Consider the following 115,343-nt stretch of genomic DNA (forward strand, 5'->3'; position numbering starts at 1 on the left):
TGGGCCAGATCGCGAAGCGCAGTGAGCAGTGTTCCAACGGAGTCGGAAGTATCGCCCGGTGTAACGAGCGCCAATATGTTGTACATATCGCTGAGCTCAACTTCAATGTTGTAATGCTCGCGAAGCCAGTTCTCGGTTTCGTATCCAGTGATGCCGAGATGGCGCACATGAATGGCCAGCTTCGTCGGATCGTAGTCGTAGGTTGCTTCACCACCGAGAATTTCTTCACCGATGCAGTAAAGGCCAGGCATCTTGTTAATTTCGGTACGTGCATGCTGAGCAAGCTCAATCGCCTTGCCTGCAATGTCATGCCCGTTAATGGCCAAGTTGCGGCGCGATGTATCCAGCGAGGACAACAAAATGTAGGAAGTCGAAGTTGTCGTCAGCATACTGATAATGGTTTGTACACGCTGCGGGTTGATGCGACTGCTCTTCACATTTAGAACCGAGCTTTGTGTCATGGAACCGCCCAGCTTATGAACGCTTGTTGCTGCCATATCGGCGCCAGCTTGCATCGCCGACATTGGGAGCTTCTCATGGAAATGAATGAGCACGCCATGCGCTTCATCGACAAGCACGGGAATGTCGTAGCTATGTACGAGCTCAACGATTTCCTTTAGATCTGCGCAAATACCATAGTAGGTCGGGTTAATGACAAGAACGGCTTTCGCATCATGATGACGATCCAAGGCACGCTTTACGGAACGAGTCGTAATGCCGTGATCAATTCCAAGATTGGCATCGCGGGCCGGTGATATAAAGATCGGACGCGCGCCGGCGAAAATAATAGCCGACATAATGGATTTGTGAACGTTGCGCGGTACAATGATTTTGTCGCCGGGATTACAGACGGTCAAGATCATCGTCATGATAGCCCCGCTTGTTCCTTGTACCGAAAAAAAGGTATAATCAGCTCCGAAAGCATCGGCTGCCAATTTTTGGGCTTCTTGAATTACGCCGGTCGGTTGGTGCAGGTCATCCAGCGGAGCAATATTTATAAGGTCAATCGACAACGCATTGTCTCCAATAAATTCGCGAAACTCAGCGTCGCTCCCTACTCCTTTTTTATGTCCGGGAATGTGAAATTGTACAGGGTTGTTGGCCGCGTGCGTTCGCAAAGCGCTAAACAGCGGAGTCCGGGTATGATCCATAGCATTCATCCCAGCCTTTCGTGTGGATTGTAACAAACAAAGTTGAGTATAGCAAAACTAGGGGGGATTGCAAGCAACATTTTTGTTGAGACTAGAGTCTACATAGCCAACAAGATTTATGAGCAGAAAAGGGGAACGATTATGAGTATCGGTAAGGGCTGGGCAGGGAAAAAGGTTTTGTCGTCACCATTCGTCGTCCAGCTGCTCATTATTATGTATTTGGTTGAATTCGTGAAGGGTGCTTTGCTCGTCTCGATTCTGCCTGTTTATATGAGGGAAGTGCTCCATTTATCAGCTTATGCGGTAGGGTGGGCGCTTGCTCTGCAATATATCGGTGATAATGCGTTTCGCAGCCCGCTTGGCTGGGTCATCGACCGCATCGGATACCGCTATGTCATGCTCTTCGGCGTTTTGTTTACGTGTGCTTCGGTGTTGATCGTTTCCTATTTGCACGGCATGGGATGGATTGTACTTGCTTGTCTGCTGCTCGGGATTGGGACATCACCGCTATGGCCATGTGTCATTAATGGAGCAACGACGGTTGCCGGTAATGAGTCCAGCGGTACGATCATGAGTGTCGTCTATATGGCTTGGCTGACAGGGGTCGGCTGCGGCCCGATCGTCATTAATTTCTTCATTGTACACACGTATACGCCTGCCTTTCGAATTCTAATCGGGATGATGATTGTCGTCATCGTCGTTGCGCTGCTGCTGCCAGGGAAGAAAAAGTCGATGGAGCTGGAAAACCGCGAAGAAGCGCCTGTTGCTGCAGCTTCCGAAGCGGACCAGGAGCAATTGTCCATGCGGGAGCGGGTACGCAGGTATTTCGCCAAGGTAAGCAGTTCCTTGCATGCGAGCAAGCTGCTGTATCCAGCGATGTTTACGCAGAACTTTGCACTGGGGCTGCTTACGCCTGTTCTAACTCAATATGCCCGTACGGTCCTGCATTTAACGCCGCAGCAGTACAGCATGTATCTCGTTGCAGGCGGAGCGGTTACGGTTATAGGCTTAATTCCGGTCGGCAAATGGGTGGATCGTTTCGGCACGAAGTGGTTTCTTCATGTCGGATTTCTAACAGCTGCAGTTTCGTTGGCTGTACTGGGTTACACCCGCTCCTTGCCGCTTGTATTGATCATTGTGACGTTTGTCGGTCTCGGCTATGCCTGTATTATTCCGGCTTGGAATGCATTGATCGCGCAAGCGATTCCCAAATCAGAGCGTGGAGCAGTGTGGGGATTCTTCCTGACGATTGAAGGCCTTGGTATGGTGTTTGGAAGCATTATGTCCGGCAAGCTGTGGGACATGCTCGGTCCTCATTCTCCTTTTTTGGTCAGCGGTGCCGTTCTGCTTCTCTTGTTTGTTCTTCATTTGTTCATAACAAGACATAAAGCAGATGTGGTAACATGATGGGGTGGAGGGAACAAGATGACACAAAACAAAGACAAACGACTTGGCATAGTTATGGTTATGCTCATTACGACATTTATCGGGTTTGGGATTATTATTCCGGTTTTGCCGGAGCTTATTAAGAAAGCTAGTCCGGGATCGGTAGAATTTCATACCGGCATGATGCTTTCCGTTTATTCAGCGGTATCATTCCTGCTTTCGCCGCTGTGGGGCGGACTGTCTGACCGTGTTGGACGCCGTCCGGTCATTCTTACCGGCGTGCTCGGATTTGCGGCGAGTTTCCTATTATTCGGCATCGCAGATGGAAGCCTGCCGATTATGTATGCCTCGCGACTGCTCGGAGGGCTATTCTCCGGCGCTGTCACGTCGGTTATCGTTGCATATGTTGCAGATATAACGCCGCCTGAACAACGGACACGAGGAATGGGTCTTGTAGGCATGTCGATCGGTCTCGGCTTTACGATTGGTCCTGGTTTCGGCGGTTTGCTAAGCCTCGTCTCTCAGAATACGCCCTTCTTCGCAGCAGCGGCACTAGCACTTGTAACGTTTCTGATTGCTGTAACGAAGCTGCCGGAATCACTGACGCCGGATATGAGGCAAGTGGCAAACGAAGCTGCAAGGCCTTCGCGCTGGAGTGCCTTTACGGGATCGGTCAAATACTTATATGTGCTCGCATTGATCGTCTCTTTATCGCTGGCAGGACTTGAAGCGACGCTGCAGCTGTTCGGGATGAAGCGATTCGATGTAACGCCTCTTCAAGTAGGCGTGATGTTCCTCGTATGTGGTCTCGTCGGTGCGCTGGTCCAAGGCGGAATTGTCCGCAGACGGATTCGTAAAGGGCAAGAACCGATGTATATCACAGCAGGACTGATCATTTCCGCAGCCGGTTTTCTACTTATGGTTACAGCACATTCGCTGCTCACTTCAACCATTTACTTGGCGATCTTCGGAATCGGCAATGCGCTTATTCGCCCTTGTGTGACATCGTTGATTACCCAGAAGACAACCGTTGGACAAGGTGTTGCATCCGGACTGAGCTCGTCCATGGACAGCTTGGGACGTATTATCGGTCCGCTGTTCGGAGCGTTCCTCTTTACAGTTGACCTAACACTTCCTTATGTAGCCGGCGGACTGTTATCGCTGGCGGCGCTTACGCTGCTGCTTCGGTTCCGGTTACTTGACAGCTCAGCGGTTGAACAAGCCAAATCGGTATCACAACGATAACTAGAAAGCACCTGCATCAGTGCGCCGTTACGGCATAACTGAGGCAGGTGCTTTTTACGTGCAGCTGGTTATTTGGAAATACCGAGACCTCGCATGATGAACGAAATCGTTTCCTCGCGTTCCCGCGCATCATCCCATACGGCGTCTTTTCGTTCCCCATATAATGTTCGTACTGCAACATAACCAATGATGGTAGATATACTCAGCCTCACGACAGTCATTGAAGGCAGATCGACCATCTGCCCCCTCGCTTGAAATTGCGTCACGAGCTTCTGAAGACGACTAAGCACCTTCGCGAGCACATCTCGTTGAAAATGTTCCTGCAGCTCCGGGTGAAACGGAATCTCCTGCATCAAAATCCGCAAGATATTGCGATGCTTCGAAATAAACTCGATCCGATTCTCAATCATCGCACGAATAACACCTTCGTAGCTCTCGTAGTCAGCATCAAGCACTTTGTTGAAGCCGCGCAGGACGAAGGGGGCGATCAGCTTCGTCATCGCAGGCGCAACGATCGAGAGCAGCAGATCCTTCTTCGTCTTATAATGGCGGAAAATCGTACCTTCAGCGACACCGGCACGCTGCGCAATTTCACTGGTAGAGGAGCCTGCGAAACCTTTCTCGGCAAAAACCTCAATGGCGGATTGCAAAATTTTAGCCTGCTTCTCGGTCATTTTCTCCCCGCCGCTGTCGTTTCGGAGCAGCTCTTCCACCCATTGTTCCATCGTATCATTCATTACGGACAACTCCTTCATGCCAGCACCACGTTCGATTCGTTATTCTAGATGATATCACAGAAGTGTAATCGGATTAAATGGCACGGTGTTTCTTCAGTGCAAGAACGTTCAGCAGAGCGAAAACAGTCGAGAACCCGATAAGCACGTAAACATCAAGCTGAATGTCGCTCCAGCCCTCGCCTCGGATCATGATCCCTCGCATGGCGTCAGCGCCATAGTAAAGCGGCATGATATTGCTGAGCTTCTGCAGCCAAGGGGCCATGGAATCCAGATTGAACAAGCCCGAGAAGAAGACTTGCGGCACAACAACGAGCGGAATGAACTGAATGATTTGAAACTCATTGCTTGCAAAAGAAGACAGGAGCGTTCCGAGCGTTAACGCGGTTAACGATAACAGCAGGTTCATCATGAGCACGAGCCAGATGGACCCATCCATATAGAGGCCAAGGACGTTAATGGCAAACCAGGCAATCAAGGCTGCTTGAAGCAGTGTAAACAAACCAAAGCCGGATAAATAACCGAGCACGACTTCAGAGCGCCGGATCGGAGTAGCTAACAGACGCTCTAAAGTACCGCTTGTTCGTTCTCTGAGGAAGGATACGCCAGCCAGCATGAAGACGAAGAAGAATGAGAAGAAGCCGATCAATACAGGCCCGAAAGAATCGAAGGAGGCCATATCCTCGCTGCCATGCAGATACGTAATCTGCGGCTGAACAGCAGGCATATCAGCGCCCATCATGCGCTGCAGCAGGAGCAGCACCATTTTGCTTGAAGCAGGGTCGCTTCCTTCTAAGGTAATAGAAGGTTTTCCTCCGCCGCCTAGCGAAAGCACTGCGTCCAAATCACCGTCTTGGAGTGCTTGCTCCGCCGCCGCAGCAGTATCGTAAGTCGTTACATCAGCCTCGGCCTTCTCAAGCCGCTCAACAAGCGCAGCCGGGATCTGTACAGCACCGATCTGAGGCTCAACCGTGTTGCCGTTAAATACAAGCTTCATTAATGTAAGAATAAGCAATGGGGCTAAGAACAGGAGTGCCAGTGTCCGCTTATCGCGGACGAATTGACGGATGATTCGAATGGCGAGCGCTCTGATCCTCATTCGCGAACACCTCCGCCATAGACGATAAAAGCTTCCTCGATCGTCGCGCTGCCACTGCTTTCTTTGATCGCTTCGGGTGTCCCGAGTGCAGTCAGCTTGCCGTCTCGGATAAGTCCGAGACGATCGCATTTGTCTGCTTCATCCATGACATGCGTCGTAAGTACGATCGTCGTACCGCGCTTGCGCATTTCGCCAAGCTCCTTCCAGATCGACTGTCGCAATACGGGATCAATGCCTACCGTCGGCTCATCGAGTACGAGCAGCTCCGGCTCGTGCAGCAAGGAGAGAGCGAGCGACAATCTTCGCTTCATCCCGCCGGAATAGGCAGCAACCGCTTTGTTCAGGTTATCCTGGAGATTGACGATCGTCATCGCAGCTTCGATTCGCTGCATCATGTGCTGACCCTTAAGTCCGTACAAGGATGCGAAGAACGTCAGATTCTCCTTGGCTGTAAGCTCGTTATACAGCGCATCAGACTGCGCCATATAGCCGAAGCGCTGAAGCATCGACAGCTTCGGCATCTGCTCGCCCAGCATATAGACAGAGCCGCCATCGGCCTTGTCGATACCGGTAATGAGCTTGATCAGCGTCGTTTTGCCGGAGCCGGAAGGACCAAGCAGGCCAAACAATTCGCCGCGTTCTACTTGTAATGTGATGTTGTCCAGTACGGTCTTGCTGCCGAAGCGGCGTGTTACAGAGCGTACATCGACAACCGGATTCGGCGAAGCTGAGTTTGATAAACTAGTCAATTGGGATCACATCCTCGTTAGAAAATGAGTGATTACTCACATTTATTTTACTGTTTTGTACCCTATTCTGTAAAGTGAGTAATCACTCATTTTGTCCGAAGACTTACGTTCGCCTCCGTCTTAGGTCGGGGATAAATACTGGTCTACAGACGTTTACATCCCCTATTGGAAAAAGGTATTCTTTAACAAGGAGTTCTGAGGAGAACCATATGAAAGGGGAAAAGGTTGAAATGCAGTTTATTACTAAATGGGCTTTTAACAATAAGGCCGCAATGAAACTCGTAGTGCTAATGGCACTCGTGATGGGGGTAATCAGTTACTACAGGCTGCCGATGGAGTTCTTGCCTGAAGCTGATAATCCGATGGTTACCATTGCAGCAATCGGACCTGGCTATGATGCCAAATCGATGGAGACCGGCGTAACGGCCAAACTGGAGGAAGCGGTACAGTTCGTGAAAGGCAAGAGCCTCATGACATCGTCCTCTGGTAACGGATTTTCCAAAATCGACTTAGCTTTCGATTCGAAGACAAATATGAAAGAAGCGAAAGCGGAGGTTGAAGCAGCGATTCGCTCGGTTCAATTGCCAGAGCGCGTGATGACTCCGTATGTGGTACAGTTCAACACTTCTATGATCCCAATCTCTTGGGTTTCCATTAACTTAGATGGTGTAGCGGCGCAAGACCGTGAGAAAGCAGAGAAAGATCTGATCAATGCCTTTAAGAAAGTAGAAGGCGCAGGCGATGTGTCGCTCGGCGGCAAATCGAACCCGAACATCTCGGTCATTCCGGATTCAGCTAAGCTGACAGAGAAAGGCGTTCCATTCGCTTCCCTAATGGGTGTGCTTCAAGGCCGCGGCGTTGCTGCTTCGATTGGCGAGAAAACAATTGACGGGGCATCCGGCAACATCAATGTTGAAGCGGCGATTAACGATCTGGAAACGCTTCGCAAGCTTCCTGTCGCTGAAGGCGTAACACTTGGCGATGTTGCCAAAGTGGAAGCTCAGACAGAGCAAGAGAGCATCAGCAGCTTAGATGGCAAGAACGTCCTCATGCTGACGATTTCCAAAACAGCTGATGCCAACGCGGTAAAAGTCGGCGATGGCGTTCAAGCAGAAGTAGAACGTCTTAACAAAGATATGAAAGGCGTCGAAATCAAAGTACTTTCGAGCACATCGGAGCAAGTTGTTCATTCCGTAAACTCGATGCTTCGTGAAGTATTGATGGGCGCACTCTTCGCTACAATTGTAATCTTGCTGTTCATGCGTAATTTGAGAGCTACACTGGTCACGATCGTATCGATCCCGCTCTCGCTTGGTATTACACTTTACCTGCTTCAAGTTTCCGGCGTAACGCTTAATATTATTACGCTCGGCGGTGTGGCGGTTGCGGTCGGCCGTCTCGTGGATGACAGTATCGTCGTCATCGAGAACATCTATCGCCGTTTGCAGAAAGAAACGTTCTCGGTTGGTCTTGTTATGGAAGCAACGAAGGAAGTCGCAACTGCAATTACGTCTTCCACGCTTGTAACGGTTGCTGTATTCCTGCCAATGGGGCTGCTGCGTGGTTCGCTTCAAGCGTTCCTGCTGCCATTCGCTTTGACAGTAACGTACTCGCTTCTAGCTTCCTTGCTTGTTGCACTAACCGTAGTACCTATTCTCAGCGCTGTGCTGCTGCGCAATACGAAGATGAAGGAGCACGAAGGCTCCAAACGTTTCGCCAACTTCTTAAACTGGAACTTGCAGCATAAATGGGTTCCGCTTGTCATTGCAGTGCTGCTGCTTGTTGGTTCTGTTGGTGCTTACATGTCGATGCCTAAAGGGGCAATTGATTCCTCCAACGCAGCGAACTTATCCGTAAACTTGGAATATTCGAGTGATACACCGAAGGATAAAGTAATCGAGGAAGGCCGCAAGCTTGAGGCATTCTTGAACGATCGGAACGACATTGACTGGGTTCTCATGCAAAACGGTAACAGCGCGGATGGGGCGCAATACGGTGAGGTAACTTCCCCTACACTGGTCACCTACTTGGTTGATATGAAAGAAGGCGCAGATGCTGAGAAGCTGATCGCCGATGTGAAAGGTCAACGTCCTTCTTATCCGGGAGCCGATCTGAATGCTGGCGCGATGGACTTTGCCGGCGGCGGAAGCTCCACTCAAGTGATGGTCGACGTATCCGGCGACGATCTGGATGCGATCTCTAAAGGCGCAGAACAAGTAATGGCTGCGATTAAACCGGTTAAAGATGTCATCAAAGTAAAATCGAATCAAGAGCAAATGAAACCGGTGTACACGTTCCAATTGGATCCTTTGAAATCGAAAGGCCAAGAGGTTGCTCAGCAGCTTCAAGGGATGATGAATCCGATTCCGCTAGGTACAGTGAATATTGATAATGTGCTGACAAACGTCATTCTGCAGCCGCTTGCGGATCCGAAATCGGAGAATGACTTGAATGAGCTGATCGTGATGACAGCGCAGGGCCCTGCAAAGGTTTCTTCTGTGGCAAAGCTTGTGAAGAGCGAGCAGGCCAGCGTGTTCTATCATAAAGATGGTAAAGCATATGTACGTGTAACAGCTGACGTAGATCCAGCTCAATTGTCGATCGTCGGTAAAGAAATTACGAAGCAAGTGGATGCCCTTAAAGCACCTGAAGGCGTAACGTTCACGGTTGGCGGCGCATCTGCGGATCAATCGGCGGACTTCGCTGACCTGGGTATCATCATGCTTGTAGCTATCGGTATCGTATACTTGATCATGGTAGTTACTTTCAAAACATTGCGTGCACCGCTAGCAATTCTGTGCTCGCTTCCACTTGCAGCAATCGGTGCGGTGGTAGCCTTGCTCGTCTCCAACGTTTCGCCTGACTTTACGGCGGTGTTCGGAGCGCTCATGCTCGTCGGCATCGTTGTCACGAACGCGATCGTTCTCATCGACCGCGTGAAACAAAACGAACAACGGATGGGTATCCGCGAAGCATTGGTTGAAGCAGCTGTAACGCGTGCTCGTCCGATTCTCATGACGGCAATCGCAACGATCTCGGCCATGCTGCCGCTCGTATTCGGTTCGTCGGAGAGCGGAAGCATCGTATCCCAAAGCCTAGCTATCGTCGTTATCGGTGGTTTGGCTGCAGCAACGCTGCTGACATTGCTCATCATCCCTTGTATCTACGAACTGTTCTTCTTCCGCAAAGCGAAACGCCAACGTTTGGCTGCTAAGATGACGAAAGCTGCTTAATACGAGAACAACAAGAAAAAGCCTTACGTCCGTCATGGACGTAAGGCTTTTCTACGTTCTATTAATAGCTCCCGGCAGGTATCGACGTCCACTGGCTAAGCCACTGCTCATACGACGCTTCGCTTTCCGGACGTATCGGACTTCTGGCAATAAAACCTTGTGCTTTGCCGCTCTCAGTAGCGACCGCAGTCGCTTCATAGCGGATATCCATGGACCAGCGCACAGCATCCGATTTGTTTGGCAGCGCTCGGTGAGGGAGAAGCTGGGTGAAACAAAGCGCGTCACCGGGCTCCATTTCCACGGAAAGAGCAACAAGCTTGCCTGCATCCTCGCGTTTAAGCCCCAGAAAGTTCGTCTCCTCGTCGATAACGCCATCAAGCAGCGTTTGATCGAAGATACCCGGGGCGACCTGCAGACAGCTGTTAAATTCGGTTACGCGCTGCAGCGGCATCCATATGGATACAACATGGGTTTTCTCGGCGTCTCGGTAATATTGGGCGTCCTGATGCCATGGCGTATCCGTCCATTTCTGATCGGGCAGTTTCGGTCTGGCATTGAATATCCCGTGCACGGAAACCTCCTTCGTTTCGAGCAATTGCTGTGCAATATCGAGCAGCGCAGGATCTTTCAAGAAATCGAACATGTCCCTGCCTACAAGGTCCCTACGAGGGCTTCGGCCGTACTTGGGTTTTCCTGCATCATGCCACAGCTGAACGAGACGATGCTGAAAATCCAGCTCTTGTTTCTTATCGGTAATAAGCTGCTGATCATACCAAGATTCCACCAAATCATCGACCCATTTGCTAATAATTCGTTCTGCCAAGACCAGTGCCCGCTTGGGCACGACATTCCGAAGCAGTACGTAATGATGGCGTTTATAAAATTGAAGCTGTTCCTCACTTAGACGAATCTGCATAGCGGCTTCTCTCTCCTTAGCGCTTGATACATCAATTGTACGGTCATAGATGGAGAATCGACTATGGCGATAACACGTTACAATTTGACCATTTGTCGTTAAAATGGAGAGAATGAAGGTCTAGATCGGAATTGAATTGATCATTATCCGATGAACAGAGGAGATGGCGGCATCTATGGTTATTCCATTTCACTATCATACACTGCGAAACGTTCTGGCCGTGGCCAATTGTCATTTTCGCGAAGTCGATGCAGGCTGGTCGTATCAGCTCCATGATCACAGCGGTTATGAGCTCCTTCATTGCTATAGTGGGCAGCTCACAGAGTGGATACACGGGGAGTCTGTGCGGATGTCTAAGGGGGATTGGCTGCTAATCGGCCCAGGCGTCAAACACAGTACGATTAATGAAACAAACGCTGGCTTCGAATATTTCTCTGTTCATTTCGGCATTGAAGACCCGGAGCTGACAAATGAGCTGAAAGACATGAACTATGTTCATCTATCGCAGCGAATTGAACATCTGCAGGAAGAGTTTGCTGATCTTCTCGGTCACATTAAGCGAAATCATATATCCGATACCGAAGACAAATGTGAATTACTACCTATGAATATTGATCGCTGCAGTGTATTGGTCAAGTACAGCATTCAACTCTCTGTTCAGAGGTTGGTGCTGTATGCACTTGAGCTGGCAACGCTGCAGGAAGGAAACGGCATACAAGTGCACCGTAAACGGCTTCACGCCTCAGAGGTAGAACTGGCTCATGTGATTCATCAGAAACTGCTTGAAGCGGTAGGTACCGATACGGAAATCAATCAGATTGCGATGCAACTGTTTATAAGCAGAAGTCATTGTAACGAGGTATTCAAGAAGGTGTACGGCATTGCGCCTAAACGTTTCTTAGGACTGATGAAACAAAGGAAAGCGGAAGAATTGCTAGTGCAATCCAGACATGCTGTGGAGACGATTGGCGAGATGCTCGGTTATTCTTCATTAAGTGCGTTCAGCAGGCAGTTCAAACGATGGACTACATTATCGCCGCAGGAATACCGACTGGGCCATAGAAGAAACGAGAAGGGCTGACTCCGTTATGTTCGAAGTTGAACACAAGGAGTCAGCCCTTTCTTTAGCTGAGGTTACATATTTAAAAGGACATTTTATAAAGAGGCAGTACTGTCGTGAACGTTTCCTTAACTCGATTAATGAATGCCTCGCCGTCAAGCAGCAGAGGGTCATTGCGGTCGATAATGATGCCGCAGAGCGCCTCGGACGCTTTCACCGTACGCAGACGCTGGAGCAGCTGTACAAGGCCGTCAGTGCCAAGCTCGCCTTGTGTATCGCCGCCAGGCACCATATGGTTGCCGGACCACACGTAATGGGCAGGAATATGCTTGGTGATGTCGTCCAATTGATTCAGCGCGTGTTCGGCAAACACCGACTTGTTATCCGACTCGTATATAATGGCAAATTGCACGAAGAGATGCGAGCCAAACAGTCCGATTTGGAAATGAGGGAACATTTTATAACCACGCTTGCCAGGAGCGAAAGCAATCCATGTATCGTTCGGCGGATTGATCGTTCTGCGGGCATGTTTGGCAACGTGAGGGAACATCGGCTCCCCGCACAGATCCGTTAAGAAAGGAGACAGCCGCTCACCCAGCTCGTGCAGCTTCGGCCGAATCCGTTCAATTAATAACGACATACGGGCTTCTAGGCCCGGGACTTCGAAAACATCAAAATCATTAGCGGAAAAGCCTGGGAATACAGCGGCCTCCGAAGTTGCTTGCAGCACCATTTCATTCATCATCCTTTTCAATTATTGCCGTTTCTTCATGATAATCGCAGCCGCCGATGTTTGCAATCTTGCTCTGATTCCGTTAGTCTACTCTAGTATGCATAAGCGAAAGGTTAGGAGAGATCAAGGCATGTGGCAGCAATTGTGGTTTGTAACCAATATGGTATTTGTAACGCTCGCAATCATATTTTTATTCGTTCATCGTTCCGTTACGTTAGCCAAGGAACAATCGGATCAAAGGCAGCTTATCAAAGCCAAGAGAGTCCGAATGATCGTTGCTATATTTACTAGTATCGCATTTGTTGTAATGGCAACTTTCTTCTTAATTAACATGCGAGTAAATGGTTAAACGACGATTCTGCAAATGTGTCTAAAGCTTGTCTCTTCCCAATCTCCCGCAACCTTTCCAGTCTCGGTTACGTTTAACGTGACAAGAGCGGCTGGCAAATCAGCAGCAGCACGCACGACAACACACGCTGTCTGCAACTAAGAGAGAACAAAGGAGACGCAGCATGAAATCGTTGAAATGGATACTGATCTTATCGTTCCTTATATTCCCTTTCTCTACCATTACCAGCGGAACGGCATCGGCTCAAGGTGCCTCAGATACGCTTATTTTGCAAATCGGAAGCAACGTAATGAAGCATAATGGGAAGTCTTACAAATCGTCACAACCGGTCACAGCAGTTAAAGATACAACATTTATTCCGTTCAGCTCCATCGCATCCCGTTACGGGTATACGATCTCGTATGATGCGAAGAAGAAGGAATCGATCGCAACCGGATCGTCGAATGTCCTTCGTTTCAAGCTCGGAAGCCTGTATGCTTATCGCGGCGGTACGCCTGTTAAGCTGACAGGAAAGCCGTATATTCTGAATGGTTCCCTCATGGTACCGCTTCGTTCATGGGGCGTGCTGACAGACAGTGCGATCGCAGTAGCAGGGAAGCAAATTACGCTTTCGTGGAACACGGTCGTCATTCCGAAGAAGCCCAAAGCGTTCTTCGAAGTACAGCCGGCTGATATTTATGCAGGACAAACAACGGTAGCGTATATCGATCGTTCGGTTAACTATACGGACGCGCCATTCGTCGATGAACGTTTTGAAGGTCGTATGGATGTATTTCCCGAAGCGGGCGTTTATACGATTACGAGACAGGTTCAAGATATTAATGGGTTATGGAGCGATCCCTTCTCTGTAACCGTTACAGTCAAACCGCCGAATCAGGTGCCTGTTGCCGACTTTACGACAGAACAATCCAGCTACCGCATCGGTGAGAATATTACCTACATCGATCAGAGTACGGATGACGAGAATGACATTGTTCGTCGTACATGGTCTGGAAATGATAAGGCATTCTTCGAAGCAGGCGATAAGCAAGTTACGCTTGAGGTAGAGGATCGTCACGGGATGATCCATTCCGTCACGAAGACGGTCACAGTGACGTCTGAAGTGCTCTACACACGGGATGAGTATAATAAATTGTTCACCAAAATCGGTGATAAATTCAGCATAGACAGCAATTCTGTGCTTAACATTCCAGCACTGACGTATACCTTCCAATCGGAATCGGCTCAGATGGTGCGCAGCAACAGCCCGGAGACGATGCTTCAAGAGGGGATTGCCTACGAGGCTCAGCTGACAGGGCAAGTACGGTTCATGTTCCATAATGTGAACAACATCGGTTATCCGGTCAAAATGTACCTGCTTGCTACAAACAACAACGGCACACCGGTTAATGTAAGCACAAGCTCTATTGGGATGGGCGGACCGGATCCCTATGTAGTGAATACCGGTAAGCTCTCTACCGTGCGTTACTTGAAGTCGATCGGCGAGAATCCTTCTCCGAGATGGATGACGATCAGACCGCATGAAACGAAAGAGATCCTGCCTGAAATTTCGAAAACACCGATGAAAATCATGGAAGTTCTTTCGGCTTATGCCGACGTCTACGCCGACCAAGAGCTGAAATTCCAAATCGTCGTTGTAGCCGCAGGCAAGAATCCGATTGCAGAGCTGCCGAATTTGTCCATCATGCCGCGTGATGGCAAGCATGTTAGAGGGACGTTCTATAACGCAGACCGTGACATCGACATCAATGACACGTTGGGTGAAACGCCGCAGCGTATTATGCTTGGCGACAAGAAGCTGGATACGTATTTGGATGGAATCGATGATACAAGCGGTCAATTAGAGTACAACATCGGCAATTTCGGCGTACTTTACAAATTACGTCTGCCGCATGTGGCACCTAATACGTTGATTGCACTGAATGCAAGGGGCGGGTACTATACCGGTGCCTTTATGATTAATGGTCAGGTGGTCACCGTCGCGAACGAGACGATTCTTAAGGATAATAAAGAAGCGGTCGTTCTATACCGCACAGGCAATTCGGAAGAATCCGTTGAAATGGTATTCACATTAGCTGCGGGCAGCAATTTGCCTGTTGCAATGCTGTTCCTGCCGCTTCCGGGATTCCGTAAGTAAGAGAAACGATAAAAGCCCGCACGCTGGATACACGCTCTGGAGAAGAGCGGGTACCTGGCTTGCAGGCTTTTTTATCGTTTGCAGCAGCTAGCTTAGTTTACCAAGGAAGTACGATTTCAACTTCGCGCCGCAGCTCTGCGGAACGAATAACACCGTCAATAATCGCTTGTTGAATCATGATTTGCTCGCCGGGAATCGGAGCAGGACGGCCTTCGCGAATCGCATCTACGAAGTCGCGGACTTTCTCGAAGAACAGGTCTTTATTATGTTCAATGGCCGGTACCGGCGTAGCCGTTTGTTGGCCCATGAAATCATGGTACAGCGTCATGCTGCCGACTTTGCCATCCCAAACGCCGGACCAATTACCGGTGCCATGCGGGTTGACTTTGAGGCCGCCATCTGTGCCAAGGAACATCGTGGAGCCGAGGGAGTCCATATGCATCGCCCAAGAAATCTTAAACTGAAGCACAAGATCGTTCTCGAAACGAACCATAGCAACGCCGAAGTCTTCGACTTCAAATTTGCTTGCTTCGGGATGATAAAGCGGATTCGTGCCGAAATGATTGCTTGTAAACGCCGACACGGTAAGAGGGCGTGGGTAGCCGAGTGCGTTCAAGGCCATATCGAGCGAGTAGCAGCCGATATCTGCCATCGCACCTGCACCAGCGAGTGCTTTGCTGATGAATGTGCCGCCAGGCATACCGCGTCTGCGTCCGCCGCCGGTTTCAACGTAATAGACATTGCCAAGCTTGCCAGACTGAACGATGTCTTGTACTAGCTTCATATTAGGGTCATAGCGCGGCTGAAAGCCAATTGTCAGCATACGGTCTGTTTCGCGGGCTGTTTGCACCATGTCTACTGCTTCTGCCAGTGTAACGGACATCGGCTTCTCCAGCAGTACTTGCTTGCCGGCACGAAGTGCATCGACCGTAGTGGCATGATGGGAAACGTTAGGCGTACAAATGCTGACTCCGTCTAGATCCAACTCCAGCATACTGCGGTGACTGTCAAAAGCTTGCGCTTCTGTTAATGAGAGCGATTCCGTAAATTGCTTTGCTTTGCCTGGAATGACATCGGCTACTGCAACAATTTCAACGCCCGGTAACTGTTTATATTGCCGAACGTGGGCATGTGCGATTCCGCCGCTTCCGATAATCCCAATTCGAATAGGCTTCGTTGTGGTCAACTTCGATTCATCTCCTTTAACTTCTCGTCCATTTCGGACGAATTCACCGACGTATGCTGAATGCGGAACTGTCTCGGCGTCATGTTGAACCGCTTCTTGAACACATAATACAAATAATTGCTGCTGGCAAAACCATGCTCAAGCGCAATATGCTCGATCGGATTCTGACCTTCAATAATCGCGGAGCATACTTGAGAGAGCCGATAATTTTCTAAATACGCACTGAAGGATTCCTCACCTTGCTCGCGGAAAATCCGCTGCAGCTGCCTTGCACTGATCGGTATTCGTTCAGCAACCTCTTGAAGTGTCAATGGCTGCGCATAGTTGTCATGAATAAATTGAGTAGCAATGCGAAACCGGTGTTCATTCATATTCCTTGAAGGCGGTTTGAAAGTAGCGTTAGGAACGGACGACATCCTCGATGCACGAAGCAAGATCTGGATAATGGATTGTTTGATCGAAGAGAAGGCACCAGGTTGACCTTCTGTCCAAGCTCGGTAAGCCGACAGAAACCAAGACATCGCATTATACTGGTCGACATGCGGACGCAGCGGCAAATTGTTGAGTGCCTGAATACAATTCTCTGCCTCATGGCGTTCCCAAGGATCTCCCCAGCTTTCCTCATCATCGCTTTCAGGGATCGGCACGATATCAATATGCAGACATAGCTCATCCATCGCCTCGCGGGCATCCGCTTCTTGCTGATGGAGTACATTCGGGCCGGTTAAATAAAACAACCCTTCATGTAGCTGGTGGACGGTGTCTTCCATAATGACAGTACCTTTACCGCGTGGAATGAAATGGAACTCGTATTCCGAATGCTTGTGGAAGCGAACGATTTTGCCCGGAGAGAAGGTAGCGAGATGGCAGCGAAGTACGCGAAAGCCATACCCTCCCCAGCGGAACTGTATGTCCAGCCGATCTATCTCATCACTGCGAGTTGCCATGATTGAATACGTAAACGGCTTTGCCAAGAGCGCTGCCACCTCCTTCTACGGAATCTCGTTTAGTTTTTCAGCTCGGACAGGGATACCGAACGTTTCTCGTTCTCGGAAATCGTGGAAGCTTCCATGATCTTAGTCAGATCGATTGCAAGCGCGATGTTCTCATCGGCTGTCGTATCGTTCAAGATATGGCCAACCCATTGATCGAATGCAGGAATGCGGTTAGCCGGTTGATCGATCGTCACCCACTCTTGCGGTGAATCCGATTTCGTGCTGCGTACGCGAATCGCATTGTCCGGGAAGCCGTATAGGAGCGATCCGTCTGTACCGTGGATTTCGAAACAGAATGGGGAGCACGCGTTAACGAAGCCCGCTTCTGCAATACCGAATGCGCCGTTTGCATAACGCAGTGTTGTAACTGTGTTATCATCGACTTCTTTGCCAGTAACGTGACCGAAAGTTGCGTTTACACTCTCCGGTAAGCCTAGGAACAAACGAGTCAGGTAAACCGGGTGGCAGCCCAGATCGATCAGAGCGCCGCCGCCGCATTGCTCCAAGTTGTAGAAATGCTCAGGCAGCCAGCCAGCTGTCGCACCGTTGTGGGACAAGCGAACACGTACTTGAGTCAAATCGCCTAGCAGACCTTGGCTAAGTACTTCTTGTGCAGCAAGGGTGTATGAATCGTTGATACGCGGAAGGGAAACCGTCAATTTCACGCCTGCTTCATTAACAGCAGCGATAATTTCGTTCACTTCGCTAAGTGTTGGAGCAATAACTTTCTCTGTGAAAATATGTTTGCCGGCACGTGCAGCTTTCACCATTACGTCGCGGTGCATATTTGTTGGTGTATCCACAACGACAGCGTCGATATCTGTGCGAGCAAGCAGCTCATCCAGATCAGCGATGAATTGTACGCCGAGTTTGTCCGCATTTTCTTGACCGCGGTTAGGCAGCTCATCCCATACAGCTACGATCTCTGTGTTTGGATTTTCTTGAACTTGTTTGGTGTAATCCCAGGCATGAACATGCCAGTAGCTAAGCATTCCTACGCGAATCATTTAGAAATTCCTCCTGTTAAGTGCATGGATTTGGGTATTGATGTCGTGCGATCGCAGTTTTTTGTGCTCTGATTATGCGACATGGATTAACCCTAACACAATTGAAACCGCTGTTAAATACGTTACTATGACATATTAACTATAAAATTACGACATTGCTAGTATAGAGTTGATTCGTATGGGCGTAAAAATTGACGTTATGATGAAATTACGTCATTATAGAGCGAAAGGAGGCTGCGGCCATGCGAGCTATCATTAAAGCACCGATTCACGTATACCGCCGGTTTATTTCGCCGATCAAGCCGCCGACCTGCCGTTTCTATCCAAGCTGCTCTGCATATGCATTGGAAGCCATCGATAAGCATGGTCCCCTTCGCGGAAGCTGGCTCGCAGCCAAACGAATTTGCCGCTGTCACCCCTTTCATCCCGGTGGGATTGATTATGTGCCGCCGACTCGCGAAGAACGTGAGAGGCAGGCGTCTGCCGGCCTTGACAGTGATACGCAAGATTCGGTATAGTTTTCGCAAGAGAATCATTACCAAATAGGATGTTCGATGAACGGATAAGTACAAGAGAAATGACCTAACCAGAGAGCCGGGACAGGTGGAAGCCGGCAAGGTGCAGCTTTTGGAAAATGGTCCCGGAGAACTCGCGCTCGAGCGCTCAGCCCGGATTTAGTGGCTGAAGTAAGGGTGCGGCGACTGACCTCGTTATCGGTTTGAAGGCCATCGCTTTGCATGTGCGGGCAGATGGTTCTAATGAAGCTTTCTCCACAGCAAGACGTCGGAGAGAGAAAATTGGGTGGTACCGCGTTAGCGACAAGCTTTCGTCCCATAGTGGATGAGAGCTTTTTTTGCGTTTATGATTCAGACCAAACCCGAATGAGGAGACGAGAAACAATGAGTGAAACGACGAAACCATCCTTTTACATTACAACACCCATTTATTATCCGAGCGATAAGCTCCATATCGGCCATGCGTATACGACGGTAGCAGGTGATGCGATGGCTCGCTACAAGCGGCTGCGCGGGTATGACGTTTGGTATTTGACGGGTACTGACGAGCATGGCCAGAAGATCGAACGTAAGGCTCAGGAGAAAGGCAAGACGCCTCAGCAGTTCGTTGACGATATCGTCGTAACCATTAAAGAGCTGTGGAAGAAGCTTGATATTTCCAACGATGATTTCATTCGTACAACCGAAGATCGCCATAAAGCAGTCGTGGAGCAAATCTTCGATCAACTGCTGCAGCAGGGCGATATCTATAAAGGAAACTACGAAGGACTGTACTGTACCCCATGCGAATCGTTCTTCCTGGAGCGTCAGCTGGTGAACGGAAACTGTCCGGATTGCGGACGTCCGGTCGAGCTTGTAAAGGAAGAGAGCTACTTCTTCCGTATGAGCAAATACGCGGATCGTTTGCTGCAGTTCTACGAAGAGAATCCGGAGTTTATTCAGCCGGAATCCCGCAAGAACGAAATGATCAACAACTTCATTAAACCGGGTCTGGAAGACTTGGCGGTATCCCGTACGACCTTCGATTGGGGCGTCAAAGTAAAAGGCGATCCGAAGCATGTCGTGTATGTATGGATCGATGCGCTGTCGAACTATATTACGGCGCTGGGCTATGGGTCAGACAATCAGAGCCAATACGACAAGTTCTGGCCGGCAGACGTACACCTGGTTGGTAAAGAAATCGTTCGGTTCCATACGATCTACTGGCCGATTATGTTGATGGCGCTTGATTTGCCGCTTCCGAAGAAAGTCTTCGCGCACGGCTGGCTTCTAATGAAGGATGGCAAAATGTCCAAGTCCAAAGGCAATGTCGTTGATCCGGTAACGTTGATCGACCGTTACGGCCTCGATGCGCTTCGTTACTACTTGCTCCGCGAAGTGCCGTTTGGTGCAGATGGCACGTTCACGCCTGAGAATTTCGTGGAGCGTATCAACTTTGACCTTGCGAACGATCTAGGCAACTTGTTGAACCGGACGATCGCGATGATCGACAAATATTTCGGCGGCAATGTTCCGGCTTATGACGGCATTGTAACAGCGTTCGATGAGACATTGTCTACGCTCGCGATTGGAACGGCGGAGCAGGTTGAAGCGGCGATGGAGCGCATGGAGTTCTCCGTAGCTCTAACTGCGATTTGGCAGCTTGTCAGCCGCACAAACAAATATATTGATGAAACGCAGCCATGGACGCTTGCCAAGAACGAAGAGAAACGCGGCGAGCTTGCTTCTGTCATGCATCACTTGGCGGAATCGCTTCGGATCATCTCGATTCTGCTGCAGCCGTTCCTGACGAATGCGCCGCTTAAGATCCGCGCGCAGCTTGGACTTACAGAAGGCGTTCAGACGGAATGGAACAGCACGAAGCAGTTTGGTCAATTCCCTGGCGGCACGAAAGTTGTGAAAGGCGATCCGATCTTCCCGCGCCTCGACGTAGCGGAGGAGACTTCGTTTATCGCCATATCTATGGGTGGCGGAACGGCTCCTGTGGAAGCCGCCGCAGAATCAGCGTCTGTTGAGACTGCTGCAGTTGCTGCAGCTCCTGCAGCTCCTGCCGAGACAGAAGCACCTGCTCCAAAAGAAGAGATTTCCATTGACGAGTTCGCCAAGGTAGAGCTGCGCGTTGCGCAGGTACTGGCTGCCGAGCCGATTCCGAAGGCGGATAAGCTTATGAAGCTGCAGCTGGACCTAGGTTTTGAGAAGCGCCAGGTCGTTTCCGGAATCGCCAAGTTCTACACGCCTGAGCAGCTTGTAGGACGCAAAGTCATTTGCGTAACTAACTTGAAGCCGGTGAAGCTTCGCGGTGAAATGTCGCAAGGTATGATTCTTGCCGCTTCGCACGGCGATCAACTGACATTGGCGACTGTACCTGAAGATATGCCTAATGGTGCAATTGTGAAATAAGCATGAACGATGGACCGCCGGAGCGCTATGCTTCGGCGGTTGCTTGTTGACAGGGCATTTAGCCGTCTATATAATCAAATTGTAATGTTTACGATTATGACAAGTAGAGGTGCAGTTCCCATGGTTTCGAAATTTATCCGTCCAATGGTACTGTCAGCGCTAACGCTGGCATTTCTTGTTTTTATACTCGCTGGCTGCGGTTCCGCATCGCAAGGTAAGCTTATAGAGGGTAAACTGAATGTTGAAACAAGCTTCTACCCGCTTTACTTCCTCGCAGAGGAGATCGGAGGAAGCGGCACGAATGTCATTAACATGATTCCGGCCGGCGTTGAGCCGCATGATTGGAGTCCGAAGAGCCGTGACTTGGACACGGCATCGGAAGCTCAGCTGTTTCTGTATAACGGTGCAGGCTTGGAAGGCTGGGTCGATGACTTCTTGGAAGGCTTGCCGAGCAATACGAAGGTAATGACGGTAGAAGCAAGCAAGGATATTGTGAAAATCTCCGGTAATCCGGAGGAGGAAGAGGAAGGGCACTCCGATGACAGCCATCATATTGATCCTCATACATGGGTTAGCCCTAAGTCGATGCTCATCATGGCTAAGACTGTACTAGACAGCTTCATTGCGGCAGATCAATCGCATAAGAGCGATTACGAAGCCAACTATGCAGCGCTGCATGCGAAATTGGTTGAACTGGATAACTCGTATACGAAGGCGCTAAGTGCAGCCCCTCGTAAAGATATTGTGACGTCGCATCAAGCATTTGGTTATTTGGCCCGTGATTATGGACTGAAACAAGTGGCTATAATGGGGTTGTCCCCTGATGCAGAACCGAAGGCGCAGGATTTGCTACGCATTGCCAAGTATGTGAAGGACAATGGCATCAAATATATCTTTTTTGAAGAACTGGTATCCGATGAGTTAGCAAAGACGCTTGCTAGAGAAGCTGACGTTAGTACCATGGTGCTAAACCCGCTTGAAGGACTTACGCCGGAGCAGGAAGCCAAGGGAGAAGATTACTTCTCTCTAATGAAGGCGAATTTGCAAAATCTAGTTCAAGCCTTACAATAGAAAGAAGGAAACAAGGATGCAGACAAAGCAGCAACAACAGCCGTTTGTGTGCCATCAGCCGATCATAGAGTTGAACGATGTCTCGTTTGCATATGAGCAAAAACCGGTCATCGACGAGGTCTGTTTTTCGATTCAGGAGCGGGACTTCGTCGGGCTCATTGGATCGAACGGTGCAGGGAAGACAACATTACTACGAATGATTGTAGGCCTGATGAAACCAACAAGCGGTACGATCAAGCTGTTTGGAGAGCCTATTGGGCAGTTTAGAGATTGGAACCGAATTGGCTATGTACCGCAAAAGAACTCCTTTAATCCGCTGTTCCCGGCTACCGTGCGGGAGGTCGTGTTATCCGGTTTATACAGCCGCAACAAGTTGTTTAAACGGGTATCGAAGGCGGATGGCATCAAATGCGACGAAGCATTGCATGCGATGAAGATCGAGGATCTGGCAGGCAAACGAATCGGGCAGCTGTCCGGCGGTCAACAACAGCGTGCTTTTCTGGCGCGTGCACTGATCAACAACCCCGCATTGCTCATACTGGACGAGCCGACGGTCGGTATCGATTCCGAGACGCAGGAAGGGTTCTTCCACCTGATCAAACATATGCATCAGCACCATAACATTACGTTCCTTATGGTTTCGCATGATATGGAGATGATTCGCTCTTATTTGGGTCAGCAGCCGAAGCAGCAAAGCGGCAAAATCAAGTTTTACGTGAAGCATTCCCATGATCTGGAGGATTGTGTGGAAACGAATTTGACGCACAGCTTACGCGAGCTGCGTCATTCCATGGAGAGAGGGAAAGTAGGCGTTTAGGTGGATATCGTAACGAGTGAATTTTTTCAGAGGGCGCTGATCGGGGGCGTACTCATTGGTATTACGGCCCCGTTGATGGGCCTTTTTCTTGTCTTGCGAAGGCTCTCTATGATTGGAGATACGTTAGCGCATGTTTCAATAGCGGGGGTTGCGCTTGGTTTTCTGATCGGCGTCTATCCAGTTGCGATGGGGCTGATCTTCGCTCTTGCCGCTACGTTCGCCATTGAGAAGCTTCGCAAGGCGTACAAAACTTACGCAGAGTTGTCTATCGCCATCATCATGTCGGGCGGCGTAGCGCTGGCATCATTGCTGTTCACAATGGGTAAAGGCTTTAATGTCAGCGTCAGCGGTTATTTATTCGGCAGCATCTATACGCTTGATTCCGTGGATCTCTTGTTAATCGGAATCGTAACCGTTATTGTCTTACTCGCTGTAGCGCTCCATGCGAAAGAGTTATTTTTGCTCACTTTCGATGAAGACGCAGCAGCCGTAAGCGGTTTGCCGACACGTTATTTTAATTTCATGATCAGTGTGCTGACGGCACTCGTAATCAGCGTATCGATCAAAATCGTCGGCGCCTTGCTCGTTTCCGCACTGCTTACCATTCCCGCGGCTTGCAGCCTGATTATTGCAAGAAGCTTCCGGCAATCGGTTGTCACGGTCGTTGTGATTGCGGAGCTTGCGGTAATAGCCGGTCTGTTAATTGCAGGCGTGTGGAACCTCGCACCTGGCGGCACAATTGTCATGCTCCTTATTGTTTTACTATTGCTGCTTCTTTCCATCAGACGGAAATTCAGCGCAGGATGAAGATGGAGGTGTTGTACATATGTCTGACGTAACGATATGGGCTGCGTTCGGAGCAGGGATCGCATCTTTCATTTCTCCTTGCTGCCTGCCGCTGTATCCGTCCTATTTATCCTATATTACCGGAGTATCCGTAAGCGACTTGAAGAGCGAGCATCCCGGCAAAGAGGTGCGTATTCGCACCATGTCCCATACGTTTTTCTTCATCTTGGGGTTCTCAGTCGTCTATTATACGCTTGGCTATGGCACCAACGCATTTGCAGAGCTCTTCTCCGAATATCAAACGTTAATTAGGCAGCTCTCTGCCGTCCTCATCATTCTGATGGGCCTTATCTTAATGGGATTGATTCAGCCGAAATTATTGCTGCGTGAAATGAAAATCCCGCTCAAAACCAACCGTTCCGGTTACTTTGCATCCTTTATCTTCGGCATCGGCTTCTCGGCAGGCTGGTCGCCATGTACAGGACCCATTCTCGCAAGCATCCTGTTGATGGCTGCTTCCGAGCCGGGAACTTGGTTCCAGCTTACAACCGCTTATGCACTCGGGTTCGCGATCCCATTCTTCGTACTAGCCTTCTTCATTGGCTCGACAAGATGGATCGTTCGTTATTCCAGTATCATGATGAAAATCGGCGGTGCCGTCATGCTGCTCATGGGCATCCTGCTCTTCACCGACCGGATGACGAAGATCACGATCTGGCTGAACACGATTACGCCGGATTGGTTAAAGTTCTAAGAGTACTTTCAATTACCGTTTCAAACAGGACGAAAGAAAAGAAGGGATTGTGACCGGAGAGTTTACGTGCTGCCTTTGATAGGGGGATATGTCCATAAAACCTAATCCCAGATAACCCCCAATCAACAGCAGCCGCAGGCACATCCCTTCGTTCTGAAGCTTACTTTTCTTCAGCAATCGACTTAAGTGAAATACTCAATCTTAGCATCTTCAAAATGTTCAAAGATGCGCTCCGAGATAAACATGCGGAGCGCTTCTGCTTGTTCATCGGGATAGACGTATTTGCCCTGTCCCCAGCGGCCCCATTTGTATTTGCGCTTCTCGATATCCATTTCAAGCTTGGTCCGAGGGTATCTTTTCTCAATGACGTTCTTTGCTGTCTTCGTGAAGCGGTGCTGGATGAGCTCGAAAGTCAAATTCGATGAGGCATCCTTAGGGAGAGCAGCAGCAAGAGAAGAGAGGAGCTCCGCATAACCTTCTTGCCAACCGTCGTGCCAAATAATTGGCGCGATGATGAAGCCGAGCGGGTAGCCGGCTCTGGCGATCTTCGCAGCTGCTTCGATGCGCTGTTCGAACCTAGAGGTGTTCGGCTCGAAGTTCTTGATGACATAATTGGCATTCACGCTGAAACGGATACGAGTATGATTGTTATGCTTAATATCCAGCAATGAATCTACATAGTGATACTTCGTAACGAAGCGGAGCCTGCCGTACTCTTGTCCGGCCATGAATGTAATGAGCTCGCGCAAACTGCCTGAAATGGGCTCAAGACCAACCGGGTCCGAGGTACATGCAGCTTCGAACCTCGTAATTTCCGGAATGCGTTCATCAATATAGGCTTTGGCGGCTTGTATGATGTCATCGGTATTCACGTAGATACGGATATAAGGCTTGGCACCAAGTGTGGTTTGAAGATAACAATAATGGCAGTGACCCATGCAGCCAGTGGCGATGGGAATGGCGTATTCCGCTGATGGCTTGGACGTATCAAATTTCAACGTTTTTCGGATGCCGACAACGAGCGTTCTTTTCGCGATTTTATATTGTTCCAGTTCCGTTTCTCCGGGTAAATTGGTGATGCGGTTATGAGAGGTCGTCATTTTGTAAGGGATGCCGATGGACTTCACCCATTCCATGATTCGTTGACCCTTAGGGTAGTCAAGCGCGGCAGGCTCGAAATAAACAAGCTCCGGAATAAAGGACTCATGCACCCGTAAGTTCATGGGCGGTCGTTCAACCAAAGTTGTACTCAAGTGGAATACACCTCCTTAGGATTCAAACGAAATGCAGCATTAGTTTGAGGAAATTCGTCACAAAGCAAACATGGAAAGTTAAGTGCGACAGGTTGCGGCGTGTATGGCAGGCGGTGTATGATACTAAGAGTAATGCGAGGATGGTCCTAACGTACGGGATGACGGTGAATGGAGGAAAGTGGAATGCCTACTCCGAGTATGGAGGATTATTTAGAACGAATTTATAAATTAATTGATGAAAAAGGATACGCGCGGGTCTCCGATATTGCGGAGGGACTTGAGGTTCATCCTTCATCTGTAACGAAAATGATTCAGAAGCTGGATAAAGACAGCTATCTGATCTATGAGAAGTACCGAGGCCTAGTGCTGACCAATAAAGGGAAGAAAATGGGCAAACGTCTCGTGGAGCGGCATCATTTGCTTGAAACGTTCCTGACACTTATAGGGGTACAAGACGAGAATATTTATAAAGATGTGGAAGGGATCGAGCATCACTTGAGCTGGGATTCGATCACCTGCATCGAAACGCTTGTGGAATTTTTCCGTCGGGATCCTTCGCGGATGGAAGATTTCAAGGCTGTTCACGCGGATCTGAATAACGAGTAGAACAAAGGGGCATCTCCAAGCCGTCATGATTAACATGGCGCTTAGGGATGCCCCTTTATAGTTGATATCGTCGCTTAATGATATTTAGGTAAATTGTCATCATCCTTGCCGCCTTCGATCACGCGAAACGGCATATTCTTGCGAGTTTTACTCTTGCTTGCCTGCTGCTGGTCCTTTCGCGCTCCGGTCTTGTAACGCGGCTTCGCTTTCGCTCTTGCAGCGCCGGGAGGGAATTTGTAGAGCAGGTAGATTGCACCGAATACGGCGACCGGGATGATAAGCTGGTAGGGATTGCGTATCGTTTGGCTAATGATACCGATGACGACAAGCGCAAGGATGATGACTGACAGAAGGCTCATTTTACGAGGCATGACCTTCACCCTTTCTTCCCATATCTTGACTATTAGGCTTGCGTTTTGGCTACTTGACCGTCAAGCTCCAGCATACGATTGAAGGAGGCGATCGATACGGCTACTTGCTCATCCGTAGGCTCTTTCGTCGTCAACTTCTGAAGCCACAGCCCTGGGTAACCAAGAAAACGAAGTACGGGCAGATCACGCAGTGCATTCGTGAAACGAAGTGCTTCGTAAGATGCACCAAGTACTACCGGCAACAACAAGATGCGAAGATAAATCCGCTCCCATAAGGAATCCCAGTGGAAGAACGAATATACGATCACGCCGACCAATACGGAGAACACGATGAAACTGCTTCCGCAGCGGTAATGCAAGCGTGTGAATCGTTGTACATTGGAAACCGTGAGCTCCGCTCCGGCTTCGTAAGCGCTTATTACTTTATGCTCAGCGCCGTGATACTGGAACAACCGTTTAATGATCGGTGTGAGCGAGATAAAATATAAATAAGAGAGCAGCAGCAGGATTTTGATAAAACCTTCAATAAGGTTGTGTACTATTATATTCTCGAAAGCTCGTTCGAAGAGCAACTGTTCGATAAGTGCCGGTACAAGTGTGAAAATCAGCTTACCGAATACGAAGGATAGAATTCCCGCAATCGCGACCCCGACAATCATGCTGAGACTCCAGCCGCTCTTCTCCTTGGTTGGAGTTGGCTTGTCACTGTCTTTAGCATCTTCAAGCTCATCTTCCGCATAGGATTCCATCGAGAAATTCAAATGCTGTGATCCTTTGGCGCTTGATTCGAGAATGGCAACCACGCCGCGGAGCAGCGGTATTTTTTTGAGCTTCTGAATCCAAGGTTTTGTCGTACGCGGTACCTCATAAAAAATGATTTCATTATTCTTCCGACGAACCGCAGTCACATTTGCATGCCTTCCTGCAAACATAACCCCTTCAATGACGGCTTGTCCGCCATAAATATTTTGTGTGCTTTGAGACAAGGGCGAATCACCATCCTTTAGTTTGACATTTGCGTCTATGAATAATTTCGAATTCTCTCCTTATTGTACTTGATTCCCGTGCTGATTGCGAGTAGCATCGATTCCCTGAAATGCCGAATGTTCCGATTTGAGGCAGAAACGATTGCACATACTAATGCCAATCACTGACTTGATCAAGCCAATTCCAGGAGGCATGCGAACAGATGCGGAAAATAAAGACAGAACGCAGTAAGCACAACAGTCCAAGCGATTACAACGGTAAGGCGCATACAAATTCGTTTCTCTATTGCTTGAAATTAGGCTTTTATGCAGGCCTTATATGGGGCTTGCTGCACTGGCTGCTTTATGCGATCAAATTTACAAAGGTATCTCCCGGGTTTCTCATTGAGCCTTTCTTCCAGCAATCCTTCTTGAAGACAGGATGGGGGCACTTCGTTGGAATCATGGTGTTTACGGTGTTCTCGATTGTGGCTGCTTTAATCTACAAAGTACTGCTTGGGAAGTTATCCGGTCCGTGGGCGGGGCTCATCTACGGCTTTGTCTGGTGGCTCGTGTTGTTTATGACGATTGGCCCAGTCATGAAGATGATGGATCCCTTCAATAAAATCGGCTACGATACGATTGTGACAGAGTGCTGCTTTTACCTTCTGTGGGGGCTGTTTATCGGTTATACGATTGCCTTCGAATTTACCGACGAAGCGTCCAGAGAGCCGGTTAGCGCACACTAGATACACACTGGTCTGGGGAGCACTTCTCAAAAGGTGGGTCTTTGTGATAGAATGGCTAATGATCTATGCGCCGGGAGGACTCTCCATGACTAGAATACTTGTACTAAATGGGCCGAATTTAAATATGCTCGGCATCCGGGAACCCGGTGTTTACGGTTCGATGTCGCTTCAAGCCATTGAATCGCTAGTGAAGGAAACCGCAGATTCGCTTGGAGCGGAAGTTTCGTTCTTTCAGTCGAATCATGAAGGTGCGATTATTGATCGCATTCATGAAGCGTTTGGCCAAGCGGACGGGATCGTTATGAATCCAGGTGCTTTTACGCATTACAGCTATGCAATTCGCGATGCGATCAGCAGCGTGGGCTTGCCTGTAGTAGAGGTGCATATCTCGAATATTCATAAACGTGAAGCATTCCGACATGTTTCGGTCATCGCGCCTGTTGCAATCGGTCAAATCGCCGGTTTTGGTGCACAGAGCTATGTGCTTGGTCTAAACGCACTGGTCCAACATTTACAGCAGCATAATGAAAAAGGGTGATTCCATGACATCTAAACGATTAGCCGGTTTACGTGGCAAGCTCCCTGCCCTGCAGGTGGATGCGATTCTCGTAACGAGTGCCGTTAACCGTCGGTACATAAGTGGATTTACAGGCTCATCAGGCGTCCTGCTCATCACCGCTACGGACAGTTGGCTGTTGACCGATTTCCGGTATATGACACAGGCTCCAGAGCAAGCAACGGACTTTACGGTTGTCGAGCATGGACCGAAGTGGATAGATACGGTAAGAGATCTGGCTGCTTCTGCGGGAGTCAGCAAGCTTGCTTTCGAACAGGATCACGTCGTATTCAGCAGTTATACCGCTTGGAAAGAAGCGCTTGGAGCTGCAATCGAATTGACTCCGGCTTCAGGTGTTATTGAAGATTTACGACTGTTCAAGGATGAAGCAGAGCTTGCGGTAATACGTGAATCATGTGCGCTTGCAGATGAAACGTTCAACCATATTCTTGGCTTTATCAAGCCGGGTCTGCGCGAACGCGAGGTTGCTCTTGAGATGGAGATGTTCATGCGCAGCAGAGGCGCAACTTCCTCATCATTTGATACCATTGTCGCTTCCGGAGAACGTTCGGCATTGCCGCATGGCGTTGCAAGTGACCGTGTCATTGGCAATAATGAGTTTGTGAAGCTTGATTTTGGCGCTCTATATAACGGTTATTGCTCGGATTTGACGAGAACGATCGTTGTAGGGAAACCTACGGACCGTCATCGCGAGATTTACGAAATTGTATTAGAAGCACAGCTTGCCGCATTGGCGGGCATTAAACCGGGCATGACCGGACGTGAAGCAGATGCACTGGCGCGCGACATTATTACTCGTCATGGCTATGGTGACAAATTCGGACATGGAACAGGTCACGGCTTTGGAATGGAAATTCACGAGTCACCGCGTCTGTCGGTGGGCGGAACAACCGTACTTGAACCGGGCATGACCGTTACGGTAGAGCCGGGCATTTACATTCCTGGTTTCGGCGGCGTTCGGATCGAAGACGATATTGTCATCACCGCTGATGGAAATTCGTTATTAACCTCATCCCCGAAGGCATTGTTCACTTTGGCATGAGTTTTATAAAAAGAAGAGAGTTTGACTCCATCAAACACCCTATAACAGGAGGAATACTTTGTGATTTCAGTTAATGATTTTAAAACAGGCCTAACCGTTGAGGTAGAAGGCGATATCTTCACCGTAATTGATTTTCAACACGTTAAACCGGGTAAAGGCGCAGCATTCGTTCGTTCGAAGCTGAAAAACCTTAGAAACGGTAACACCGTTGAAAGAACGTTCCGCGCAGGCGAGAACATCGGTAAAGCAAACATTGAGAACCGTGCGGTTCAATACCTGTACAACTCCGGTGCCGAGTATTCTTTCATGGACAACGAAACTTATGACCAATTCACGCTTGATAAGAAGCAGCTGGAGTGGGAAATTAACTTCCTGAAAGAAAACATGACCGTTAACATCTCCAGCTACAATACAGAAATCATCGGTATCCAATTGCCGAACACGGTTGATCTTAAAGTAACGGAAACAGAGCCGGGCGTAAAAGGTAATACAGCTCAAGGCGCTACAAAAAATGCAACATGTGAAACTGGCCTTAACGTTCAAGTGCCGCTCTTCATTAACGAAGGCGATGTGCTGCTGATCGATACACGTGACGGCAAATATATCTCCCGTGCTAAAGAGCAATAAGAAGCAGCAGCAAAGCCGTCCGGACATCGCGCCGAACGGCTTTTTTGTCATATTCAAACTTACGCAAATATGCTATAATCTTGTTTTATGAAGAACATTAGACTTTACACTTAGAACTGCGTTGGGAGTGGATCAGAAGTGTCGTTGATAGTAATGAAGTTCGGCGGCAGCTCCGTCGGCTCAACAGAGCGGATGCAACGGGTTGCAAGGCGAATCGCCGATTATAAGGAAGCCGGTCATAAGGTTGTAGTAGTCGTCTCCGCTATGGGGGATACAACTGATGATCTAATCGATCAATCCAAGCTGCTAAACGCGAACCCGCCCGCACGCGAAATGGATATGCTGCTGACGGTAGGCGAACAAATATCGGTTGCGCTGCTTTCGATGGCCATTGATGCAATTGGACACAAGGCTATGTCATTCACAGGTTGGCAAGCAGGAATCGAGACAGAAGCGGTACACGCGAAAGCACGGATTACGGATATTAAGCCGGCTCGTATTTTTGCTGCATTGGACAATGGGTATACGGTTATTGTTGCAGGCTTCCAGGGGTCAACTTCTGAAGGCGAAATCACGACACTGGGCCGCGGCGGCTCCGATACAACGGCTGTGGCACTGGCTGCTGCCATTAAAGCGGATGTTTGTGAAATTTACACGGATGTCGACGGGATCTATTCGACAGATCCACGCGTCGTGAAGTGCGCTCGTAAGTTGAGTGAGATTTCGTATGACGAAATGCTCGAACTCGCGAATTTAGGCGCTGCAGTACTTCATCCACGAGCAGTAGAATATGCCAAAAATTATAATGTACGACTTGTAGTTCGTTCTAGCTTTACGCAAAATGAAGGCACGAGTGTGAAGGAGGAAGCGGTCATGGAACAAGGGATGGTCGTTCGCGGCATCGCTTATGACAAAAACGTAGCACGAATCAGTATTCTGGGTGTAGAAGATATTCCGGGCGTACTTGCTAAAGTGTTCGGCGCGCTTGCTTCTAGCGGCATCGACGTCGATATCATCGTTCAAAGCGGCACCCAAGACGGTAAAGCAGACTTTGCGTTCACGGTTTCCCTGAACGATAAAGATAAAGCCATCGCAGTCGTAGAGCGCATCCGCAGCGAAGTGCCATACCGTGAAGTAAACTCCGAAGTGGATCTCGTTAAAGTTTCCATCGTTGGCGCAGGCATGGTCAGCAACCCGGGTGTTGCAGCGAAAATGTTCGCAGCGATCTATGAGCTGGGCATCAGCATCAAGCTGGTTTCCACTTCTGAAATTCGTCTATCGGTTGTTATCGCGGCCGACACAGTTCATGATGTTATCCGTGCGCTTCATACTGCTTACGGACTAGACACTGCCGAGCAAGTATTTGTTGGCGGACCACAAGACAGACGTTAATTGATTAGAAATAGAACAAAGGACAGCAGCGCCCTGGAGCGCTGCTGTCCTTTTTGTTGTTCCTGCCGAGCTGCTTGATTAGAATCGATCGGCAATAAAGCTGAATAACTTAAACAAAATCGCCGTTATCCCAGCTGCCATAAGTGGACCAACCGGAATGCCGCGTAGAAATACGATGCCAATAATAGACCCTACCACAAGGCCTACGATGAGTTGGGGATCAAACTTTAACATTTCGAGGCCTTTACCGTTGACGTAGGTAGCGATTGCGCCGCCGGTCAGCGCAAGTATTCCGGGCCAGGAGGTAATGACATTCAACATGTCCTTGGAGCTGATCCGCTCTGATGCGAATGGGACGAGAACGCTGAACGTCAGAAATAACAAGCCGAGTTCGAGTCCCCTGCGTTCAATGGAAGGAAGGAAACGCTCTAAATGAACTAGTTTGACGATGAGCAGCACACAAGCTGCCGTTGAAATAATCGGTGAACGGCCGACTAAGCCGATCACAATAAGAAGAACGAGAACTACTTCCCCACTCATGCTTGTTGACCCCTTCAATGTGGATGTCACCGCCTTCGCGCCTCACGCGCAGGCGCCCATACCCCATTGTATGGAACAAGCCTCCCGGTTATGTCTTGACTGCTCCGTTCAGCTCTGTACGAGCATATCCCCTTGCATCCGCGGCACAATTCCGCTTATGTTCACTTGACTGCAGCGCTCAATATCCCGTCCGCTGCCGTTCTTGTTCAGTCGTTTACCTGTCGTGCTGGTCTGAAGCAGCTCATGAATCGTGCTTCCAGCGCTCCTATAGAGCCCAAGCATCGCAGAGCCGATATCGTTCATCTCAAGCGGTGCAGGGCTGAGCTGCTGAAGTTCGCTAATAAGCAAGCCAGCGCATAACCCGTCCTCAAGGGCGAATTCATCGTGGCTTCCTGCGCAGAGCAGCACGATATCGCGGCGCAGCTCCAGCGCTGTTCGCGCACAAGCTGCCGCATTATTAAGGGAGCCTACGAGCACATGATCGGCCCGCATCGCTTTATGAATAGCACGGGTCCCGTTCGTAGTCGTTAATACGATACGACGGCCCAGAACGTTTTGAGTCGTGAACTCCTCCGGAGAGTTCCCGAGATCAAATCCGGGAATTTTGCGGCAGAAGCGCTCGCCCGCGATCAAATTGCCGCCGTTTTGCAGCGCCCTCGCTTCGAGGACGGTTTCGACAGGCACAATGCCGGCTGCTCCGGCTTCCAACGCAGCAACGATCGTACTCGTAGCGCGCAGCACATCAATGACGATAGCCGTCCGATGCGTAAAGCGTTCGGATTGCGCTTCGTTTACGTTGGAAATGACTTCAATATGCATACGTGAAACAACATCCTTCCCAAGCTTCCTTAAATCATATAAATAAACGGCTCAACACGAGCACCGAAATTGAACGTATCTGAGCGGAGTCCACGCCGCATCGTTTCCAGTGCCAACACTTCCGTAGGTTGTATATTGCCTAAGTTCACTTCTGAGCCGAAGGTTTGCAGAAGCAGAACCTGCTGCTGTTTCAAAGGCGTTTCCCACATGATGCGAGAAATATCGCCTAGAGAGTGGCTGACAGATTCCAGCACACTTTGGGAGCAATCGCCGTTACGATCGAATAATCCAACGTCCATCCCCGATTCTCTTGCTTCAATCGTGACCATAGCGGCACCTGCTTGCCAGTCTGCCTCGGCCGTTACGACTAATTCATTGGCATCCACAAGTGAGCCTGATAATTTCTTGCCGTATTCGGTGACGACATGCAGTCCGTTGTTCAGACCTTCTTTAATGAGTTCAGTACGGAGCTTCCGGTTCAGCTCAATCGTGCCATCCGAAACCTCGATTCCATTAAATCCGAGTCTGCACACCGTGCGGAAGAAAGCAGGCACGACGTCTTGTTGAACTGCCGTCTCCAGCAGCGTGCCTCCGGGCATGATCGTAAGCCCACATCGTTTGGCCAGCTCGATTTTGCTTAAGAGCAGATCGGTTGGATAGAGGGGAGCTGTACCGAAGCCAAGTTTGATGCAATCGATGTACCCTGCTGCTGTTTCGAGCAGATCTGAGAACGCATGACGTCCGAGTCCTTTGTCGATGACCATGGTTGTGCCGCGTCCGGAAGACCGGTGCGCATTCTGGGCGACCTCACGCTGGCCGCTTGGATCGTTTAATGCCGAAGGCCAAGTAGCCTGTGAAATAGATCTCATGTTATCTCCTCGCAATCGTTTCTTTTCCACAGCAATATATGCAGTGAGCCCAGAGCGTGTGCGAAGGGAAAGTGCCTCGTACTCGTATTATGCCAAAGTTGTGAGAATGAAAGAGAGACAGGCCTGCATAGGCTGTAGAAGAGCCGGGTGTTCTAGCAATACGTACTGCGCGCTCATGTTCACTAGGGAAAGAGGCGATAGAGATGCTTAACAAAATCGTGCTTAGTATGGCATCGATCCGCATGTTCTCCGGCTCGCTGGAGATTATGGCCGCATTGCTTATGCTGCGCCTGAATCAAATCGATAAAGCGCTCGTTGTGAACTCGTCGCTTGCGCTTGTCGGACCGTTCGTTCTTATTTCGACGACGATGATCGGCCTCATAGGTCTCTCCGATAAATTATCCTTTGGCAAAATGCTTTGGATCGTATGCGGCGTCGCATGCATTCTGATAGGAGTCCTCAAGAAATGAATCAAGCAGCCTTCTGCGGCTGTTCGTTGATGCAGTGAATCTAGTCATATTACGCGGCTTTGCGGAATAGAATGGGATACAAAGATGGACAATCACTCCATCACTCACTCTATCAATCTAGTAGAAACGAAAGCCGGGAGGGATGCCGGATGCTAAAAAAAGTGCAGCACTTGCTGCCTTCCGAGCTTACAGAGGTGCTCGGACGAATACCGGAGCGGCTGAAGGATGCCGTTGAAGAGATTCGAATCCGAGAGAACAGGCCGCTAGAAATCAGCACCGGACTAGCCTTCTGGTTCGTCTCCGCGCAAGGCGTCCTGCTGCAGAATCCGGAGGAGGCGTACAAGCCTTCTTCAGAGACTTGCCGCAAGCTGCTCGAACGTGTAACGAATCATTCGCTCTACGCGATGGAAGAAGAACTGCGTCGCGGCTACATCACAGTGGCCGGCGGCCATCGAATTGGACTGGCTGGGCGCACGGTGCTGGAGCACGGACAAGTTCGAGGTATCCGTGATATTGCTGCGTTTAATGTTCGGATCGCAAGAGAAGTCATTGGTGCTGCTGCATCGCTGCTGCCGAAACTGCTGGACCATCAGAGGCGTTCCTTACAATCAACGCTCGTAATCGCTCCGCCGCAGCAAGGAAAGACGACGTTGGTCCGTGACTTGGCAAGGGCGATAAGCAGTGGTTCTTGGGGACATCCTGCTGCGATGGACTGGCCCGGACGCAAGGTCGGCATTGTGGATGAGCGTTCCGAAATTGCGGCTTGTGTCAGAGGTGTCCCCACCTTTAATGTTGGGCCTCGAACCGATGTGATGGATGCTTGTCCTAAAGCAGAGGGGATGATGATGATGCTTCGCTCGATGTCGCCGGAGATTATGATCGTCGATGAAATCGGCCGCGAGGAGGATGGCGATGCCATTCTGGACGCGAGCCATGCAGGCGTTACGGTCATCGCGACCGCACATGCCAAGGACCTGGAGGATGCAAGAGGCCGGCCGGTGCTTGGCAGATTGCTCGCTGCCGGGGCATTCCAACAATGTGTGGAGCTTCGTCGCAATGGTGGAAGCCTGATGAGCCGAGTGCTTCCGGCCGCGGCGGCCGGAAGAGCCCCTGCGGCAAGAGAGCCGACTGCATGGAAGGGGGGCGATCGCCATGGTTAAGCTTATCGGCGCTGCGTTAATCTTGTTCGCCGGCACCATGATTGGCTTCCTTCAAGCGTCGCGCTATGCCGCGCGGCCGACTCAGATCAGGCAGCTCATCTACGCTTTACAGCGGCTAGAGACCGAAATCGGCTATGGATACACGCCGCTTCCGGAGGCCATCAGCCGCTGCGCCGCGTACTTGCCTGAGCCGGTAGCTTCGCTGCTCCTTGATGTAAACAGGCGGCTTGAGCACGCGGGCGAGCTGACCTTCCGCGAAAGCTGGGAAGGGGCGGCGATCGCGTTTTGGCCGCATACGGCCATGCGGCAGCCGGAGCAGGCTGCATTGATTCGACTCGGCTCTGCGCTGGGAATCAGCGACAGGGAAGATCAGATCAAGAACCTGAAGCTTGCGATGCAGCAGCTGCAGTCGGAGGAAGAAGCGGCACGGCACGATAGTGCGCGGTTTTCGAAAATGTGGAAGAGCCTCGGAGTTCTCACAGCCGCGCTAGTCGTCATTTTGATTTTGTAGCGGGGTGCCGGAAGAATGAACATTGATGTGAGCGCCATCTTTCAAATTGCCGGAATCGGCATTATCACTGCGATGATCCATACCGTACTTAAGCAGATGGGCAAGGAAGATATGGCGCACTGGGTGACGCTGATCGGCTTTGTCGTCGTCCTATTTATGGTCGTGAGCCTCTTGAACGATCTGTTTCAAGAAATCAAAACGATCTTCCTGTTTCAATGATGCTACTGGGGCAAGGCGGGTGAACGAAACTTGGAAATCATCCAAATCGTCGGACTCGGTTTAGTTGCGACGGTGCTCGTCCTCGTCGTACGCGAACAGAAGCCGATGTTCGGTTTCTTGCTGGCAGCATTTACAGGGCTCTTCATTTTCTTGTTTGTCATCGGCAAAATCGAAGCGGTCATCACCGTGCTTGAGCAGCTGGCCGATCGTTCCGGAATCCCGTCCATCTACCTGAAGACGATTCTGAAAATAATCGGAATTGCCTACATTGCAGAGTTCGGTTCCCAGATTGTACGTGACGCCGGTCAAGAAAGCATCGCCTCGAAGATTGAATTTGCCGGCAAAATACTCATTCTCGTGCTGGCCGTCCCAATTATCAGCGTCATCGTAGAAACAGTACTCGGCCTTTTGCCGGTAGGGAGTTGAAGCATTATGCGGCGGCACTGGACCATTCGCTTCGCGGTGCTGCAAGCAGTGCTCTTGCTGGGGCTGCTGACGATTCTGCCAATCGCTGCATTTGCGGAATCGCAAACCAGCAGTCACAATGCGGCTGTGAGAGCTGAACCAACAGCTGCACCGGAAGCGGACGACCCCTCTCCAAACGACCATGCGGCATCGGTCAATAAGAATATGGCCGGTGATCAGGTCAAGGAGATCAACACGGAAGACGTAGAGAAGTACTGGAATAAGCTGGTGTCTGAATATGGGGGATTCTTCCCGGATAACGATGTGCCAAGCTTCGCTGAAATGATTATGCCAGGCGGAGAAGGTCTCAAGCTGACAACGGTACTGGCGGGACTGCTCAAGTATGTATTGCATGAAATCTTGTATAACGGCAAGCTGCTGGTCACGATCGTCATTCTAACGGTGTTCAGCATGATGCTGGAGACGATGCAAACCGCCTTCGAACGCAATACGGTCAGCAAAGTAGCGTACAGCATCACCTACATGGTCATGATCGTCCTGGCGGTGAACAGCTTTAATGTCGCCATTGGCTACGCGAAGGATGCCATCACCGGAATGATCCAGTTCATGCTTGCCATGGTGCCGCTTCTGCTGACACTGCTAGCCACAATGGGCAGCGTTGTAACGGTTTCGGTACTTCACCCGCTTATTATCTTCATGATTAATGCGGTCGGCACGGTCATCTATACGTTCGTATTCCCGCTGCTCTTCTTCTCGGCAGTACTTCATATTGCCAGTGCGGTGTCGGATAAGTTCAAGGTGACACAGCTGGCGAATGTACTGCGCAACTTCAGCGTTGGTTTACTCGGTGTCATGCTGACGGTGTTCCTTGGGGTCATTTCCGTGCAAGGTGCTACCAGTTCTGTGACCGATGGCGTCACGATGCGGACCGCGAAGTTTATTACGGGGAACTTCGTTCCAGTCATTGGACGAACCTTCTCGGATGCAGCTGATACGGTCATGTCGGCTTCGCTGCTCATGAAGAATGCAATCGGTCTGGCAGGTGTGGTCATTATTTTGTTCCTGTGTGCGTTTCCTGCGATCAAAATCATTACGCTTGCGCTCATCTATAACGTATCCGCAGCCATCATGCAGCCGCTTGGCGATAGTCCCATCGTGAGCTGTCTGCAAACCATAGGCAAAACGCTGATTTATGTGTTCGCCGCACTCGCCGCTGTCGGACTCATGTTCTTCCTGGCCATCACAATTATACTCACAGCAGGCAATGCAGCAATCATGATTCGGTAAAAGTAAGGTGGTGGATGTCAACATGATGAGCTGGCTGGCGGTTTGGCTGCAGCAAATTATCGCGGTAGTGCTGCTGGCCGGGTTTATCGATCTGCTGCTGCCGAACAAAGCGATGCAGCGTTATGTCAGACTTGTAGCAGGCTTGATCATTCTGCTAACGATCCTGACACCGATAATAAGACTACTGCAGGGAGATTTTAACGCTAAGCTTGACGCGCAGATGGAAAATTGGGTCCACAGCACCAAAACCGAACAATTTCACATGCCGACACTTGAAGATATCCAGCAAAATGCAAAGGACCTGCAGAGCAAGCAGCAATCAACCGCAACAGCATTGACGGAGCAGAAACTGGCGGAAGCGATGAAAGCCGAACTGGCAGAGAATGCGGGCCTTCATGCTGCGGCTGTCCACGTCAAACTCGAAATAAACAAAGACAGTCAATCCGTTCAAATTGCAGCTGTTACAGTGTCGCTGCTGCCGCCTGAAGAGCAGGCCAAGGTCGAAGCTGAACAGTCTAATCAAGCGAAAGGCGTCGATGAAGTTGAAGCTGTTGAAGTCACCGTGCAGCCAGAACAGACTGTGCAGGGCGATAAGTCATCAGACACGACGAAGAAAGACGCGCCAGCGGCAGTGACAGATGCGGTGAAAGACGTACTTCGGATAGGCTGGGGCGTTTCGCCTCGATTAATTGAGGTGAAGGTACAGCATGCAGCTTCGGATGCGGCTTACTAATGAAAGGGGAGAACGACGTTGGCCAATTGGCTGAGTGGGTTAGAGTCAACTTTCGGCAGGGGGCAAGGCGGACCTAAGCGGGTCAAGACGCTGCGCTGGCTGCTCATTATTGGCTTAATCGGAATAGGGCTTATGGTGGTCAACTCTTTTCTGTCCTATCAGAAAGTACCGACTGAAGATCAGGCTGCTTCCGGGACGCCGCCTACTGAAGAAGCTTTCCTCGGCAATCAATCATCCGAACATTCGTCCTTTGATGGAATAGAGCATCCGCTTGAGACGAGGCTCAAAGATATTTTAGAGAAAATCGTCGGTGTCGGGCTTGTCGATGTCCTTGTGACCGTCGATTCAACAGAAGAGGTTACGGTTCATATCGATGAGAAAGAATCACAGCAAATTACGAACGAAATCGATAAGAACGGCGGCAAACGCAGCATTACTTCCATCACTAAAGAAGGCAAAGTGGTGCTCTACAACACGAATGGGGATACGGCACCGATAATCGTAAAACGCATCCAGCCGAAGATCCGCGGTGTTCTCATAGTGGCTAAAGGCGCGGAGAACGGCGTGGTTAGACGTTTAATTATAGACGCGGTGGAGAAAGGGCTCAATGTCGCGATTAACCGAATTTCGGTTGTACCACGAAAGCATCAATAATACTAATTGGACAATGAAAAGGGAGGCTGTTCGTTCATGAACAACAAAAGGCAAACGATTTGGCTGGTATCCATGCTGAGCTTGATGGTCATTTTATCGGCCTACTACTTGTTTACCGAAGATGTGAATCCATCACAGGTAGCAACAGACGGAACACAGCAAGAGCAGGTGAAGGGGGATGCAACTGAGGCATCCGGCACGACGGCAAACGATGATGGAATTACGGTTTCGGACGTTACTGACGGTTCAAGCGCGAATGCAGCTGACCCGAATGCAGCTGACTCAACTTCAAATGCTGCGCAGGATCAAGGAACCGCAACTGATCCTGCGGCTACGGCAGCTGCGAATCAGGAAGATCAAGAGGTGCTTCGTCAGCTCGAAGAAGCCGGCGGCTTTAGCGCTAGTGTATTCAGCCAAATGCAAGAGAAGCGTGATCAGAAATTATACGATGAGTATAATAAACTGTATGGCACGATCTCTGATACGAAGCAAGATGACAAAGCAGCCGGCTCTGCTGTCGAACAGCTGAATCTGCTTGAAGACAAGAGCTCTAAGATCACGGGGCTTGAGGAAGAGCTGGTGAAGCAATTCAATAACGCCGCTGTATATCCGGACGGTGATCGCTACAAAGTCGTTGTACAGAGCGACAAACTGGAGAAAAGCCAGGCTGACAGCATCCTTACAATGGTCATTACGGAGCTCGACGTTTCGCCGGAGCAAGTCACCATTCAGTACGTGAAGTAAGGCAAAAGCGGAAGGCCCCGATGCCAAAGTCAGTGGCAATGGGGCTTTTTCCCATCAAGGATGTATAAAAAATGGGTTCGTGTTCCGCGCGGTTTGTGCTATAATGATTTCGGTATGTGCAGGTTTTGGTAAATGTCACCTTATCTAAGGTGCAACCGACCTTACACAGTAGAAGCAGGCTGATGCATGCAGTAGAGCAGCAGGCAGCAACGCAATCACACAGCGTCTTCTTGCATGAGGCGCAAAAACTTATAGGAGTGAAACGATGTTTAAGCTGAGCGAGATTAAAGAATTGATCAAGCTGGTTGATGGGACTTCCGTACACGAACTTGAAATTGAAAACGATGGCGCCCGCCTGATGATCCGCAAGCCCGGCAAAGCGGAAGTGGTGAATGTACAAGCTGCGTCTCTCGTTCCTACATATACGCAGTCTTACCAGCCGCAAGTTCAACCGGCTCAAGGTATCCAAGGCGGCGCTCCGGCAGCAGCAGCTCCGCAGGCACCGGCAGCTAAAGAAGAGAACTATCACCAAATCTTATCTCCGATGGTCGGTACGTTCTACCGCGCATCTTCGCCTGAGAAAGGTGCATTCGTAAACGTAGGCGACCGCATTAACGAGAAGTCGATCGTATGTATTCTAGAAGCGATGAAGCTGATGAATGAGCTGGAAGCCGAAGTTCGCGGCGAGATCGTGGATATTCTCGTTGAGAATGGTCAGCTTGTTGAGTTCGGGCAGCCATTGTTCCTGGTTAAACCGGAGTAGCAGAACAAAGCGAAGGTGACACCTAGATACAATGCGCACGAGAGGAGCTTTTACCGTGAAATTCAATAAAATTTTGATTGCCAATCGGGGAGAAATTGCCGTTCGTATTATTCGTGCTTGCCGCGAGCTGGGCATTCAAACCGTTGCCGTCTACTCTGAGGCTGACCGTGAATCGCTTCATGTCCGTTTGGCGGACGAGGCGTATTGCATCGGTCCTGTTGCTTCCAAAGACAGCTATCTAAATTTAACTAATATTATGAGCGTCGCAACTTTAACGGATTGTGATGCTATTCATCCCGGCTATGGTTTCTTGGCGGAGAATGCCGATTTCGCGGAAATTTGCGAATCCTGCAATGTGACGTTTATTGGTCCTTCTCCTCAAGCCATCAGCAAGATGGGCGATAAAGCAGTAGCGAAGAAAACGATGAAGGAAGCGGACGTGCCGATTATTCCGGGCTCCGACGGACTTGTCGAGGATATGGATGATGCGATTCGCGTCGCACGCGAAATCGGTTATCCGGTTATTATTAAAGCGACTGCGGGCGGCGGCGGTAAAGGCATCCGGATCGCAGAAGATGAGGATACCCTTATTTCTCAAATCTCGACTGCACAGAACGAAGCGCAGAAAGCTTTCGGTAATGCAGGCGTGTATTTGGAGAAATATTTGACGGGCATGAAACACGTCGAGATTCAAATTATGGCCGATAAGCATGGCAATGCTGTTCACTTGTTCGAACGCGATTGTTCGATACAGCGTCGTCGTCAGAAGCTCGTTGAAGAAGCGCCATGTCCTGTGCTGAGTCCTGCAATGCGGGAACGTATGGGTCAAGCGGCAGTACGCGCTGCACTGGCTGTACAATATTCAGGTGCCGGAACACTGGAGTTCCTGCTTGGTCCAGATGGTAATTTCTACTTCATGGAAATGAACACTCGTATTCAAGTTGAGCATCCGGTGACGGAAATGATTACCGGCGTAGATTTGATTAAAGAGATGATTTCCGTTGCGGAAGGCAATCCGTTGTCGATCAAACAAGAAGAGCTGAAGATTAACGGCTGGTCGATTGAATGTCGGATCAATGCCGAAGATTCGGAACGCGGCTTTATGCCATCTCCCGGTCAAATCCAGTTCTATTTGCCGCCGGGCGGATTAGGCGTTCGCGTAGACAGCGGTGCTTATCCTGGCTATACCATTTCTCCTCATTACGACTCCATGATTGCGAAGCTGATCGTGTGGGGAGCAACGCGTGAGGATGCGATTGCAAGGATGAAACGAGCGCTTGCTGAGTTTGCCATCGACGGCATTCGCACGACGATACCGTTCCACATAAAGCTGCTTAATCATCCAAAGTTTCTCAAAGGAAATTTCGACATCAAGTTCTTAGAGGAAAATGACGTCAACAATCCGGAGGAATAATCGTCTGTTAGGACGGTAATCTCCATTGCAACGGTTTGTCATATTTCCCTCAGAATGCTATAGTATAGGAATAAGAAGCGGATAAGCTATCAGTTTTTCGATTGGTAGCAAGCTACTTTACGGGAGGTGTAGGATAACCATGAGTACGCTGGCAGCGGACTATGAGAAAACAGACATGGGCACTATTCAAATCGCACCCGAAGTCATTGAAGTGATTGCAGGACTTGCGACAATTGAGGTTCGTGGCGTGGCAGGCATGAGCGGCGGTTTTGCCGGTGGCATCGCTGAGCTATTGGGCCGTAAAAATTTGTCCAAGGGCGTTAAAGTTGAGGTAGGTCAACGCGAAGCGGCAGTCGATGTGTCCATTATTGTGGAATACGGTCATCGAATTCCGGAAATTGCGGCAGACATCCAAAACAATGTCAAACGTTCGATCGAAATGATGACTGGCTTGCATGTCGTCGAAGTGAATGTTCACATTCATGACGTTCATTTCAAGACAGCAGAGAAGCCGGAAGAAGAAGAGATCCAACTGCGAGTCAAATAACGGATCAAGCGTGAATGAATGACGACATACCCCCTAGTGGTTGGGCTTGCCGCTCGGCGCTAGGGGGTTTTATCTAGTGCGCCCCGAGGAGGAACTCTCGTTGATAAGAGTGTTGGATAAGCTTCTGCTGTTTCTATACAGCATCGCGATCGGCGCTGTAGCCGTTATCGCGTTTAGTGCAGGCGTATACTGGTTTCCTGAAGAATGGCTGAACAACCTGGTACATAATTTGTACAACGGTGATTACCGCTGGCTGCAAGCGACGGTTATTATTGTTTCCACGATTGTTTTATTAATCAGTCTTCGCTTCCTTTATCTATCGCTTCGTCGCAGCAACGCCTCGGCACCTTCGATCGATCAACGGACGGAATTCGGTGATATTCGTATTTCGCTGGAAACGGTGGAGAATTTGGCGCTTAAAGCAGCGAGCCGTCAAAAGGGTGTCAAAGATTTAAAGGCGCGGATCCGAATCAGTGAAGCGGGTATCGAAGTTTCGCTTCGTGCAATTGCAGATGGTGAGAGCTCTATTCCGACATTGACGGAAGAAATACAGCGTGCTGTCAAATCCCATGTGGAAGAGATTACAGGTATTCCTGTAGCTGGCGTGTCCGTATTTGTAGCTAACATCATCCAAACCGCGAACTTCAAAAGTCGCGTAGAATAGGGGTGATGCCGATGTGGAAGGAAATCTGGACAACCTATGGTGGACGGATCGCCGGTGTGTCAGTAGGTATCATTCTCGGATTACTTTATTTTATCGTAGGATTTTGGGATATGTTGTTTTTCGGCTTGCTGCTTTGGGTCGGTTACACGATCGGGAAAGTTAAAGACGAGCAAAGCGGTCCAATTATTCCGTGGCATCGGGTAACCGAATGGCTCATGGAGAGATGGCGGCCGTTCAAATAGTACTATGGTCTCCTCCGTACCCCGGACATTAGCACGTTGTATGTTCGGGGCAGGGAGGAGATCATATTTTGTAGATCGAATCTGAGCGAAATTGTCAGGAGGCCCCATGAAACGTAGGTTAGCGCGGGAGATTGTGGTACAGAGTTTGTACCAATTGGAAATGAATGAAGAAGCTACAGCGTCGTCAGCTGTAGATATGCTTGTTAACGAAGTGAATGAAGAGAATGAAATTGAAGCCGATGCGGCGGATGTGGAACGGATTAATGTTTATGTCCGTGAAATGGTTCAAGGTGTTATTGAACACAAGACGGCGATTGACGACATGCTGCAGAACTATTTAACAGGCTGGCAAGTGGATCGTTTATCGCGCGTTGACCGTCAAATATTGCGTCTGGCTTGTTACGAGTTGGTGTTCCGGGATGATGTACCTCCGAAGGCGATTATCAATGAGGCCATTGAGCTTGCGAAGCATTTTGGAACCGATGAATCCGGCAAGTTTGTCAACGGTGTTCTCGGACGACTGCTTCAGGCAGTGGACGAGTTAAAGCCGAAGGCGTAATATGTCATGCAGTTACTTAGCTTCATAACGAGTAGTACGAGCCCCTTAGAGCCCTCCATCATGAGGGATTTAAGGGGCTTACGAAAATTTATAATTAAGACACGATTGGGAGTGATTGCATGTCTGCACAGCGTATCGAGGGAAAAGTGATTTCAGATGCAATTCGTTTGGAAATTAGTGAAGCTGCGGCGAAGCTTGCCGAAAAGGACATTAAGCCAGGACTAGCCGTAGTATTGGTTGGTGAAGATCCGGCTTCCAAAGTATATGTGGGAAGCAAAGAGAAAGCTTGCCAGCAGCTTGGCTTCTACTCGGAAGTACATAAACTGGATGCAGCGACATCGCAAGAAGAGCTGCTTGCCCTAATCGATAAGTTAAACAATCAAGCGAACATTCATGGCATCCTCGTGCAATTGCCGCTGCCTAAGCACATTGATGAGAAAGCAGTCATCGATGCAATCAGTACGGCTAAAGATGTTGACGGTTTCCATCCTGAAAGCGTAGGTAATCTCGTAATTGGTGATGACAGTCTGCTTCCATGTACACCGGCCGGTGTCATTGAGATGATCAAACGGACAGGACTTACGATTGCAGGCAAACATGCCGTTGTCATCGGGCGCAGTAATATTGTCGGCAAACCGGTATCGATGCTGCTGCTAAGAGAACATGCGACTGTGACGATCTGCCATTCCAGAACGGCTAACATGGAGGAGATCGCGCGTACTGCCGATATTCTCGTAGTCGCAATTGGTAAAGCCAAAGCAATTGGTCGTCAATTCGTGAAGCCAGGCGCTATTGTAATCGATGTTGGCATCAACCGCCTTGAAGACGGCAAGCTTGCCGGCGACGTTGATTATGCTGATGTTTTGGATACAGCGGGCTATATTACCCCGGTTCCTGGCGGCGTTGGCCCTATGACCATTACGATGCTGATGCAAAACACGCTTAAAGCGGCAAAACAACAACACGCAATCAAGGAGTGAGTAATCCGAAGATGGCTGAACCGGCGCGTATACTTTCGATTAAAGAAATAAACCGCTATATCGGGATGAAGCTGGAATCGGACGAGCTGCTCAGCGACGTTTGGCTGCGCGGAGAAATATCAAACTTTACGCATCATTCCAGCGGACATATGTATTTCACGCTGAAAGACAAAGACAGCCGGTTGAAATGCATCATGTTTGCTTCCTATAATCAGCGACTTCCGTTCATCCCGAAGGAAGGTGCCAAAGTGTTGGCACGCGGTAATATATCCGTCTATGAACGAGATGGCAATTATCAATTTTATTGTATAGCGATGCAGCCGGATGGAATCGGCAGTTTATATCTTGCTTATGAGCAGTTGAAGCGCAAGCTTCAAGAAGAGGGACTATTTGATGGGGCAAGGAAAAGGCCGATTCCCCGTTTTCCGAAAGCAATCGGTATCATAACTTCACCAACAGGCGCTGCAGTTAGAGATATAATTATTACGCTGCAGCGCCGTCATCCTTCTGTGCCAGTGCTGCTTTTTCCCGTGCTGGTACAAGGGACAGGCGCAGCACCTTCGATTGTGAAGGCAATCGAAACAATGAACCGTTTAGCCGAAGTTGACGTATTAATAATTGGCCGGGGCGGAGGCTCTTTGGAAGAGCTTTGGGCCTTCAATGAGGAATCTGTAGCTAGAAGTATTGCAAAATCAGCCATTCCGATCATATCCGCCGTCGGACATGAGACGGATTTTACAATTGCTGACTTTGTGGCTGATCTTCGTGCTGCAACGCCAACAGCTGCTGCTGAGCTGGCTGTTACGAGTATGCAAGAGATGAGAACGAGACTTGCCCAAGTAGAATCCAGGCTCGTGCAGAACCTTCGAATGACTCTGCAGAATAGGAGAGATAGGCTTGCGAGACTGCGGAAATCACCGCTTTTCTTGAACCCGCGCAAGTATCTGCTCCAGCAGGCCGAACGGCTTGACCGTACGGAGGAGCGATTGAGGGCGAGAGCCGTTCGTTTCGCGGAGAAACACAGAGAGCGGTATGCAGCACTGAATCATGCGTTGACCCGGGTTCATCCGGGAGCTCAAGCAGCGCTGGCTGCTAAACAACTAGACCGATTGACCGTTCGATTAGAATCGACCATGCAGCAAGGCTTGAAAGAAAGACGAGTACAGCTTCTAGCTTCCATTCGGCAGTTGGATGCCCTCAGTCCCCTCAAAGTCATGTCACGGGGATATAGTTTAGTTTACGATGATAAGGATCAGAGGCTCATTAAATCCATTTCCGAAGTACAGCTTGGCGATTTGCTCCACGTTAAGGTAGCCGATGGTCAGCTGGAATGTCAGGTTTGGGGAATGAAAGGGGAGGCCTAGCAGATGGCAGCAGCTAAAGAACAAGAAGCGATGAGCTTTGAAGCGGCGATGGAGCGTTTGGAGTCGATCGTAAGCAAGCTGGAGAGCGGCGATGTTCCACTGGAGACGGCAATCGAGCTATTTCAAGAAGGAATGAAGCTGTCTTCGCTTTGCGGCTCCAAACTTGAGCAAGTAGAACGGAAGATCGAGGTTCTGATTGAAACCGAAAATGGCTTACATAAAAAACCGTTTGCGCAAGCAAATGAAGATAGAGGGGAATAACAGTGAAAACTTCGGTTTCTACTGCAGATTATTTAACACGCTCCGTTCTGGAAATCGAAGAGGCGCTGCATTCATCGCTCCCGCAGGGATGGGATATCCCGCCTAAGCTTCGTGAGGCCATGATGTATTCCCTTGAAGCGGGCGGCAAGCGTCTTCGTCCGATTCTTGTGCTTACAGCTGCCGAGGCGGTTAGTCAAGATCAAAAGGCACGTAAACAAGCGATGCCCATTGCTTGCGCGATTGAGATGATCCATACGTATTCGCTTGTCCATGATGATTTGCCTGCGATGGATAATGATGATTATCGTAGAGGCAAACTAACCAATCATAAAGTATTCGGTGAAGCGATGGCTATTTTGGCAGGAGACGGTTTGCTCACACATGCTTTCCACGCTGTGACTCAGGCTGCCGCACTTGGTGCATCGCCGGAGACAACGCTTGCGATTGTGGCCGACTTGGCTAAGCTCGCGGGAGCTGCCGGGATGGTTGGCGGACAGGTAGCTGATATTTTGGGTGAACAAGGTGTTACATCTCTGGAAGAGCTGGAATATATCCATCTTCACAAAACGAGCGATTTAATCGTCTTCTCTGTGCTGGCCGGTGCTCGTATCGGCGGAGCCAGCCAGCAACAGCTGGAATCGCTGCAGCAATTTGCTCGGAAGCTTGGTCTTGCGTTTCAAATCCAGGACGATATTCTCGATTTGATCGGTGACGAGTCTAAGCTCGGCAAGCCGGTTCAAAGTGATGTGGAGCAGCAGAAGGTGACTTATCCTTACCTGATTGGGATGGATGAAAGCCTTGCACTCGTAGAGCGGTTGACCCAAGATGCGAAGCAGGCACTTGCAGATGCAAAGCTTTCAATGCCTGATAATTTGCTCGCGATTGCTGATTATTTAATGCGCAGGGATCATTAATATAGCGAGACTTGGGATTTTTGCGTCGTTCTATGTTATAATTTAGCCACATTTGGAGTTTATTGGACAACGGGGATTGCCCACCGGGAAAGCGAGGAAATACCGTGTTACTGGAACACATTCATGACCCTAAAGATTTGAAATCTCTCTCAGTTGCACAATTGGAACAGCTCGCAGCTGAAATTCGTGCTTTTCTCATCGAAAAGCTTTCGGAGACGGGAGGTCATCTTGCGCCGAATTTAGGCGTCGTCGAGCTTACTTTGGCGCTGCATTATTTATTTGACAGCCCTAAAGATAAGTTTCTTTTCGACGTAGGCCATCAATCATACGTTCATAAAATTTTAACGGGTCGTAAGGACCAATTCGATACACTTCGTAAATATAAGGGCCTGTGCGGTTTCATCAAACGCTCTGAAAGCCCGCACGATGTATGGGAAGCAGGACACAGCAGCACATCGCTGTCTGCTGCAATGGGAATGGCGCTCGCGCGTGACTTGAAAGGCGAGAAGAACAAAGTTGTCGCGATTATCGGCGATGGCGCGTTGACGGGCGGTATGGCTCTGGAAGCGCTCAATCATATCGGACATGAGAAGAAGAATCTATTGGTTATTCTCAATGACAATGAAATGTCAATTGCGCCGAATGTCGGTGCCTTACATCATTATCTCGGCAAGATCAGAACAGATCGCCATTATCAGAAGGCGAAGGAAGAACTTAATCAACTGCTGAACAAGATTCCGGCAATCGGCGGCAAACTTGCTAAGACTGCGGAGCGATTAAAGGACAGCGTGAAATACTTGCTCATGAGCGGTATTTTGTTTGAACAGTTTGGTTTCACATACTTCGGGCCAGTCGACGGTCACGATTTGGCGCAATTGACGGAGCTGCTTGAACAGGCGAGCCATGTACCGGGTCCGGTTCTAGTGCACGTTATTACGACTAAAGGCAAAGGCTATTCGCCGGCGGAAGCCGATTCTCATAAATGGCATGGCATCTCTCCATACAAAATTGAGTCTGGTCAAGTGTTGAAGGCCGTAGGTCCGCCGATGTATACGGAAGTATTCAGCGATGCATTGATGGATCTGGCTGATGAAGATAACCGAATTGTAGCGGTAACGCCGGCGATGCCCGGTGGATCCGGGTTGATTAAATTCGCAGCTAAGTATCCGAATCGAATGATTGACGTCGGAATTGCCGAGCAGCATGCGGCAACGATGTGCGCTGCGATGGCGCTGGAAGGTCTAAAACCGGTATTTGCGGTATATTCCACATTCCTGCAACGTGCGTATGACCAAGTTGTTCATGATATTTGCAGGCAAAATACGAATGTCGTATTTGCGATTGATCGTGCAGGCTTCGTTGGACCGGATGGCGAGACACATCAAGGGGTATACGATATTTCTTACTTGCGCCACATTCCGAATATGGTGCTGATGATGCCTAAGGATGAGAATGAGCTTCGCCGCATGATGAAAACGGCAATCGATTATAATGAAGGCCCAATTGCGATTCGATATCCTCGAATTAACGGAGTTGGCGTACAAGTTGAGAAAGAAATGAAGCCGATTCCTTTCGGTACTTGGGAAACCGTGCGTGAAGGTGATTCGGCTGTCATCGCAGCCATCGGACCTATGGTTCAAGTTGCGGAAGAAGCAGCTGAGCTGTTGAAACGCGAAGGCCTCAATGTACGGGTGGTTAACGCGAGATTTATTAAACCGATGGATGAAGCGATGCTGCTGCAGATTGCTAAAGAAGGTTTGAATATGCTTGTATTGGAGGAAGGTGCAGTACAAGGCGGCTTAGGCAGTGCAGTGTTGGAATTCTATTCTTTGAATAATGAGCATAATATTTCGGTTCGCATTATGGGCGTTCCGGATCTATTTGTGGAACATGGGTCAATTAAAGAACAGCGTCAGGAAGTCGGCCTTACTGCCGAACATGTGGCAGCTGAACTGAAGACACTGCTGCCGCGACTTCGTAAACGCGTAACCGGCCAAGTGTAGAAGAGCAGGAGAAACCGATGACGATTGCGAAAGAACGAATTGATATTTTGTTAGTAGAGCAAGGCTTCTACGACAGCCGTGTGAAAGCGAAGGCGGCTTTGATGGCAGGGCTCGTCATCGTCGACGGAGAGCGGATCGAGAAGAGCGGCATGAAGGTGCCTAGAATGGCTTCTATTGTCGTTAAAGGAGCGCTGCATCCCTATGTCAGCCGCGGGGGGCTCAAGCTTGAGAAGGCGATCAAGCAATTCCAGCTTCAACTGGATGGAGCGGTCATGTTGGATATCGGCGCTTCCACCGGCGGCTTCACGGACTGTGCGCTGCAAAACGGGGCGGCATATGTGTATGCTGTCGATGTTGGCTACAATCAATTGGATTGGTCGCTGCGACAGGATGAACGTGTCAATGTGATGGAGCGTACCAATTTCAGGTATACTGTGCCGGAAGACTTGAAAGGTCCACAGCCGACATTTGCGACAATCGACGTCTCCTTCATCTCGCTTAAGCTCATTCTGCCGACACTTGGCACACTGCTTAAGCAAGGTGCAGGAATCGTAGCGCTGATAAAGCCGCAATTCGAAGCAGGTCGCGAGAAGGTTCCTAAATCAGGTGTGGTGCGTGAATCTGCTGTACATCGAGATGTGCTTGGGCAAGTGCTCCGTATGGCGGCTTCGGAAGGTTATGTGCTGGATCAGCTCACGTTCTCACCGATTACCGGTGGAGAAGGAAATATCGAATTTCTAGCTTACTGGCGATGGGAACCAGGTAGTCAATCAGAACCCCTAGGTGAAGAAGCTATTGCGGCCGTCGTGAAAGAAGCTGCTGGAACATTCTCTCAAGAGAGTAAAGTGTAACGAAATGAAAGCCTTTCTTCATGGCGGTGGCTGTGATGAAAGGCTTTTTTATGTTTTTTTAGGCAGTCCCTCTTTGCAGGAGGGACATTATTTGGTACACTAGGAACGAAACCAAACAAACGTTCGGTATTGGGCCGAAACCTCTGCACTAGTACTCCCGTTAGAGGAAAACCTTCCAGGAAAGCGAAATGAATAAGGTATGCCTTATCATAGTGCTGGAGGGATCCTGATGGGAAACTACGGGGACTGGCTGGTTATGATTGTCGCTGGCGGGTTGATCTTGTTCTGGCTTTATCGCATGTTTTACCGCTGGCTTCACGAACCGCCCGGAATGAATACGAAGCTTCTACTAAGCGATGCCGAAGCTGTGCGCGAGGATGATATTAACGTACAGTTTCTGGAGAACGCTGGCTATGAGGTTACACATGGCAAGTACCGAGTTCCCATTACGATCGACTTAGATGGCACAACTTTGCACAGCCGATTATTTATCGATTTATTTGCAGAGAAAGATGGCAAACATTATATTGTAAAAACAGCACGCGAACGGATGCCGATTGATTGGACAGGCAGTGGCGTTCGAGACCGATTGCTTGTCTATGCGCTGCTATTGCCTGAGTGCGAAGGGATCTTATTTGTAGATCATAAGGAGCTTACCGTTCGCATCATCACATTTCGATTCGGTTCTTAACAATTATGGAACAAGATTGATTTCTAATTCATGAATTCAATCTTAATCCTACAGGAGGAAATTATGAAGAGTGTCCGACAAATGAAAATACGCGAGCTAATCACAAGCCAAATCGTAGAGACGCAGGACGAGCTGGTCGATACGTTGCGATCGGAAGGCTTGCAGGTCACACAAGCGACCATATCAAGGGATATTAAAGAGATGCAATTGATCAAAGTTCCCATCGAGGATGGGCGGTACAAATACTCGCTGCCTCAGGAGACTAGATCCAACTCCATTCATAAACTGAAGCGGACGCTGTCCGATCACTTTCTTCATATCGACTACACGGATAATCTGGTCGTCATGAAGTGTTTGCCGGGTACGGCGAACGCGATTGGAGCCATGATTGACAATATGGAATGGCCAGAGATTATGGGCACGATCTGCGGGGATGATACGATTTTATTGATTTGCCGGACGAAACCGCAGAGCGGGGAAATTGTGGAACGACTACTGAGCTTAATGAATTAATGACGTAATGACGTCATGCATGCAAGTATACCAATGGGCGCGGAGAATCTTTAAGGAGGAGAGCAACTATGCTAAGCGAGCTGTCTATACGCAATTTGGCTGTTATTGAATATGTTTCGGTAAAATTCCACGATGGGTTTCATGTGTTAACAGGCGAAACCGGGGCGGGTAAATCCATCCTAATTGATGCGCTGAGCCTTGTGGTGGGAGGAAGAGGCGCATCTGACATGGTCAGATACGGCTGCGATAAAGCTGAAATCGAAGCCATGTTCGAACTGCCAGCTTCGCATCCGGTCTGGTACACGCTGAAAAAATTCGGCATTCATGTTTCGCCAGAAGAAGGGCTTGTCATTAGACGGGAGCTCTCCTCACAAGGCAAAAGCATCAGCCGCGTCAATGGGCATATCGTGACCTTATCGATGCTTCGCGAAACCGGGGAATGCTTAGTCAATATCCACGGACAGCATGAGCACCAGTCTTTGCTGCGAACTGAGAAACATTTGGAATGGCTGGATTTATATGCTGGAGGTGCAGTTGCAGAAACTCTGAATGCATATCGATCCATTTACAGAGAATATGAGAAAGCCCGCATTCAGCTTAAAGAACTGGAAGACACTTCGCGTCAGAATATGCAGATGCTGGACTTATTCCGCTTCCAAATCGAGGAGATCGCGTCTGCTCGGTTGAAGGCAGGGGAAGATGAAACATTGGCGGAAGAGAAGCAGAAGCTCATGTATGCAGTCAAACGCAGAGATTCGGCTTCCGAGGCATACGCGCTGCTGCACGGCAACAAAGGATTAGACGCAATTAGTCGTGCTGTCAGCCGAGTATCCGACATTCGGGAGTATGATCCCGTAATTTTAGAGCCGCTGCTGGAGCAGTTGCAATCGGCCTTTTATCAGCTTGAAGATGCTGCATTCCAGCTTAGGGACTACCGTGACACCGTTGAATCCGATCCGGAACGATTAACTTATATTGAAGATCGGCTTGATTTGATTCACAGCTTGAAACGGAAGTACGGGGAAACAATCCCTGATATTTTGTCCTATTTGAGCGGAATCAAGTCAGAAGCAGATAAGATCGAGAATCGTGACGAGTATTTGGCGCGATTGCAGGCAGACCAAATCCGTTTGTTCGCAGAAGCTGTTGTTCTCGGCAAAACGCTTTCCACGTACCGCAAGGATGCAGCTGATAAGCTGTCTGGAGCCATTGAGAGCGAGCTTCGCCAACTGCAAATGGAACGTACAACTTTCCATGTTCAGCTGCAGCAAAGTAAAGATGGTGAAACGTACAAGCTGCATGCAAACGGAATAGACGAAGCAGCATTCCTAATCGCACCGAATCCGGGCGAACCGTTAAAGCCAATCAGTAAGATTGCCTCCGGCGGTGAAATGTCGCGTATCATGCTTGCGCTCAAAACCATCTTTGCATCAATAGATGAAGTGCCTGTACTCGTATTTGATGAGGTGGACACAGGTGTGAGCGGCCGCGCCGCTCAAGCAATTGCCGAGAAGATGTCAAGACTGTCGACGCATTGTCAGGTGTTCTCCATCACTCACTTGCCTCAGGTTGCTTGTATGGCAGATCATCATTATGAAATCAAGAAAACGATCGTAGCAGAGCGGACTTCAACAATGGTCACAGAGCTTAGCTCGCCGACTCGTATTGAGGAGCTTGCCCGAATGTTGGGTGGTGTGGAAGTAACGGAAAAAACCCGTCATCACGCACAAGAAATGCTTGACTTGGCAGATAGACAAAAGGGAGCGTAATGGAAGGCAATTAGGGAATGTTTTTGGCGACATAAAACTGTTGGGGCGGGGATACCTTAAAGGTACGCAAATGGCGAACCACCTTTCTCGTCAAGCGATTTTGCAACAGGGAGCGTGAAGTCATTGAATGCCAATCAGCGGAAGCGGTGGCTGGGTTTACTTCTCGTTATCATCGTTTGCATGCTTGGTCTATCCTCTCCAATTCAACATTTCGCCGCATTTCCGAACGAAGTTCGTTTGTTCTCCGGCCAGTTGAAGCAGTTAGACTATGGTATGCCTGTACATGCTCAAGTTACCGTTGATCCGCACATGCTGCAAGTTAACGGTTCATCTGACCGTTCAATGTCCATTAATTTAAACAAACCGCTCTCCATCCAGTCGTCACACAGCGGAAAGACTACGATGAAATTGAAATTATTTGGAAAAATTCCGTTTAAGACTGTTAAAGTGAACGTTGTACCTGATTTACGTGTTATTCCCGGTGGACAAACCATCGGCGTCAAAGTGAAATCAGCCGGTATTATGGTTGTGGGTCATCATCAAGTCACGGATGCTAAAGGCGCTCGAGTATCTCCCGGCGAACAAGCGAATTTGCAGCTTGGCGATCTTATTATCCGAATTAATGGCAAGTACATTAACGAGGTGCATAAAGTTGCTCAGATGGCAGAAGAAGCAGGTGATGCGAAGCAGGCGCTGCAATTAACAGTTAAACGAGGTACACGATTATTTGAAACGAAGCTCGCACCTGTATTCGATTCGGAAGACCGTGCTTGGCGGTTAGGACTGTACATTCGAGATTCTGCTGCAGGTGTAGGAACATTGACTTTCTATGCTCCAGATCAAGGCGTCTACGGTGCGCTCGGACATGTCATTACGGATATGGATACTCAAACTCCGATTGAGGTTGGTGAAGGTCAGATTTTGCAGTCCAATGTGACGTCCATCAACAAGAGCCAAAATGGCGAACCCGGAGAGAAAAGAGCACATTTCATTAAAGAAAGTAAAGTGCTTGGCAATATAGAGCGCAATACGTCGTTTGGCATCTTCGGCAAAATGAAGGAGCTTCCGTCACACAGCTACAATCAGCAGTCGCTTCCTGTAGCATTCGCGGAAGAAGTGAAGGAAGGTCCGGCACAGCTGCTTACTGTTGTGAACGGACAGAAGGTAGAGCGTTTTAATGTGGAGATCATCCATGTCACAAGGCAGCAATCACCGGCAACGAAGGGCATGGTTATCAAAATTACGGACAAGCGTCTGCTTGAACAAACAGGAGGCATTGTACAGGGGATGAGCGGCAGCCCAATCATCCAAGATGGCAAGCTGATCGGCGCCGTTACACACGTATTTGTGAACGATCCTACATCGGGGTATGGCTGCTTTATCGAGTGGATGCTGCAAGATGCAGGTGTTCTCCTCAAACCAGCAAGCTTAAATCTTAAGGCGGCTTAGCCACCTTAAGATTTTTATTTTTTTGTCGAATTTTTACGAATTCTGAGAAATATTGTAGTAAATTATTTATTATAAATCAGATCAAATTAATAATAAAGAAAAATATTATTCGACAGAAGGAATTTCATTGGCCATGTCGAAAATGTTAGTTAGACAAGCAAAGATACGCACAGAGGGCTTTTAAGCGTTAACTACAATTGAGTGAATTACTAGTCTAAGGAGGACTATACCTTGCAAAGAATTGAAGTGTTGTTGGCTGATGACAATCGGGAATTTACGAATTTGTTGTCCGAGTATATTTCTGAACAAAACGATATGGTCGTTACCGGTGTCGCCTATAACGGCGAGGAAGTGCTTCGCTTGTTGGAAGAAACGCGGGAAGTGCCGGACGTTCTGATTTTGGATATTATTATGCCTCATCTTGATGGGCTTGGCGTATTAGAAAGACTTCGTGAAATGAATCTGCCGCAAATGCCAAAAATTATCATGCTCACTGCATTTGGTCAAGAGAATATTACTCAAAAGGCTGTACAGCTTGGCGCATCTTACTACATATTAAAGCCATTTGACATGGAAATTCTCGCGAACCGAATTCGCCAGTTGGTGGGTAACCCGACAGTCATTTCATCTTATAATTCTTCATCCTCATCGTCTTCCATTTCGAAATCGAATGTTGTACCAATTGCAAAAGGTAAAAACCTTGATGCAAACATTACGAGCATCATTCATGAAATCGGAGTGCCTGCGCACATTAAAGGGTATCAATATTTGCGTGAAGCCATTACGATGGTTTACAACAATATTGAAATTCTTGGTGCTATTACGAAGACGCTTTATCCTGCGATTGCCGAGAAGTTTAAAACGACGCCTTCGCGTGTTGAACGTGCTATCCGTCATGCTATTGAAGTTGCATGGACGCGCGGCAATATTGACAGCATCAGTCACCTCTTCGGCTATACAATCAATATCAGTAAATCAAAACCGACAAACAGCGAGTTTATCGCGATGGTAGCCGACAAGCTGCGGATCGAGCATAAGGTTTCCTGAGACGGTTAGAAGCTTTGCGTGGTAAGAGTTAACTAGTTATTGCTTTAAAGGTTACGATGAGTCTTGTACAAGCCACTTTTCGGATTTTCCGAGAGGTGGCTTGTTTTCGTTATTGAGGTACTGCATCATAAGTTCTTCGCGAACGCCGAGCGGACAAGTTTATTTATTCTTGTCCACGTTTATACCTTACCAAAACTTGTCCATTTGCATTTACTGAACAATATCAATAAGAAAGGAGGTATCAGGTATGGGAGTAAGATATCCACTCGTACAGATTCATAACTCTACGCCATATAATGCATTTGGGACAGTTGAATACGCATCAGTACTTTGTTCCAACGACGATTACAGTGTTGCACGTGATGAGACTTGGACAGCTTCTAGCCGTGGAGCCTGTTTGGTGACGAGAATCACCGCAATCGTTAGAACTCCAAGTGGAAATATTCAAGCGGAACCATATACTTCTTCCGGCACTTCTTTCAGCCAGTTTGCAATTATACAGGTAGGGGTAAATCAGTTCCAAGTGACGCGTGTTGTGAGTTCCAGAGGACGTAAGTGAAATCCCAATAGGGCATTTCAAAAATAGGTAACAAACGAATAGACGACCGGCCAATAATGGGCTAGTCGTCTTATTTTCAATCGTCAACTGCTTAATGTTTCTGATACCATCGTATTCTGCGATACATGGAGGGATCTTTCAAGAGCCGGAAAGGGTACAAATCCGGCATGTAATTCCCTTCGATGATCCAAATCTGCCGCTTCTTATCGATTCCAATGTCAAACCCGACCTGCCTCAGCTTAGGGAAATGCTTTCCAAGCCGTTTAGCAGCCAACAGTGAGACCCGTTTGGCTTTGAAGGGTAAGCTTCGATCCTTGATGCGAGACAGTTTCAGCGCCCCAGGCACTGGAACGATGAGGCTAATCACATTCGTGACGAGATATCCCTGCGCCGCCACTTTCGCGTATGAGCCTGTTACTTTCCAAGTGGTCGAAGTACCTTTTCTTCGCTGCACCATGATCCGAATATCGAACGGCTTGTGTTGAATTTGAGCAAGCTGCAAGCGGTTTTGGACAATAAACCCACGTCCTTTGGTTTTTTTACGGATCCATTTGAGTAACTGCTTGGTGTTTTTCATTATGACCGTTTTATTTTCGTTATGAATACGATAGGCGTTCGTTCCGATTCGGTTAATGAACAGGATGTCACCTCCGAACCTCCCGTCACGCGGCTTCAGAACGAGGCTTTTAAATTGAAGTAGGAGCTTTGCTAATTCGTTTAGCTTTAGCAGCCGCGTTTTGGGCAACCGAGCGGCGAGAGAAGGCGTATCCTTCAAGATGCGATATTGTTTCCATTTGTCTCGTTTAATCGACATGGGAGTCGGTTACCTCCTTATAATGGTTCGAGGTGAGAGCTATATATATTCTTACTCTGCTTGCACGCGTTTTGACCGTGTAAAAATGACGGGGGCGAATCGTCCATTATTATGACGGAAGTAAGCAAGCTCGAAAGGGTTGGCACGCGAAAAACATGGAGACAACGCACGACTTGTCAATTGCAACTTGCGGGTTGTATACTTTGGGAGAACGTTGGAATGTACTCGACAATAGTTCTTCATAATAAGCGCCACTTTCGTGCAAGCTGCGATAGTGGCGCTTATCTTGGTTGATATTTATAATGTCAGAAAAATACACTCAGGAGGATTGTTTTGTCACCTATAGAATTAACTGCTGCTCCTTCAAGGAAGCGATTATTTATTTTGCTCTCCGTAACTCTCGTCTCGGGTTTCAATCAAGGGTTAATTTTGCCTCTGTTGTCCATCTTACTGGATCGCCAGGGGGTATCATCGGATGTAAATGGCATTAATTCGATGGCGTTATATATCGGTACGTTCAGTACGATGTTCTTTATCGAGAAGCCGATCCGCAGCATGGGATACAAGAAAGGCATTGTTATTGGCATTATTCTTGCTGCGATTGGGACGCTGCTTTTTCCGTTCCTGACGTCAATATGGATATGGTTTGTACTTCGCATTATCGTTGGCGTTGGTGACAGTGCTCTTCATTATTGCACGCAGCTCTGGATCGTGAGCAGCAGCCCCGCAGAGAGTAGAGGCCGTTATATTTCACTTTATGGGATGGCTTATGGGATCGGGTTTAGTTTAGGACCTACAGGCATCAATCTATTGTCCATTGGGGAATGGGTTCCATTTTGTTTGAACACACTTCTGTTCGTGCTCATTCTGCTGTTTGTCAGGACACTGCAACCGGAGTATCCTGAGCATTCGGCCAAGCTTGCCTCTGCTTCTTCGAACCGTTATGCGAGGGTATACCGCATTGCATGGTTTGCGCTCTTACCAGCTATTCTGTATGGTTTGATGGAAGCGACGATGAACAGTAATTTTCCGTTATACGGTTTGCGCATTCATTTGAGTCAAGCGTCAATCTCGCTGCTGCTTCCAGCTTTAGGTGTCGGCAGCTTGCTGCTGATGTTCCCGCTCGGTATGCTTAGTGACCGAATCGGTCGAAAACCGGTACTGATGGGATGTGCATGTATTGCCGGCTTGATGTTTCTGGCCGTTCCACTGGCAGGAGATAATGTCGTCGTATTATTTATTTTGCTCGCAATGATTGGCGGATTTATCGGCTCGTTTTTCTCACTTGGGCTTGCCTATGCAGCAGACTTGCTCCCGCGTGAACTGCTGCCATCAGCGAATGTAACGGCATCTATCCATTTCAGCATCGGCAGTTTGCTCGGTCCCGGTATTAGCGGTTTCGGCATACAATATGTATCTACGAATAGTATGTTTATCATGCTCGGCTGCGCATTTACGCTGTTTGCGCTTATTGGACTCTTTACTCGTGAGGCGCGGCATCGAAAATTGCAAACAAATCCATTAAATTAATTGAATGCGTATCTTTTTGATCCTTTCATTCGTTTACGTCATGAATCTACGCTAACAGATGAGGAGGTGCCATTATGACATTACAACCAACTGTCGATGAAATGCGAATCGCTCTTTACCGCTACTGTCTATCGCTCACGCGTTCTACATGGGATGCGGAGGATCTTGTTCAGGAAACTTGCTTACGGGCGCTACCGGTCATGAACGGCGCGCTTGTACATCCTAATCCGACTGCTTATATGCTGCGTATTGCGAAGAACATCTCGGTCGATCAAGCGCGCAGAATGAAGCGAGCCAGACGAGTGCTGGAACAACAGGAAGCTGTGCTGGACCGTTTGTTCGGCGAATCGCATGAGCTTGAATATGCGCTCCGGTTACTGATCTATCATTTATCGCCGCTGCAGCGGACGGTGTTCCTGCTTAAAGAGGTGTTCGGCTATAAGGGCCACGATGTAGCCGCAAAACTTACCATGTCAGAAGGGGCAGTGAAAGCAGCGTTGCACAGAGCAAGAGCTGCTATTGCAAAGCTCAAACAGCAATCGGATCTTGCGCAAGTTTCGAGGCAGACGGAGCGAGAAGTAAAGGATAGTCAGTTATATGCCTATGTTCATGCCGTTCGTGCAGGGGATGCTCAGGCGTTAATCGTGCTTGCTAACGTGGAAGAGCAGCTTATGGATCCGGTACAGGCAATTGGCCAGCTTCATGCGTCACAAGGCAACCGCTCATCCGTTAGCATGATGTATGCAGCCTAATCGGCAGCGAATGAGGAGGTTTCCGGCTATGAGTTTAGTGCCTTATATTGTGGAATCAACCAATCGGGGAGAACGCAGCTACGATATTTATTCGAGGCTGCTCAAAGACCGGATCGTCATGGTAAGCGGTGAAATTGAAGATCAAATGGCCAATGCGGTCGTGGCACAATTACTCTTTCTTGCCGCAGATGATCCGGATAAAGACATTCAGCTCTATATCAACAGCCCCGGCGGCTCAGTAACGGCTGGTTTCTCTATTTTTGATACGATGCAGTTTATTAAACCGGAGGTTTCAACGATTTGTACGGGGTTTGCTGCGAGCTTCGGCGCGATTCTGCTGGCAGGCGGAGCCAAGGGAAAGCGTTATGTATTGCCCAACAGTGAAGTTATGATCCATCAGCCGCTCGGTGGTGCAAGAGGGCAGGCTTCCGACATCCAGATTCATGCGAGCTGGATATTGAAGACGCGTGAGAAAATCAATGCACTGCTAGCGCAGCACACGGGGCAGTCGAAAGAGCAGATTGAACGAGACTCGGACAGAGACCGTTTCATGAGTGCGGAAGAAGCGGTTGCATATGGGATTGTAGATAAGATCTTATAACACATAAAAGGGCGAGCATCTCCATCACTTGGATAGCTCGCCCTTTTTGCCATATCGATGTAGGTTTATACGCCCGGCCGAGGCGGACGCTGCCGCTTCTCGCGAAAGCGGGACGAGACATAATTGCGTTTGCGGTCTCGGAAAAAAGTCCATCCCCCGATAAATCCGACCCCAAGCAGAAAGAGCACCATGCCTAGAATAAAGGTCCACCATTCAAAATCATGGACGGCAGCATCGTTGCCGAAGGATGAGAAATAATGAAAGATAGCATCTTTCATGAGAAGAAATCCATAAGTTGCGGCGATTCCCGGAATAACGAGCAGTAAAACGGCAATAAAACGAATAGTAACCTGCTTCATGCGAATAAATCCTCCTGTACAGAAACAACGACAATGATGCTTTAATCATACCTTTTTCGGGGGAGACTGTCCATTTCATCACTTGTGGCAGTTTCAAGGAGCTTTGAAAAAAGGTACAATAGACATGTAACGGCTTTATGATCTGGAGAGGAGCAACAAGAATGACGATTCAATGCGATTTGGCCATAATTGGCGGAGGCATTGCGGGATATACAGCTGCGATCAAAGCGGCACAAGCAGGGAAGAAAGTTATCGTAGTGGAGAGAGAGAAGCTGGGTGGCACGTGTTTACATAAAGGCTGTATACCGAGTAAAGCGCTACTGCGCAGTGCAGAAGTATACGCCACGATGCGCAAAGCTGATACATACGGTATAAACGTGGCAGAGGGAGCGATTTCACTCGATTTCCCTAAAGTGCAGCGTCGGAAAGAAAATACGGTAGAAGGTCTGTACAAAGGACTTCAATATTTAATGCGTAAGCATAACATCACCGTCATGCATGGTAACGGCAGAGTAATCGGTCCCTCCATCTTCTCTCCGAAGAGCGGAAGTGTGGCCATTGAGCTCCCGGATGGCGAAATGGAAACCATCGTTCCAACGAATCTGATCCTTGCAACGGGATCGCGTCCTCGTTCGCTGCCGGGTCTGGAACCGAAACAAGGTGAAATCATGTCGAGCGATGAAGCACTGACGATGGACGAGCTTCCGGACTCCATCTTGATCGTTGGCGGCGGCGTCATCGGTGTAGAGTGGGCTTCGATGCTCATCGACTTCGGCGTTGAGGTTACCTTGATCGAAGCGGCATCACGGCTGCTGCCAGGTGAAGATGTTGAAGCATCGGCAGAGCTCACGAAGCAATTAAGCCGCAGAGGCGTACGTATACTGACAGGTATTCAATTGAAGCTTGATACGTATACCTATAATGACGGACAGGCCTCTATCACAGCAGATACAGCAGATGGTCCGGTTATCTTGAATGCACAGCGGCTGCTTGTTTCCGTAGGGCGTCAAGCGAACGTCGAAGAGATCGGTCTTGAAAATACGGATGTTCGAGTAGAGAAAGGCGTTATTCGCGTCAACGGATATTTTCAAACGAATGAACCTCATATTTATGCCATTGGTGATGTGAACGGCGGCTTGCAGCTGGCACATGCGGCAGCACATGAAGCCATTGTTGCTGTAGACCATATCCTTGGCGGTAAGGAGCAGGCGCCTGATCACTCACGAGTGCCAAGAGCGATCTACTCCAAGCCGGAGCTGGCATCCATTGGACTGACGGAAGACGAAGCACGCAAACAAGGGCATGATATCAAAATCGGCAAAGTCCCGTTCCAAGCGATTGGTAAAGCACATGTGCTGGGTGAAACGGATGGTTTTGCCAAAGTAATTGCAGATGCGAAAACAAATGACGTGCTTGGTGTGCATATGATCGGGCCTCACGCTACGGATTTATTGTCCGAAGCATCGCTTGCCATGCTGCTGAATGCGACGCCTTGGGAAGTGGGACAAGTCATTCACCCGCATCCAACGCTCTCCGAAGTGCTAGGCGAAGCAATGCTGGCAGTTCATGGTAATTCATTGGCATTTTAGGTCGCAGCTGCATCTTTATATAGTAAGCAACAACGCAAATGGGAGCAGTGGACGGAGCATTTCTTTTTCGGTAAAAGTCGGTTATAATAGGTATAGTCAAGTCTTAGTACCTGGTTATAATAGCAGCTAAAAGGAGGGCATCCCTCATGACACAATCCGAATCTGCCGTGCAGCAAACCAAACATGCTGCACTTGGGCTAACGGACGATCAAGCCATTGAAATGTACACGCTGATGACAACCGCTCGTCGGTATGATGAGCGCTGTCTGCTGCTTCAACGGGCAGGCAAAATCAAGTTCCACGTATCCGGTATCGGTCAAGAAGCCGCTCAGGTTGGCGCAGCTTTCGCGCTCGACCGAAATCAAGATTACTACTTGCCTTATTATCGCGATTACGCATTTGTGCTTGCAGTAGGTATGACATTGCGCGAGCTTATGCTTTCCCTATTCTCCAAAGCGGCTGATCCTAACAGCGGCGGTCGCCAAATGCCGGGACACTTCGGTTCGAAGCGTCTGCGCATCGTTACGGGCTCAAGCCCTGTTACAACGCAAGTTCCTCACGCAGTTGGTTTTGCACTGGCTGCCAAGATGAAGAAGAAAAATTTTGTATCCTTTGTCACCTTCGGCGACGGCTCCAGCAATCAAGGGGATTTCCACGAAGGTGCCAACTTTGCCGGAGTGCATAAACTGCCGGTTATTTTCATGTGCGAAAACAATCAATATGCGATTTCGGTTCCGATTCATAAGCAAATCGGCGGAAAAATCGCTGACCGTGCCATTGGATATGGTTTTCCTGGCTATAGCGTAGATGGGAATGATCCTCTCGAAGTGTACCGCGTTGTCAAAGAAGCACGTGAGCGCGCTGCAAACGGTGAAGGACCAACCCTGGTAGAGGCCGTTATGTACCGGTTATCGCCGCATTCCACGTCAGATGAAGATCTTGCTTACCGAACGAAGGAAGAAGTCGATTCGCATCGCGACAAAGACGGCTTGCCGAAGTTCAAACAATATCTGATTGACAGCGGGATTTGGGATGAAGAGCGCGATTCAGCGTTGATGCAGCAGATCAAAGCGGCTCTGGATGATGCTACTTCCTATGGAGATCAAGCAGCCTTCCCAGAACCTGAAGATATATTGAAACATGTTTACGCCGAAGATCATCATGGCGAAGGGGGACGCTAACATGCCGAAAATGGACTATATTGATGCGATCCGCTTGGCCATGAAAGAAGAAATGGAACGCGATGAAGATGTATTCGTACTCGGTGAGGACGTTGGTCATAAAGGCGGCGTATTCACGACGACGAAAGGGCTTATCGGCCAGTTTGGCGAAGAGCGTGTGCTAGATACACCGCTTGCGGAATCCGCGATTGTCGGCGCTGCAATCGGTGCGGCTATGTATGGCATGAAGCCTATTGCCGAGATGCAATATTCAGATTTCATGTTCCCGGCTACGAATCAAATTATTAGCGAAGCGGCCAAAATCCGTTATCGCTCCAATAATGACTGGACATGCCCGCTTGTCATCCGCGCGCCGATCGGCGGCGGCATCTTCGGCGGATTGTACCATTCCCAATGCCCGGAGTCGGTATTCTTCGGGACGCCTGGTCTTAAGATCGTTGCGCCTTACACGGCATACGATGCGAAGGGGCTGCTGAAAGCGGCTGTTCGCGATCCGGATCCGGTTATTTATTTTGAAAACAAGAAATGCTACAAGCTTGTGACCGGCGAAGTTCCGGAAGGCGATTATATCGTCCCGATTGGAGAGTCCAATGTCCTTCGCGAAGGCGAAGACATTACCGTCATCAGCTATAGTCTGCCGCTTCATTTCGTGCTCGAAGCAGCCGAGGAGCTTGCAGAAGAAGGCGTATCCACACATGTGCTCGACTTGCGTACACTCCAGCCGCTTGACAAAGAAGGCGTTCTGGAAGCTGCCCGTCGTACAGGTAAAGTGCTCATCATTCATGAAGATAACAAATTCGGAGGCATTGGCGCAGAAGTATCGGCTATTATAGCAGAAGAGATGCTGTATGAGCTTGATGCTCCAATTATGCGACTATGCGGTCCGGACGTTCCGGCAATGCCGATCAATCCTCCGGGCGAGAAATTCTTTATGCTGAATAAAGATAAAGTGAAAGAAGCGATGAAGAAGCTGGCATTATTCTAAGATCGAATTCGCTTCGCAAAACATTTAGGAGTGGTCGGAATGAAGAAATTGACGGAAGTCGTCATGCCACAGCTCGCAGAATCGCTTGTCTCCGCAACGATCGACAAATGGCTCAAGCAGCCAGGCGATTCGATTGAAATGTATGAGCCGATCTGTGAAATTCTTACTGACAAAGTAAATGCAGAACTACCCGCGACCATTCAAGGGACGCTGATTCGAATATTAGTCGGTGCAGGCGAAACGGTACCCGTTGGAACGCCGCTGTGCCTCATAGAGGTTGATGAAGAGGGAACCGGTACTGCCACGACTACGTCACCTAACGCAGGCAGCAACAGTATCTCTGCATCGTCTGGCGCTCCTGCACGTAACGAGCGAGCAGCGGTTCGTGCTCAAGGTACAGCAGCCGAAGCAGGCAGCGATGGCAATGATCATATGCGTTATCGCTATTCCCCTGCGGTTCAGTCACTTGCGGCAGAGCATAATGTGAACTTGACTGCGATTGAAGGAACAGGGCTTGGAGGACGGATCACGCGTAAAGACGTTCTTGCTTTCGTGGAATCCGGTCGAGGTGCTAAAGCGACAGGAACAGTAACTGGAAATGCAGGCAGCGCCTCACAAACACAGCAATCGAATAAGAGCGGCGGGGAGCAGGTTCGTTCTTCCGGACTTCATTTGTCTGAAACGCCGCGAATTCCGGGTGTTGAAGTGGAAGGGCAGCAAATGCCGGGCAGAAGGGAATATTTTATCGATGTTACCCCTGTCCGTAATGCTATTGCACGTAACATGCGCCAAAGCGTCACTGAAATTCCGCATGCTTGGATGATGATGGAAGTAGATGTGACTAACCTCGTCTCCCTGCGCAACAAATTGAAGGATGACTTCAAGAAGCGTGAAGGCGTGAATCTTACTTACCTCGCATTCTGGGTGAAAGCCGTCGTGAATGCGATTAAAGATTTCCCGATCATGAATTCGGTATGGGCTGTCGACAAAATCATCGTGAAACGCGATATTCATATCGGTCTTGCGGTAGGTACAGAGGATGCGGTTAAAGTACCCGTCATCAAAAATGCCGATCAAAAAAATATTGCCGGCCTCGCCCGGGAAATTGAAGATCTGGCTCGCAAAACCCGAGATGGCAAGTTGACACTGGCAGATATGGAAGGCGGAACGTTCACCGTTAACAATACGGGTTCTTTCGGTTCCATCTTGTCTTACCCCATCATCAACTACCCGCAAGCCGCAATCGTTACTTGCGAATCCATCGTGAAACGACCTGTCGTCATTAATGACATGATTGCTGTTCGTTCAATGGCGAATATTTGTTTGTCGCTGGATCACCGGATTCTGGACGGCGTCATTTGCGGACGTTTCTTGCAGCGTGTGAAAGAAAATTTGGAAAGCTTCAATCTGGATACGAAGCTGTATTGAAACGGGGCTTACATGTTATGACAACGAACGTGAAAGCGATCGATGTTCACTATACGCCTATGCTCGGTTATGCCGAAGCATGGGATTTACAGAAGGCATACGTCAAACAAATCGACAAGGAGGAGCGACGCGAAACGCTGCTCCTTCTTCAGCATCCGCCGACCTATACAATCGGATCGCAGCGTCATCCCGAGCATTTGCTTTATTCGGAAGAGGAATTAGCTGCTCGCGGAATCGGTGTGTTTCAAATTGATCGCGGCGGGGATATTACGTATCATGGACCGGGACAGCTGGTTGGGTATCCGCTGCTTTATCTGGATGGAGCGGGCCTTGATCTGCACGGTTACCTGCGACAGCTGGAGCAGGCAATCATGGATTGGCTGGCAGGGTATGGGATCGAAACCAATCGGAAGTCGGAGTATACCGGTGTTTGGGTTGGCGATGCCAAAATTGCGGCAATCGGTGTGAAGTTTAATAAAGCCAGGACTCGCCGCGGATTCGTGACGAGCCATGGCTTTGCGCTCAATATTAAAGCAGGCATTGCGCAGGATGGATTTCGAGGCATCATTCCTTGTGGAATCCAGGAATATGCGGTTACTTCTTTTGCCGATGTAACAGGCATTAACTTAAGCGTGGAACAAGCGGCACGCGAGCTGCTGCCGCATTTCTGCAAACAGTTTGGCTGTGAAGTAGAAGACGAGACTGGACTATTCGAAGATCCAGCCGATACCCATCAATAATGTGGAAATCAACAGCGAAGCGATGAGCAGCCAGATGAACATTTTCATCAATCGGTTCTGACGCACGAGAGCATGCTCCTTTCGTATGTGAGATGTACAAGTATGAGACTATTGTAAACGAAATCAATGGACGGAGGAAAGCCGATGATTAACAACCAACGAATTATTGATGAATTTATGGCGCTTGTCCAAGTGGACAGCGAAACGAAATATGAGCGTGAAATTTGCAATGTGCTTACAGGAAAGCTGAAAGAGCTTGGCTTCTCTGTAGAAGAAGATGATGCGGCAAGCATCACCGGCCACGGGGCAGGCAACCTGTTCGCGATGCTTGAAGCAAACGGCAGCGAGAAGGCACCGACGATATTCTTTACTTCCCACATGGATACGGTAGTGCCGGGAAAAGGAATTAAACCGCGTCTAGATGCTGACGGCTACATAAGAAGTGACGGTACGACAATCCTTGGAGCCGATGATAAAGCCGGACTCGCAGCCATGTTCGAAGCCATACGTGTGATCAAGGAACAGAATCGTGCACATGGTCCCATTCAGCTCGTTATTACGGTTGGAGAAGAAAGTGGACTTGTAGGTGCGGCAGCGATCGATCCCAAGAAGCTGAAGGCGAAGTTCGGTTACGCGCTGGATTCCAATGGTCCGATCGGCGATATTGCCGTTGCTGCGCCGTCACAAGCTAAGATTACAATCAAAATTCACGGTAAATCAGCACATGCAGGCGTTAATCCCGAGGATGGCATCAGCGCCATTCAAGTAGCAGGCAAAGCGATTTCCCGTATGTCATTAGGAAGAATTGATCACGAAACAACGGCAAACATCGGACGCTTCGAAGGCGGAGGCGCAACGAATATCGTATGCGATTTCGTGAAGCTCGACGCGGAGGCGCGCAGCATTGTACAGGATAAACTCGATAAGCAGGTCGAATCGATGCGCGAAACCGTCTTGGCTGTTGCGGCTGAATTCGGCGCGAAGGCGGAGTTTGAGAGCAAGCTGATTTACCCGGCGTTCAACTTCACGGATGGTGATCCAGTCGTAGAGCTAGCGAAGGCTGCGATCGAGAAGATCGGCAGAACGCCGAAGCTGTTTCACTCCGGCGGCGGGAGCGATGCGAATATTTTCAACGGACATGGCGTTCCAACCGTTAACCTTGCGATTGGGTATGAGCATATCCACACGACGAATGAGCAAATCAAGGCTGAGGATTTAGTGAAAACAGCAGAGCTGGTTGTAGCGATCATCGAACAAGCGGCAGAGCTGACAGAATAACGGCTTCGCTAATACGAATAAGGGTTGCCAGCTGTAGTGTCATCTACGGCGGCAACCCTTTCTATTGTTTGTGAAGGTTCGGACTCTAATTGAATCAGCGGGTCGATTGCAAATATTCACCTAGCGTGCGTCCGGATTTGCCGTCTTGCTGGCTCGTCTTCGTGCTCGCTTTGGCGAGCAGCTTCAATTGGTGACGGATTTCCCAAGCTTTACCGATAAGCGTTAATTTACTATTTACCGCGTATTGTTTCATGAATGATCTCCCCTTTTGCTATACTGATAGATAGATATGAGAGAGTTAGAGAACATATGCCTACCGAATTACCATTAAAGGAGCCGATGACAGATGTTAGAGAAAACCGATCAATTCCGTGAGAAAACAATCAAGACTGAACCGATTTTCGATGGAAAAATCATTTCACTGCAGGTCGATACCATAGAGCTGCCTGATGGCAAAACAGCTACACGCGAAATAGTCAGACATCCCGGTGCGGCAGCAGTTCTTGCGTTGATCGATGATAAGATGCTCGTCGTCGAGCAGTATCGGAAGCCGATGGAGAAGTTCCAAATCGAGATTCCGGCAGGCAAGCTTGACGCCGGTGAAGATCCAATGATTGCGGCTGCACGTGAGCTTGAAGAGGAGACCGGCTATCGTGCGGGGAAGCTGCGTCCGCTAAGTGCGTTCTATACGTCCCCAGGATTCGCCGACGAGAAGCTGTATGTGTTTATCGCAGAGGATCTTGTCAAAGGTGAAAGCGCGCCGGATGAGGATGAGTTCTTGGCGGTAGAAGCGATTACGTTCGAGCAGGCGCAGCAGTATATGAAAGAAGAGCGGATCAGCGATGCGAAGACGATTCTGGCCGTTTATGCTTGGCACATTTATAGGCTTACAGGAGAGATCTAGAGGTGACTGTGGCTGCGGCACAAGAAGGAAAACTAAGCCGAGTATTTGCCGATCTTCATCTGCATATTGGGCGGACGGAGCGAGGGGAACCGGTCAAAATCAGCGGAAGTAAGGACTTAACGTTCCGCAACATTGCACATGAGGCGGCGGTTCGCAAAGGCATCGGACTGCTCGGCGTTATCGACTGCCATTCTCCAGGTGTACAGCGTGATATTGAATCCTTGCTTGATTCCGGGGAAATGACCCAAATAAGCGGTGGAGGTATTCGTTACAGAGACACGACCATTTTACTTGGCTCTGAAATTGAAGTGCGAGATGCCGGCTTCGGCACCGCGCATCATCTGATCTATTTGCCGGACTTTGCTGAGATGCAGTCGTTCACGAAGTGGATGTCCCGCTCGATGCGCAATGTGCAGTTAAGCTCACAGCGGTTATATGTGCCATCCCGCGAGCTGCAGGCGGAAGTGAAGGGGAGAGGCGGACTGTTCATTCCTGCTCATATTTTCACCCCGCATAAAAGTTTGTTTGGCAGCTGCTCCGATCAGCTTAGCGATACGCTCGATCCTGAGCTCGTGGATGCTGTCGAGCTCGGATTAAGCTCGGACAGCGAGATGGCAGGGCTCATTCCCGAACTGGATAACATCCCGTTTCTGACGAATTCAGATGCTCATTCCTTGGCGAAGATTGGCCGTGAATATAATGAACTAAGCCTTCAAGAACCGTCCTTTCACGAGTTGAAGCTTGCTCTGGAAGGGGCGGAGGGTCGAGCAATTACGGCCAACTACGGGCTGAATCCGGTACTTGGCAAGTATCATCGCACGTTCTGTGTGAATTGCGGCTCGCTCGTTCAGGACACGCAGGATGCCGAGCGATGCAAGCAGTGCGGGAGTCTTAAGCAAGTGCGTGGCGTATTGGACCGGATTATGGAGCTCGGAGCACAAGCTGGTCGCAGTCAGCCGGTAGTACCGCAAGATCGTCCTCGCTATATCTATCAGGTGCCGCTGGAATTTATCCCGGGTATCGGTCCGAAGACATTGACCAAGCTGCTGAATCAGTTCGGAACGGAAATGAATATTCTTCATGATGTACCTGAGGAAGCGATTGCCGAGATTGCAGGTGAATCGGCAGCAGCGATCATTTCTGAAGCTCGAAGAGGCTCGTTGAAGCTGCAAGCAGGCGGCGGAGGCACTTATGGAAAAGTCGCGAGTCGTAAGTAGACCGTCATAGCTGCAGAGGCTTGGACATACACTGAACCATCTGGGTTTAGGAGGATGTACCATGCGATCATCCACGCTTCAACCGCTTATGAAGGATCAGTTGACGCTATATGTATTCGTGTCTGTTTTATTTGTCGTAGGGGTAGTGTTTGGCGCGCTGCTCGTTAATGCGCTGACACTGGATCAGCAGCAAAATTTAGCCGGAGATGTGCAGCAATTCATCCATCATATCCAGGAAGGCGTCTTACAAAGCGGCGGCGAGTCGTACTGGGATCGGGCTTGGTTCCATGCGAAGTGGCTGCTGCTCATTTGGGTGCTCGGTCTGACAGTCGTCGGGATGCCGCTCGTGCTGGCGCTTGATTTTCTAAAAGGAGTATTGGTGGGCTTCGCCATCGGTACGCTGGTACGGCAATTTGCATGGAAGGGTCTGGTCTTCTCGCTTGCTTCTGTTGCGCCGCCTAATTTGCTTGCAGTGCCGGCATTTCTTATCATTAGCGTGTCTGCTGTTTCATTCGGTCTCTACGTGATTAAGAATCGCCTTTTGGGCCGTTTCGGAACGTTAAGCCAACCGCTATTTGCTTTTACATCGAGCGCTGCCTTGATGCTGCTTATCATTCTGGGAGCGGCGGCTGTGGAATGTTACGTCACCCCGATGCTGCTGAAATGGGCTGCACCGCTAATTGTAGAAGCAGGCGCTGAATTGTAATCATTCTAAAAAAAATTGACTTTGTTCGTAATGAGCACCTATAATAAAAGCAAACCGATTCCGTGATGATGGCACAAGTCAGGTATGAGGGGGGAAGCCATGGAATCCCGGATTGATAAGATTAAGCAGCAGCTGCAGTCGCAGGGGTACAAGCTCACCCCACAGCGAGAAGCTACAGTTCGTGTGCTTCTGGAGAACGAAGAGGATCATTTAAGCGCGGAAGACGTGTTCATGCTCGTCAAGGACATCGCGCCTGAGATTGGATTAGCAACTGTATATCGGACATTGGAGCTGCTTAGCGAGCTGCATGTTGTGGAGAAGATGAATTTTGGAGATGGCGTTGCGCGGTATGATTTGCGGGCAGACAACAACAAACATCATCATCATCACCTCATCTGCGTGCAATGTGGAACCATGAGTGAAATATTGGAAGATTGGCTTGGGCCGCTCGAAGAGCGACTTGAGCGCGAATATGGTTTTATGGTTTTGGACCATCGCCTTGATTTTCAAGGGGTATGCGTCAATTGCAAAGCGAAGAACGATTCACTCAAGGTCGAAAACTAAACACTCCCTTCTGCAGTGTTCTCAGCACTCATGCTGAGCAACACTGTTAAAGGGAGTTTTTTGTGCGCTCTTCTACTGTCTCTTCCTTCGGGACTTATGGCCGGATTTGGATTTGCGCGATGCCGCTTCGGTTGTTTGATCGGAGGAAGAGGAGGCAGCTGCCCCTCCAAGCTGCATGAGCCCATAGCCCTGTGCTTTATAGGAGTAGTTCGAGATTCGCTTGGCTGAAGCACGCAGCCGCTTCGTGATCGTCGCGGGACCAAGCGTGGGATCGAGCGACTTTAGAAGCGCAACGCCGCCAGCCACATGCGGGCTGGACATGCTCGTGCCGGATAACACTTGATAGCCGCCGCCCAGTGATGTCGATTTAATATAGCTCCCCGGAGCGGTGACGTCGATGCCATAACCGCGGCTGCTGTAATTTGCGACCTTCCCTTTACGTGTGGATGCGGCGACCGCTATCGCCGTTGAGTACCGAGCCGGCTGATCAATACGGCCGGTACTTGATCCGCTGTTTCCGGCCGAGGCCACGACAATGATACCACTCTGTCTCGCTCGCAGTACTGCTTCCTTCAGGGCGCTGCTCGTTTCGCCTTCCAGTCCAAGGCTCATATTGATGATGGGAATCTTCTTGGAGATACACCAGTCGATGCCTTTGATAATATCGGAGACATAGCCGGCGCCGCTCGCATCGAGCGCTTTGACGGCGTATAGCCTTGCTCGAGGTGCTACGCCATGCATCATGCCATTTGAGCCGACGGCCGCCGCGATGCCTGCAACATGTGTACCATGGCCGTTGTCGTCTTTGTAAGATGAACCGCCCATCGTATTGACGCCCCCATATATGCGAAGGTCAGAATGTTTGGCGATTCCTGTATCGATAATGGCGATTCCTGCGCCTTTGCCTTTCGAGGATGACCACACTTTATGCGCTTCAATTTGTGAGATATTCCAGCCCACACTGCTTGAGGACGTATCCGAGTGCAGCTTTCCTTTGCCTGCACCGCGCGTTCGCAAGTTTTTTCTCATGTAGAGAGAAGCTTTTGCGCTGATGCGAACCTTCGAGTTCTTCGCCTTGGACTGCACCGGAAAACCATGTGCATGAAGCTTGAAATCGGGTTCGACATAGCTGACATTCGGATGCTGGGCAAGCGATTGCAGCTGCTGCGTACGGCGGCTGTCGACGTGACAGCAGATGACGCGGTTGCGGCGAATGCTCTTAACCGGCCTAATGCCGTATTTGGCAAGCTCTTTGAGACATTGCGTATACTGGGATTGCGATTTGAATCCGATTAATTTACGTGTAGTATGACCTGATGATCTGCCTTTTGAGCAGCTGAGCAGCAGCCGTTCAACATTTGGCAAAGATGCTCCTCCTTTAACGATAGACTGAACTTGCACTCGGTGCAGGAACCAATACTCCAGTGTATGGAGACATTCGTACAAGGGCATGGGTAGATGCTGATACGCTGGTACATATTTTCCGTTTCGCGAGAGAAAGTATCAGGGAGGACTGTCAACCCGTCCTCTGCCTGCATATGAAGAATCAAGGAGACGGAGAGGGAGATGCATATGATTATCGGCGTGCCGAAAGAAATCAAAGCAAGCGAATATCGAGTTGCGCTTACCCCTGCAGGAGCGGGAATGCTGAAGGCTGCCGGGCATGAGGTCGTGGTCGAAAGCAGTGCCGGTGAAGGAAGCAGCTTTACAGATGAAGCTTATGTAGCCGAAGGCGCTGTCATCTTATCGACGGCGAAGGAAGTATGGGCCAAGGCAGAAATGATTATGAAAGTGAAGGAGCCGCTGCCGGAGGAGTTTGGTTATTTCCGCGAGGGATTACTGCTATTCACTTACTTGCACTTAGCTGCTGCACCTGATCTGACAAAGGCGCTTATCGAGAAGGATGTCTCAGGGGTTGCCTATGAAACCATTCAGATGCCTAACGGCAGCTTGCCGCTGCTCACACCGATGAGTGAGGTAGCGGGCAGAATGGCGGTGCAGGTAGGCTCTCAATTCTTGGAAGCCTTCTATGGCGGACGCGGAATATTGCTTGGCGGCGTACCTGGTGTTCCTCCTGCCGAGGTTATTATCCTTGGCGGCGGCATCGTAGGGACGAATGCAGCTCGTATTGCCCTTGGCATGGGTGCGAGTGTCGTTATTCTGGAGCGCAGCGCGGATCGGATGCGTTATATCGATGAAGTGTTTGAAGGCCGCATTCGCACGTTAATGTCTAACCCCTACAATATTGCGAGCGCGGTGAAGAAAGCAGACTTGCTGATTGGGGCTGTACTCATTCCGGGTGCCAGAGCGCCTCACTTGGTCACCGAAGAAATGGTCAAAACGATGAAGAAAGGTGCCGTCATCGTGGATGTTGCCGTTGACCAAGGGGGAACCATTGCGACAATCGACCGTGTAACCACGCATAAGGATCCGGTCTACGAGAAACATGGCGTCCTTCATTATGCAGTTGCTAATATGCCGGGAGCCGTTCCGCGGACCTCTACGCTTGCTCTGACGAACGTGACGATGCCTTATGCGCTGGAGCTTGCCAGCAAGGGGCTGGAGGAAGCCGTACGCGCGAACGAGCCGCTACGTAAAGGCGTGAACACGTATAAAGGCCGCGTTACTCATCCGCAGGTAGCAGAGGCTGTGAATATGCCGTACGTCAGCATGAGTCAATTGCTTGAGAGCGTACCATTCGATAAACTAAGCTAGCTGGGCGCTTATGCATGATTCGCCGTCCCTGCTCATAAGGTGTTGTAAAGGACAACCATTTGCCCGATTGCAAACGGGAAAGGCTGCCCATTCTTCGCTTTAGAAAAGGGGAGTAAGCAATGGTGGTATCGGTTCGCAGGTGGCTGAGACGGATATTTTTTGTGCTGCTGCTCTGTTTTTTCACCATTACGATGTATGGCGGCTGCAGGTTTATTGCGGTTTGGATAACGCCTGAGGATCCGTACCGCGTACCGCAGGGCCAAGCATTGAAAGTATTCAAGGAAGAGCCGTTTCAGGTAGATGCAAGCAGCATTTATGACAAGCTTCGGTTATTTTACTGGTATGGCGAATAGGATTCAGGTGTTTTGGCTTCCTTTGGCAGGAGATGAAGCAGCTTTGTGGAATATAGCAGGGATACCTGTTGAAGCTGTTTATCCGGGAAAGGAACGACCGATGAGAGTGCATCTGCGAACATTTATACAGTATTTACAGGAAGGGCGGAGACTGTCTGCCAATACGTTGTTGTCCTATGAACGGGATTTGTCCTTATTTCTGGATTATGCGGAAAGACAGGGCATTTCGTATGTGGATGGCATTCAAAAACACCACCTCTCTCTCTACATGCTTCAATTGAAGCAGCAGGGACGGGCGGTTGCGACTGTTTCCAGGCATATGGTCTCAATACGTGCTTTTTTTCATTATTTGATTATGCAGCGTCATATGCAAAGCGATCCGTCTATCCATTTGGAGATGCCTAAGCAAGAGAAGCGGCTGCCCAAAATCGTCACGATCACGGACGTGGAGCGGCTGCTCGCCGCACCAGATCCCGGAACGAATGCCGGTATACGCGATCTCGCCATGCTGGAGGTCCTCTATGCAACTGGGATCCGTGTATCTGAACTTATTTCTTTAGATGATGAGCATATTAACCTGGCTATGGGCTTTATACGCTGCATCGGCTCCGGGACCAAAGAGCGAATCATTCCACTCGGCACGGTTGCGACTGAGGCGCTGACCGTCTATTTGGAGCAGGTGCGTGTGAAGCTGCGTAAGAAGGACGAAACCGCGTTGTTTCTAAATCAGCAAGGGGCCAGAATGACCCGGCAGGGCTTCTGGAAAATCTTGAAGAAATACGCCGCAGAAGCGGGCATCGAAGGTGAAATGACGCCGCATACGCTGCGGCATTCCTTCGCCGCACATCTGCTGGAGAACGGCGCAGATTTACGTGCTGTGCAAGAAATGCTCGGCCATGCCGATATCTCCACAACCCAGGTTTATGTGCAGGTGACAAAACCGCGCATTAAAGAAGTGTACAACCTGGCACATCCGCGGGCTAGAAGCAAACAAACGAATTCGGAGTGATCAGGCTATGAAGTTTGACCGTATTACAGTAATCGTGCTCGACAGCGTCGGAATCGGCGAGCTGCCGGATGCACCGGCATTTGGCGATGTAGGTTCCCATACGCTAGGTCATATTTTGCAAGAGGTACCAGAGCTTCAAATGCCGAATCTTCGCAGCTGGGGACTTGATCGGATCGCCCCGCTGGGCAGTTGGGAACCGGAAAGAGCGGCATTAGCTTACTATGGTAAAATGGCTGAGGTGTCCGTAGGTAAAGATACGATGACCGGCCACTGGGAAATCGCCGGCCTCAAGGTGACCGTGCCATTCCGGACGTTCCCGGACGGGTTCCCGGGCGGGCTGCTGAGCGAGTTTGAGGCTCGGACCGGCCGCGGCGTGCTTGGCAATAAATCGGCCAGCGGCACGGATATTATGGACGAGCTGGGCGAAGAGCAGCTGCGCACAGGCAAATGGATTGTTTATACGAGTGCGGACAGCGTCTTCCAAATTGCAGCCAACGAAGACATTATTCCGCTTGAGGAATTGTACCGTGCTTGCGAAATTGCACGTGAGCTCACAATGGACGAGCGTTACGCTGTGGGCCGCGTCATTGCGAGGCCGTTCGTGGGCAAGCCGGGCTCTTTCAAGCGGACCTCGAACCGGCATGATTATGCGGTGAAGCCGCCGGAGCCGACCGTGCTTAATGCGATGAAAGACGGCGGTTTCGATGTGATCGCGGTCGGAAAGATCGACGATATTTTCGTCAGCGAAGGCATTACGGAGGCACTTCATACGAAGAGCAATGAGGATGGTGTGAATAAAACCATCGCCGCGCTGGATCGACCGTTCAAAGGACTTCTCTTCACGAATCTGGTCGATTTTGATTCCTTGTACGGCCATCGCCGTGACCCGCAAGGATACGCCGGTGCGCTCGAAGCATTCGACCGAAGTGTGCCGGAGCTGACCAAACGGCTTGGGGAACGTGATCTGCTCATCGTTACAGCCGATCATGGCAACGATCCGACCTATTCCGGTACCGACCATACAAGAGAGTATGTGCCGCTGCTCGTTTACGGTCCGGCTTTGAAGACGCCGGGATCGCTTGGCATTCGCTCAACATTCGCAGACGTCGCGGCAACCATCGCCGATAATTTCGGTGTGAAACGTCCGGACAACGGAGTGTCATTTTTGAACGAGCTAAACTGATTACGTTACAACTGCAAGGTGACAACAATTATAGGAGGTTCATCAACGTGAACACACTCAAAGCATCCCATATCCAAGAAGCAGCAGCCTATATTAATTCGAAAATTTCCATTAAGCCTGAGGTCGGCCTAATCATGGGTTCCGGACTTGGCATCTTAGGCGACTATATCGAAGAGGCTGTCGTCATTCCTTATCATGAAATTCCGCATTTTCCAATTTCCACGGTAGAAGGCCATGCAGGCGAGCTGATGATCGGGAAGCTTTCCGGTCGTCCGGTCGTCCTCATGCGTGGACGGTTCCACCTGTATGAAGGATACGGCCCTGATTTGACGGCTTTCCCCGTGCGCGTAATGAAAGCGATCGGCGCTTCGAAGCTTGTTGTTACGAATGCAGCAGGCGGCGTTAACACGAACTTCAATCCAGGCGATCTCATGCTGATCAGCGATCATATTAACTTTCAAGGCCGCAACCCGCTGGTCGGTCCCAATGACAGTGAGCTTGGGGTTCGTTTTCCGGATATGTCCCAGCCTTACAGCAGACGTTTGCGTGAACTGGCAAGAGGCGTGGCGCTGGATCAAGGGTTCTCGCTTCAAGAAGGCGTGTACATTGCAGTGCTTGGACCTTCCTACGAGACACCTGCAGAAATCCGCATGATGCGTATATTAGGAGCGGATGCTGTCGGCATGTCGACGGTTTCCGAGGTTATTGCGGCAAGTCATTCCGGCATCGAAGTGCTCGGCATCTCCTGCATCAGCAACATGGCATCGGGTATTTTGGATCAGCCGCTGTCGCATGATGAGGTCATGGAGACGACGGAACGTGTAAAATCCAGGTTTCTCGGCCTAGTCAACGGCATTATTCCACTGATGTAGGCTGTAACAAAAATGTAACAAAGGCCTCGACTGATTATGACATTCTTTGTCCGCTTGTCGTCGTATAATGTCCGTGACAGATAGTACACAATAAAGCGGGGATTGGAATCTCATGGACAATCAAAGTTACCTTCGATTGGAAAGACTGCGAGGACAATTGGTGGCGGCTGCAATGCGGAAGGAAACCTTCCTTCACCGAGATGTAATTCAGCTCAGCCAGACGCTTGACCAATTGATCGTCAAAGTGCAGGCAGAGAAAAGCAAATCTTCGAGTGCCCAACGATGATCCGAAGCATATTGCGAACATGGTAAGTACATAAGGAGGCTCATCCGCTTGCGAGCAGTCGATATTATTCAAAAGAAACGAAATGGCGGAGTGCTGTCAAAGGACGAGCTGTCATTTCTTATAAAAGGCTATAGCCAAGGCGACATCCCAGACTATCAACTTTCCGCCTGGGCTATGGCTGTTTTTTTTCGCGGTATGAATGCGGAAGAAACGGCAAACTTAACGATGGCTATGGCAGAATCAGGCGATCAAGTAGATCTGTCTCCGATTCGCGGCATTAAAGTCGATAAACACAGCACTGGCGGTGTTGGTGATAAAACAAGTCTGATTATCGGACCGCTTGTCGCATCATGCGGAGTTCCGGTAGCGAAGATGTCAGGTCGCGGACTTGGGCATACAGGCGGAACGATCGATAAAATGGAAGCGATGGCAGGGTTCCGTACCGAGCTGACGAGCGAGGAATTTATTGCGCAAATGAACGACATCGGTCTTGCCATCGTCGGCCAAAGCGGCAATATGACACCGGCTGACAAGAAGCTCTATGCGCTGCGCGACGTAACGGCGACCGTTGAGTCCATACCGCTTATTGCGAGCTCGGTCATGAGCAAGAAGATCGCAGCAGGTGCGGATGCCATCGTGCTCGATGTGAAAACAGGCAGCGGCGCATTTATGAAAACGCTGGAGGATTCCGAGGAATTGGCCAAAGCGATGGTTGCGATCGGGACAGAAGTAGGCAGAAAAACCGCGGCGCTGATCAGCGATATGGATCAGCCGCTTGGCTATGCAATCGGAAATGCGCTTGAAGTACAGGAAGCGATTGATACGCTGCATGGAAGAGGGCCTGAGGATTTGACAGCCCTATGTCTGGCGCTCAGCTCTCATATGGTTGTGCTTGGCGGACAAGCAAGCAATCTGGCGGAAGCGGAGGCGATGCTTCGAGATCGCCTTGCTTCCGGCGCAGCTCTGGAGAAGTTCAAAGTATTCGTAGCCGCTCAAGGCGGTAATCCGCTGGTGGCTGAAGATCCGTCCTTATTGCCCCAAGCTCCGCTTGTGCTTGAGGTTCCAGCTGAGCAGGATGGATTTGTGAAGGCGATTCAAGCGGAAGAGCTTGGACTTGCCGCCATGCTGCTTGGTGCAGGTCGTGCAACGAAGGAATCGATCATCGATTATGCAGTAGGCGTTGTCATGCAGCGTAAAGTCGGCGACAGCGTGAAGAAAGGCGATGCGCTTGCCTTGCTGCATATACGTGAGGACAATGCATCTGTTCGCGAAGTGGTCAAACGCGTACAGCAAGCCTACACGTTCAGCAGGGAACCGGTAGCACCGTCACCGCTTCTGCTGTCTGTGGTGACAGAGCAAGGCGTGAAGCGGTTGTAAAGATGGAAATTAGTTAGAAGAGAGAAGCGGCTATTCGGGCTCATCCCGAATGGCCGCTTTTTTTTTGCGTGATTGTTTTGATTTTCAATCTAAAAAATGGAATATTTTGCTGTTCACTCGTCCACACTAGGAATGAGATATTAGCCGAATTGCGGCCATAGCTATGCCGCGGGCATCATTCAGGAGGAGAACAACCTATGATTAGCAAATGGAAGCAATTACTCGCCATGACTTTAACGGCGATATTCGTTCTATCGGCACCTGCTGCAGCCTTGGCGAAAGAAGGAGCAGCGCCGAAAGCGGCACCTGCCGGCGCAGCGGATTTGGCACCGTCTGCCCGCTCCGCGATTCTGATGGACGCAGACAGCGGGACGATTATTTATGAGAAGAACAGCCATGCTGCCTTGCCGCCTGCCAGCATCACGAAGGTCATGACGATGCTGCTCATCATGGAGTCGCTGGACGAAGGCCGCATCAAACTGACAGACAAAGTGTCCACGAGCGATTATGCCGCTTCTATGGGAGGCTCGCAAATTTTTCTGGAGCCGGGCGAGCAAATGAGCGTGGATGAAATGCTCAAGGGCATCGCGCTTGCATCGGGTAATGATGCTTCTGTGGCCATGGCGGAGAAGATCGCCGGAACGGAAGCCGCTTTTGTCGACATGATGAATAAACGTGCGGCTGAGCTGGGCCTCAAAAACACCCATTTTAACAATTGCAATGGGCTTCCGGCTACGGACCACTACTCATCCGCCCATGATATTGCGGTGATGTCGAGAGAGCTGCTGAAGCATGCCGAAATTACGAAATATACAGGGTTATACCAGGACTATCTGCGTAAATCCAGCGAGAAACCTTTCTGGCTTGTGAACACCAATAAGCTTGTCCGGTTCTATACAGGTGCTGACGGTCTCAAAACCGGTTTTACAAGCGAAGCTAAATTCTGCTTGACTGCTACAGCTCGTCGTGACAATCTGCGCGTTATCGCAGTCGTTATGGGAGAGCCGAATACGAAAACGCGCAATGCCGAAGTTTCCCAAATGTTCGATTTCTCTTTCGCGCAGTACATGAACCATACGATCTTCCAGAAGGGGGATGCGATGGGAGTTGTACCGGTTGAGAAAGGCGTATTGCCGGAATTGCAGCTGACAGCGAAGCATTCCTATAGCGTACTGCTGAAAAAAGGCAGTTCGGTGAAGGACATCCGTTATCAACTGCAGCTTAATCCGCTTAAAGCGCCTGTGACGATCAACGAACCGATCGGGAAACTGATTGTCTTCCAAGGCGACCAGGTATTGACGGAGTTCGCGGTTGATTCACCTGCCACGGTGGAACGTGCAGGTTGGTGGACCTTGTTCAAACGGTCTTGCGGCAGCTTATTTAAATAGAATTTGTCGTTAAAAGACAGGGTTCCCGCGCGGTATTTGTCTGCTTCTAGCGCTCTGCTTCTAGTTTTGTCGTGGTGCAGGAAATGAAAGCTGAAGCGTAGAATTGCTTGTTCAACACTAACTTATCCATCGACTTGTGTCTTACACCGGCTGCTGGATAACTCGAGCTCCGCAATAGCAGGGCAATAATCGTTAGGAGTGAACAACATTATGAGTCTTCAGATCGAATTGGAGCATTATCGAAATGTACTGATTGTTAGACTGCGGGGCGAGCTTGATCATCATACCGCGGACATTGTCCGGTTCAAGATGGAAGAAGCGATTCTGCATGGAAACAGCGCCCATATCATTCTTAGCCTGAAGGATCTGCTGTTCATGGACAGCTCAGGACTTGGCGTCATTCTAGGCCGGTATAAGCAGCTTAAGGCCAAAGGCGGCAAGATGGTGGTTTGCGACGTGAATCAAAGCGTCTACCGGCTGTTCGAATTGTCGGGTTTGTTCAAAATATTGCCGATTCACGAGAACGAGCGGCTCGCGCTCACAAGTTTGGAGGTCGTTTCATGAACGGAAGAAATGAGATGACACTTTCCTTCTCCGCACGTTCGGAGAATGAAGCGTTCGCGCGTGTTGCGGTTGCGGCTTTCGTATCTCAGCTGGACCCGACGATGGAGGAACTGAACGACTTGAAGACGGCTATCTCCGAAGCGGTTACCAATGCGATTATTCACGGCTATGACGGCGATCCAGACGGTGTCGTTACGATCGAAGGCTTCATTGACGGTGATGTCGTTAAGCTTACCGTCCATGATAAGGGCAGCGGCATTGAAGACCTGGACCTTGCACGCCAGCCGCTTTATACCTCCAAACCTGAGATGGAACGCTCCGGTATGGGCTTTACCATTATGGAGAACTTCATGGATGGCTTCGACGTGTACAGCGAGCCGGGCAACGGGACGTCTATCGCGATGACAAAGCGCATTGAATCGAAAAAAGCGCTGTTTAATTAGGCGCATAGGGGTTGGACCGCATGAATGTCGATATGAAACAAACGGCGCAGCCTTATTTGGATGACTCCGAGGTGAAGCGGCTCATTGCGCTTAGTCAATCCGGAGATACGCTCGCGCGCGATACGCTCGTGCAATGCAACATCCGGCTCGTATGGTCCGTAGTTCAGCGGTTTATGGGGCGCGGTTATGAACCGGAAGATTTGTTCCAAATCGGCTGCATTGGCTTGCTCAAATCGGTCGATAAGTTCGATCTCTCCTATGAAGTGAAGTTTTCCACGTATGCAGTACCGATGATTATCGGTGAAATTCAGCGTTTCCTGCGGGATGACGGAACGCTTAAAGTAAGCCGCTCGTTGAAAGAGACGGCCAATAAGGTGCGCAAGACCAAGGATGAGCTGTCCAAGGTATTGGGACGCCTTCCGACGATTAAAGAAGTGGCGGAGCGGCTTGGCATCACCCCCGAGGATGTCGTCTTCGCTCAGGAGGCGAATAAGCCGCCAACGTCTATTCATGAGACCGTATTCGAGAATGACGGAGATCCGATAACGCTGATGGACCAAATCGCTGATGATTCCCAGGACCGCTGGTTCGACAAACTGGCGCTGAATGAAGCGATTGGCGGCTTGTCAGAGCGGGAGCGGCTCATTGTATTTCTCAGATATTATCGTGACCAGACGCAGTCGGAGGTCGCCGCGAGGCTCGGTATCTCGCAGGTGCAGGTATCCCGGCTGGAGAAAAAAATATTGCAGTTGATTCGCAATCAAATTGCGCAATGAGCGCTGCTGATCAAAGCCAAATCGTCCGAAAGGACGATTTGGCTTTTTTTGCTGTGTTTGTTCCGATTATCCTGCCCCTCCTTTAATCATACTAACAAGGAAATCCTGACTGGAAAGGGGGTGCCGGCATGAACGCTGACATGCAGCCCAACTTGTATTTGCGCCTTCGCAAGCGAATTGGAATACGACCGGGTGAGCAAGTAACGCTGGGTCATGCCGCCCGCTTGTTCTCAAGCGATGCTGAGCTCGAGCGAAGGCTTACGTCGCTGGTGCTTCACCGCCATTCAAGGAAAGACGGCAATCGAGTCGTTATTGATTTGCTCCAAATCGTCAAGCTGATCAGAGAAGCGGAACCCGGCACACTTGTCGATTCGTTTGGCGATGCACAGGTGCTTGTCATCGTCGCTGATGCCCCAAGAAAACCTCGAATTGTCGTTCTAATCGTTACTTGGCTGCTTCTCTTCTTTGGTTCCGGCTTGGCCATTATGAATTTTCATACTGACGTCAGTATGAAGGAAGTCCATGCACGTATCACGGAGATGGTAACGGGTACGAAGTCCGAGCATCCGCTTTGGTTCCAGGTGCCCTACTCCTTCGGAATCGGCATTGGGATGATGGTGTTCTTCAATCATCTGTTCCGCAAACGGTTCAATGAAGAGCCCAATCCGCTCGAGGTTGAGCTCTATATGTATGAGGAGAATGTCAATGCTTACGTCATTGCCGATGAAATGCGCAAGAAAAGCGAATCCGGTAATGCGAGCTCTGCATTAAAGCAGCCGGGAACGGGGATTGACGATGGCTAGTGCAGCAGCGAATCTGTTTGTCGCGATATTAGGCTTTGCAGGGGGACTTGGGGTAGGAAGTGCACTTGTCGCCTTGTTGATCGTACTGGATGTTATCCCACGGCTTGCTCAGTTGGCTTATGCATACCGAAAGTCCATTTGGTTTGAGACGGCTGTCGTTTGCGGTGCCGTATTCTGGTCGCTTGCCGACTTCCTCGATTGGCGGCTGTGGCTTCCGAGGTCAGGCACTTTGGCTGTTATCGGCACATTTGACGGCATATTTGTTGGGATGCTTGGTGCTGCACTGACTGAGGTCATGAATGTGATTCCGATTCTAGCCAAACGAATGAGGCTTAGCAGGTACATGGTTGGTTTGGTGATGGCCATGGTGCTTGGCAAAGTAACCGGCTCTTTATTTGATTGGCTCGTTTTTCAATGGATAGATGATGCGTCGTAAATGCGATTGGAAAGGAAGGAAGGGTTCAATATGAGTGGACGCGAGACTGGCGACAATGAGGAACATACGGGTTCAGGATTCAAGAAGCCCGTTCATGTTTTTTGGTATGACAACGAGGGGAAATTGAAAGAAAATGATGAGGCCGAAGAGGCAAAAGCTGATTCCGGTGCTGATGCTGAGCAACATGAGAGTGTTAGCGGAATACAGTTCTCGGAGCCTCCGTTTGCAGAAGAAGATCAACCGATTATCAGCCATCGCAAACGGCCGCAATCTCAGACGGAGAAGCCGAAAGTTCCAATCCCTCCGAAGATGGATGATTTCATGCAGAAGCTGGAGGATGAGGTCGGATTCAAGAAGAGCTTCGATATTGTTGTCCGCGAAATGACCTTCGCGAACAAGAGGACCGCATTCTTCTTTATCAACGGCTTTGCCAAAGACTCGGTGCTGACCGAAATTATCAAACGGTTGACCTACTTGGAGTCGGAGGATTTCTCCACGGATGTATTGCATGATTTTCTCGATCTTTATTTGTCGGCTGTGCAGGTAGCACAGGAGAATGACTGGGAGTTGATGATGAACAATGTACTTGCAGGCGGCACTGCGATGTACATCGAAGGACAATCGACCGTACTGCTCATAGATGCCAAAGCCTTCCCGGGGCGGAATCCCGAGGAACCATCTTTGGAGCGCGTCGTCCGTGGCGCACGGGACGGTTTCGTCGAGACGATGCTTGTGAATGTGACGCTTGTCCGTCGGCGGCTGCGGGATAAGAAGCTGCGTTATGAGATTGTTCGTGTTGGGGAACGGACGCAGACGGATGTTTGTATTGCCTACATCGACGATATCGTCGATAAAGAAATGCTGAGCGCCATCAAGGAAAAAATCCAACAAATCAAGATCGACGGCTTACCGCTTGCAGATAAGCAGCTTGAGGAGGCTACTGTGAAGCGGGGCTGGAACCCTTTCCCGCTCGTACGTTATTCAGAGCGTCCGGATACGGTGGCTGTTCATCTGATGGAAGGGCATATCGCGCTATTCGTGGATACAACGCCGAGCGTTATGATCTTGCCGACAACGTTCTTCGATCTTGTTCAGCATGCCGAAGAAAATCGGCAAACGCCGTTTATCGGCACCTATCTGCGCTGGGTCCGTTTCTTCGGGATTGCAGCCTCATTGTTCCTGCTCCCCTTGTGGTTTCTGTTCACGCTCAAGCCAGAACTTAAGCCGCCGGCGCTCGATTTCATTGGGGCGCAAAAGGCGGGCAAACTGCCGATGGTTGCGCAATTTCTACTTGCCGAAGTTGGGGTCGATTTAATGAGGATGGCCTCCATCCATACGCCTACTCCACTCGCAACTGCAATGTCATTGATTGCGGCTATATTGATCGGTGATATCGCGGTCAAGACGGGATTGTTCGTCAACGAGGTTGTATTGTATATGGCGATTGCCGCGATCGGAATGTTCGCGACGCCAAGCTATGAGCTAGGTCTTGCCAACCGAATCATCAGGCTGCTTCTTATCGTCGCTGTGGCCATTTTCAAGGTGCCGGGATTTATGGTCGCAACGACAGTGACCTTCATAATGCTGGTTCTGAGCCGCTCCTTTAACAGACCCTATATGTGGCCGCTTATCCCGTTTGACCCGAAAGGATTGCTAAGCATTCTTATCCGCGTGCCGGTGCTGTCGAACCGGACAAGGCCGAATTTGCTCAAGCCGCAGCAGCGAGACCGGATGCCTACAGGCAAGCATCGCTGAGCGCTTTTGCAAAAAATGCAAATGAAATGTGAATTTATCCATTTCGGCCATTGACCGAATACGCTATACTGATGTTAAATGGTGCAAACATAATCATTGGGAATTTCATGGGAGAAAACGGAGGAGAACTATATGTACTTACACGGAACTAGCAAAATCAATGCACAAGGCCACCTGGAAATCGGCGGCTGCGATACGGCTGATTTGGCCGCGCAATTCGGAACACCCCTATATATTGTCGACGAGGCGCTCGTTCGTCAGAGAGCTCGTGAGTATGTCGAATCTTTCCGCGCTTCAGGCCTTAAATTCCAAGTTGCCTACGCAAGTAAAGCATTCAGCGTAATGGCGATGTGCACGATTGCTGAACAAGAAGGTCTGTCGCTGGACGTCGTTTCCGACGGCGAGCTCTACACAGCGATTAAAGCAGGCTTCCCGGCTGCACGCATCCACTTCCACGGCAACAACAAAACGCCGGAAGAAATCAACATGGCGCTTGATGCGAACATTGGCTGCTTCGTAGTCGATAACTTCAATGAAATGTACCTGCTTAACGCTCTGGCGGGCGATAAAGGCAAGAAAGTTAACGTATTGCTCCGTATCACGCCGGGTGTTGAGGCACATACGCATGACTATATTTCCACAGGCCAAACCGATTCCAAATTCGGCTTCGACCTTGGTAACGGCACGGCTTACAAAGCCATTCAAGAAGCGGCTGCACAGCCTAACCTTGAGCTGCTCGGCGTTCACTCCCACATCGGCTCGCAAATTTTCGAAGTTGAAGGTTTTGCGATGGCTGTAGATAAGGTTGCCGGCTTCGCTGTGAAAGTACGCGAAGAACTGCAAATCACGTTCCGCGTGATCAACCTTGGCGGCGGCTTCGGTATTCGCTACGTAGAAGGCGATACGCCGCTTCCGATTTCGCAATACGTGAAAGCTATTACGGATTCCATTAAAACAAACTTCTCGGCAGCCGCTTATCCTCTTCCTGAGATCTGGGTTGAGCCCGGCCGCAGTATGGTTGGCGATGCAGGTACGACGCTGTATACGGTAGGGACAAGCAAAGATATCCCTGGCGTACGCAAGTATATTGCCGTTGACGGCGGTATGACAGACAACCCGCGTCCAGCGCTGTATGAGTCCAAATATGAGGCGGTTCTGGCAAACCGTGCTAACGATCCGCTTGTAGAAACGGTTACCGTTGCAGGCAAATGCTGCGAGAGCGGCGACAAATTGATCATCGATTTGGAGCTTCCTAAAGCGAATAGCGGCGACTTACTTGCTGTATTCTGCACAGGCGCGTACAATTATGCTATGGCGAGTAACTACAATCGCATTCGCCGCCCAGCAGTCGTCTTTGTAAAAGACGGTGCAGCTGACGTAGCTGTCAAACGGGAATCGCTTGACGATATTATCGGCAATGATGTCATTCCTGCGCGTATGCAGCAAACGTCGGCAGCTAAATATTAGGGTTTTGAGGAGGCAGCAATACAATGGCTAAACAAGCAAAAATCACGATGGAAAACGGTGCAGAGGTTCATATTGATCTATTCGAGAAGGACGCGCCAAGAACAGTTGCAAACTTTGAGAAGCTGACAAACGAAGGCTTCTACAACGGTTTGACATTCCACCGCGTCATTCCAGGCTTCGTCGCTCAAGGCGGATGCCCGAATGGGACAGGCACTGGCGGCCCAGGCTACCAAATTGATTGCGAAATCAATCCAAACAAACATGAGCGCGGATCGCTCGCAATGGCGCATGCTGGCCGTAACACCGGCGGCAGCCAGTTCTACATCGCTTACCAGCCGCAGCCGCACCTTGACGGCGGACATACCGTATTCGGTAAAGTGTCCAAAGGCATGGAGCATGTTGATACGTTCAAAGGCCGCGACAAAATGAGCAAAGTTGAAATTGTAGAAGTGTAAGAAATGAACAAGGGGTTGTCCTTTATGTCATCTTGTGATGACAGGAGGCAGCCCCTTGTTTGCGTGCAAATAGGGGGGATCAACGATTTCCACACTGACTATCGATTTTGTTGGCATCGAAAGCCCGAAGAGGGTCGGCAAAATTGAAATTAAACCCGACTCATTATCAGCGATCTATGACAATGAAGAAATTCAGATAACAAACAAACGAATGGATCGACAAGCGTTTTTATATTATTTAGATCATATTGAAAATACGATCGATGCTTTTCATTTTGTATGTCATATTGTCAAACAGCAAGGCGTGGAAACGGATGTTGTCTCAACGTTATTTGTGCGTAACAAACAGGATATGGAGTCCATTCGAATAGCACTGGATCAAATCAATAAAAGTAATGAAATACATAGAAACAAGCTTCAACCGGGCGTTCAGCCAGAAACGAAAACGAAAGTGAACGCGAGAGGCTGGCTCTCCCGCAAGAGAGATTAGTGGAAACAAGTTGCATTTTCCATGGTGAAGTGGTACCATTTCTACAAAGTATTTGCGTTTTTCCTTCGGGGTCGGGTGAAATTCCCAACCGGCGGTGATCAAAGGGCTGTACTGCTCGTTATCGTAATGGCAGCCATTAACTTTGTCAGTCCGTGACCCGGGTCACATTGTTCCAGACGCCGAGTGGCATGGGGCATGTGAAACGGTGGACCTGGTGTAAATCCGGGACCGACAGTAAAGTCTGGATGGGAGAAGGAGACAGTACGCGAATTCCATTTTTTCATTTCTCGCCAACTTTGTTCTTTTTTTCACAATGTTGCTGAGTTTGTTTGAATGTGTCTTCGATTACGTCCCTTTATGGTTTCTCACACCCATCACCCCGTTGGCCGACTGCCAAGGGGTGATTTTTGTTATGTCAATCGCAGTATTGAACGATGAAATGTATATGCGACTCGCACTGGATATGGCGTCAAAGGCACAAGGGCAGACGGATATCAATCCGGTTGTCGGCTGCGTAGTCGTCAAGGATGGCCGCATCGTTGGTCTTGGCGCTCATCTACAGCGAGGCGAAGGTCATGCAGAAGTGCACGCACTTAACATGGCAGGAGAACAAGCAGAAGGTGCGACCGTTTACGTAACGCTGGAGCCGTGCAGTCATCATGGCAGAACACCGCCATGCTGTGACCGGTTAATTGCCGCTAAGGCTGCGAAAGTAGTCGTGGCATGCACAGATCCGAATCCGCAGGTTGCGGGTCGGGGGATCGCGAAGCTGCAGCAGGCGGGGATTGAGGTCGAGGTTGGCATTCTCGGTGAAGAATCTACACGCATGAATGAAATGTTTAATAAATTTATCGTCACTCGGCTGCCTTTCGTCACGATGAAATCAGCGATGACGCTGGATGGGAAGCTGGCAGCGAAGACCGGCGACAGCAGATACGTCAGCGGCGCACAGGCTAGAGAGCTGACACATACGCTGCGGCATCGACACATGGGCATTATGGTTGGCGTCGAAACCGCGCTGGCAGACGACCCTGAGCTTACGACTCGCTTATCGGTACCTGCCGTGCATCCTGCTCGTATCATCGTGGATTCAACGCTTCGACTGCCGCTTGAAGCCAGAGTGATTCAAGACCGCTCCTCGCGTGTCATTGTCCTCACGACGGAAGGCGCTGATCCAATCAAAGAAGCCGCACTCACAGAAGTCGGCGCCATAGTCATCCGCTGTGGAAGCGGGAGCCGAGTGGATCTAAAGCTTGCCATGCGGAAGCTTGGTGAACTAGAGATCGGCTCGATCCTGCTCGAAGGCGGCGGCAAGTTGAACGGGGCAATGCTGGAGCTTGGATTAATTGACAAGCTGCTTCTGTTTATTGCACCGAAGCTGATCGGTGGATCCGGTGCGCCTGGAGTCTTCCAATTCGATGGCTTCGACAAGATGTCAGAAGCGATCAATTTGGAAGAGATGTCCATGGAACGAGTGGGAGACGATGTTCTCATCAGTGGCTATTTGCGTAATCGGACTGAAGACGGTCAGGTTAACGCTGAATAATAAGCGTTACGAGCAAACCGGAGAGAGGGGGAGAGAACGTTGTTCACCGGACTTATTGAAGAAGTCGGCACGCTTAAGAAGACCCATAAGCAGGGTGAAGCGATGGTCCTGACGATCGAAGCACCTCACATCCTGAAGGACGCCGCCATAGGCGACAGTATTTCCGTTAATGGCGTATGTTTGACGGTGACGGAGCTTAGCTCCACTATTTTCACTGCAGATGTCATGCCACAGACGTTCCGGCACACGAATCTAAAGGATATAAGACCTGGCGAGCGTGTGAATTTGGAGCGGGCCATGCAGGCAGGCGGTCGTTTCGGCGGTCATATTGTACAGGGGCATGTTGATGGGACAGGTGAAGTGCTTAGCCGAGAGAATAATGTGAACGCGGTTGTGTTTACAATCCGTCCCCATGATTCCGGACTTATGCGCTATGTCGTTCCTCAAGGCTCCATTACGCTTGATGGCATCAGCTTGACGGTAGTGACTGCGAGCGCAAGCAGCTTCTCCGTCTCCATCATTCCGCACACACTTCGAGAGACTGCGCTGCAACTGAAGCAAGCGGGCAGTGTAATCAATGTAGAATGCGACGTGCTGGGCAAGTATGTCGATCATCTGCTTCATTTTAAAGGCGATCGTCCACAAGCAGATGGCAGTGGCGACAACAAAGCTTCGGAGCCGAAGAGCAGCATAACGGCAGCTTTTTTGGCAGAGAACGGTTTTATGTAAATAGAGATAGGAAGTCTTGATGAGGAGAGTGAGAAATGATGAGTACTTCAGAATTTGATACAATCGAGGAAGCCATTTATGATTTGATATTAGGCAAAGCGATTATTGTCACGGATGACGAAGACCGAGAGAACGAAGGCGATCTAATTGCACTTGCCAGCAAAGCAACTCCCGAGATCATCAACTTTATGATCACGGAAGCCCGCGGACTCGTATGCGTACCTATTACAGCTGAACGCGCCGAGGAGCTGGATCTTCCGCCGATGGTGCAGCGCAACACGGACTATCACGGGACGGCCTTCACGGTTTCTGTTGACCATGCTTCAACGACAACTGGCATTTCCGCCTATGAGCGTTCGCAAACCATTCAAGCACTAATGGACGATTCCGGCGCGAAAGCAGACGATTTCAGACGCCCGGGTCATATTTTCCCGCTTATTGCGAAGAAAGGTGGCGTACTGCGCCGTGCCGGTCATACGGAAGCGGCAATCGATTTGGCTCGCATGTGCGGCTCCAAACCTGCAGCAGTCATCTGTGAGATTATTAAAGAAGACGGCTCCATGGCTCGGTTGCCCGATCTCATCGAGTTCAAAGCCAAACATAATTTGAAGCTGATTTCCATTCAGTCGCTGATCCACTACCGCAACGAGAAGGAAAAGCTGGTTGAGCGGGTAGTCGATGTGAAGATGCCAACGGATTATGGCGTGTTCCGCGCTGTTGCATACACGAACGAAGTCGATAACAAGGAGCATGTAGCCCTGGTTAAAGGGGAAATCGATCCTGCACAGCCAACGTTAGTCCGGGTCCACTCCGAATGTTTAACCGGTGACGTCTTTCATTCCCATCGTTGCGACTGCGGTCCACAGCTTGAAGCGGCGCTGAGTCAAATTAATGAAGCGGGCAATGGCGTACTGCTCTATATGCGTCAAGAAGGCCGTGGTATTGGCTTGATCAACAAATTGAAAGCCTACCAGCTGCAGGAGCAGGGATTAGATACTGTGGACGCGAATATTAAACTGGGCTTTGCCCCGGATTTGCGCGAATACGGCATCGGTGCTCAGATTCTTAAAGATCTCGGCATTCGCAAAATGCGTCTGCTGACGAACAATCCGCGCAAGATTCGCGGCTTGGAAGGTTACGGAATCGAAGTTGTCGAGCGTGTTCCGATTCAAATGGATGCGAACGAAGACAACAACAGCTATTTGCACACCAAAAAGTCAAAGCTCGGCCATCTGCTGAATTTTGATGAATTGCCTCAATAAAACAAAACTAACCTTGCTAACAAGGAAAACCGAGAGGATGAATTTTCAATGCCGCAAGTTTTTGAAGGACATTTAATTTCTGAAGGAATGCGATATGGTGTAGTTGTAGGACGTTTTAACGAGTTTATTTCAAGCAAACTTCTTGGCGGAGCGCTCGACGCATTCAAACGTCACGGCGCTGCCGACAGTGAGGTGGATGTAGCTTGGGTACCAGGCGCATTCGAAATTCCGCTTATCGCGCAAAAGATGGCTGAAAGCGGCAAGTACGACGCTGTTATCACGCTTGGCGCTGTTATTCGTGGGTCAACTCCTCACTTCGATTATGTGTGTAACGAAGCTGCTAAAGGCGTTTCGGCAATCGCGCTCAAAACAGGCGTTCCAACGATCTTCGGCGTCTTGACGGTAGATTCGATTGAGCAAGCCATTGAGCGTGCTGGAACGAAAGCAGGCAATAAAGGCTGGGAAGCAGCGGTTACAGCCATTGAAATGGCGAACCTGACTAAAGTATTGCAAGGCTAAGACGAGAACAATGTAGGAGTTGGCTTTCACCATGGCGGTGACGTATAAGCTGGAATCGTTCGAAGGACCGCTCGATCTTCTGCTTCATCTCATCGATAAAGCGGAAATCGACATTCACGAGGTGTCCATCAGCGAAATAACGGATCAATATATGGACTACTTGAATGCGATGCAAGAGCTGGAGCTGGAGGTCACGAGCGAGTTTCTCGTCATGGCGGCCACACTGCTTTCCATCAAAAGCAAACAGCTGCTGCCGAAGCCGCCGGTCATGGATCACGACGACTATGACGAGGAATGGCCCGATGACGGGCTTGACCCTCGTGATGAGCTCATCGCGAAGCTGGTAGAGTATCGGAAGTACAAGCAAATCGCCGAGCAGCTCCGCGAACAGGAATTCGAGCGGAGTCTTGTCTATACGAAAGAGCCGGAGGATTTGACGCCTTTCATGAAGGCTATTCCGGAGAACCCGGTAAAAGGACTGAATGTCAGCGATCTTATCGCGGCTTTTCAGAAAGCGCTCCGCAAAGCGGCAAGACGTAACGTCATCGCGACTATACAGCGTGACGAAATTTCGGTCAAAGACCGTATACGCGATATTATCGAGGTGCTCCGCGAATTCGAAACGGTCCGCTTCTCCAAGCTGATCCGCGACGACATGAGCAGGCACGAGGTAGTCGTTACCTTCCTGGCGCTGCTTGAGCTGATGAAAATGAAGCATATTCGCTGCTATCAGCACAGCCTGTTTGATGATATCGTCGTGCATTGGAGAGGAGAAGCAGTCGAAGGTGGATTTCTCGAAACTGAAGTCGATTATTGAGGGTCTGCTGTTCATGGCCGGGGATGAAGGGCTGACGACCAAACAGCTATCCGAGATTCTTGAGTTGGATGCAGCTGTGGCGGCAGACATTGTGAAAGATTTGACGAAAGATTTGAAGAGCAAGAAGCGCGGTATTCAGGTTTCCTTCGTTGCCGGTGCGTACAGACTTACGACCAACCCTGCACATGCCGCTTACTTCGAGCGAATGGCACACTCGCCGACTCGTTCAAGTTTATCGCAGGCGGCGCTTGAGACCTTGTCTATCGTTGCTTACCGGCAGCCGATAACACGTGTCGATATCGAGGAAATCCGTGGTGTGAAGAGTGACCGGGCGATTGCATCGCTGGTGAATAAAGACTTAATCGAAGAGATCGGCCGCGCTGAGCAAATCGGCAGACCGATCTTATACGGAACAACGAAGTCGTTCCTCGATTACTTCGGTCTCGCTGGTCTTGATGCGCTCCCGGAACCGTCGGCCGTCATCGATGATTCCTTGGACGAGCAGACGCAAGCCCTCTTCGAGAGGCTGGAAGGCCGTCAAATGACGCTCGAAGAAGTGCCTGCTCCAGTTGAGGAAAGCTAGAAACAAGAATGAGATTTGTCCGCTAGGTCATACTATATCCGACCAATTAAGGGAAACGGGGGAAACGCCATGTTAGGCTACCCGCTCGGATGGATGATCGGGACAGGTCTCTTTTTTTTGCTCTTGATCATTGCGCTTTCGTCTCCCGTTGTGATTCGCGGCCATATGAAACGGGTCGGCAGCGACGATGATGCGGAATTGCGTATTCGAGCACTATTCGGTTTGATTCATTATCATTGGCAGCTGCCCGTAGTGAAGTTCAAAGGAATGAGCATCGAATTGAAAGAGGAAATGACTGCAGAGAATGCAGGCGGGGTTGATCTCGATACCAAAATGAACAAAGTGGATGCGAATACGATTATGAACTCCATCGACAAAGCACATTTGCTGCTCAAGCATACGGACGATATGCTGGGCTGGGTTCGGATTACGCTTAGACATGTTAGGCTGACGGAATGGCAATGGCGGACTGCGGTGGGCACTGATGACGCCATGTGGACTGCAATGCTTACCGGCATGGTCTGGTCGGTGAAGACTACAACAATTGGCGTCTTGTCGCAGCTGGTTCGCCTAACCGCGAACCCGATCCTTGCTGTTGAACCGATTTATCAGAAGGTTCATTTCTCAACGGAAGGTCAATTCACCGCAAAGGTACCGTTTGGTTATGCGATTTTTGCGGTGCTGCGGTTATTTGTTCGAATCAAGAAAGCACATGGTCTTCCTGGCGGTTTAATCGGTCTGCAGCGAATTCTGCTTCGCGGCTGATTACATAATGCTCCTTAAGCGGGGGAACGATATGAACGGCAAGATGCAGCTACCGACTTTGAACCAAGGAGGACTTTTCTGAGATGACAGACCATCCGATTCAAGGCTTAATGCAAACCGCAATGGAAAATATTAAAGAAATGGTCGATGTAAATACGATTGTCGGTGATCCGGTCCAAACACCTGACGGCAGCGTCATCATGCCGATTTCGAAAGTAGGCTTCGGCTTTGTCGCAGGGGGCAGTGATATCCGATTCGACGAGCATAAGCATGGAGAATCGCATAATGCAGCTGTTCAATTGCCATTTGGCGGCGGCAGCGGCGGCGGTGTATCCATAACGCCTATTGCTTTCCTCGTTGTCGGCGCGCAGGGAGTACGAATCGTACCGCTGGATAATCAGACGCATCTGATTGAACGGGTCATTGATTCTGCGCCGCAAGTATTCGAGAAAATCCAGAGTATGTTCAAAAAAAGCACGACAAGCAGTGACAGCGGGCTGGAATCAGTCCTCATCGAAAGTATGGATGGCCACTAATCGCATATGGAACCGTCCCTGCGGGGCGGTTTCTTTTTTTTCAGGACGGGCTTGGTAGTATATCTCATGGACCTGTTCATATACTGGTACAAGACCATGTTCTTGCCCGCCAGTTTCGAAGGAGGAAGTGTATGAGGTCGAGATTCACCCGAAATGCGAACAAATTGATTCTGCTTGCAACTGCGGCTTTGCTCTTCCTGTCGGGATTAACGACAGCGGCCGCTGCCCCGAAAAAGACCGTTTCTACCCATGCCAGAGGCGCAGCGCTTATTGATGTGGAGTCAGGCCGCATTCTCTACAGCTATAACGGGGACAAGCCCATGCTTATTGCCAGCTTAACGAAAATCATGACAGCGATCGTAGCCATCGAGCACGGCAAGCTCACCGATAAAGTGAAGACGAGTATTCGGGCTGCAGGCAAAGAGGGTTCATCCATCTACTTACAGCGCGGCGAGGAAATGAGTTTGCAAAATATGCTGTACGGGCTCATGCTGAGATCCGGCAATGATGCGGCAACGGCGATTGCCGAGCATGTCGGAGGGACTGAGGAAGGGTTCGTTCATTTAATGAATGAGAAGGCGCAAATGCTCGGCCTCTCCAACTCACAGTTCATGAACCCTAGCGGTCTGGACGCAGAAGGCCATTATTCGTCGGCGAACGATCTTGCCAAACTTACGGCTTACGCCTTGAAAAACCCGGTGTTCAAAGAAATTGTCAAGACGAAGGAGAAGAAAGCTCCTAATCCGAACGATAAATGGGACTACCTATGGCGCAATAAAAATAAAATGCTGACGATGTACGAGGGTGCAGACGGCGTAAAGACAGGCTATACGAAAAAATCACTGCGCACCTTGGTCAGCTCGGCCACTCGTAATGGCCAGCAGCTTGTAGCTGTTACATTAAATGATGGTGATGACTGGCAGGATCATCGGAAGCTGCTCGACTTCGGATTTGCTAATTTCCGATTAACGGAAGTGACGCATAAAGGTCAGACGATAAACGGATATCCACTTGCGGTTGGACGGACGCTGCTTTATCCGTTTGCCGAAGGAGAACAAGAACAGCTTCGATCGAAGTTAACGCTGATTGATGCAAATTCGACCGCTTATAAGCTTGGCGAACGCGGGAAGCTGGAATGGTTTATCGGCGAGGATAGGATCGGTTCGACGCCGGTATTTGATCCGCAGAGTGAGCGAATTCAATTGCCGGAGAAACCGGCATGGGTAATCGGCGATCAAGCGGAATCAGCGTATAGCGGATTATCGTCAGCGTCCTTCCGCCGGGCGCTGACGGTGACACTGTCGACCTTGTTTGGAGGGAAGGAGGCCGGGGGATGGTAAATTTCATTTGGCTTTTCTTTATTGCAGTCAGCTTCGTTGCAGCAATTGTGAATGGTCGAATGGAAGCCTTGACCGAAGCTGCATTTGAAGGGGCGAAGAGCGGTGTGACGGTCAGCTTCGGGCTCATCAGTGTTATGGTGTTCTGGCTCGGGCTCATGCGGATTGGCGAGGATGCCGGACTGCTTCGGAAAATCGCCGTCCTGCTGCAGCCGGCTGTGCGGTTTCTATTTCCAGACGTGCCGAAGGGTCATCCGGCCCTCGGTTACATAATGAGCAATATGAGCGCAAACATACTTGGGCTTGGAAATGCTGCAACTCCGATGGGGATCAAAGCGATGCAGGAGCTGCAGAAGCTGAATCCCGATAAAGAGACCGCGTCTGCGGCGATGTGTACGTTGCTCGCGCTTAATACCTCGAGCATCACACTTGTACCGACTACGCTGATCGCCATCCGTATGACATACAGCTCAGCGCATCCCGCAGAGATCGTGGGTACAACACTCGCAGCGACCTTGATCGCTACCGCCGCTGCCATTACCGCTGACCGATGGTATCGGAAGCGATATCGCAATAAGCCGCCGCGATGGACGGATCGCGATGGAACGGCACCTCCTCGAAGCATGGAGTCGCTGGCGGCAGACGGTCAAGGAAAGGGTGAGGCCGTTGTATGAATGGATAACGGCCATCTCTGCTTGGATTATCCCGTTCATGATTGTGTTTATCCCGCTCTATGCCGCATTTAAACGCGTACCCGTATATGAAACGTTTATTGAAGGCGCTAAGGATGGCTTCGGTACGGCCATTAACATTATTCCTCATCTAGTCGGCATGATGGTAGCGATCAGTATGTTTCGGGCATCAGGCGCAATGGATATGATGGCTTCGCTCATTAGGCCATTGTTCGATGGCTTGGGAATTCCAAGTGAGGTTTTACCGCTCGGACTGCTAAGGCCGCTAACCGGAGCGGGATCGCTTGCTTTCACGACGGAGCTGATTAAGACGTATGGACCCGACTCCATGATTGGTCGGATCTCGTCAACGATCCAAGGCAGTACGGATACGACATTGTATGTACTTACGGTTTATTTTGGAGCAGTAGGGATCAGGCGCAGTAAATATGCACTTAAAGTAGGGTTGTTTTCAGATTTAGTAGGATTTTTCGCTGCAATTATTATTTGTTTAATGGTGTTTGGCTAACTTGTAAGGATAAAGCCCCATGGAGTGCGGCCCGAACGGTGCATCGCTCTTACGGGCTTATTTGTTGTCTACTTTCTTTCCACCTGTCATTTAGGGTATGATGGTGGGTGAGGTGAAATTCATTGGAACGTTTACAGAAGATTTTAGCGCAGGCGGGCGTCGCATCACGCCGCAAATGCGAGGAGCTCATTTTGTCCGGACAAGTTCAGGTCAATGAGGAGACAGTTACTACACTGGGTGTTAAAGCAGACCCCGCCGTGGATATCATTACGGTAAAGGGACGCCGTATCCAGAGTGAAAACAAGCTTTACTTGATGCTTCATAAGCCCAAAGGAGTCATTACAAGTGCGAGTGACCCGCAGGGACGGAAGATTGTGGCGGACTATCTGCCCGGTATTACAGAGCGCGTTTATCCTGTAGGCCGGCTTGATTATGATACGGAAGGTTTGCTGCTGCTTACGAATGACGGCGAGTTTGCGAACTTATTGACGCATCCAAGCCATCACGTACCGAAGACTTATTGGGCTACTGTTAAAGGGGTACCGCATGGCACGGCGCTGGAGCGGCTGCAGCAAGGCATTCTGCTTGAGGACGGAATGACTGCACCTGCAGAGGTAGAGTATCACGACGTGAATACGGAGAAGAATACGGCAACGATTACGATCACGATCTATGAGGGCCGTAACAGACAGGTTCGACGTATGTTCGATGCGATTAATCATCCGGTATTGCTGCTTCGCCGTGTACGTTTCGGTGAATTGGGATTACATGGTTTGGCGCGTGGAAAGTTCCGACATTTAACGCCTAAAGAGGTTCAAGAGCTGAAAGCTGCGGCTGTCAAGACACATAAAATTCAAAAATAACGAGCGACGGCAACCTCAATTGCCGTCGAATTTTCGTTATAATGATAGTATTCGATTACAGCAAATTGCAGCATAAGAACGGGCGGTGACTAACGAACAATTATGAAATCGAACCGCAGACTCATTCAACTGGTTATTTTTCTAGGTGTATTGCTCCTTGGGGGCTATGCGATCGGAAATGCGCTGTTCAGCTCTCACGATGGGCTTCCGCGGAAAGGCTCGAAGCCGCCGGATTTCGCCCTGCTTGGCATGGACGGCCAGACACACCGACTCGCAGATTTCAAAGGCAAGGCGCTTGTCATCAACTTCTGGGGCACTTACTGCCCGGGCTGCGTTACGGAAACGCCGGATTTGGTAGCCCAGTACGAGAAGCATAAGGACGAACCGTTTGAAGTTGTCGGGATTAATCTTGGCGAGGACAAATTGACGGTCACTAATTTTGTGAAGCAGTTCGATGTCAGCTATTCGATCTTGCTTAACGAGAACAACGACGTACAGCGAAAGTACGGTTTGAAGTCGTATCCCACTACCTTCTTTGTGAAGCCGGATGGAACGATTCAAGACATCTTTGTCGGACCGATGGCGGAAGCGGACATGGACAAGCGCATCGAGAAATTGCTTCAGTCCTAGTCGAAGGAGGTTTTTTGCATGTTGACTTTTGAAAATACGAAATGTGAATGCGGTCACCAGAATCCGGTTGGAACCGTGCTTTGCGAGTACTGCGGCAATCCGCTCGATGGCGAAGAGGCAGAAAGCGATGCGCCTCTTGAGATGCGGTACGACGGCATTGCCCGTCGCTCGCAGAAGACCAATCCATCACCGATTGACCGTGTTTGGAACTTTTTCTCCTCCGTGAAAATTGCCGTTCGACTGATTGTGATTACGCTGATTGCGGCCATGATCGGCACGATTTTCACACAAGAGAATGCCTTTATCTCATTTGATCCTACGACGTATTATGAAGAACGTTATGGTTGGATCGGTAAATGGTATTATAAACTCGGCTTCTCTAACACGTATGAGTCGTGGTGGTTTATCGGATTGCTGGTTATGATCGGGACTTCGCTTGTTATTTGCAGTCTTGATCGCGTGCTGCCGCTCTACCGGGCACTAAAGAAGCAGCAAATTCGCAAGCATAACACCTTCTTGACCAGACAGAAGACGGTATTCACCAGTGATATTGAAGGCTCAGCAGAGAATTGGACCGCAGCTATGGCTAAGGAGCTAAAGCGCAAGCGCTATAAGGTCCATCATGAAGGCGATGCATTGCTGGCGGAGAAATATCGGTTCAGCCGCTGGGGTCCTTATATTAATCATATCGGTTTGATTGTGTTCTTGCTCGCGGTACTGCTTCGCACGCTTCCGGGCTGGGCAATGGACAATTACGTAACGGTGTCGGAAGGGGAAACGGTTCAAATCCCTGAAACGAACTATTACGTGAAGAACGAGAAGTTTACGATCGACTATTATACGGATGCAGAGCTTCCGGAATCGCTGAAAGGAACGGCTCGTGCTAAGCTCTATGAGACGAAAGCCGTGCTGTATGAATGCGAAGCCGATTGCGATGATCCTTCCAAACAGCCGCAGCTGAAGGAAGTGAAGCATCACAATATCATTGTGAATGATCCGCTTTCCTATAAAGGCATCAAAGCTTATCAATTTGGCTTTGACGATACGCCGAAGCTTAAAGCCGTTCACCCGGTCCTGATCGATCATAAGACAGGTCAAACTTACGGACCCATCGATCTCGTCATGCGGAATCCGGATCTGAAGTATTCACTTGGACCTTATACGCTTGAACTCCGTCAGACGTATATGGATTTTGCACTGAATTCGGAAGGCAAGCCGACGACGAAATCCAAGGAGCCGAATGCGCCGGCGTTTGTATTCGTGCTGAAAGGCCCGGATTTGGCGGCAGATGGCGAGCCGTATATGTACTTCCCGAAACAGACCGACAAAGCGCGATTTAGTCAGGATCTCATTAATGGTGAATTGGCTAAAAGGTTTGAGCTGAAGGTGCCATCAATGGAAGGCGTTGAGTTCGCTGGTGTAATGACCTCGCTCAATATTCGCTCAGATCGGGCGATGCCTTATATCTGGGTAGGGGCCGGCATCTCGATGTTTGGACTGCTGCTAGGATCTTATTGGCATCACCGCAGAATTTGGCTTCGGATTGACGGCGGCCGCGTCACGTTAGGCGCACATACGAACAAGAACAATTACGGCATGCGTGCCGAGGTCGCTTCCGCGTTGCGCGGTTTAGGCGTCGTCGTAGAGCCGAAGTCGCTCGATAACGGGAGGAACAAATCGTGAGTTTGCTTGATTTTAGCAGCGACGCGTTTATTGTCGCATTTTTTCTGTATTGCTTTGGATTTATGTTTTATGGTGTTGCCGCTCTTGGTCGCAAATGGAGCAACCGGAAGCCGGAAGAACATATTCGCCGCTGGGGCCGGATCGCTTATGGGGTTTCGATACTCGGATTCGCTTCTCATGTAACCTTCTTTATTACGCGCTGGATCGGCGGAGGTCACATCCCGACCAGTAATATGTATGAGTTTATGACTTTCTTAGCAATGGCGATCATGTTTGCTTTTATCATCGTCAATGCGATTTACCGCAAACCGCTGCTTGGTTTGTTTACACTGCCTTTAACGGTTATTATCGTTGCTTATGCAGCGGTCTTCCCGCAAGAAGTGCAGCCGCTCATCCCGGCACTGCAATCGATTTGGCTTAAAGTTCACGTTACGACAGCTGCAACAGGCGAAGCCTTCTTCGCAGTCGGTTTTGCTGCAGGACTGATGTACCTGCTTCGTACGGTTGACTTCAAGAAAACAAGTCCACAAGACAGACGCGAACAACGCTGGGTCGAATTTACACTTTTTGTCATCGTTATCATCATTGCTTTTATCGGATCGGTCTTCTCGTTCCGTGGTGCAGGCTATGAAGCGACGTTCAAGCAAGAGAATGTTGTCATTGATGATAAAGGGATTGAGAGTACGACGACGGAAACCGTTGAATACTCCCTTCCACCGATCTTCAAGCCATACAACAGCCAAAATGTATCGGTTGATTCGTTCCTTGGCGTTAATGAACCGCTGATGGAAACACCGTCTTGGATGAAAGGTGTCAATGCTGCACGGAAGCTGAACACGATTACGTGGTCGATCATTAACGGAGCCATACTATATGGACTTCTGCGCCTTGTCTTGCGCAAGCGGATTGGGGCTGCCATTCATCCGCTGATGGATGATATCGACGAAGATGATATCGATGAAATCAGTTATCGTGCCATTGCAATCGGTTATCCGATCTTCATGTTAGGTGCGCTTATATTCGCAATGATCTGGGCTTATATTGCCTGGTCGCGTTTCTGGGGCTGGGATCCGAAAGAAGTATGGGCGCTTATTACTTGGTTGTACTATACGGCCTATCTGCATTTGCGGCTTTCCCGTGGTTGGCACGGTTCCAAGTCGGCATGGCTTGCGGTTATCGGCTTTGTCATCGTGTTGTTTACGCTGATTGGGGTTAACTTGGTCCTCGTCGGCTTGCACTCCTACGCAGGCGTTTAAAGATGATTAGCAAGATTTGAAAGGAGACAACGGACATGTCTGAAGAACTTCACCGCATTCTTGTAGTTGACGACGAAGAACGGATTCGCAGGCTGCTCAAAATGTATCTGGAAAAGGAAGGCTATCTCATTGAGGAGGCCGAGGACGGTGAAACAGCACTGCGCCTTGCAACGGCAGGCGAGTTTGACCTGATTCTGCTTGATGTCATGCTGCCGGGTATTGATGGCGTAGAGGTCTGTTCCAGACTTCGTCAGGTAAAAGCAACTCCCGTTATTATGTTGACGGCTAAAGGCGAGGAAATGAACCGCGTTCAAGGCTTCGAAGTAGGTGCTGATGATTATGTTGTGAAGCCATTCAGCCCTCGCGAAGTCATTTATCGCGTAAAAGCCATATTGCGCCGTTCGTCTGCTACCGCGTTCTTGACTAAGGAAGCGCTGACGAGCAATAATATCGTTTTCCCGCATCTCATTATTGAACATGACGCGCATCGTGTTATGGCAGGCGGACAAGAGGTCAGCTTAACACCGAAGGAATATGAGCTGCTTCATTACTTGGCGATTTCGCCGGATAAAGTATTTTCCCGAGAAGAATTGCTGAAAGACGTCTGGAACTATGAATTTTTCGGAGATCTTCGTACCGTAGACACCCATGTCAAACGACTTCGCGAGAAGCTGAATAAAGTTTCTCCGGAAGCTGCGATGATGATCACGACGGTCTGGGGCGTAGGCTATAAGCTTGAGGTGCCAAAGTAAGTGATGATCTGGCGCAGTGTTGTCGGGAAACTATGGATTACGATTATCGCGCTTGTGGCAGTCGTCTTGCTCATACTGGGGATGTTCCTTCTGCAGTATATCGACATTGCCTTCAAAAACTCGCATGATGTCAAGGTATTGTTTGTCTACACGGCAATCATCGGGTTTCTATTATCGACGTTCTTTGCGTTCTTCCTCTCGACCAAAATCACCCAGCCGCTGCTTCAACTGAAGAAAGCGGCTGATCTGATCTCCCAAGGCGAGTACCGTACACGAGTACCCATTCGCTCGACCGACGAGATCGGCGATCTGGCTAATACGTTCAATAATATGGCCTCTGAGCTGGATACCTTGATTCATGACCTGAACCACGAGAAGGATCACTTAGCGAGCGTCCATCGCAGCATGGCTGATGCGGTCGTGACTTTCGATGCGGAAGGTCAGATCATACTGGCTAATCCACATGGACAGAAGCTGATCGACAAGTGGAATGAGCTGGAGTGGACAGAGGATTACATCGGCTCACATACGCAGGTGCCGGAGCCGATGTTTGACCTTTACCGCAAAGTGCTGCGGGAAGGTCGGGATTTATCGGATAAGGTGCATGTGCAGAGCGGTGTATGGTCAGTCGTAATGGCACCGCTCAAATCCAATCATACCGTTCGCGGAGCGGTTGCGGTTATGCGGGATGTAACGGAAGAGACGAAGCTGGAGAAGCTTCGCCGTGACTTCGTTGCCAATGTCTCGCATGAGATCAGGACGCCATTATCGATGCTGCAAGGCTACAGTGAAGCATTGCTTGATGATATTGCGGCTTCACCTGAGGAGCGTAAGGAGCTTGCGCAGGTGATTTATGAGGAATCGCTGCGCATGGGGCGCCTCGTGAAAGATTTGCTCGATCTGGCCAGAATGGAAGCCGGTCACATTGAGATGAAGCTGGTTGAGACGGATCTGACCGGACTTCTCAAACGAGTCCATCGCAAATTTTTAGTGCTTGCGAAGGAGCAGGACATTCACTTGCACATCGAGCTCCCTTCTGAGCCGCTCGTCATCGCGCAGGCAGACGAGGATCGAATGGAACAAGTGCTCACCAACCTGCTGGACAATGCGATTCGCCACACAGCTAAGCAGGCGTCCATCACGCTCAGTGCGCGAAATGTAATCTTAGATCAGAAGGCTTTTGTAGAAATTAAAGTAACAGATGAGGGAGAGGGGATCCCGCAAGGTGACCTTCCGTTCATCTTTGAACGATTCTATAAAGCAGATAAAGCGCGCACACGCGGGGCTTCAGGCGGAACAGGACTCGGTCTTGCCATTGTGAAGAACATTATCGAATCTCATCGCGGTCAAATCAAGGCGGAAAGTGTTATGGGAGCCGGTACTACTTTTACCATTCTGCTGCCTGTTCTATAACCATTTAGAAGCTGCTCCTCCTAAGGGGCAGCTTTTTTAGTGTGTTTACAAGCATAAAACGTCTCCAAAAAAAAGTTGCAATAAAGAGCTTGGTTGCTATATAAGGCTATATTGACTGGTCAAATTATACTAAATTAAACTGAGCTTGCATGGCATCATGGTGTAACGCAACATTCACTTCAACTTCAAAGGAGGAAGTTTATGATTGCCAATGAGATGAAGAAATGGGTCCTGCTGTTCCTATCCACTGTCTTGATGACCGGCATGTTTGCAACGACGGCAACAGCAGGCGCCAATCCATGGGCAGGCGGCGATATCGTTTCGATCAGTGTCACGAATGACGCCAGCAGCACAGCGAACAAGTATATCTACAAACGAATATCGAACAAAGCCTATACGTTTGTTTCCGGGGATTACATCGAATATGACGTGAAGCTTTCAAATGGAATCGATGGCGCCGGCGGCATCGAAATTATGAACACCGACGGGACTTATTTCCGAGATACCGGAACATCCGTCTGGAGGGATCAGAATAATATTAGCGGTCATCCCAACGCCAATATCTCCGCTTATGCCACTAACAAATGGTACCACCGCAAGCTCGCGGTTCCAGCCTCCATGATTGGCAAAACCTCGTCCAAATGGGATATCGTCGGGGAGAATGACAGTCCTTCCCAAACTTATTCCGCTCAGTACGACAACATTAAAGTTACAAACGGAAGCACGACCACTAAGAGCGTTGTATTTGTCAATGGTTCTGACTATAACTCGGCTGCAACGGATATTGGCCCTGCGGCAGTTTCCTCCAGTAATGTGACAACCTCGAATATCGCATCCAACATGTCGCATTTGATGGACAATCAGGCATTTATTAAGCTGGATAAAATCAATCCGTTTATTGGGACCTCGTTCTCGATGCATTTTATATCTACCCTCAAAGTGAATGGCGAAATTTGGGCGTATTACATCAAATGGGATGCGTTCGGCAAAGGCGGCGTCGGCTTGGCTAAGTCAACCGACGGTGTCAATTTCACGGATAACGGCTTTGTTTTGACGGCAGGGTCGCCTGGACAATGGGATGACTCGTTTGCTACGTTTCCCGGCGTATGGTACGACAGCGGCACCTTCTATCTCGTCTATGAAGGAACAGGATCCGGATCGACCGGACAAATCGGCTTGGCAACCTCGACGGATGGCGTCAATTTCTCCAAGCAAGGTCAAATTTTAACGCATAATTCTACAGGCTGGGAAAGCGTCAATATTGGAACTCCGTCGCTTTTTAAAGAAGGCAGTACGTGGTATTTGTTTTATCATGGCTACGACGGCTCAGATTGCCGCATAGGCGTTGCAACGGGAACGAGCCTGACATCCTTGACCAAATACTCCGGAAACCCGGTAATCGATACCGTACCCGGTACATGGGAGGCTGGAACAGCAGGTCATCGAGATATCGTCAAAGTAGGCAGCACCTATTATATGACCTATGAAGGCAGTGAGGATCCACCTTATAACACGGCCAAATGGTCTTCCGGCGTTGCGAGCTCGACTGATCTGCTGCACTGGAGCAAGTTTAGTCAAAATAACATTTTGCCTCAGACAGACAATACGTTCGGAAATGATGGACCGAGCTTCTTAGCGGTAGACGGCGAGAACTTCATCTATTATCGGACGAATCCTACAAGCAGGGCGCTGATTGCCAATGAGAATGACGGTGGCTTTGATTTGAAGTGGGGGATGTCGGATAGCGGAATCGGTCATGTGATTGGTCGCAGCGACGGCGATGGGTGGTCGGCTTCCACCAGCTTAGACGGACCGGATTACATGCAATATGGTCCGTATACGACCAATACACCGATAGGGGATAACATCGCCACTTGGAAAATGATGGTGGATAACAATAGCGGCACAACTGACGTAATCAGGCTCGAAGTTGTCGATGCAGACGATTCGGGTGCCGTGCTCGCAACGCGTACTCTGCAGCGCAATGACTGGAAGCAAACGAATCGCTATGAATATTTCTCCGTCCCGTTTCATTGGGCTTCCGGCCGAAGCGGTCATCGCATTGAGCTTCGTGCACATTGGTATGATTCGACTTATGTTAGAATGCAACTAGTCGGGATTAGTTGATCGGGAAAGTCGGTTCTTGTTGAAGGAAGTAGAGAAATCTTGTTTGTCGTGAAACATTTTCATGATGGCTGCTTGCATAAAAAAGCTCCGACCCTCGAAAAGGGTCGGAGCTTCTTGTATTAATAGAGATTAATTTCTTTTGCTTTATTCAGATCAGGCAGTTTGACCAGCTCGGCGATAACGTCCTTGGACACGCCTTTGTCTACAGTCAACACCATGATTGCAGAACCGCCAACAAGCTCGCGACCAACTTGCATCGTTGCGATGTTAACGTTGTTGTTTCCAAGCAGCATGCCGACATTACCGATAATACCCGGTTTGTCGTTATGTGAGATCAAGATGATGTTGCCTTCAGGCGCAACATCTACAGGGAAACGATCGATTTGTACAATTCGTGGTCCATAACCAGTCAACATCGTACCTGTTACAAGGCGAGTTGCTGATTTGGAGCGAAGGGTAACCGTAATGGAATTCGTGAAGTCACGCGCTTCATGCGACTTCTGTACGACGATATTCACATGGCGTTCTTTAGCAAGATGCATGGAATTAACGACATTGACTTGATCCGAACCCAGGTGGTGGGAAAGCACGCCGCGTACAACATAACGCGTCAGCGGCTGTGTATCGACTTCAGCAAGCTCGCCTGCATAGCTAACCGTAATTTCTTCTACGGCACCTTCAGTCAATTGAGCGATAAAGTTGCCCAGCTTCTCGCCAAGGCCGAAGTACGGTTGAAGCTTGTTCAGCACGTTTGCCGGGATCGGAGGCATGTTGACCGCATTCATAAACGGCTTATCCCGAAGGATGTTCAACACTTGCTCCGATACATCAATCGCCACGTTCTCTTGAGCTTCAACTGTCGACGCTCCAAGATGCGGTGTAACGATGATTTTCGGATGCTTCAGGAAAGGATGATCGGCAGCAGGAGGTTCAACTTCAAATACGTCGAATGCTGCACCGGCTACGATTCCTTGATCGATCGCTTCAACGAGCGCGTTCTCGTCGATGATGCCGCCGCGTGCGCAGTTCACGATGCGCATGCCCTTCTTCATCACTTCGAATTGCGCACGAGATATCATGTGACGCGTTTCAGGAGTAAGCGGCGTATGAACCGTCATAAAGTCCGCGTTACGTATGATGTCATCTACGCTGGAGAGACGAATGCCAAGCTTCTCAGCACGTTCTTCTGTGAGGAATGGATCGTATCCCCAAATTTCCATGTCAAACGCTTTCGCGCGTTTGGCAACTTCGCTGCCGATACGGCCCATACCGAGTACGCCAAGCACTTTGCCGCGTAATTCGACACCTAGGAACGACTTGCGATCCCACTCGCCGCCTACAGTCTTCAAGTAGGCTTGTGGAATGAAACGAGCAACCGACATCATCATTGCAAAAGTATGCTCGCAAGTTGTGATGGTGTTGCCGTCTGGTGCATTAATAACGATAATTCCGCGTTGTGTAGCTGCTTCCAAGTCGATGTTGTCCACTCCGACGCCGGCGCGACCGATAACCTTAAGCGATTTACCTGCATCCATAATGCGCGGTGTAACGCGCGTCTGACTGCGTACGAGAAGGGCATCGTATTCGCCGATAATGGCTACGAGCTCGTCCTCGCTTAATCCAGGCTTCTTGTCGACAACGACATCCTCTGCATCCATAAGTTTCTGAATGCCTAGATCGCTGATTGGATCTGAGACCAATACTTTAAACATGGTGGGTTGCCTCCTGAGCGTTTGTATGATGGATGTATAGTAGAAGTGAAAGACCCTCGTTAAGATGCCGCATAGCGCAGCAGCTTAGGCGAGGGTCTGTCACACGATCACACGTCAAAGCTATTGTTGTACCGGATGGACCAACAGAACCAGGCTACATTAATGTTTACTATTTTAATGCAAATGCAACTCAAATTGCAATGATTAAAACTTGCCCAAATGTGAAATTTTCGTTATGATCGACCGTAAAAAGGGGGCATTCTTGTGGAACAATGGAGCAATATCGAACCAGAGCCGTTTAAGGCGCTTGTGCGCGAGGGAAAGCTCTCGTCTGATCAAATCATTGATGTCAGAGAATTGGATGAATGGAACTATTATCATCTAGATAACAGTACGCTAATGCCACTATCGACTTTCCAGGAAAACTCGGAAGCCTTACAAAAGGATCGAACGGTATATGTTATTTGCGCACATGGCGTAAGAAGTGCTGCCGTCTGCCGCTATTTAAGTGAAAGAGGATACGGCAACCTCACCAATGTTATTGGCGGAATGGCTGCCGTATCCTCGTTGGATGGCTTTGAATACGATTAAGGTCTTATTCTTGCTCCGGGAAGAAGAAAGGCAGCTGTGGAAGCAGTTCTTTGGCGTACAGCTCGGCTTTGCTGTCGCTGAAATCGCCTGATCTCACAGCCTCCGTGCTGATCAGCAAATCGACGATGGAATCAACCGTCTTCATCTTCATGCTGCTGGCTTGTCCGGAAACGATAAACTGATCGACCCTTGAGGTCAGATCCTGCGGGTAGAACGAAGCCAGCGTTTTGCGGGAATTCAACATATCCGCCATCAGCTTATTCTTGATGGTCAGCGGCAGCGGCTTCCATTGTTGGATGCTTAGAACCGAAGCCACATCGTAATGGTCCGGAATGTTCGGGTTAACCGAAGCACTCCATTTCAACATTGCATTATAGTAACTTTGCTGACCAGCCATAACGAATTTCACACCTTGTGTGTAATAGGCGTCCTTCATTAAGGCTTTCACTAGATCTGCATTGGTCATATCCTTGGCTGATCCGGCACCGCGCTGCGCGGCTTCACTGAACATACGCAAGCCCTTGAGCAACTGGAGCTGAGCAGATTCGAGAAGCGGCGAGCTCTTCGGCACAGATGCATGTTCAGCCTCTTCATACTTCTGCTCGGCTACGTTCGATAATTCTTTCATAGCGGAACTGATATCCGTCAACTGCTGAGAGGAAAGCTTATGAATGGTCTCGAACCAGTTCGATTGAAATTCACGATAAGGCAGAAATACAGTATGATAGAATGATACGAGATCCTGTTGTTGATAGGCACCGACACTTGCATTCTTGTTACTGCTAAGATGTTTGGCGTTCTCAATTAGTTTCGCTTCGGTTTTGTCAGAGCCTATCTTCACGCCGTAGAAAAAGGCTGCCACGGCGAAAACGAGCATGAATAGGAAGCCTAAGCTAAAGAGCATTTCAGTACGAGTCAGTCGTTTCTCCATGTTAATCTCCTTCATCCGATATTTCGCCAAAATGCTAGTAAATACAAGGTTTAATCTTTAAGTGTTTGTCGAATTCTGGGACTTGATTGGATCGTCCTACTAGTATAGGGGAAAACCTTTGAAAAGGAAATATGAACCTTTCATAGCATAGCAGGGAGTTGGATATGAAAAAATTTGACATACGCAAGTTGAAGATAAAACCGGTGAGCATAGATCAGATTGATGATCGGATGCTCTTGATCAATTTGTATGCCACACAGGCGATTACTTTAGTTATCGGTTTCATATGGTTATTTTTTCAGCATCGAAATCCATTTTTATTATTTGTTTTCCCGGAAGGGCTTCAATTTCTATATTTCGGAGCTGGTTTGGCTGCTGCGGTCATTGCAATTGATTTCCTTTCGGCCAGATTTGTACCTGAAGAAGCGAACGATGACGGCGGTGTAAATAATCGCATTTTCAAAGATCGTGCGATTTGGCATGTTGTTGTGTTGTCCTTCATAGTTTCAATTTGTGAGGAAACGTTGTTCCGAGGCGCGATTCAACACCAGTTCGGCCCCTATTGGACAAGTATTATTTTTGCAACCATTCATGTGCGTTATTTGAAACATTGGATTCCGACAGGGCTTGTATTTGCCATCAGCTATGCGTTAGGCTGGATCTATATCCAAACTGGCACTTTATGGGCGCCGATATTGGCACACTTTCTGATTGACATGATTATGGGCTTCGTAATCCGTTTCCGGAGGGAAGAATGAGCAGAGTTCAGAAATTTGGCAGCAGGAAATCGACTTCGAGGGTCGCTGCGGAGAAACAGGCGGAACTTGCTGCTTCCGAAGCAGCTGCAGGCAGCGAGGTTCCATTGCCGTCCAGAAGGAAATTACATCCTTCTAATAAGCAGCAGAGGGCAGGCTGGTTTTACAAAATCCTAATTTTACTTTTCGTACTCTTATTGGTAGGACTCCTTCTTTGGGGAAAGCAGTTTGAGTAACCGTTTTGGCGACTAAATCCATTGAGAGGGTGGTGCTTCGTTTCCATGACGATTTGGATTTCGGCAGCGGCAGCGGCCATGGTGCTGTTTGCTGCTGTATTAGTGAGGACATCTTATAAATATAAATTGGACCAGCAAACCGTTACGTTGGATCGACTGCCATTGTCTTTCGACGGTACGACCTTGCTGCTTATAACTGATATTCATAGAAGACGTATCTCGGATGAAATGATCGATGGGATTGTGGCCGATGGTGGAGCTGATTTGGTGTTAATTGGCGGTGATCTGAGGGAGCGGAGAGTACCGCTTGCCAGGACTCGACGCAATATTAAGCAGCTTGCACGAATTGCGCCTATCTATATGGTGTACGGCAACCACGATTACGACGAAGATATGAGGCCGCTTGAGGTCATGCTGACAGAAGAGCGGGTACGCTTGCTCATCAATGAAGCTGTTGTACTGGAACAAAGAGACGGCAGCCGCATTCGGCTGGCAGGCGTGGATGATCCCCGCCTGGAGCGTGACCGTCTGGATATGGCCTTAAGCGAGCCGGAAGCGGCCGCCGGCAGTGCTCACTTGTTTACGATCGTACTGGCACATGATCCCATCCTTGTCGACCGAATGAGCGTAGAAGAGAAGCAAGAAGTGGACTTGATTCTGTCCGGCCATACGCACGGCGGTCAAATTGCATTACCGTACATTGGTCCTGTATTGCGCGGACGAGAGGACTCTGATTATTGGCGCGGCTGGTTCGACTTCTCCGCACAACAAACAACCGGAGCCAGCGGACCCCGGTTGTTTGTCAGTTGTGGATATGGTACATCCAGATTGCCCATTCGGTTGATGGCACCGGCACAATATCATCGCATTACTTTGCGGTCTGCGGCTGTTCCTCCAGCCCCAAGTCAATTGTAGCGGGATCAATGAAGCCATAACCTTTGCTCTCGAGCTTCGTAAGTAAGGTATCGAGTGCTTCCGTCGTCCAGGGCAGCTCATGCATGAGGATGTTCACGCCGGGATGAAGTTGCTCAAGTACATTGGCAATAACTTTGTCCGGCTTATCCTTTGTGCTGCTATCCCAGTCGAGCGAACCATTGGACCAAGTCATGTAGAGCATGCCATGATCTCGGACAAGGCCTTTTACGTAGTCATTGCCGTTACCAAAGGGAGGGCGGAAGAACTGCGGCTCTGTGCCGACTACTTCCTTCACGATTTGCTGAACATCCTCGATCTGCTTCTTTACCGAAGCTTGTGATTCTTTTTTTAAGTCAATATGATCCCAAGAATGATTACCGATCGTTTGCCCGCGATCGGCTATTTTTTTGAGCAATTCGGGGTGTTTCTTCACCCGGTATCCGTTCACGAAGAAGATTGCTTTCGCTTTATGTTTGTCGAGCGTTTCGAGCAGAGAGCTGACCATTTTGTCTTCTTTCGGGCCGTCATCGAAGGTCAGCAGAACCATCTTATTGCTCGTAGTCGCTTTGTCGATCGGAACGAAGCTGTATACTTTATTCATTTTATAAAGCTTCTTGACCGGCTGTGGATCAGACGTGGCATTGGGATCAGGCTCTGGTGCGGTCGTGTTCTCCGAAGGAGCTGTTGTATTCGCATCATTGTCATCCGCAGGCTGATTGCCCTGTCCCGGATCGGTTTGTCCACTGGCCGTATCTCCATTGTTGGTTGATGGAGATGTGGAGTTGTTTGCCGGGTCTGGGGCGGGTTCCGTTACTGCCGGCCCGCTGCTTGCAGCATTGCCTGTTGCATCCGTATCTGCGTGGTTAGATTGGTTTCCGTTGTTGCTGCTGCATCCGGATGTAATGAGTAGGGCCATAATAATGACGATGGAGATAAGGTGAGGTTTACGAATCGGCATGCTGTCGTCCTCCTGTGGCCTTCGAGTTGGTTGCTTCAAAAAACAATGCACTTATTGTATCATATTTCGAAAATGAACCGAACTTTACTACTTCCTTAATTTGTGCAGGGATGACCTTCGCTCGCAGAGGCAAACTAAACGCGAGTCGTAAGCAGCATTCAGTGCATAGGAGGATTGCCACAATGAAATTGTCCGGTTTTCTGATTGGAAGTCTTGCCGGTATGGCAGCGGCGGCTTATATAGCGAAGAAGAGGCCCGGCATGTTTGCCTGGGCGAGCAGCGCAGCAGGCACAGCTGTTACCGGGATGTCGAAGAGAGCGATGGGAGCTGTCATCAGTCGCAAATTTAGCGGAGACATGGTGCAGCATGCAGCCCCAAAGCATTCAAACGCTTCCGCAAAAGAGTCCGGCAACGCTTGGGGACAAATTGAGCTTCTGCTTAACAGTGACCCTAGTGTAAAGGAGCAAGTCGATCAAATTAAAGCTGAAGCGAAACCTCACTAATAAGGACATTAAGCTTGTAGAAATTTATAGGTAAATTGTTATAATTTCTACACGTACAAAAAGAATCGTTTTGCCGTTCAATTGCGTATAAACAATTGGCGGCGGAACGATTCTTTTTTTTTGCGTCTGTAGTGCATTCCACCCACAGACATGCTAACATAGCAACATAAACACATTTTATTCACCCAAATAACTGCTGCTTCATACGCTATGTATAACAGATACTATCCGCGTTCAATGTGCTTTCGAAGACGGTTTTTGCTCCGAGAATACGAAGCAGATACTACTCGAGAAGGAGGATCCTATCATGAAAATCGAACGGCTCAATCAAGACAAGATACGAATATTCCTGACGTTCGACGACTTGCTGGAACGGGGGATCCAGAAGGAAGACATGTGGCGCGAAATTCCAAAGGTGCACGAGCTGTTCAGTGAAATGATGGACCAAGCTTACAGCGAGCTCGGCTTTGACGCCAGCGGACCGCTCGCCGTCGAAGTGTTTGCACTTCCTGCCCAAGGTATGGTCGTCATCGTTACACGAGGTAAAGTGAACGGTAAGTCCGAGGATCATATTCAAGAAGAAGACAACGATGAAGACGTTTACGAGATGGAAGTAACGCTCGAGCAAAGTGACATTGTGCTATATGCGTTCCGAGACATCGAGGATGTCATTTCAGTTTGTAAGCAGCTTAAGAGCGCTGAACTGATTGAGGATGGACGTCTTTATGCCTACAACGGCAAATATATGCTGGCCTTTGAGCCAGTCGGCATTGAGCTTCCACGCTATCACGCGATTATTGCGCTGTTGGCAGAGTACGGTGAGGCGACATCAATTACAACCGCGATTCTCGAAGAGTACGGCAAAGTAATTGTCCCTGCCAAAGCCGTCATGGAAATTTGCAATCATTTCTAACACGTACAATCTTAGAAAGCATCAGCTTACGGCACTTTCCGTAGGTCTGGTGCTTTTTGTTTGTTTCAGACTATGTGCGCGAATGGAAGTTTACCGCATAGCCGATTCGGTAACCGCTCATATTACAAAGGAAAAGGTGGTGAACATTCCTTTGAATGGAATGGAGAGTAGCAACGTACTGACATCGACGCAAACCGTGATTGAAGAGGCGCTAAGGAAACTTGGTTACGGTGATGATATGATTGCTTTATTGAAAGAGCCGATGAGGCTTCTGACCGTTCGCATACCGGTTCGGATGGATGACGGCAAGACGCGGGTATTCGTGGGCTACAGGGCCCAGCATAACGATGCTGTAGGGCCGACGAAAGGCGGAGTCCGGTTTCATCCGGATGTAAACGAAATTGAAGTGAAGGCGTTATCCATTTGGATGAGTATTAAGTGCGGCATCGCCGATTTGCCTTATGGCGGTGGCAAGGGCGGTATTATTTGTGATCCGAGAAAGATGTCATTCCGTGAGCTGGAACGTCTTAGCCGCGGGTACGTTCGGGCGATCAGTCAAATTGTCGGACCGACGAAAGATATTCCGGCGCCGGATGTGATGACCAATTCGCAAATTATGGCTTGGATGATGGATGAATACAGCCGCATTCGCGAATTTGACTCGCCTGGTTTTATAACCGGAAAACCGCTTGTACTTGGAGGATCACTTGGCCGCGAAAGTGCTACTGCCAGAGGCGTTGCCATCATGATTGACGAAGCTATGGCGAAGAAAGGAATTGCACTTAAGGGAGCCCGTGTTGTCATTCAAGGCTTCGGAAATGCAGGCAGTTATCTGGCCAAATTCATGTTTGAAGCAGGTGCAAAGGTTGTGGGTATTTCCGATGTCAACGCTGCGTTGTATAATGAACAAGGGCTCGACATTGAAGATTTGATGGACCGCCGTGATTCATTCGGTACCGTAACGAATTTGTTCAAAGATACGATCAGCAATGAGGAACTGCTGGCAATCGATTGTGATGTTCTGGTGCCCGCCGCAATCGAGAACCAAATAACGGCAAACAATGCGAACCAAATTCGTGCTAAAATCATTGTAGAGGCCGCTAATGGTCCAACGACGCTGGAAGCGACGCAGATGATTACAGATCGAGGCATTCTGCTCGTTCCTGATGTCCTTGCCAGTGCAGGCGGCGTTATTGTTTCTTACTTCGAATGGGTGCAGAATAATCAGGGCTATTACTGGTCTGAAGCCGAAGTCGATTCTAAGCTGCGAGATATGATGATCCGCGGCTTTAATAGTGTATATGAACTGCATAAGCTTAAGAAAGTGGATATGAGGCTCGCTGCTTATATGGTGGGCGTCCGCAAAATGGCAGAGGCCGTCCGCCTTAGGGGGTGGGTGTAGCCGATTGCCGATCAAGCGAGCTTTGTCTGCATGGCGCAGGGAAAGCTCGTCTCTCGGAAGGTGACTTCAACGATGCTGCTCTTTTCAATACTGACAGCGGCGGTTGCTCCAGGCATATCGCTGCTGACTTACTTTTATTTAAAGGACCGATATGATGCGGAGCCTATTCATATGGTCATCCGTGTATTCTTGCTCGGTGTATTAATCGTGCTGCCGATCATGGTGATTCAACGGGGCTTACTGCTATGGCTCGGAGACGGTCCGATTCTGTTCTCGTTTACGGTATCCGCAGGCGTTGAAGAACTGTTGAAATGGTTTGTCTTGTATCATATCATTTTCAACCATACGGAATTTGACGAGCCTTACGATGGGATCGTCTACGCAGTAGCGATTTCACTTGGTTTTGCAACGGTGGAGAATGTACTTTATGCTGTTTTCCAGCCTGCGTCGGTTGGTTCCTTG

General features: G+C 49.5%; 121 protein-coding genes and 1 riboswitch (2 of these 122 only partly in view). Of the genes, 99 read left to right on the plus strand and 22 right to left on the minus strand.

Annotated elements, in window-relative coordinates; all coding sequences use genetic code 11:
• Positions 1-1,151, minus strand: partial view of an aminotransferase class I/II-fold pyridoxal phosphate-dependent enzyme gene (locus AC506A_RS01380; protein ID WP_495459220.1) — the 5' portion only. It extends 316 nt beyond the left edge of the window; only the first 1,151 of its 1,467 coding nucleotides appear in the window; its start codon is at positions 1,149-1,151; the stop codon falls past the left edge of the window.
• Positions 1,152-1,292: 141 nt separating this feature from the next.
• Here AC506A_RS01380 and AC506A_RS01385 point away from each other — a divergent pair, with 141 nt between their 5' ends.
• Positions 1,293-2,558: an MFS transporter gene (locus AC506A_RS01385; RefSeq protein WP_495459221.1), complete on the plus strand. Its 1,266-nt coding sequence runs from the start codon at positions 1,293-1,295 to the stop codon at positions 2,556-2,558.
• 18 nt (positions 2,559-2,576) lie between these two features.
• The gene (locus AC506A_RS01390; RefSeq protein ID WP_495459222.1) at positions 2,577-3,782 is read left to right on the plus strand and encodes an MFS transporter; all 1,206 of its coding nucleotides are present in this window, start codon (positions 2,577-2,579) and stop codon (positions 3,780-3,782) included.
• Between the two features lie 68 nt (positions 3,783-3,850).
• Here the strand turns inward: AC506A_RS01390 and AC506A_RS01395 are convergent, their stop codons facing one another.
• The 3 genes from AC506A_RS01395 to AC506A_RS01405 all read right to left on the minus strand — a co-directional run bounded on the left by AC506A_RS01395 (position 3,851) and on the right by AC506A_RS01405 (position 6,364).
• A complete protein-coding gene (locus AC506A_RS01395; protein WP_495459223.1) occupies positions 3,851-4,519 on the minus strand; it encodes a TetR/AcrR family transcriptional regulator in 669 nt (222 codons plus the stop codon).
• A gap of 73 nt (positions 4,520-4,592) precedes the next feature.
• Positions 4,593-5,615 carry an ABC transporter permease gene (locus AC506A_RS01400; protein WP_495459224.1) on the minus strand — a complete coding sequence of 341 codons (1,023 nt, stop codon included), beginning with the start codon at positions 5,613-5,615 and terminating at the stop codon, positions 4,593-4,595.
• Positions 5,612-6,364 (minus strand): ABC transporter ATP-binding protein, encoded by a 753-nt coding sequence (locus tag AC506A_RS01405; RefSeq protein ID WP_495459225.1) that lies wholly within the window; start codon positions 6,362-6,364, stop codon positions 5,612-5,614. The genes AC506A_RS01400 and AC506A_RS01405 overlap by 4 nt, the downstream gene beginning before the upstream one ends.
• Before the next feature lie 230 nt (positions 6,365-6,594).
• On the opposite strand from AC506A_RS01405, the gene AC506A_RS01410 reads away from it, so the two are divergent.
• Entirely contained in the window at positions 6,595-9,597 is a 3,003-nt protein-coding gene (locus tag AC506A_RS01410; protein WP_495459226.1) for an efflux RND transporter permease subunit, read from the plus strand.
• 61 nt (positions 9,598-9,658) lie between these two features.
• Here the strand turns inward: AC506A_RS01410 and AC506A_RS01415 are convergent, their stop codons facing one another.
• Complete coding sequence (locus tag AC506A_RS01415; protein ID WP_495459227.1) at positions 9,659-10,513, minus strand: phytanoyl-CoA dioxygenase family protein; 855 nt, start codon at positions 10,511-10,513, stop codon at positions 9,659-9,661.
• Between the two features lie 175 nt (positions 10,514-10,688).
• Between AC506A_RS01415 and AC506A_RS01420 the strand changes: the two genes are divergently transcribed.
• Positions 10,689-11,594 (plus strand): helix-turn-helix domain-containing protein, encoded by a 906-nt coding sequence (locus tag AC506A_RS01420; protein WP_495459228.1) that lies wholly within the window; start codon positions 10,689-10,691, stop codon positions 11,592-11,594.
• A 61-nt stretch (positions 11,595-11,655) separates the two neighbouring features.
• Here the strand turns inward: AC506A_RS01420 and AC506A_RS01425 are convergent, their stop codons facing one another.
• A complete protein-coding gene (locus tag AC506A_RS01425; protein ID WP_495459229.1) occupies positions 11,656-12,306 on the minus strand; it encodes a YktB family protein in 651 nt (216 codons plus the stop codon).
• A 130-nt stretch (positions 12,307-12,436) separates the two neighbouring features.
• On the opposite strand from AC506A_RS01425, the gene AC506A_RS01430 reads away from it, so the two are divergent.
• Positions 12,437-12,655 carry a hypothetical protein gene (locus tag AC506A_RS01430; RefSeq protein ID WP_495459230.1) on the plus strand — a complete coding sequence of 73 codons (219 nt, stop codon included), beginning with the start codon at positions 12,437-12,439 and terminating at the stop codon, positions 12,653-12,655.
• Positions 12,656-12,818: 163 nt separating this feature from the next.
• Positions 12,819-14,792 carry a stalk domain-containing protein gene (locus AC506A_RS01435; protein WP_495459231.1) on the plus strand — a complete coding sequence of 658 codons (1,974 nt, stop codon included), beginning with the start codon at positions 12,819-12,821 and terminating at the stop codon, positions 14,790-14,792.
• A 97-nt stretch (positions 14,793-14,889) separates the two neighbouring features.
• Here AC506A_RS01435 and AC506A_RS01440 read toward each other — a convergent pair whose 3' ends face one another.
• Genes AC506A_RS01440 through AC506A_RS01450 form a run of 3 tightly spaced genes read right to left on the minus strand, consistent with a single transcriptional unit; the run spans position 14,890 to position 17,980 of the window.
• A complete protein-coding gene (locus tag AC506A_RS01440; RefSeq protein ID WP_495459232.1) occupies positions 14,890-15,978 on the minus strand; it encodes a Gfo/Idh/MocA family protein in 1,089 nt (362 codons plus the stop codon).
• On the minus strand, positions 15,975-16,952 hold the full coding sequence (locus tag AC506A_RS01445) for an AraC family transcriptional regulator (protein WP_495459233.1): 978 nt from the start codon (positions 16,950-16,952) through the stop codon (positions 15,975-15,977). Before AC506A_RS01445 ends, AC506A_RS01440 begins: the two co-directional genes overlap by 4 nt.
• Positions 16,953-16,984: 32 nt before the next feature.
• Entirely contained in the window at positions 16,985-17,980 is a 996-nt protein-coding gene (locus AC506A_RS01450; RefSeq protein WP_495459234.1) for a Gfo/Idh/MocA family protein, read from the minus strand.
• A gap of 242 nt (positions 17,981-18,222) precedes the next feature.
• Here AC506A_RS01450 and yidD point away from each other — a divergent pair, with 242 nt between their 5' ends.
• The 6 genes from yidD to AC506A_RS01480 all read left to right on the plus strand — a co-directional run bounded on the left by yidD (position 18,223) and on the right by AC506A_RS01480 (position 24,323).
• Complete coding sequence (gene yidD / locus AC506A_RS01455) at positions 18,223-18,498, plus strand: membrane protein insertion efficiency factor YidD (protein WP_475779293.1); 276 nt, start codon at positions 18,223-18,225, stop codon at positions 18,496-18,498.
• Positions 18,499-18,879: 381 nt separating this feature from the next.
• The gene (metG, locus tag AC506A_RS01460) at positions 18,880-20,895 is read left to right on the plus strand and encodes a methionine--tRNA ligase (protein WP_495459235.1); all 2,016 of its coding nucleotides are present in this window, start codon (positions 18,880-18,882) and stop codon (positions 20,893-20,895) included.
• 120 nt (positions 20,896-21,015) lie between these two features.
• Positions 21,016-21,966 (plus strand): metal ABC transporter solute-binding protein, Zn/Mn family, encoded by a 951-nt coding sequence (locus AC506A_RS01465; protein ID WP_495459236.1) that lies wholly within the window; start codon positions 21,016-21,018, stop codon positions 21,964-21,966.
• Between the two features lie 16 nt (positions 21,967-21,982).
• Positions 21,983-22,783 (plus strand): metal ABC transporter ATP-binding protein, encoded by an 801-nt coding sequence (locus tag AC506A_RS01470; protein ID WP_495459237.1) that lies wholly within the window; start codon positions 21,983-21,985, stop codon positions 22,781-22,783.
• The gene (locus AC506A_RS01475) at positions 22,784-23,590 is read left to right on the plus strand and encodes a metal ABC transporter permease (RefSeq protein WP_495459238.1); all 807 of its coding nucleotides are present in this window, start codon (positions 22,784-22,786) and stop codon (positions 23,588-23,590) included.
• A gap of 19 nt (positions 23,591-23,609) precedes the next feature.
• Positions 23,610-24,323 (plus strand): cytochrome c biogenesis CcdA family protein, encoded by a 714-nt coding sequence (locus AC506A_RS01480; protein WP_495459239.1) that lies wholly within the window; start codon positions 23,610-23,612, stop codon positions 24,321-24,323.
• A 182-nt stretch (positions 24,324-24,505) separates the two neighbouring features.
• Here the strand turns inward: AC506A_RS01480 and splB are convergent, their stop codons facing one another.
• The gene (splB, locus tag AC506A_RS01485; protein ID WP_495460938.1) at positions 24,506-25,546 is read right to left on the minus strand and encodes a spore photoproduct lyase; all 1,041 of its coding nucleotides are present in this window, start codon (positions 25,544-25,546) and stop codon (positions 24,506-24,508) included.
• 213 nt (positions 25,547-25,759) lie between these two features.
• Here splB and mntR point away from each other — a divergent pair, with 213 nt between their 5' ends.
• Positions 25,760-26,182, plus strand: a complete 423-nt coding sequence (mntR, locus tag AC506A_RS01490) for a transcriptional regulator MntR (RefSeq protein ID WP_494818844.1) — start codon at positions 25,760-25,762, stop codon at positions 26,180-26,182.
• Between the two features lie 74 nt (positions 26,183-26,256).
• Here mntR and AC506A_RS01495 read toward each other — a convergent pair whose 3' ends face one another.
• Positions 26,257-26,553 (minus strand): hypothetical protein, encoded by a 297-nt coding sequence (locus tag AC506A_RS01495; protein ID WP_495459240.1) that lies wholly within the window; start codon positions 26,551-26,553, stop codon positions 26,257-26,259.
• Positions 26,554-26,585: 32 nt separating this feature from the next.
• A complete protein-coding gene (locus AC506A_RS01500) occupies positions 26,586-27,485 on the minus strand; it encodes a DUF1385 domain-containing protein (protein ID WP_495460939.1) in 900 nt (299 codons plus the stop codon).
• A gap of 257 nt (positions 27,486-27,742) precedes the next feature.
• Here AC506A_RS01500 and AC506A_RS01505 point away from each other — a divergent pair, with 257 nt between their 5' ends.
• The 5 genes from AC506A_RS01505 (at position 27,743) to AC506A_RS01525 (ending at position 31,905) form a co-directional block, all read left to right on the plus strand.
• Positions 27,743-28,267: a YqhR family membrane protein gene (locus tag AC506A_RS01505; protein ID WP_495459241.1), complete on the plus strand. Its 525-nt coding sequence runs from the start codon at positions 27,743-27,745 to the stop codon at positions 28,265-28,267.
• A gap of 85 nt (positions 28,268-28,352) precedes the next feature.
• Positions 28,353-28,805 (plus strand): type II 3-dehydroquinate dehydratase, encoded by a 453-nt coding sequence (gene aroQ, locus AC506A_RS01510; protein WP_495459242.1) that lies wholly within the window; start codon positions 28,353-28,355, stop codon positions 28,803-28,805.
• Between the two features lie 4 nt (positions 28,806-28,809).
• Positions 28,810-29,886, plus strand: a complete 1,077-nt coding sequence (locus AC506A_RS01515) for a M24 family metallopeptidase (RefSeq protein WP_495459243.1) — start codon at positions 28,810-28,812, stop codon at positions 29,884-29,886.
• Positions 29,887-29,946: 60 nt separating this feature from the next.
• A complete protein-coding gene (efp, locus tag AC506A_RS01520) occupies positions 29,947-30,513 on the plus strand; it encodes an elongation factor P (RefSeq protein ID WP_495459244.1) in 567 nt (188 codons plus the stop codon).
• Positions 30,514-30,651: 138 nt separating this feature from the next.
• On the plus strand, positions 30,652-31,905 hold the full coding sequence (locus tag AC506A_RS01525; protein WP_495459245.1) for an aspartate kinase: 1,254 nt from the start codon (positions 30,652-30,654) through the stop codon (positions 31,903-31,905).
• Between the two features lie 78 nt (positions 31,906-31,983).
• Here the strand turns inward: AC506A_RS01525 and AC506A_RS01530 are convergent, their stop codons facing one another.
• From AC506A_RS01530 to comA, 3 genes are all read right to left on the minus strand, one after another.
• Positions 31,984-32,445, minus strand: coding sequence for a DUF441 domain-containing protein (locus AC506A_RS01530; protein WP_495459246.1), 462 nt, complete (start codon positions 32,443-32,445; stop codon positions 31,984-31,986).
• Positions 32,446-32,553: 108 nt separating this feature from the next.
• On the minus strand, positions 32,554-33,264 hold the full coding sequence (locus AC506A_RS01535; RefSeq protein WP_495459247.1) for a 2-phosphosulfolactate phosphatase: 711 nt from the start codon (positions 33,262-33,264) through the stop codon (positions 32,554-32,556).
• A 29-nt stretch (positions 33,265-33,293) separates the two neighbouring features.
• The gene (gene comA, locus AC506A_RS01540) at positions 33,294-34,133 is read right to left on the minus strand and encodes a phosphosulfolactate synthase (protein WP_495459248.1); all 840 of its coding nucleotides are present in this window, start codon (positions 34,131-34,133) and stop codon (positions 33,294-33,296) included.
• Between the two features lie 203 nt (positions 34,134-34,336).
• Between comA and AC506A_RS01545 the strand changes: the two genes are divergently transcribed.
• The 26 genes from AC506A_RS01545 to spo0A all read left to right on the plus strand — a co-directional run bounded on the left by AC506A_RS01545 (position 34,337) and on the right by spo0A (position 56,368).
• Entirely contained in the window at positions 34,337-34,603 is a 267-nt protein-coding gene (locus AC506A_RS01545; protein WP_091219253.1) for a YqhV family protein, read from the plus strand.
• 149 nt (positions 34,604-34,752) lie between these two features.
• On the plus strand, positions 34,753-35,763 hold the full coding sequence (spoIIIAA, locus tag AC506A_RS01550; protein WP_495459249.1) for a stage III sporulation protein AA: 1,011 nt from the start codon (positions 34,753-34,755) through the stop codon (positions 35,761-35,763).
• Positions 35,756-36,274 carry a stage III sporulation protein SpoIIIAB gene (gene spoIIIAB, locus AC506A_RS01555; RefSeq protein ID WP_495459250.1) on the plus strand — a complete coding sequence of 173 codons (519 nt, stop codon included), beginning with the start codon at positions 35,756-35,758 and terminating at the stop codon, positions 36,272-36,274. Before spoIIIAA ends, spoIIIAB begins: the two co-directional genes overlap by 8 nt.
• Positions 36,275-36,289: 15 nt before the next feature.
• The gene (spoIIIAC, locus tag AC506A_RS01560) at positions 36,290-36,493 is read left to right on the plus strand and encodes a stage III sporulation protein AC (RefSeq protein WP_090976915.1); all 204 of its coding nucleotides are present in this window, start codon (positions 36,290-36,292) and stop codon (positions 36,491-36,493) included.
• 30 nt (positions 36,494-36,523) lie between these two features.
• The gene (gene spoIIIAD / locus AC506A_RS01565) at positions 36,524-36,919 is read left to right on the plus strand and encodes a stage III sporulation protein AD (protein ID WP_091219247.1); all 396 of its coding nucleotides are present in this window, start codon (positions 36,524-36,526) and stop codon (positions 36,917-36,919) included.
• A 6-nt stretch (positions 36,920-36,925) separates the two neighbouring features.
• The gene (gene spoIIIAE, locus AC506A_RS01570) at positions 36,926-38,206 is read left to right on the plus strand and encodes a stage III sporulation protein AE (protein WP_495459251.1); all 1,281 of its coding nucleotides are present in this window, start codon (positions 36,926-36,928) and stop codon (positions 38,204-38,206) included.
• 22 nt (positions 38,207-38,228) lie between these two features.
• On the plus strand, positions 38,229-38,939 hold the full coding sequence (gene spoIIIAF, locus AC506A_RS01575) for a stage III sporulation protein AF (protein WP_495459252.1): 711 nt from the start codon (positions 38,229-38,231) through the stop codon (positions 38,937-38,939).
• 18 nt (positions 38,940-38,957) lie between these two features.
• Complete coding sequence (gene spoIIIAG, locus AC506A_RS01580) at positions 38,958-39,593, plus strand: stage III sporulation protein AG (RefSeq protein ID WP_495459253.1); 636 nt, start codon at positions 38,958-38,960, stop codon at positions 39,591-39,593.
• Between the two features lie 36 nt (positions 39,594-39,629).
• Positions 39,630-40,337: a SpoIIIAH-like family protein gene (locus AC506A_RS01585; RefSeq protein ID WP_495459254.1), complete on the plus strand. Its 708-nt coding sequence runs from the start codon at positions 39,630-39,632 to the stop codon at positions 40,335-40,337.
• A 265-nt stretch (positions 40,338-40,602) separates the two neighbouring features.
• Positions 40,603-41,100: an acetyl-CoA carboxylase biotin carboxyl carrier protein gene (accB, locus tag AC506A_RS01590; protein ID WP_495459255.1), complete on the plus strand. Its 498-nt coding sequence runs from the start codon at positions 40,603-40,605 to the stop codon at positions 41,098-41,100.
• 55 nt (positions 41,101-41,155) lie between these two features.
• Positions 41,156-42,514 (plus strand): acetyl-CoA carboxylase biotin carboxylase subunit, encoded by a 1,359-nt coding sequence (accC, locus tag AC506A_RS01595; protein WP_495459256.1) that lies wholly within the window; start codon positions 41,156-41,158, stop codon positions 42,512-42,514.
• Positions 42,515-42,653: 139 nt separating this feature from the next.
• The gene (locus AC506A_RS01600) at positions 42,654-43,061 is read left to right on the plus strand and encodes an Asp23/Gls24 family envelope stress response protein (protein ID WP_495459257.1); all 408 of its coding nucleotides are present in this window, start codon (positions 42,654-42,656) and stop codon (positions 43,059-43,061) included.
• A gap of 100 nt (positions 43,062-43,161) precedes the next feature.
• On the plus strand, positions 43,162-43,725 hold the full coding sequence (gene amaP, locus AC506A_RS01605) for an alkaline shock response membrane anchor protein AmaP (protein ID WP_495459258.1): 564 nt from the start codon (positions 43,162-43,164) through the stop codon (positions 43,723-43,725).
• 11 nt (positions 43,726-43,736) lie between these two features.
• Positions 43,737-43,967, plus strand: coding sequence for a DUF2273 domain-containing protein (locus tag AC506A_RS01610; protein WP_495459259.1), 231 nt, complete (start codon positions 43,737-43,739; stop codon positions 43,965-43,967).
• A 106-nt stretch (positions 43,968-44,073) separates the two neighbouring features.
• Positions 44,074-44,526 (plus strand): transcription antitermination factor NusB, encoded by a 453-nt coding sequence (nusB, locus tag AC506A_RS01615; protein ID WP_495459260.1) that lies wholly within the window; start codon positions 44,074-44,076, stop codon positions 44,524-44,526.
• Between the two features lie 119 nt (positions 44,527-44,645).
• Positions 44,646-45,506, plus strand: a complete 861-nt coding sequence (folD, locus tag AC506A_RS01620) for a bifunctional methylenetetrahydrofolate dehydrogenase/methenyltetrahydrofolate cyclohydrolase FolD (protein WP_495459261.1) — start codon at positions 44,646-44,648, stop codon at positions 45,504-45,506.
• Between the two features lie 11 nt (positions 45,507-45,517).
• Positions 45,518-46,870, plus strand: a complete 1,353-nt coding sequence (gene xseA, locus AC506A_RS01625; protein ID WP_495459262.1) for an exodeoxyribonuclease VII large subunit — start codon at positions 45,518-45,520, stop codon at positions 46,868-46,870.
• Positions 46,871-46,873: 3 nt separating this feature from the next.
• Positions 46,874-47,131, plus strand: a complete 258-nt coding sequence (gene xseB / locus AC506A_RS01630; protein WP_091219218.1) for an exodeoxyribonuclease VII small subunit — start codon at positions 46,874-46,876, stop codon at positions 47,129-47,131.
• A 2-nt stretch (positions 47,132-47,133) separates the two neighbouring features.
• A complete protein-coding gene (locus AC506A_RS01635; RefSeq protein WP_495459263.1) occupies positions 47,134-48,045 on the plus strand; it encodes a polyprenyl synthetase family protein in 912 nt (303 codons plus the stop codon).
• 104 nt (positions 48,046-48,149) lie between these two features.
• Positions 48,150-50,048, plus strand: coding sequence for a 1-deoxy-D-xylulose-5-phosphate synthase (gene dxs / locus AC506A_RS01640; RefSeq protein ID WP_495459264.1), 1,899 nt, complete (start codon positions 48,150-48,152; stop codon positions 50,046-50,048).
• Positions 50,049-50,065: 17 nt separating this feature from the next.
• A complete protein-coding gene (locus AC506A_RS01645; protein ID WP_495459265.1) occupies positions 50,066-50,899 on the plus strand; it encodes a TlyA family RNA methyltransferase in 834 nt (277 codons plus the stop codon).
• Positions 50,900-51,128: 229 nt separating this feature from the next.
• Positions 51,129-51,590 (plus strand): hypothetical protein, encoded by a 462-nt coding sequence (locus AC506A_RS01650; RefSeq protein ID WP_495459266.1) that lies wholly within the window; start codon positions 51,129-51,131, stop codon positions 51,588-51,590.
• 63 nt (positions 51,591-51,653) lie between these two features.
• Positions 51,654-52,103 (plus strand): transcriptional regulator AhrC/ArgR, encoded by a 450-nt coding sequence (gene ahrC, locus AC506A_RS01655; RefSeq protein ID WP_495459267.1) that lies wholly within the window; start codon positions 51,654-51,656, stop codon positions 52,101-52,103.
• Between the two features lie 68 nt (positions 52,104-52,171).
• A complete protein-coding gene (gene recN, locus AC506A_RS01660; RefSeq protein WP_495459268.1) occupies positions 52,172-53,872 on the plus strand; it encodes a DNA repair protein RecN in 1,701 nt (566 codons plus the stop codon).
• 123 nt (positions 53,873-53,995) lie between these two features.
• Positions 53,996-55,321, plus strand: coding sequence for a SpoIVB peptidase (spoIVB, locus tag AC506A_RS01665; RefSeq protein ID WP_495459269.1), 1,326 nt, complete (start codon positions 53,996-53,998; stop codon positions 55,319-55,321).
• Positions 55,322-55,552: 231 nt separating this feature from the next.
• Positions 55,553-56,368: a sporulation transcription factor Spo0A gene (gene spo0A, locus AC506A_RS01670; protein WP_495459270.1), complete on the plus strand. Its 816-nt coding sequence runs from the start codon at positions 55,553-55,555 to the stop codon at positions 56,366-56,368.
• Between the two features lie 650 nt (positions 56,369-57,018).
• On the opposite strand, the gene AC506A_RS01675 is transcribed toward spo0A, so the two are convergent.
• Positions 57,019-57,741, minus strand: a complete 723-nt coding sequence (locus AC506A_RS01675; protein WP_495459271.1) for a YheC/YheD family protein — start codon at positions 57,739-57,741, stop codon at positions 57,019-57,021.
• Positions 57,742-58,074: 333 nt separating this feature from the next.
• Between AC506A_RS01675 and AC506A_RS01680 the strand changes: the two genes are divergently transcribed.
• The 3 genes from AC506A_RS01680 to clpP all read left to right on the plus strand — a co-directional run bounded on the left by AC506A_RS01680 (position 58,075) and on the right by clpP (position 60,624).
• On the plus strand, positions 58,075-59,271 hold the full coding sequence (locus tag AC506A_RS01680; protein ID WP_495459272.1) for an MFS transporter: 1,197 nt from the start codon (positions 58,075-58,077) through the stop codon (positions 59,269-59,271).
• 74 nt (positions 59,272-59,345) lie between these two features.
• The gene (locus AC506A_RS01685) at positions 59,346-60,023 is read left to right on the plus strand and encodes an RNA polymerase sigma factor (protein WP_495459273.1); all 678 of its coding nucleotides are present in this window, start codon (positions 59,346-59,348) and stop codon (positions 60,021-60,023) included.
• Between the two features lie 28 nt (positions 60,024-60,051).
• A complete protein-coding gene (clpP, locus tag AC506A_RS01690) occupies positions 60,052-60,624 on the plus strand; it encodes an ATP-dependent Clp endopeptidase proteolytic subunit ClpP (RefSeq protein ID WP_495459274.1) in 573 nt (190 codons plus the stop codon).
• Positions 60,625-60,689: 65 nt separating this feature from the next.
• Here the strand turns inward: clpP and AC506A_RS01695 are convergent, their stop codons facing one another.
• Positions 60,690-60,983, minus strand: coding sequence for a DUF2627 domain-containing protein (locus tag AC506A_RS01695; protein ID WP_495459275.1), 294 nt, complete (start codon positions 60,981-60,983; stop codon positions 60,690-60,692).
• Between the two features lie 161 nt (positions 60,984-61,144).
• Here AC506A_RS01695 and lpdA point away from each other — a divergent pair, with 161 nt between their 5' ends.
• The 6 genes from lpdA (at position 61,145) to AC506A_RS01725 (ending at position 68,184) form a co-directional block, all read left to right on the plus strand.
• Positions 61,145-62,572, plus strand: coding sequence for a dihydrolipoyl dehydrogenase (gene lpdA / locus AC506A_RS01700; RefSeq protein WP_495459276.1), 1,428 nt, complete (start codon positions 61,145-61,147; stop codon positions 62,570-62,572).
• Between the two features lie 146 nt (positions 62,573-62,718).
• The gene (locus AC506A_RS01705) at positions 62,719-63,753 is read left to right on the plus strand and encodes a thiamine pyrophosphate-dependent dehydrogenase E1 component subunit alpha (protein WP_495459277.1); all 1,035 of its coding nucleotides are present in this window, start codon (positions 62,719-62,721) and stop codon (positions 63,751-63,753) included.
• Between the two features lies 1 nt (position 63,754).
• A complete protein-coding gene (locus AC506A_RS01710; RefSeq protein WP_495459278.1) occupies positions 63,755-64,738 on the plus strand; it encodes an alpha-ketoacid dehydrogenase subunit beta in 984 nt (327 codons plus the stop codon).
• A 39-nt stretch (positions 64,739-64,777) separates the two neighbouring features.
• Entirely contained in the window at positions 64,778-66,166 is a 1,389-nt protein-coding gene (locus tag AC506A_RS01715) for a dihydrolipoamide acetyltransferase family protein (protein WP_495459279.1), read from the plus strand.
• Positions 66,167-66,183: 17 nt separating this feature from the next.
• Positions 66,184-66,906 (plus strand): lipoyl(octanoyl) transferase LipB, encoded by a 723-nt coding sequence (lipB, locus tag AC506A_RS01720; RefSeq protein ID WP_495459280.1) that lies wholly within the window; start codon positions 66,184-66,186, stop codon positions 66,904-66,906.
• Positions 66,907-67,050: 144 nt separating this feature from the next.
• Positions 67,051-68,184, plus strand: coding sequence for a M20/M25/M40 family metallo-hydrolase (locus AC506A_RS01725; RefSeq protein WP_495459281.1), 1,134 nt, complete (start codon positions 67,051-67,053; stop codon positions 68,182-68,184).
• A gap of 94 nt (positions 68,185-68,278) precedes the next feature.
• On the opposite strand, the gene mciZ is transcribed toward AC506A_RS01725, so the two are convergent.
• Positions 68,279-68,437 (minus strand): Z-ring formation inhibitor MciZ, encoded by a 159-nt coding sequence (gene mciZ / locus AC506A_RS01730; protein WP_495459282.1) that lies wholly within the window; start codon positions 68,435-68,437, stop codon positions 68,279-68,281.
• Between the two features lie 93 nt (positions 68,438-68,530).
• Between mciZ and AC506A_RS01735 the strand changes: the two genes are divergently transcribed.
• From AC506A_RS01735 to fur, 4 genes are all read left to right on the plus strand, one after another.
• A complete protein-coding gene (locus AC506A_RS01735; RefSeq protein ID WP_495459283.1) occupies positions 68,531-69,088 on the plus strand; it encodes an NUDIX hydrolase in 558 nt (185 codons plus the stop codon).
• An 8-nt stretch (positions 69,089-69,096) separates the two neighbouring features.
• Positions 69,097-70,305 (plus strand): endonuclease Q family protein, encoded by a 1,209-nt coding sequence (locus AC506A_RS01740; protein ID WP_495460940.1) that lies wholly within the window; start codon positions 69,097-69,099, stop codon positions 70,303-70,305.
• A 61-nt stretch (positions 70,306-70,366) separates the two neighbouring features.
• Positions 70,367-71,011 carry a stage II sporulation protein M gene (gene spoIIM / locus AC506A_RS01745; RefSeq protein WP_495459284.1) on the plus strand — a complete coding sequence of 215 codons (645 nt, stop codon included), beginning with the start codon at positions 70,367-70,369 and terminating at the stop codon, positions 71,009-71,011.
• A 99-nt stretch (positions 71,012-71,110) separates the two neighbouring features.
• Positions 71,111-71,575: a ferric iron uptake transcriptional regulator gene (gene fur / locus AC506A_RS01750; RefSeq protein WP_495459285.1), complete on the plus strand. Its 465-nt coding sequence runs from the start codon at positions 71,111-71,113 to the stop codon at positions 71,573-71,575.
• 72 nt (positions 71,576-71,647) lie between these two features.
• Here the strand turns inward: fur and AC506A_RS01755 are convergent, their stop codons facing one another.
• On the minus strand, positions 71,648-72,940 hold the full coding sequence (locus tag AC506A_RS01755; RefSeq protein ID WP_495459286.1) for a S8 family peptidase: 1,293 nt from the start codon (positions 72,938-72,940) through the stop codon (positions 71,648-71,650).
• Positions 72,941-73,147: 207 nt separating this feature from the next.
• On the opposite strand from AC506A_RS01755, the gene ald reads away from it, so the two are divergent.
• The 34 genes from ald to AC506A_RS01925 all read left to right on the plus strand — a co-directional run bounded on the left by ald (position 73,148) and on the right by AC506A_RS01925 (position 105,965).
• Positions 73,148-74,290: an alanine dehydrogenase gene (gene ald / locus AC506A_RS01760; protein ID WP_495460941.1), complete on the plus strand. Its 1,143-nt coding sequence runs from the start codon at positions 73,148-73,150 to the stop codon at positions 74,288-74,290.
• Between the two features lie 119 nt (positions 74,291-74,409).
• Positions 74,410-74,643, plus strand: coding sequence for a DUF4227 family protein (locus AC506A_RS01765; protein WP_494818892.1), 234 nt, complete (start codon positions 74,410-74,412; stop codon positions 74,641-74,643).
• Positions 74,644-74,743: 100 nt separating this feature from the next.
• Positions 74,744-75,652: a site-specific tyrosine recombinase XerD gene (xerD, locus tag AC506A_RS01770; protein WP_495460942.1), complete on the plus strand. Its 909-nt coding sequence runs from the start codon at positions 74,744-74,746 to the stop codon at positions 75,650-75,652.
• Between the two features lie 7 nt (positions 75,653-75,659).
• Positions 75,660-76,835: a phosphopentomutase gene (locus tag AC506A_RS01775; protein WP_495459287.1), complete on the plus strand. Its 1,176-nt coding sequence runs from the start codon at positions 75,660-75,662 to the stop codon at positions 76,833-76,835.
• 47 nt (positions 76,836-76,882) lie between these two features.
• Positions 76,883-77,707, plus strand: coding sequence for a purine-nucleoside phosphorylase (locus AC506A_RS01780; RefSeq protein ID WP_495459288.1), 825 nt, complete (start codon positions 76,883-76,885; stop codon positions 77,705-77,707).
• A gap of 112 nt (positions 77,708-77,819) precedes the next feature.
• The gene (locus tag AC506A_RS01785) at positions 77,820-77,993 is read left to right on the plus strand and encodes an aspartyl-phosphate phosphatase Spo0E family protein (protein WP_210659690.1); all 174 of its coding nucleotides are present in this window, start codon (positions 77,820-77,822) and stop codon (positions 77,991-77,993) included.
• 48 nt (positions 77,994-78,041) lie between these two features.
• Positions 78,042-79,370, plus strand: a complete 1,329-nt coding sequence (locus AC506A_RS01790) for a pyrimidine-nucleoside phosphorylase (RefSeq protein ID WP_495459289.1) — start codon at positions 78,042-78,044, stop codon at positions 79,368-79,370.
• Between the two features lie 197 nt (positions 79,371-79,567).
• Positions 79,568-80,758 (plus strand): D-alanyl-D-alanine carboxypeptidase family protein, encoded by a 1,191-nt coding sequence (locus AC506A_RS01795; protein WP_495459290.1) that lies wholly within the window; start codon positions 79,568-79,570, stop codon positions 80,756-80,758.
• A 210-nt stretch (positions 80,759-80,968) separates the two neighbouring features.
• The gene (gene spoIIAA, locus AC506A_RS01800; protein WP_495459291.1) at positions 80,969-81,322 is read left to right on the plus strand and encodes an anti-sigma F factor antagonist; all 354 of its coding nucleotides are present in this window, start codon (positions 80,969-80,971) and stop codon (positions 81,320-81,322) included.
• Positions 81,319-81,765, plus strand: a complete 447-nt coding sequence (gene spoIIAB / locus AC506A_RS01805; protein ID WP_495459292.1) for an anti-sigma F factor — start codon at positions 81,319-81,321, stop codon at positions 81,763-81,765. Before spoIIAA ends, spoIIAB begins: the two co-directional genes overlap by 4 nt.
• 20 nt (positions 81,766-81,785) lie before the next feature.
• Positions 81,786-82,541 (plus strand): RNA polymerase sporulation sigma factor SigF, encoded by a 756-nt coding sequence (gene sigF, locus AC506A_RS01810; RefSeq protein WP_494818901.1) that lies wholly within the window; start codon positions 81,786-81,788, stop codon positions 82,539-82,541.
• 128 nt (positions 82,542-82,669) lie between these two features.
• Positions 82,670-83,344: a stage V sporulation protein AA gene (locus AC506A_RS01815; RefSeq protein WP_495459293.1), complete on the plus strand. Its 675-nt coding sequence runs from the start codon at positions 82,670-82,672 to the stop codon at positions 83,342-83,344.
• Entirely contained in the window at positions 83,337-83,780 is a 444-nt protein-coding gene (locus AC506A_RS01820; RefSeq protein ID WP_495459294.1) for a stage V sporulation protein AB, read from the plus strand. Before AC506A_RS01815 ends, AC506A_RS01820 begins: the two co-directional genes overlap by 8 nt.
• Positions 83,781-83,810: 30 nt before the next feature.
• Entirely contained in the window at positions 83,811-85,535 is a 1,725-nt protein-coding gene (locus tag AC506A_RS01825; protein WP_495459295.1) for a spore germination protein, read from the plus strand.
• 132 nt (positions 85,536-85,667) lie between these two features.
• Entirely contained in the window at positions 85,668-87,002 is a 1,335-nt protein-coding gene (gene lysA, locus AC506A_RS01830; protein ID WP_495459296.1) for a diaminopimelate decarboxylase, read from the plus strand.
• Positions 87,003-87,025: 23 nt separating this feature from the next.
• Complete coding sequence (locus AC506A_RS01835) at positions 87,026-87,457, plus strand: peptidylprolyl isomerase (RefSeq protein ID WP_495459297.1); 432 nt, start codon at positions 87,026-87,028, stop codon at positions 87,455-87,457.
• A gap of 547 nt (positions 87,458-88,004) precedes the next feature.
• Positions 88,005-88,208, plus strand: a riboswitch (FMN riboswitch).
• A gap of 151 nt (positions 88,209-88,359) precedes the next feature.
• The gene (gene ribD / locus AC506A_RS01840) at positions 88,360-89,493 is read left to right on the plus strand and encodes a bifunctional diaminohydroxyphosphoribosylaminopyrimidine deaminase/5-amino-6-(5-phosphoribosylamino)uracil reductase RibD (RefSeq protein WP_495459298.1); all 1,134 of its coding nucleotides are present in this window, start codon (positions 88,360-88,362) and stop codon (positions 89,491-89,493) included.
• Between the two features lie 39 nt (positions 89,494-89,532).
• Positions 89,533-90,222: a riboflavin synthase gene (gene ribE, locus AC506A_RS01845; protein ID WP_495459299.1), complete on the plus strand. Its 690-nt coding sequence runs from the start codon at positions 89,533-89,535 to the stop codon at positions 90,220-90,222.
• Positions 90,223-90,257: 35 nt separating this feature from the next.
• Positions 90,258-91,484, plus strand: coding sequence for a bifunctional 3,4-dihydroxy-2-butanone-4-phosphate synthase/GTP cyclohydrolase II (locus AC506A_RS01850; RefSeq protein WP_495459300.1), 1,227 nt, complete (start codon positions 90,258-90,260; stop codon positions 91,482-91,484).
• 48 nt (positions 91,485-91,532) lie between these two features.
• Positions 91,533-92,003: a 6,7-dimethyl-8-ribityllumazine synthase gene (ribH, locus tag AC506A_RS01855; protein WP_494818909.1), complete on the plus strand. Its 471-nt coding sequence runs from the start codon at positions 91,533-91,535 to the stop codon at positions 92,001-92,003.
• Positions 92,004-92,034: 31 nt separating this feature from the next.
• Positions 92,035-92,820, plus strand: coding sequence for a segregation and condensation protein A (locus tag AC506A_RS01860; protein WP_495459301.1), 786 nt, complete (start codon positions 92,035-92,037; stop codon positions 92,818-92,820).
• Complete coding sequence (gene scpB, locus AC506A_RS01865) at positions 92,789-93,403, plus strand: SMC-Scp complex subunit ScpB (RefSeq protein ID WP_495459302.1); 615 nt, start codon at positions 92,789-92,791, stop codon at positions 93,401-93,403. Before AC506A_RS01860 ends, scpB begins: the two co-directional genes overlap by 32 nt.
• 69 nt (positions 93,404-93,472) lie before the next feature.
• Positions 93,473-94,168: a DUF2953 domain-containing protein gene (locus AC506A_RS01870; RefSeq protein WP_495459303.1), complete on the plus strand. Its 696-nt coding sequence runs from the start codon at positions 93,473-93,475 to the stop codon at positions 94,166-94,168.
• 83 nt (positions 94,169-94,251) lie between these two features.
• Positions 94,252-94,704 (plus strand): GerW family sporulation protein, encoded by a 453-nt coding sequence (ytfJ, locus tag AC506A_RS01875; RefSeq protein WP_495459304.1) that lies wholly within the window; start codon positions 94,252-94,254, stop codon positions 94,702-94,704.
• A 131-nt stretch (positions 94,705-94,835) separates the two neighbouring features.
• On the plus strand, positions 94,836-96,044 hold the full coding sequence (locus tag AC506A_RS01880) for a D-alanyl-D-alanine carboxypeptidase family protein (protein WP_495459305.1): 1,209 nt from the start codon (positions 94,836-94,838) through the stop codon (positions 96,042-96,044).
• Positions 96,038-96,715, plus strand: coding sequence for a nucleoside recognition domain-containing protein (locus tag AC506A_RS01885; protein WP_495459306.1), 678 nt, complete (start codon positions 96,038-96,040; stop codon positions 96,713-96,715). The genes AC506A_RS01880 and AC506A_RS01885 overlap by 7 nt, the downstream gene beginning before the upstream one ends.
• Positions 96,716-96,752: 37 nt before the next feature.
• The gene (locus AC506A_RS01890) at positions 96,753-97,241 is read left to right on the plus strand and encodes a spore maturation protein (protein ID WP_495460943.1); all 489 of its coding nucleotides are present in this window, start codon (positions 96,753-96,755) and stop codon (positions 97,239-97,241) included.
• Positions 97,242-97,363: 122 nt separating this feature from the next.
• Entirely contained in the window at positions 97,364-98,104 is a 741-nt protein-coding gene (locus AC506A_RS01895) for a pseudouridine synthase (protein WP_495459307.1), read from the plus strand.
• Between the two features lie 102 nt (positions 98,105-98,206).
• Entirely contained in the window at positions 98,207-98,734 is a 528-nt protein-coding gene (locus tag AC506A_RS01900) for a redoxin domain-containing protein (RefSeq protein ID WP_495459308.1), read from the plus strand.
• An 18-nt stretch (positions 98,735-98,752) separates the two neighbouring features.
• On the plus strand, positions 98,753-100,417 hold the full coding sequence (gene resB, locus AC506A_RS01905; protein ID WP_495459309.1) for a cytochrome c biogenesis protein ResB: 1,665 nt from the start codon (positions 98,753-98,755) through the stop codon (positions 100,415-100,417).
• Positions 100,414-101,673 carry a cytochrome c biogenesis protein CcsA gene (gene ccsA / locus AC506A_RS01910; protein ID WP_495459310.1) on the plus strand — a complete coding sequence of 420 codons (1,260 nt, stop codon included), beginning with the start codon at positions 100,414-100,416 and terminating at the stop codon, positions 101,671-101,673. Before resB ends, ccsA begins: the two co-directional genes overlap by 4 nt.
• Positions 101,674-101,708: 35 nt before the next feature.
• Complete coding sequence (locus AC506A_RS01915) at positions 101,709-102,425, plus strand: response regulator transcription factor (RefSeq protein WP_090976783.1); 717 nt, start codon at positions 101,709-101,711, stop codon at positions 102,423-102,425.
• Positions 102,426-103,838, plus strand: coding sequence for a HAMP domain-containing sensor histidine kinase (locus AC506A_RS01920; protein ID WP_495459311.1), 1,413 nt, complete (start codon positions 102,426-102,428; stop codon positions 103,836-103,838).
• 201 nt (positions 103,839-104,039) lie between these two features.
• Positions 104,040-105,965 carry a glycoside hydrolase family 130 protein gene (locus tag AC506A_RS01925; protein WP_495459312.1) on the plus strand — a complete coding sequence of 642 codons (1,926 nt, stop codon included), beginning with the start codon at positions 104,040-104,042 and terminating at the stop codon, positions 105,963-105,965.
• 119 nt (positions 105,966-106,084) lie between these two features.
• On the opposite strand, the gene serA is transcribed toward AC506A_RS01925, so the two are convergent.
• Positions 106,085-107,677 (minus strand): phosphoglycerate dehydrogenase, encoded by a 1,593-nt coding sequence (serA, locus tag AC506A_RS01930; RefSeq protein ID WP_495459313.1) that lies wholly within the window; start codon positions 107,675-107,677, stop codon positions 106,085-106,087.
• Between the two features lie 264 nt (positions 107,678-107,941).
• Here serA and AC506A_RS01935 point away from each other — a divergent pair, with 264 nt between their 5' ends.
• Positions 107,942-108,268 (plus strand): rhodanese-like domain-containing protein, encoded by a 327-nt coding sequence (locus tag AC506A_RS01935; RefSeq protein WP_495459314.1) that lies wholly within the window; start codon positions 107,942-107,944, stop codon positions 108,266-108,268.
• Between the two features lie 4 nt (positions 108,269-108,272).
• Here AC506A_RS01935 and AC506A_RS01940 read toward each other — a convergent pair whose 3' ends face one another.
• Positions 108,273-109,199: a hypothetical protein gene (locus tag AC506A_RS01940; protein ID WP_495459315.1), complete on the minus strand. Its 927-nt coding sequence runs from the start codon at positions 109,197-109,199 to the stop codon at positions 108,273-108,275.
• 164 nt (positions 109,200-109,363) lie between these two features.
• Between AC506A_RS01940 and AC506A_RS01945 the strand changes: the two genes are divergently transcribed.
• The 3 genes from AC506A_RS01945 to AC506A_RS01955 are packed head-to-tail and all read left to right on the plus strand — an operon-like array spanning position 109,364 to position 111,105.
• Complete coding sequence (locus tag AC506A_RS01945) at positions 109,364-109,957, plus strand: CPBP family intramembrane glutamic endopeptidase (RefSeq protein ID WP_495459316.1); 594 nt, start codon at positions 109,364-109,366, stop codon at positions 109,955-109,957.
• Positions 109,954-110,190, plus strand: a complete 237-nt coding sequence (locus AC506A_RS01950; protein ID WP_495459317.1) for a hypothetical protein — start codon at positions 109,954-109,956, stop codon at positions 110,188-110,190. The genes AC506A_RS01945 and AC506A_RS01950 overlap by 4 nt, the downstream gene beginning before the upstream one ends.
• 45 nt (positions 110,191-110,235) lie before the next feature.
• Positions 110,236-111,105, plus strand: a complete 870-nt coding sequence (locus AC506A_RS01955) for a metallophosphoesterase (RefSeq protein ID WP_495459318.1) — start codon at positions 110,236-110,238, stop codon at positions 111,103-111,105.
• Here AC506A_RS01955 and AC506A_RS01960 read toward each other — a convergent pair.
• The gene (locus AC506A_RS01960; protein ID WP_495459319.1) at positions 111,059-112,063 is read right to left on the minus strand and encodes a polysaccharide deacetylase family protein; all 1,005 of its coding nucleotides are present in this window, start codon (positions 112,061-112,063) and stop codon (positions 111,059-111,061) included. The two genes, AC506A_RS01955 and AC506A_RS01960, sit on opposite strands and share 47 nt — an antisense overlap.
• A gap of 182 nt (positions 112,064-112,245) precedes the next feature.
• Between AC506A_RS01960 and AC506A_RS01965 the strand changes: the two genes are divergently transcribed.
• The 4 genes from AC506A_RS01965 to prsW form a co-directional block, all read left to right on the plus strand.
• Positions 112,246-112,566, plus strand: coding sequence for a hypothetical protein (locus tag AC506A_RS01965; protein WP_495459320.1), 321 nt, complete (start codon positions 112,246-112,248; stop codon positions 112,564-112,566).
• Between the two features lie 307 nt (positions 112,567-112,873).
• Positions 112,874-113,479, plus strand: a complete 606-nt coding sequence (locus AC506A_RS01970) for a genetic competence negative regulator (protein WP_495459321.1) — start codon at positions 112,874-112,876, stop codon at positions 113,477-113,479.
• 82 nt (positions 113,480-113,561) lie between these two features.
• Positions 113,562-114,881: a Glu/Leu/Phe/Val family dehydrogenase gene (locus tag AC506A_RS01975; protein ID WP_495459322.1), complete on the plus strand. Its 1,320-nt coding sequence runs from the start codon at positions 113,562-113,564 to the stop codon at positions 114,879-114,881.
• A 72-nt stretch (positions 114,882-114,953) separates the two neighbouring features.
• On the plus strand, positions 114,954-115,343 hold the 5' portion of the coding sequence (prsW, locus tag AC506A_RS01980; protein WP_495459323.1) for a glutamic-type intramembrane protease PrsW. Its footprint extends 309 nt past the window's final position; 390 of the gene's 699 nt are visible here — the first part of the coding sequence; the start codon lies at positions 114,954-114,956; its stop codon lies beyond the right edge, outside the window.

Source organism: Paenibacillus sp. N22P23 (assembly GCF_059383735.1).

Excerpts from the sequence above, each read along its gene's own strand:
- AC506A_RS01480 (WP_495459239.1), top strand. The coding sequence starts at position 23,610 with ATGTCTGACGTAACGATATGGGCTGCGTTCGGAGCAGGGATCGCATCT.
- AC506A_RS01415 (WP_495459227.1), bottom strand. The coding sequence starts at position 10,513 with ATGCAGATTCGTCTAAGTGAGGAACAGCTTCAATTTTATAAACGCCAT.
- AC506A_RS01825 (WP_495459295.1), top strand. The coding sequence starts at position 83,811 with ATGAGTGGACGCGAGACTGGCGACAATGAGGAACATACGGGTTCAGGA.
- AC506A_RS01645 (WP_495459265.1), top strand. The coding sequence starts at position 50,066 with ATGACGATTGCGAAAGAACGAATTGATATTTTGTTAGTAGAGCAAGGC.
- ald (WP_495460941.1), top strand. The coding sequence starts at position 73,148 with ATGATTATCGGCGTGCCGAAAGAAATCAAAGCAAGCGAATATCGAGTT.
- AC506A_RS01715 (WP_495459279.1), top strand. The coding sequence starts at position 64,778 with ATGAAGAAATTGACGGAAGTCGTCATGCCACAGCTCGCAGAATCGCTT.
- AC506A_RS01685 (WP_495459273.1), top strand. The coding sequence starts at position 59,346 with ATGACATTACAACCAACTGTCGATGAAATGCGAATCGCTCTTTACCGC.
- AC506A_RS01600 (WP_495459257.1), top strand. The coding sequence starts at position 42,654 with ATGAGTACGCTGGCAGCGGACTATGAGAAAACAGACATGGGCACTATT.
- AC506A_RS01915 (WP_090976783.1), top strand. The coding sequence starts at position 101,709 with ATGTCTGAAGAACTTCACCGCATTCTTGTAGTTGACGACGAAGAACGG.
- AC506A_RS01725 (WP_495459281.1), top strand. The coding sequence starts at position 67,051 with ATGATTAACAACCAACGAATTATTGATGAATTTATGGCGCTTGTCCAA.
- AC506A_RS01650 (WP_495459266.1), top strand. The coding sequence starts at position 51,129 with ATGGGAAACTACGGGGACTGGCTGGTTATGATTGTCGCTGGCGGGTTG.
- AC506A_RS01500 (WP_495460939.1), bottom strand. The coding sequence starts at position 27,485 with ATGTTTGCAGGAAGGCATGCAAATGTGACTGCGGTTCGTCGGAAGAAT.
- AC506A_RS01515 (WP_495459243.1), top strand. The coding sequence starts at position 28,810 with ATGACATCTAAACGATTAGCCGGTTTACGTGGCAAGCTCCCTGCCCTG.
- fur (WP_495459285.1), top strand. The coding sequence starts at position 71,111 with ATGGAATCCCGGATTGATAAGATTAAGCAGCAGCTGCAGTCGCAGGGG.
- spoIIM (WP_495459284.1), top strand. The coding sequence starts at position 70,367 with ATGCGATCATCCACGCTTCAACCGCTTATGAAGGATCAGTTGACGCTA.
- AC506A_RS01870 (WP_495459303.1), top strand. The coding sequence starts at position 93,473 with ATGTTAGGCTACCCGCTCGGATGGATGATCGGGACAGGTCTCTTTTTT.
- spoIIIAF (WP_495459252.1), top strand. The coding sequence starts at position 38,229 with ATGATGAGCTGGCTGGCGGTTTGGCTGCAGCAAATTATCGCGGTAGTG.
- AC506A_RS01495 (WP_495459240.1), bottom strand. The coding sequence starts at position 26,553 with ATGCCTCGTAAAATGAGCCTTCTGTCAGTCATCATCCTTGCGCTTGTC.
- yidD (WP_475779293.1), top strand. The coding sequence starts at position 18,223 with ATGCGAGCTATCATTAAAGCACCGATTCACGTATACCGCCGGTTTATT.
- AC506A_RS01815 (WP_495459293.1), top strand. The coding sequence starts at position 82,670 with ATGAACGCTGACATGCAGCCCAACTTGTATTTGCGCCTTCGCAAGCGA.
- AC506A_RS01410 (WP_495459226.1), top strand. The coding sequence starts at position 6,595 with ATGCAGTTTATTACTAAATGGGCTTTTAACAATAAGGCCGCAATGAAA.
- AC506A_RS01820 (WP_495459294.1), top strand. The coding sequence starts at position 83,337 with ATGGCTAGTGCAGCAGCGAATCTGTTTGTCGCGATATTAGGCTTTGCA.
- recN (WP_495459268.1), top strand. The coding sequence starts at position 52,172 with ATGCTAAGCGAGCTGTCTATACGCAATTTGGCTGTTATTGAATATGTT.
- AC506A_RS01785 (WP_210659690.1), top strand. The coding sequence starts at position 77,820 with ATGGACAATCAAAGTTACCTTCGATTGGAAAGACTGCGAGGACAATTG.
- xseA (WP_495459262.1), top strand. The coding sequence starts at position 45,518 with ATGGCTGAACCGGCGCGTATACTTTCGATTAAAGAAATAAACCGCTAT.
- AC506A_RS01385 (WP_495459221.1), top strand. The coding sequence starts at position 1,293 with ATGAGTATCGGTAAGGGCTGGGCAGGGAAAAAGGTTTTGTCGTCACCA.
- AC506A_RS01470 (WP_495459237.1), top strand. The coding sequence starts at position 21,983 with ATGCAGACAAAGCAGCAACAACAGCCGTTTGTGTGCCATCAGCCGATC.
- spoIIIAB (WP_495459250.1), top strand. The coding sequence starts at position 35,756 with ATGGTTAAGCTTATCGGCGCTGCGTTAATCTTGTTCGCCGGCACCATG.
- AC506A_RS01395 (WP_495459223.1), bottom strand. The coding sequence starts at position 4,519 with ATGAATGATACGATGGAACAATGGGTGGAAGAGCTGCTCCGAAACGAC.
- AC506A_RS01675 (WP_495459271.1), bottom strand. The coding sequence starts at position 57,741 with ATGTCGATTAAACGAGACAAATGGAAACAATATCGCATCTTGAAGGAT.
- AC506A_RS01695 (WP_495459275.1), bottom strand. The coding sequence starts at position 60,983 with ATGAAGCAGGTTACTATTCGTTTTATTGCCGTTTTACTGCTCGTTATT.
- spoIIIAA (WP_495459249.1), top strand. The coding sequence starts at position 34,753 with ATGCTAAAAAAAGTGCAGCACTTGCTGCCTTCCGAGCTTACAGAGGTG.
- AC506A_RS01505 (WP_495459241.1), top strand. The coding sequence starts at position 27,743 with ATGCGGAAAATAAAGACAGAACGCAGTAAGCACAACAGTCCAAGCGAT.
- AC506A_RS01885 (WP_495459306.1), top strand. The coding sequence starts at position 96,038 with ATGGTAAATTTCATTTGGCTTTTCTTTATTGCAGTCAGCTTCGTTGCA.
- AC506A_RS01850 (WP_495459300.1), top strand. The coding sequence starts at position 90,258 with ATGATGAGTACTTCAGAATTTGATACAATCGAGGAAGCCATTTATGAT.
- nusB (WP_495459260.1), top strand. The coding sequence starts at position 44,074 with ATGAAACGTAGGTTAGCGCGGGAGATTGTGGTACAGAGTTTGTACCAA.
- AC506A_RS01975 (WP_495459322.1), top strand. The coding sequence starts at position 113,562 with ATGGAAGTTTACCGCATAGCCGATTCGGTAACCGCTCATATTACAAAG.
- xseB (WP_091219218.1), top strand. The coding sequence starts at position 46,874 with ATGGCAGCAGCTAAAGAACAAGAAGCGATGAGCTTTGAAGCGGCGATG.
- lipB (WP_495459280.1), top strand. The coding sequence starts at position 66,184 with ATGACAACGAACGTGAAAGCGATCGATGTTCACTATACGCCTATGCTC.
- spoIIIAE (WP_495459251.1), top strand. The coding sequence starts at position 36,926 with ATGCGGCGGCACTGGACCATTCGCTTCGCGGTGCTGCAAGCAGTGCTC.
- clpP (WP_495459274.1), top strand. The coding sequence starts at position 60,052 with ATGAGTTTAGTGCCTTATATTGTGGAATCAACCAATCGGGGAGAACGC.
- sigF (WP_494818901.1), top strand. The coding sequence starts at position 81,786 with ATGAATGTCGATATGAAACAAACGGCGCAGCCTTATTTGGATGACTCC.
- AC506A_RS01900 (WP_495459308.1), top strand. The coding sequence starts at position 98,207 with ATGAAATCGAACCGCAGACTCATTCAACTGGTTATTTTTCTAGGTGTA.
- resB (WP_495459309.1), top strand. The coding sequence starts at position 98,753 with ATGTTGACTTTTGAAAATACGAAATGTGAATGCGGTCACCAGAATCCG.
- AC506A_RS01945 (WP_495459316.1), top strand. The coding sequence starts at position 109,364 with ATGAAAAAATTTGACATACGCAAGTTGAAGATAAAACCGGTGAGCATA.
- AC506A_RS01530 (WP_495459246.1), bottom strand. The coding sequence starts at position 32,445 with ATGAGTGGGGAAGTAGTTCTCGTTCTTCTTATTGTGATCGGCTTAGTC.
- AC506A_RS01425 (WP_495459229.1), bottom strand. The coding sequence starts at position 12,306 with ATGGTGCTGCAAGCAACTTCGGAGGCCGCTGTATTCCCAGGCTTTTCC.
- AC506A_RS01940 (WP_495459315.1), bottom strand. The coding sequence starts at position 109,199 with ATGGAGAAACGACTGACTCGTACTGAAATGCTCTTTAGCTTAGGCTTC.
- AC506A_RS01925 (WP_495459312.1), top strand. The coding sequence starts at position 104,040 with ATGATTGCCAATGAGATGAAGAAATGGGTCCTGCTGTTCCTATCCACT.
- AC506A_RS01435 (WP_495459231.1), top strand. The coding sequence starts at position 12,819 with ATGAAATCGTTGAAATGGATACTGATCTTATCGTTCCTTATATTCCCT.
- AC506A_RS01795 (WP_495459290.1), top strand. The coding sequence starts at position 79,568 with ATGATTAGCAAATGGAAGCAATTACTCGCCATGACTTTAACGGCGATA.
- AC506A_RS01775 (WP_495459287.1), top strand. The coding sequence starts at position 75,660 with ATGAAGTTTGACCGTATTACAGTAATCGTGCTCGACAGCGTCGGAATC.
- mciZ (WP_495459282.1), bottom strand. The coding sequence starts at position 68,437 with ATGAAACAATACGCGGTAAATAGTAAATTAACGCTTATCGGTAAAGCT.
- AC506A_RS01585 (WP_495459254.1), top strand. The coding sequence starts at position 39,630 with ATGAACAACAAAAGGCAAACGATTTGGCTGGTATCCATGCTGAGCTTG.
- folD (WP_495459261.1), top strand. The coding sequence starts at position 44,646 with ATGTCTGCACAGCGTATCGAGGGAAAAGTGATTTCAGATGCAATTCGT.
- spoIIIAC (WP_090976915.1), top strand. The coding sequence starts at position 36,290 with ATGAACATTGATGTGAGCGCCATCTTTCAAATTGCCGGAATCGGCATT.
- AC506A_RS01450 (WP_495459234.1), bottom strand. The coding sequence starts at position 17,980 with ATGATTCGCGTAGGAATGCTTAGCTACTGGCATGTTCATGCCTGGGAT.
- splB (WP_495460938.1), bottom strand. The coding sequence starts at position 25,546 with ATGAACTTACGGGTGCATGAGTCCTTTATTCCGGAGCTTGTTTATTTC.
- AC506A_RS01465 (WP_495459236.1), top strand. The coding sequence starts at position 21,016 with ATGGTTTCGAAATTTATCCGTCCAATGGTACTGTCAGCGCTAACGCTG.
- AC506A_RS01860 (WP_495459301.1), top strand. The coding sequence starts at position 92,035 with ATGGCGGTGACGTATAAGCTGGAATCGTTCGAAGGACCGCTCGATCTT.
- AC506A_RS01420 (WP_495459228.1), top strand. The coding sequence starts at position 10,689 with ATGGTTATTCCATTTCACTATCATACACTGCGAAACGTTCTGGCCGTG.
- AC506A_RS01970 (WP_495459321.1), top strand. The coding sequence starts at position 112,874 with ATGAAAATCGAACGGCTCAATCAAGACAAGATACGAATATTCCTGACG.
- lpdA (WP_495459276.1), top strand. The coding sequence starts at position 61,145 with ATGACGATTCAATGCGATTTGGCCATAATTGGCGGAGGCATTGCGGGA.
- ahrC (WP_495459267.1), top strand. The coding sequence starts at position 51,654 with ATGAAGAGTGTCCGACAAATGAAAATACGCGAGCTAATCACAAGCCAA.
- AC506A_RS01880 (WP_495459305.1), top strand. The coding sequence starts at position 94,836 with ATGAGGTCGAGATTCACCCGAAATGCGAACAAATTGATTCTGCTTGCA.
- ribD (WP_495459298.1), top strand. The coding sequence starts at position 88,360 with ATGTCAATCGCAGTATTGAACGATGAAATGTATATGCGACTCGCACTG.
- lysA (WP_495459296.1), top strand. The coding sequence starts at position 85,668 with ATGTACTTACACGGAACTAGCAAAATCAATGCACAAGGCCACCTGGAA.
- AC506A_RS01955 (WP_495459318.1), top strand. The coding sequence starts at position 110,236 with ATGACGATTTGGATTTCGGCAGCGGCAGCGGCCATGGTGCTGTTTGCT.
- AC506A_RS01535 (WP_495459247.1), bottom strand. The coding sequence starts at position 33,264 with ATGCATATTGAAGTCATTTCCAACGTAAACGAAGCGCAATCCGAACGC.
- spoIIAB (WP_495459292.1), top strand. The coding sequence starts at position 81,319 with ATGAACGGAAGAAATGAGATGACACTTTCCTTCTCCGCACGTTCGGAG.
- AC506A_RS01390 (WP_495459222.1), top strand. The coding sequence starts at position 2,577 with ATGACACAAAACAAAGACAAACGACTTGGCATAGTTATGGTTATGCTC.
- aroQ (WP_495459242.1), top strand. The coding sequence starts at position 28,353 with ATGACTAGAATACTTGTACTAAATGGGCCGAATTTAAATATGCTCGGC.
- comA (WP_495459248.1), bottom strand. The coding sequence starts at position 34,133 with ATGAGATCTATTTCACAGGCTACTTGGCCTTCGGCATTAAACGATCCA.
- AC506A_RS01705 (WP_495459277.1), top strand. The coding sequence starts at position 62,719 with ATGACACAATCCGAATCTGCCGTGCAGCAAACCAAACATGCTGCACTT.
- AC506A_RS01735 (WP_495459283.1), top strand. The coding sequence starts at position 68,531 with ATGTTAGAGAAAACCGATCAATTCCGTGAGAAAACAATCAAGACTGAA.
- ytfJ (WP_495459304.1), top strand. The coding sequence starts at position 94,252 with ATGACAGACCATCCGATTCAAGGCTTAATGCAAACCGCAATGGAAAAT.
- AC506A_RS01430 (WP_495459230.1), top strand. The coding sequence starts at position 12,437 with ATGTGGCAGCAATTGTGGTTTGTAACCAATATGGTATTTGTAACGCTC.
- AC506A_RS01765 (WP_494818892.1), top strand. The coding sequence starts at position 74,410 with ATGGTGGTATCGGTTCGCAGGTGGCTGAGACGGATATTTTTTGTGCTG.
- AC506A_RS01400 (WP_495459224.1), bottom strand. The coding sequence starts at position 5,615 with ATGAGGATCAGAGCGCTCGCCATTCGAATCATCCGTCAATTCGTCCGC.
- AC506A_RS01890 (WP_495460943.1), top strand. The coding sequence starts at position 96,753 with ATGATTGTGTTTATCCCGCTCTATGCCGCATTTAAACGCGTACCCGTA.
- xerD (WP_495460942.1), top strand. The coding sequence starts at position 74,744 with ATGAGAGTGCATCTGCGAACATTTATACAGTATTTACAGGAAGGGCGG.
- accB (WP_495459255.1), top strand. The coding sequence starts at position 40,603 with ATGTTTAAGCTGAGCGAGATTAAAGAATTGATCAAGCTGGTTGATGGG.
- ribH (WP_494818909.1), top strand. The coding sequence starts at position 91,533 with ATGCCGCAAGTTTTTGAAGGACATTTAATTTCTGAAGGAATGCGATAT.
- AC506A_RS01950 (WP_495459317.1), top strand. The coding sequence starts at position 109,954 with ATGAGCAGAGTTCAGAAATTTGGCAGCAGGAAATCGACTTCGAGGGTC.
- AC506A_RS01710 (WP_495459278.1), top strand. The coding sequence starts at position 63,755 with ATGCCGAAAATGGACTATATTGATGCGATCCGCTTGGCCATGAAAGAA.
- AC506A_RS01545 (WP_091219253.1), top strand. The coding sequence starts at position 34,337 with ATGCTTAACAAAATCGTGCTTAGTATGGCATCGATCCGCATGTTCTCC.
- spoIIAA (WP_495459291.1), top strand. The coding sequence starts at position 80,969 with ATGAGTCTTCAGATCGAATTGGAGCATTATCGAAATGTACTGATTGTT.
- metG (WP_495459235.1), top strand. The coding sequence starts at position 18,880 with ATGAGTGAAACGACGAAACCATCCTTTTACATTACAACACCCATTTAT.
- mntR (WP_494818844.1), top strand. The coding sequence starts at position 25,760 with ATGCCTACTCCGAGTATGGAGGATTATTTAGAACGAATTTATAAATTA.
- serA (WP_495459313.1), bottom strand. The coding sequence starts at position 107,677 with ATGTTTAAAGTATTGGTCTCAGATCCAATCAGCGATCTAGGCATTCAG.
- AC506A_RS01610 (WP_495459259.1), top strand. The coding sequence starts at position 43,737 with ATGTGGAAGGAAATCTGGACAACCTATGGTGGACGGATCGCCGGTGTG.
- AC506A_RS01965 (WP_495459320.1), top strand. The coding sequence starts at position 112,246 with ATGAAATTGTCCGGTTTTCTGATTGGAAGTCTTGCCGGTATGGCAGCG.
- AC506A_RS01835 (WP_495459297.1), top strand. The coding sequence starts at position 87,026 with ATGGCTAAACAAGCAAAAATCACGATGGAAAACGGTGCAGAGGTTCAT.
- AC506A_RS01960 (WP_495459319.1), bottom strand. The coding sequence starts at position 112,063 with ATGCCGATTCGTAAACCTCACCTTATCTCCATCGTCATTATTATGGCC.